This is a genomic window from Streptomyces sp. NPDC002926, from assembly GCF_053591755.1.
Genome location: NZ_JBSFUK010000016.1, coordinates 1 through 112,415 on the forward strand (window position 1 = coordinate 1; position 112,415 = coordinate 112,415).

Below are 112,415 nucleotides of genomic sequence, written 5' to 3' on the forward strand. Positions count from 1 at the left end.
TTGGCGTCCGCGCGGTGGCGGGCGTCGGTGGTGATGATCGGAGTGTCCGGGCCGATCTGCAGCGCCTCACGGACCTCTTCGGGGTTGTACGGCTGGTGTCCGTCGAAGCCGTTGAGGGCGATGACGAACGGCAGGCCGCTGTTCTCGAAGTAGTCGACGGCGGGGAAGCAGTCGGCGAGGCGGCGTGTGTCCACCAGGACCACCGCGCCGATGGCGCCGCGGACCAGGTCGTCCCACATGAACCAGAAGCGGTCCTGTCCGGGCGTGCCGAACAGGTACAGGATCAGGTCCTGGTCCAGGGTGATACGGCCGAAGTCCATGGCCACCGTGGTGGTGGTCTTGTCCCCGGTGTGGGTCAGGTCGTCGATGCCCGCGGAGGCAGACGTCATGACGGCTTCGGTACGCAGCGGGTTGATCTCCGAGACGGCGCCGACGAACGTGGTCTTGCCCACGCCGAAGCCGCCCGCCACCACGATCTTCGCGCTGGTGGTTGAGCGGGCTGCACCGCCGCTAGAGCTTGCGAAGTCCACTGAGCACCCTTTCGAGCAGTGTCACGGCTGGCTGGCCGCCGGCGGACTCGTCGCCGCCGGGCTGGTGAATGGCAACAAGTCCGGCCTCCGCCAGGTCGGCGACGAGGATCCGGGCAACGCCGAGGGGGATGGTGAGAAGTGCCGAGATCTCGGCGACCGACTTGATCTCGATGCACAGTCGGCAGATCCGCTGGTGCTCGGGCAACTGCCCTTGCAGCCGGGCGGGCTCCGCCGTGGTGCTGACCAGTGCCTCGATGGCGAGCTGGTAGCGCGGCCGGGTCCGGCCGCCGGTCATGGCGTAGGGGCGCACCAGCGGGTTGTGCGCCGCGGGAGCGGGCTCCGGCGCCCGTCGCGGCTGCACCGGCTGGATACGCGGCTGCTGCGGCTGGCCGTACGACGGGTCGTACGGCTGCTGCTGCGGCTGCTGGTAAGGCTGTTGGGGACCCTGTCTGCTCGGCGTGGAGGGAAAGTTGAAGCGGTTCTGAGAGTGATCACCCGGCGTCTGGTGAGCACCGTCATAAGGGCGTCCGCCTGGGGGTGTTGCCACGTTTCCTCCTCCGACTGCCGGTCGCCGGTCCATGTCCCTGTGGAGCCGCGCCACCGCACCCTATGGTGCGGTGGCGTGAAACGCACTGTCTGCCTGTTAGTTGAGAAGACTTCCCTGGAGCTCTGCACGCAGGTCCGGGGTGAGCACACTGCCCGCCCGGTCCACGAGCAGAGCCATCTCGTAACCCACCAGACCGATATCGGCCTCGGGGTGTGCGAGTACGGCCAGCGAGGAACCGTCGGAGACGGACATGATGAAGAGGAAGCCCCGTTCCATCTCCACCACCGTCTGGTTGACCGCGCCGCCTTCGAAAATCCGGGACGCCCCTGCGGTCAGCGAGGTCAGCCCGGAGGCTACGGCCGCCAGCTGATCGGCGCGGTCACGGGGGAAACCTTCGGACATCGCCAGCAGGAGTCCGTCGGCGGAGACCACCACGGTGTGGGACACCCCAGGGGTGTTGTCCACGAAGTTGGTGATCAACCAGTTCAGATTCTGCGCCGCCTGGCTCATCGGGCTCACACTAACGCTCCTGGTTGTAGGTACTACTGCCCGGGCCGAAGCCCGATCCGTTCGTGTCCGTCCCCGCGTTGCGTCCCTGCTGGACACCGCGCCGCAGGTTGCTCAACCTGCCGCGCACGTCCTCCGGGGCGCGGGAGACCTGAGGTCCGCCCTGCGGGGTCTGCTCAGCCGTGCCCTCGACGAGGTTCGCCTTGGGCACCCGCCGCGGAAGACCGGAGGGGGTGACCCCGCCCGCCTTCGGATCGCGGAGTTTCTCCGCCCGGTGCCAGCGCTCGTCGTTGGTCGAGCGCCAGTCCTCGGGGCCGGCACCGTTGCCGCTGCCGTTCGCGTCGGCCTGAGCGCTCTGCGGAGCCTGTTGGGCCTGCTCGGCGGGCTGCTGCCACTGCTGCTGGGGCTGCTGGGTACCGCCGCGTCGCGGCAGACCGGCGTTGGTTGTCGCCTGGCTGCTGCTCGGAGAGGGTCCGGGACGGTCGAAGCCTACGCGCTCGGGGGCGTTCGTGGGAGCGCCGGGGGCAGATTCCGGTTCGCTCCGGTATTCCGGCTCGAACCCACCCTGGTACGTAACCTGATTCGACCACTCTTCCTGGTGGGACTGGGTGTCGAACTGGTTGTCGTACTGAGGCTCCGGAGTCTGCGGAGCCTGGTAATTGGCTTCCGCATATGCCGACTCGTGGTGCTCCTGGGGCTCAGGGTAACCGTTGGGCTGCTGGTATCCGTCGTACGCCTGCGGCTGCTCCTGGACGTACTCCTGCGAGTAGTCCTGGCCGTACTCGGGGGCGTACTGCTGCTGCCCCTGCGAGTAGTCCACCTCGTCGCGGTAGAGCGGCTGCTCGCCGCCCTGTGCCTGCGCCTCCAGCGCGGCACGGCGCTCCTCTCGCATCAGCGAGCGGCCCACCGGGTCGAGCTGGCCGGAGGCCTCCGAGGCATCCTCGTACCGGGAGTCGTCGAAGCCGAGTTCCGCGGCGGTGCGCATCGGCGCGGCCTGGACCGGGGCGGGCTCGAACGAATGCTGTTCCGGAATGATCTGGGAGACCGTGAAGTCGTCCTCGGGCAGCGCCTCGCCACCGCCACCGTGGGTGATGGCGTCGGGAAGCATGACCAGAGAGGTGGTGCCGGCCTGCTCGCCCGAGGGGCGCAGCTGGACCCGGACACCGTGCCGGTCGGCGAGGCGGCCGACCACGAACAGGCCCATGCGCTGCGAGACAGCGGCGTCCACCGTCGGCGGGTTGGCCAGCTTGTGGTTGATGTCGGCGAAGTCCTCGGCGGTCAGGCCGATGCCCTTGTCGTGGATCTCGATCATGACGCGGCCGTCGGGCAGCCGGGTGGCCGTCACGCGGACCTTGGTCTGCGGCGAGGAGAACGTCGTGGCGTTCTCCAGCAGCTCGGCCAGCAGGTGCACAAGGTCGGTCACGGCCTGGCCGTGGATGTCCGTCTCCGGGACGCCCGTCAGCTCGATGCGCTCGTAGGACTCCACCTCCGAGGAGGCGGCGCGGAGCACGTCGACCAGTGGCACCGGCTGGTTCCAGCGGCGGCCCGGCTCCTCGCCGGCGAGGACCAGGAGGTTCTCGCCGTTGCGGCGCATACGGGTCGCCAGGTGGTCCAGCTTGAAGAGGTTCTCCAGCTGGTCCGGGTCGGCCTCGTTGTTCTCCAGGTCGGTGATCAGGGTCAGCTGGCCCTCGATCAGCGACTGGTTACGGCGCGAGAGGTTGGTGAAGATCGCGTTGACGTTGCCACGGAGCATGGCCTGCTCGGCGGCGAGCCGGACGGCCTCGCGGTGGACCTGGTCGAAGGCACGGGCGACTTCGCCGATCTCGTCCTGGGTGTCGATCGGGATCGGCTGCACACGGGTGTCGACGCGGCCCGGCTCCGTACGCGAGAGCTGGTCGACCAGCATCGGCAGACGCTGCTCGGCGATGTTGAAGGCGGCGGTACGCAGCTGACGCATCGAGCGGCTCATCTGGCGGGCCATCAGGCCGGCCAGGATGAACGCGGTGAGCAGGGCGATCACGACGATGGCGCCGTTGAGGATGGCGTCGCGCTTGGCGTCGTCGGAGATCTGGGCGGCCTCGGTCACGGCCTTGTTGACGAGACCGGTCTCGATCTCGGAGTAGCCGTCGAACTTGGCGGTGGCCGCGCCCATCCACGTCTCGGGCGTGATGCTGTTCTTCTTGAGCTGCCTGGGGCTCTGACCCTGGCCGATCATCTCGGCCATGCCGCTGACGACCGAGCCGTCCTTCTTGCCCTTCGGCGGGTTGAGGCCGAGGGCCTGCAGCTTCTTCTCACCGTCGGCGGCCTTGCCCGCCATGATCTGCTTCAGCTTGTCCGTGTCGGCCTGCGTACCGCCGGACACGTACTCGAGGAGGGCGATCTGCTCGAGGTAGTTGTACGAGTTGAAGGCCACGGTCTGCTTGGCGAACGTGGTCTCGTCCTCGCTGGGGCGGACCAGCAGATGCATGCCGATGGAGCGCTGCAGCGACTCGGCGGCCTTGGCGAGCTGGATGGCGTAGACCGTACGGCCGTAGCTGGTGATGTTGCCGGTGCCGAGGCCGAGCTCGTTGGAGAACTCCATCAGCGAGTGCTGGACCTTGACGTAGCCCTCTTCGGTGCTGACCGGGTCGAGGGACTTGGTGTACGCGACCTTGCGGAGGCTGGCGAGCGTCGGCTCCTCGGCGCGGAAGAGGCTCAGACGGCGCTCCAGGCCCTGCTTCCCGGGCATGTCCGAAACGGCCTGGTCGAACTTCTTCTTCGCGGCGTCGGTGGTGCCGTACGCCCTGGTGACGTCGTCGCTCTGGCGCTGCTGCTCGGTGGTGGCCTTCAGGAGGGGCCCCGCCGTGAGGTCACGCTCGTTGAGCAGGGCCTGGCCGTACTCCGAGGCGGCGCGCACGATCAGCGCCGTCTTCTCGGCGTCCTGCGCCTCGCTCCAGGTGTCGATGGAGGATTTGACCTGGAATCCGCCCATCACCAGCCCGACGAGCACGGGGATGAGGAGGATCGCGTTCAGGCGGGTGGGTACGCGCCAGTTGCGCGGGGACAGTCGGCTTGAGCTGCCGGCGGCCGGGGCCGGCGGACCGGGCTCAACCGCAGGCGACGCCGCCATGCGCGGCGGCGGGGTGAAGTTGCCCCGCGCCTGCTGCTCTGCGGAGCTCGTCATGCTTCGCCTCACTCGACCAACAACCTCTCGGCGTCGGCACCTACGCTGTGCCGTGTGTTTCGTTCAGAGCTCTACTACTAGGGAGTTCGCCGAATTCCAGCACGTGGAGCGGGTCCGTTCCAAACAGTTGGAATCAGCCATTCCGTGTGGCGTACGCCTCAGATAAACCGGGCATAAAGAACAATCCCCGCCAAATAGCGGGGTCAATGTGAGCACAGCGGTACCAGTCGTACGCGGCGGGTGTCCGAGGCCCGTTAATTCTCTCTCGAAATGTTATGAACACGAGGGCGGACGGTGTCAAAGGACACCGCCCACCCCCGCACAACTACGACAACTGCCGTATGTCGCCGTCTACTTGAGCCGGGCCATCAGGGCGTGCTCGACCAGGGTGATGAGCGCGCTCTTGGCGTCCGCGCGGTGGCGGGCGTCGGTGGTGATGATCGGAGTGTCCGGGCCGATCTGCAGCGCCTCACGGACCTCTTCGGGGTTGTACGGCTGATGTCCCTCGAAGCCGTTCAGGGCGACGACGAACGGCAGGCCGCTGTTCTCGAAGTAGTCGACGGCGGGGAAGCAGTCGGCGAGGCGGCGTGTGTCCACCAGGACCACCGCGCCGATGGCGCCGCGGACCAGGTCGTCCCACATGAACCAGAAGCGGTCCTGTCCGGGCGTGCCGAACAGGTACAGGATCAGGTCCTGGTCCAGGGTGATACGGCCGAAGTCCATGGCCACCGTGGTGGTGGTCTTGCCCCCCGTGTGGGTCAGGTCGTCGATGCCCGCGGACGCGGACGTCATGACGGCTTCGGTACGCAGCGGGTTGATCTCCGAGACGGCGCCGACGAACGTGGTCTTGCCCACGCCGAAGCCGCCCGCCACCACGATCTTCGCGCTGGTGGTTGAGCGGGCCGCACCGCCGCTAGAGCTTGCGAAGTCCACTGAGCACCCTTTCGAGCAGTGTCACGTCCGGCGTGCCGCCGGCCTCTCCGTTGCCCGGCTGATGGATCGCCACCATGCCGGCCTCCGCCAGGTCGGCCACGAGGATCCGCGCGACACCGAGTGGCATCGACAGCAGCGCCGAGACCTCGGCCACCGACTTGACCTCACGGCACAGGTGGCAGATCCGCTGGTGCTCGGGGAGCAGCCCGGCGAGATGCGCCGGGTCGGCCGTGGTGCTGACCAGTGCCTCGATGGCGAGCTGGTAGCGCGGCCGGGTCCGGCCCCCGGTCATGGCGTACGGGCGCACCAACGGCTGGTCGCCCTCAAATCCGTACGACGCGTCGACTGAGGCGCCGTACGGATCGTGAGAGGCGGGTGGCGGGGTCATGAATCCTCCGGGCGTGACAGCAAGTGGTCTTCGTGCCGTCTGACTGGGCCGGTGGGGGGCCGGTGGGCGACCTGACAGTGGCGGTGCGGTGGCGCGTACCTGAATACCTGTGGGGGGAGGCGGTTCAGTGCAAGAGGCTTCCCTGAAGCTCGGCGCGCAGGTCCGGAGTGAGGACGCTGCCGGCCCGGTCGACCAGAAGCGCCATCTCGTAGCCGACGAGGCCGATGTCGCAATCGGGGTGTGCGAGTACGGCCAGTGAGGAACCGTCGGATACGGACATGAGGAAGAGGAAACCGCGCTCCATCTCGACGACGGTCTGGCTGACCGGACCGCCTTCGAAGATCCGGGACGCCCCCGCGGTCAGCGAGGTGAGTCCCGACGCCACGGCCGCCAGCTGGTCGGCGCGGTCGCGGGGGAATCCTTCGGACATTGCCAGCAGAAGACCGTCGGCGGAGACCACCACCGTGTGAGACACCCCAGGGGTGTTGTCCACGAAGTTGGTGATCAACCAGTTCAGATTCTGCGCCGCCTGGCTCATCGGACTCAACTAACGCTCCTGCTGGTGAGTGGGGCCGAGGTTGAAGCTGCCGGTCGCCGAGCTGTTCTGCTGGCGACCCTGCTGAATGCCCCGTCGGAGATTGGTCAGCCGGCCGCGTACGTCATCGGGAGCACGCGAAACCTGCGGACCGGCCTGGTGGCTCTGCTCCTGCGCGGTCCCGGGCACCAGGTTGGCGCGCGGGACCCGACGGGGCAGACCGGAGGTGGTGACGCCGCCCGCCGCGGGCTTTCTGACCCGCTCGGCCTGGCGTACCAACTCGTCATTGGGTGAGGTGCGCCAGGCGGCACCACTCGTGTTGGGCGCGTTGCCCGGGGTCACCGGGGTCGGCGCCGGGGTGCGCTGCGGCATCGGCGGAACGGGTCGTTCCGTCGGCTGCGGCGGGACGGCGGGAGTCTGCGGCTGCTCGGCGGGCTGACCGCTCTGCGGGCCGTGGAACCAGTTCGTCTCGAGGGTGTCGTAGAGCGGCGTACGGCCGTCGCCCGGACCGGCCGGCGGCAGTGCCTCCGGCTGGGGCTGCGGCGGCAGTGCGTTGTGCGCCGGACGCGGTGCTCCGTAGTCGGTGGTGTCCCGGCCGCCGCGCCGACGCGGGGCGGGGGAGGGAGCCGGCGGCTGCGGGGCGCCCATGTCCGGACGGGCGTACTGGCCCGTGGACGAGGAGTCCTGGGCACCGAACACATCGGGACGTACGAACTGCCCCGTGGAACCGGGACCGGAGCCTGCGCCCCGGTCACCGCCGCGCGGCGGCGGCCCGTTGAAGTCGGGCCGCGGGAACTCGGCCGTGGAGCCGGCACCGCGGGTGGATTCGTTGTCCTCGTGGCCGCGCGGCGCATCCACGGACGGACGCTGCTGCGGGGCGGCCGGCTGATCGTTGCCCCAGCTGGTGGTCTGCGGCCGCTGCGGACGCTGCGGGTCTTCCCGGCGGTGCGAGGGGCTGCCACCGGGCAGCTCGGCGCGCGGGGCGCCGGAGGGCGGCAGCTGACGGCCGCGGTCGCCCGCGCCCGGAGCACTCTGCTGGAAGCCGTTCTGGCGTGTCTCGTTGCGCACCGGAGGGTTCTGCGCAGCGCGGCCCCCGCCCGAGCCGAAGGCGCCGGCGAGACCGCCGCCCTGACCCTGGCTCTGACCGCCCTGCGGGCCATTGCCCTGGCGGGGCGGCAGCGCGGCACGCGGAGTGCCGCCCGCACCGACCTGGCCGCGTTGCGCACCGGTGCCGAGCCGGCCGCCGGCCGGAGCACCGCCGGCGGGAGCACCGCCGAGACCGGGACGGCTGCCGCCGCCGTTCGCACCGGAACCGCCGGCCGGACGGCCGCCGAGTCCCGCGGCGCCGGAAGCCTGGCCACCCGCACCGGGCATGTTCGGCGCCTTCTTGGCGCCGTGGGCGACATCGACGGGCAGCATGACCAGCGCGGTCGTACCGCCGGAGTCGGAGGGACGCAGCTGGATACGGATGCCGTGCCGCAGGGACAGCCGGCCGACCACGAACAGACCCATCCGTCGCGACACCGAGACATCCACGGTGGGCGGCGAGGCGAGCCGCTCGTTGATCGCCGCGAGGTCCTCGGGGGAGAGGCCGATACCGGTGTCGTGGATCTCGACGAGTACACGCCCGTCGGGCAGCGCGTGACCGGTGACGCGGACCTTGGTCTGCGGCGAGGAGAAGGAGGTCGCGTTCTCGAGCAGCTCGGCGAGGAGGTGCACAAGGTCGTTGACGACACGTCCCGCGACCTCGGTCGTGGGGACCGAGGCGAGTTCGATGCGCTCGTACTGCTCCACCTCGGAGGCGGCGGCACGGAGCACGTCGACCAGCGGAACCGGCCGGGTCCACCGGCGGCCCGGCTCCTCGCCCGCGAGGACGAGGAGGTTTTCGCCGTTCCGGCGCATACGGGTCGCGAGGTGGTCCAGCTTGAAGAGCGAGGAGAGCTGGTCCGGGTCGGCCTCGCGGGACTCCAGCTCGGAGATGAGCGAGAGCTGACGCTGGATAAGACCCTGGCTGCGGCGCGAGAGGTTGGTGAACATCGCGTTGACGTTGCCTCGCAGCAGCGCCTGCTCGGCGGCGAGGCGGACCGCCTCGCGGTGCACGTCGTCGAAGGCCGCGGCCACCTGGCCGATCTCGTCCCTGGAGTGCACACCGACGGATTCCACCGAGGTGTCGACGTCCTGCGGGTCGGCCTCGGAGAGCTGCTTGACCAGCTCGGGCAGCCGGTCCTGGGCGACCTTGGTGGCGGTGTCCTGGAGCCTGCGCAGTGAGCGGATCATGGAGCGGGCCACGACGAAGGCGCCGACGAGTGAGACGCCGAGGACGACGAGGATGAGCGCACCGTTGATGATCGCGTCGCGCTGCGACTCCTGGCGCAGCTCGCGCGCCTTGGCCTCCATCTGGCCGAGCAGTGTGGCCTCGATGGTGCTCATCGCTCTGATGCGGACCGAGTAGTCGTCGGTCCAGTCCAGGTGGGAGCGCTTGGGCTGGGTGGCCAGACCGCCCTTGGTGTCGAGCACGCGCTTGGCGTAGAGCTCGGACGCCTTGATCGTGGGGTTGCCGTTCTCCAGCGGGGCGGTCAGTTCATCGGCGTTGCCGCCGGTGGACTCGTAGATCGCCCTGAAGGCCTTGAGCTCCGTATTGCCGTTCTCGAGGTTGGCCTGGCCGTAGAGCCGGTCGGGCTCGTCGAGGCCCGGCGCCTTCGCGTCGTCACCGCCCGGGAGGGCCGCGGCGATGATCGCGCGCTGGATGGAGGCGTACTCCTTGGCGGAGGAGAAGGCCGCCAGGGCACGCGTCCTCTTGATCATCTCCGGGTTGCTGGTGGCCTGGGCCATGTCCTGGGAGAGGCTCAGCAGCGACTGGATCAGTCGGCTGTAGGCCTCGACGGTCTGGGAGTGCGGGGCGTTCGCCGAGTAGGCGTTCTGGCGGATCTTGGTGAGCCCGTGGACCTGGACGGCGATCTGGTTCGCGTTGGCGCGGATGCTCTCCAGCGCCTCGTCGTTGTCCGTGTTGGGGATGTCCCGGGTGGTCTCGAGGAAGGAGTTCCTGGCCCGGTCGGTCGCCGCTCGCGGTTCCGAGACCTTGAAGTCGGCGACGCTCGCGCCGTTGGCCAGCGGGCCCGCCGACAGGTCCCGCTCCGCCTGGAGCTTCTCCGCCAGCGCGGTCGCCTGCTTGGTCATGTCCGTGAGCAGCTGCATGTGCTCCAGCTGCTTCATGGAGTCCATGGACTCGTTGATACGGAGTCCGCCCAGTGTGGTCGCTGCGACGACCGGCAGGGTGAGCAGGGACACCAGACGCGTGCTGATGCGCCAGTTGCGCAGAGCTATTCGCGAACCGGTGTCCGTGGGGCCCTTGGATTTCAGCGGGGGCTTGGGCCCGTCGCCGCCCGGTGCGGCCACGCCGGGACGCGCGGCACGGCCACCGCTGTCGCCGGGCGCTGCCGATCCCTGGTTTTGGGTGTGCTGGGGCGAGGAACCGCGGTCGGTCCCGCCACGCGGCTCCTGTTCCGCCGCAGCGCTGCCATCCCTCTTGAAACGTCCCTGCACTAGCGTCGCAACCTCTGGACCAGGCGTCCCTCCGGGTGAACGGCGGGACGGTGTCGGCGTCGTGGGGCGAAGAACGCGCCCCAGTGGTGGTCGTCAGTGACCGGCGCTGCTCCCCCTTCTCCGCCGCCACTCGGCGCTGCGTTGCGCCCTTTGCGCGCCGGCCTGAAACCGCGGCGGTGCGTGGAATTCCAGCACAGAGCGGGATCTCCAACAAGGGCCGCGTACCGGGCTGTGACCTGCGTGACACGGTGTAAGCATTACGTCACAAGACGTAGAAGGAGTTCGCGGAGGAAACGGACTTTTCCTTACGAGTCACTGGGGGTCGAGGGTGTCCCAGTCGCCATGATCAGGAGCGGAATGATTGCTTCAATGGTGCAATGTCCGTTTCCTTGAAAGTAGTTGACCGTCTGGAATGACCGAATTGCCCGTCAATTCGTGAGCAAACTCACACGTAGATCGCTGAGTCTTCGGGGCTTTCACGGGGAACTGGATGTTTAGCCTGGCGCTTTACAGGGATGGGCATTCCGTCAACCGGCGCTCACCGAGGCGCCCCGCACCCGGACAAGGTCTGAAACAACAGATGAAGACGATGATGTTCCGCAACATAGCCAACCCCCGGCGTACCACGCTGGCGCACCTCGAGGACGCCGACGCACTGCAGACGCCGGAGCAGCCGGAGCACACGCTGGATCTTCCCACGCAGACGGCCAACCCGCGCCGCACGATCCTGATGGACGCCCCAGCCCAGTAATACGCGAGGCGGTGCCCGCACCCGCGTTAGCCTGGAGCGTCAGACTCCAGCCAGCGCAATCAGCAGAGGGGCACCCGCATCCCGTGCGCATCGCCAGGTTCTCCATCGACGGCAATGTCGCCTTCGGCGCGGTCGAGGGCGAAGGAACCATCAATCAAGGTGACCTCGTCCTCGACATCATCAAGGGCATCCCGTTCGCCGACTTCGAGCTCTCCGGTACGAAGGTCCCGCTGACTCCGCAGTCGAAGGACAGGGTCCGGCTGCTGCCGCCCGTGCTCCCCAGCAAGGTCGTGGCCTTCGGCCGCAACTACGCGGAGCACGCGGCGGAGCTCGGCAACGAGGTCCCCGACTCGCCGTTCGCCTTCTTCAAGCCGTCCACCTCGGTGATCGGTTCCGGCGACCCGATCGCGTACCCCTCCTTCTCGCAGGAACTGCACCACGAGGCCGAACTGGCCGTGGTCATCGGCCGGATGTGCCGCGAAGTCCCGCGCGAACGCGTCAAGGACGTGATCCTCGGCTACACCTGCGCCAATGACGTCACCGCGCGCGACGTCCAGCGGCGCGAGAAGCAGTGGGCCAGGGCCAAGGGCTTCGACAGCGCCTGCCCGCTCGGCCCCTGGGTGGAGACCGACCTCGACCCGAGCGACCTGGCGATCCAGTGCACGGTCAACGGGGAGCAGCGCCAGCTCGGCCGTACGAGCCAGATGATCCACTCCATCGAGGATCTGATCGTCAACATCTCCGAGGCGATGACGCTGCTCCCCGGCGACGTCGTCCTCACGGGCACCCCGGCAGGGGTCGGCCCGCTCAACGTCGGCGACGAGGTCGCCGTCACCATTCAAGGCATCGGCACTCTCACCAACAAGGTGATCAAGCGTGGCTAACGGACCCGTCCGCGTACGTTTCTGTCCCTCCCCGACCGGCAACCCCCATGTGGGTCTGGTCCGCACAGCCCTGTTCAACTGGGCGTTCGCCCGGCACCACGGCGGCACCATGGTCTTCCGCATCGAGGACACCGACGCGGCCCGCGACTCCGAGGAGTCGTACAACCAGCTGCTCGACTCGATGCGCTGGCTCGGCCTGGACTGGGACGAGGGCCCCGAGATCGGCGGCCCGCACCCGCCGTACCGCCAGTCGCAGCGGATGGACATCTATGAGGACGTCGCCGAGAAGCTCCTTGCCGGCGGTTACGCGTACCACTGCTACTGCACGGCCCTTGAGCTGGAGGCCCGCCGCGACGCCGCCCGCGCGGCCGGCAAGCCCTCCGGTTACGACGGCAAGTGCCGCGACCTGACCGCCGAGCAGAAGGCGGCGTACGAGGCCGAGGGCCGCACCTCTATCGTCCGCTTCCGGATGCCCGACGAGCCGATCACCTTCACGGACCTGGTCCGCGGCGAGCTCACCTTCACTCCGGACAACGTTCCGGACTACGGCATCGTCCGTGCCAACGGCGCCCCGCTCTACACGCTGGTCAACCCGGTCGACGATGCGCTGATGGAGATCACCCACGTGCTGCGCGGCGAGGACCTGCTGTCCTCCACTCCGCGCCAGATCGCGCTCTACAAGGCGCTGATCGAGCTGGGCTTCGCCAAGGAGATCCCGGCCTTCGGCCACCTGCCGTACGTGATGGGCGAGGGCAACAAGAAGCTCTCCAAGCGTGACCCGCAGGCATCCCTGAACCTGTACCGCGAGCGCGGCTTCCTGCCCGAGGGCCTGATCAACTACCTCTCGCTGCTCGGCTGGTCCTTCTCCGCCGACGAGGACATCTTCTCGGTCGCCGAGCTGGTCGAGAAGTTCGACATCGCGGACGTCAACGCCAACCCGGCCCGCTTCGACCTGAAGAAGGCGGAGGCGATCAACGCCGACCACATCCGCCGGCTGGATGTGAAGGCCTTCACCGAGGCGTGCGGCCCCTGGCTGCGGGCCCCGCACGCGAACTGGGCGCCGGAGCAGTTCGACCAGGAGGCCTGGGAGAAGATCGCCCCGTACGCCCAGACCCGGGTTACCGTCCTGTCGGACATCACGGCCAATGTCGACTTCCTCTTCCGGGACGCGCCGGTCGAGGACGAGGCGTCCTGGACGAAGGCGATGAAGGAGGGCTCCGACGCCCTGCTCCGTACGGCCCGCGAGAAGCTCGAGTCCGCGGACTGGTCCAGCGCGGAGTCCCTGAAGAACGCGGTGCTGGCGGCGGGTGAGGAGCACGGCCTGAAGCTGGGCAAGGCCCAGGCCCCGGTCCGCGTCGCGGTCACCGGCCGCACAGTGGGCCTGCCGCTCTTCGAGTCCCTGGAGATCCTGGGCAGGGAGAAGACCCTGTCCCGCATTGACGCGGCACTGGCGAAGCTCGCCGCCTAAGCTCGTGTCATGCCGATCCGCGCGGTTCTCTGGGACGTTGACGACACGATCTTCGACTACGCCAGTGCCGACCGCGTCGGCATGCGAAGGCATCTGAAGGCCGAGGGCCTGCCCGACGGATACGACTCCGTGGGGCAGGCCCTCGACTCGTGGCGCGCGATCACCGAGCTGCAGTGGGCCCGGTTCGCCGACGGTGAGACCGACTTCCAGGGGCAGCGCCGCGACCGCGTCCGGTCCTTTCTCCGTACGGAGCTGAGCGACGCGGACGCGGACGCCTGGTTCGAAGGGCATGTCGCCCACTACGAGGCCGCCTGGTCGCTCTTCCCCGACACCGTGCCCGTTCTGGATATGCTCGCCGACGAGTACCGCCACGCCGTCCTGTCGAATTCCAGCATCCACAACCAGGACCGCAAGCTGCGCGTTCTCGGTGTGAGGGACCGGTTCGAGGCTGTTGTGTGCGCCGTCGAACTCGGGATCTCCAAGCCCGCCGCCGGCGCCTTCCACGCCGCCTGCGACGCGATCGGCCTCAAGCCGCACGAGGTGGCGTATGTAGGGGATCATCCCGATATCGACGCTCGCGGCGCTGTCGCCGCGGGGCTCGCCGGTATCTGGCTCGACCGCACGGGCCTCGGCGGGCGCCCCGAGCTCACTCGTATTACCGGTCTCGACCAGCTCCCTGGCCTGCTGCGCGGCGATACCCGTTTTGGAGCGCCGGACACCTTCGGGTAATGTTCTTCCTGCGCCGCCCGGGAGGGCCGAGAGGTTCGGCCGGGAAGCGCGAACCAAACAAACCCCCTCCTGGGGGTTGAGTTTTGGTGGGCTATGGTGTAATTGGCAGCACGACGGTTTCTGGTTCCGTTAGTCTAGGTTCGAGTCCTGGTAGCCCAGCGCAGATCTCGTCTGTAACAAGCCCCCGTTGTGTAGCGGCCTAGCACGCTGCCCTCTCAAGGCAGTAGCGCCGGTTCGAATCCGGTCGGGGGTACAGATCCATCCCGTTGATCAACAGGGTCGCACCCGATGATCGTGCGGTGACATCACCCGGCTCTGCCGGGTGGGATCGCTAGGGCCCCCGTTGTGTAGCGGCCTAGCACGCCGCCCTCTCAAGGCGGTAGCGCCGGTTCGAATCCGGTCGGGGGTACTGGTCTAAACCATGGGCTATGGTGTAATTGGCAACACGACGGTTTCTGGTTCCGTTGTTCTAGGTTCGAGTCCTGGTAGCCCAGCGCGGTCGAGCGATCGACCTGCAACAGCTAGCCCCCGTTGTGTAGCGGCCTAGCACGCCGCCCTCTCAAGGCGGTAGCGCCGGTTCGAATCCGGTCGGGGGTACGCATCGAAGAGGCCCTCCGCGTAGAGCGGAGGGCCTCTTCGCGTCTGGTGCCTTCCGCTGCCTTCCTCCTGCGGCGGCGTCGGCGCGATACTCCGCGTATGGATGCTTCCGGCGCGGAACCTCTCGTACGCACCGCGGAGTTACGCATCACGCGCATCCTCCGGCCGCCGGGTCTGAGCATCCAGGGTGTGATCGATGTCCGCAGTCACCGCCATCTGCGTACCGCCCTCGAAGTGATCGCCTCGACCGACGGCGATCTCCAACTCGAGCTGTCCGGGCTGGAGTTCCTCGATCTCGGTGGACTGCGCATGCTGATTGCCTTCGCCAGAACGCGAGATGAGGGCCACCATGTGGAGCTGACCGGACTCGCCCCGCATCTGCGGAATGTGATCGCGCTGGTCGGCTGGGACGAGACGCCCGGCCTTCGGCTGGGAGCCCATCGTGTCAACTGACGGCGGGCGCTGTGGCTTTGTGCGCCATGCCTGTCTGTACCACGACGACGAGGAATTCCTGGCGACGGCAGTGCCGTTCGCCGAGGAGGGGCCGGCTTCTCCGGCCTCGCCGGCGAGGCGCGGGGGGAGCCGGTGCCGGACAGGGTTCCTGGAACTGCCGGCGGGCCCGGCGGCAGTACGGCGCTTCGCGCGCGGGCCGAGGCGGCGGGGCCGAGGCTGCGGGTCTGACGGGGGAGCGGGTGGTGCCGGCCGGGCCCGTCGGCGAACGAGGCGCTGACGTGGCCGGTGGCGCGGGGTGCGACCGGTGCGGAGGTGCGGGTCGGGAGGTACCGGGCGCGGTGGTGCGGGCCATGCCGGCCACGGAGGCGGAAGCAGCCCCTCCGGGCGGCTTCGCGGGCCTCGCGTCACCGGGACCGGAACCGGCCGCGGACGACGCGCTGAGGCTGCTGCGGACGCTGTCTCGGGCTCTGGACCTGCGCGTGCAGCCTTCCGTGCGCGTGGAGCCTTCAGGGGGCCTGCGTCCGCGCGCGGTGTGCGCGGGCCCGCGGGGGCTCACCCAGGAGTGAGGGCGGCGAGCCCGGGCTGCGGAAGTGACGGCGGCGAGCCCGGGCTCCGCCTGCGCCTCAATGGCCGGCGAGGCCTGCTTTCCCGGCGCCTCAATCGCCGGAGAGGCCGGAGAGGCCTGCTTTACCGGCGACCGACGCGACGCCCGAAGGGCGCGCGACGCCTCAGCTGGTCCGGCGCAGCGCTTCGCTCAGGCGCGCCGCGGCGTCGATGACCGCCTGGGCGTGCATACGGCCCGGGTGGCGGGTCAGGCGCTCGATCGGTCCGGAGACCGAGACGGCGGCGACCACGCGGTTGGAGGGGCCGCGTACGGGCGCGGAGACCGACGCGACGCCCGGCTCGCGCTCGCCGATCGACTGGGCCCAGCCCCGGCGCCGTACGCCGGAGAGCGCCGTCGCCGTGAAGCGGGCGCCCTGAAGTCCGCGGTGCAGACGCTCCGGCTCCTCCCAGGCCATCAGGATCTGCGCCGAGGAGCCGGCCTTCATGGTGAGCGTGGAGCCGACCGGAACGGTGTCCCGCAGTCCGGACAGCCGCTCGGCCGCCGCCACACAGATCCGCATGTCTCCCTGCCGGCGGTAGAGCTGCGCGCTCTCGCCCGTCACATCCCGCAGATGCGTGAGGACGGGGCCGGCCGTGGCCAGCAGCCGGTCCTCGCCCGCCGCGGCGGCGAGCTCCGCCAGCCGTGGGCCGAGAATGAACCGGCCCTGCATGTCCCTCGCCACCATCCGGTGGTGTTCCAGTGCCACGGCAAGGCGATGTGCCGTGGGTCGTGCGAGCCCTGTCGCCGCGACCAGCCCGGCGAGGGTGGCCGGACCGGACTCCAGGGCGCTCAATACCAGAGCTGCCTTGTCGAGAACGCCGACGCCGCTAGAGTTGTCCATGCAACGATATTCGCGTCTCACACTGTGAAACGCAAGTTCAATTTTCCCGGGAACTTGCGACGCTGTAGTTGCGGCCCGCGGACCAACGGGCTCCGCACAAGATCTCTAGTTGTGTCGGCGGAACGGTCGGCCGGAGGGAAAGCGATGGGTAGGACACTCGCGGAGAAGGTCTGGGACGACCATGTCGTCCGGCGCGCGGAGGGCGAGCCCGACCTGCTCTTCATCGATCTGCATCTGCTGCACGAGGTGACCAGCCCCCAGGCCTTCGACGGGCTCCGGCAGAACGCCCGCCAGGTCCGGCGCCTCGACCTCACCATCGCGACCGAGGACCACAACACCCCGACGCTGGACATCGACAAGCCCATCGCGGACCCGGTCTCGCGTGCCCAGTTGGAAACGCTCCGTAAGAACTGTGCCGACTTCGGCGTACGTCTGCACCCGCTGGGCGACGTCGAGCAGGGCGTTGTCCACGTGGTGGGCCCCCAGCTGGGCCTGACCCAGCCCGGTACCACCGTGGTCTGCGGCGACTCGCACACCTCCACCCACGGTGCTTTCGGCGCGCTGGCGTTCGGTATCGGCACCTCCCAGGTGGAGCATGTGCTGGCCACCCAGACGCTGACGCTGGACCGCCCCAAGACCATGGCCATCACGGTCGAGGGCGAACTGCCGGACAGCGTCACCGCCAAGGACCTGATCCTGGCGATCATCGCGAAGATCGGTACCGGCGGCGGCCAGGGCTACATCCTGGAATACCGCGGCTCCGCCATCGAGAAGCTCTCGATGGAGGCCCGGATGACCATCTGCAATATGTCGATCGAGGCGGGCGCCAGGGCCGGAATGATCGCCCCGGACCGGACAACTTTCGACTATCTGCAGGGCCGCGACCACGCCCCCGAGGGCGCGGAGTGGGACGCCGCCGTCGCGTACTGGGAGACCCTGCGCACCGACGACGACGCCGTTTTCGACGCCGAGGTGTTCATCGACGCCGCCGAGCTGGCGCCGTTCGTCACCTGGGGCACCAACCCCGGCCAGGGTGCGCCCCTGTCGACGAACGTCCCCGACCCGGCTTCGTACGAGGACGCTTCGGAGCGGCACGCCGCCGAAAAGGCTCTGGAATACATGGGGTTGACCGCCGGCCAGCCGCTGCGCGACATCAAGGTCGACACCGTCTTCGTAGGCTCCTGCACCAACGGCCGTATCGAGGACCTGCGCAACGTGGCCTCGATCATCGAGGGCCGCAAAGTCGCCGACGGCGTACGGATGCTGGTGGTCCCCGGCTCCGTACGGGTCGCGCTGCAGGCCGTCGAGGAGGGCCTGGACAAGGTCTTCACCGCCGCGGGCGCCGAATGGCGGCATGCGGGCTGCTCGATGTGCCTGGGTATGAACCCCGACCAACTGGCCCCCGGCGAGCGCTCCGCGTCCACCTCCAACCGCAACTTCGAGGGCAGGCAGGGCAAGGGCGGACGCACCCATCTGGTCTCGCCCCAGGTCGCCGCGGCCACAGCGGTACTGGGCCATCTGGCCTCTCCCGCCGATCTGTCCGAAGCCGACGCCCGTACGCCTGCTGGAGCCCGATAACCATGGAAGCTTTCACCGCACACACCGGCCGGGCCGTACCGCTGCGCCGCAGCAACGTCGACACCGACCAGATCATCCCGGCCCACTGGCTCAAGAAGGTCACCCGCGACGGCTTCGAGGACGGCCTTTTCGAGGCCTGGCGCAAGGACTCGTCCTTCATCCTCAACCAGCCCGAGCGCAAGGGTGCCACGGTCCTGGTGGCCGGCCCCGACTTCGGCACCGGCTCCTCCCGTGAGCACGCCGTCTGGGCCCTGCAGAACTACGGCTTCAAGACCGTCATCTCCTCCCGGTTCGCCGATATCTTCCGCGGCAACTCGCTCAAGAACGGCCTGCTGACGGTGGTTCTCGAGCAGAAGGTCGTGGACGCGCTCTGGGAGCTGACCGAGGCCGACCCCACTGCCGAAATCACCGTCGACTTGGAGAAGCGCCAGGTTCTCGCCACGGGAATCACGGCCGACTTCGAGCTTGACGAGAACGCCCGGTGGAGGCTGCTGAACGGTCTCGACGACATCAGCCTCACCCTTCAGAACGAAGCGGACATCGCGGCTTACGAGGCCTCCCGACCGGCCTTCAAACCCCGAACAATTGACGTCTGAGCAGCGGTTTTCCCCTACTGCGCCCCCCGCCGTCCGGTGGGGGGCGCAGTCGCTCGTTGAGACCCTGTCGGGCGACAACTCGCCCCAGATGGCACAATCGGTGCATGGAACGCGACAGCCAACTCGAGCTCTACGAGGCAGTCGCCGCCCGATTGAAGGAAGCGCACACAAGGGTGCGTGAACTGCAAGTCCCGGAGGGCGTAAGGATGGCGCTGTCCCGGAAGCTGCTGGTCGTCACGGCCGCGGCGAAGCACGATCTCCCGGATGCGGCAAGGCGTCTGGACCGCTTGATGAAGGACCTCGACGAGGGCCGATTCCCTGAAGGCGACTGACACCCAAAGTTCCGCGACGGCCGACTTCGTTGCGGCACTAGGGTGATTAGCCCGTTTCGTGTTTGATTTGCGGTATATATCTGCCTAACGTGCGAAAAAGCCTGGACGCATTCGTTCCGGCAATGTCTCCGAAGGGGAAGACGTGAACAAGGCGCAGCTCGTAGAAGCGATTGCCGACAAGGTCGGAGGCCGTCAGCAGGCCGCCGAGGCTGTCGACGCGGTACTTGACGCGATCGTCCGCGCAGTTGTCGGCGGAGACCGGGTTTCGGTCACCGGCTTCGGCTCGTTCGAGAAGGTCGACCGTCCGGCCCGTTACGCCCGCAACCCGCAGACGGGTGAGCGCGTACGGGTCAAGAAGACCTCCGTCCCGCGCTTCCGTGCGGGACAGGGCTTCAAGGATCTGGTGAGCGGCTCGAAGAAGCTGCCCAGGGGTGGCGAGGTCGCCGTCAAGAAGGCTCCCAAGGGCAGCCTCTCGGGCGGTGCTTCCACCCGTACGACAGTGAAGAAGGCCGCCGCCAAGAAGGTCGCGGCGAAGAAGGTCGCCGCGAAGAAGGCGACCGTCAGGAAGACCACGGCGGCGGCGAAGAAGACGACCGCCAAGAAGGCCACGGCGAAGAAGACCACGGCCAAGAAGGCCACCGCCAAGAAGGCGGCTCCGGCCAAGAAGACCGCGGCCAAGAAGGCGACGGCGAAGAAGACCGCCCCCGCCAAGAAGGCCACGGCCAAGAAGGCGCCCGCCAAGAGGACGACGTCGCGCAAGACGACCGCCAAGAAGACCACCGCCAGGAAGAAGTAAGCGGCAAAAGGTCACAGGGCCACTCATGCGCCGGGCCGGACTCCCCCAGGGGAGCCCGGCCCGCGGCGTTTGCGCAGGTTCGCGGTGTTCAGAGCGTCTGCAGCGTCACCAGCGTGATGCGGAGGGACGTGCCCGCGCCCTCGGTCTCGATCCGGACCCGCTGGCCCGGCCGGAGCAGCCGCAGCCCGCCCGCGTCGAAGGCCGCGGCATCGAACTCCACCGGCGTGCCGTCGTCGAGCAGCACGCTCCCGCTGCGGGTTTCGGAGTCGTATGTGTACGAGGTCGCCTGCATGCCCGCCAGCCTATCCGTCGCCTCAGCCGTCCATGGCGTGGGCGCCGGACTGCCAGCGCTCCGCGGTCCGCGGCCCCACGCCGAGCACGAGCGCGGCGTCCAGATCGTCCCCGGTGTCCACGTCCTGCCGTACCGAATCGACCCCGTCGAGCAGGATTTCCACCGCCCCCGAAGCCCTGTGCCGGCGCCGCGAGCGACCGCCGAAAGCGGGACGCAATTCCACGCCGGGTGCTGCAGAGAGAAATGTCGTGCCGATTCCGGCCGTATCCGTTAGAAATGTCCGGGGAAATGCCGAAGCTCTCGCAAGCACCCGCGCCAATTCCATGGGCCGCAATGCGGGCAGATCGGCGTTGAGCGCGCCGACCGCCGCGGCGGGCCGCACCGCCCGCACCGCCTCCGCCCCGTGCGTCAGCGCCGCGTTGAGTCCCGCCGCGGGAGTGTCCGGAACGATCCGCGCACCCAGCGCGGCCAGCTCCGCGGCGGCCGCCGGATCGTCCGTGACGACCGCCACATCCCGCACCTCCGGGCACGCGAGCGCCGCGGCCACGGTGTCCTGGGCGAAGGCGAGTGCCAGATGCGGCCGCAGAATGTCGTCCGCCGCCTCCGCGAGCCTGCTCTTGGCCAGTACGAGGGGCTTGAGCGGGACGACCAGGGACCAGGGGGCCGTCGGGTCGGTGTTCGTGGCGAGCTCTCCGTTCCGTGCGCATCGGGTGCCCATTGTCGCCTGAGCGCGTGAAGGTGCGGAGGGCTGGGCCTGTGGCCGGGGCGTACGGTGTTCTCGACAGACCAGGGGCCTGGGGCGACACTTGACCCCCAGCAGCCAGGCAGCATGCCCGGTCATAGAGGAAGGTGTCCGAGTGTCCCGCCGTACAATCGGCTTCTGGTACCGCCTGGCGGCGGCCATCGCTAAACCGCCGCTGTTGGTTCTGTTCAAGCGGGACTGGCGGGGAATGGAACACATTCCGGCTGACGGCGGATTTATCACCGCCATCAATCACAACTCGTATCTCGACATGTTCTCGTACGGCCACTTCCAGTACAACACCGGACGTGTGCCCCGATTCCTGGCCAAGGCCGCGCTCTTCAAAGCGCCCGGTGTGGGGATCCTGCTGCGAGGTACGGGCCAGATTCCCGTCTACCGCGAGTCCTCCAACGCCTTCGGCGCCTTCCGCGCCGCCGTGGAAGCCGTGGAGCGCGGTGAATGCGTCGCCTTCTACCCCGAGGGCACTCTCACCCGCGATCCCGGCCAGTGGCCGATGACCGGGAAGACCGGAGTGGCGCGTGCGGCACTGCTGACCAGGGCGCCGGTTGTGCCCGTCGCCCAGTGGGGCGCCAACTTGGCGATGCCGCCGTACGCCAAGGAGAACAAGGTCAGCTTCTTCCCCCGCAAGACCCTCCAGGTGAAGGCGGGGCCACCGGTCGACCTCACTGCCTACTACGACAGGGAGCCGACGCCGGAGGTGCTGAAGGCGGCGACCGAGGTCATCATGTCCGCCATCACCGACCTGCTGGAGGAGCTGCGCGGTGAGCAGGCACCCGAGAAGCCGTACGATCTGCGCGAAATCCGCGCGCAGGAGCGCCGCAAGGCCGCCGAGGAGGGCACCAAGTGACGCGCGCAGCCACCAGGGCAGCAGTATTCGGAACCGGTTCGTGGGGCACGGCGTTCGCCATGGTCCTCGCCGACGCGGGCTGCGAGGTGACCCTCTGGGCCCGCCGTCCCGAAGTCGCCGACGCCGTCAACAACACCCGCACCAACCCCGAGTATCTGCCGGGAATTGAGCTTCCGGAGTCGGTACGAGCCACCACCGACCCCGCCGAGGCCGCGGCCGGCGCCGACTTCACGGTCCTCACCGTCCCCTCGCAGACCCTGCGCGGCAACCTCGCCGGCTGGGCGTCCCTGCTGGCCCCCGACACCGTGCTCGTCTCTCTCATGAAGGGCGTCGAACTCGGCACCGCCAAGCGGATGAGCGAGGTCATCGAGGAGGTCGCCAAGGTCTCCGCGGACCGGGTCGCCGTGGTCACAGGCCCCAACCTCGCCAAGGAGATCGCCCAGCGCCGGCCCGCCGCGGCCGTGGTCGCCTGCCGCGACGAGGCCGTCGCCCAGCGTCTCCAGTCCGCCTGCCACACCCCGTACTTCCGCCCTTACACCAACACCGACGTGGTCGGCTGCGAACTCGGCGGCGCCGTCAAGAACGTCATCGGTCTCGCCGTCGGCATTGCCGACGGCATGGGCCTCGGCGACAACGCCAAGGGCTCGCTCATCACCCGCGGCCTCGCCGAGACCACCCGCCTCGGCCTCGTGATGGGCGCCGACCCGATGACCTTCTCCGGCCTCGCCGGACTCGGCGACCTGGTCGCCACCTGCTCGTCGCCGCTCTCCCGCAACCACACCTTCGGAACCAACCTCGGGCGCGGTATGACCCTCCAGGAGACCATCGCGGTCACCAAGCAGACCGCTGAAGGCGTCAAGTCCTGTGAGTCGGTGCTCGATCTGGCGCGCCGCCACGGTGTCGACATGCCGATCACCGAGACGGTCGTCGGCATCGTCCACGACGGCAAGCCGCCGGTGGTCGCGCTCAAGGAGCTGATGTCACGCAGTGCCAAGCCCGAGCGCCGCTGACGTGGCCCTCTGTGCCCCGTGGGGGGAATCCCCTCACCCCCCACCAAGCGGGTAGTCTCATCGCGATATGAGCAGCGAGAACCTCCCCCAGAGCCCTGAGCAGCAGCTCCGCAAGCCGCGCGTAGCCGTCGTCTTCGGCGGTCGCAGCTCCGAACACGGAATCTCCGTGGTCACCGCCGGTGCCGTGCTGCGGTCCATCGACCGTACGAAGTACGACGTACTGCCGATCGGCATCACGACGGACGGCCGGTGGGCGCTGACCGCCGACGAACCGGACCGGATGGCCATCACCGACCGCAAGACGCCCAGCGTCGAGCAGCTGGCCGAGTCGGCCGACGGTGGTGTGGTCCTCTCCGTCGATCCGGCCAACCGCGAGGTCGTCTACAGCGAACCCGGCTCCGTGCCCAAGGTGCTCGGCGAGGTCGATGTCGTCTTCCCGATGCTGCACGGCCCGTACGGCGAGGACGGCACCCTTCAGGGCCTGCTGGAGCTCTCCGGCGTCCCGTACGTCGGCTCCGGCGTCCTCGCCTCGGCCGTCGGCCAGGACAAGGAGTACATGAAGCGGGTGTTCATCTCCTTCGGGCTGCCGGTCGGCCCGTTCGAGGTCATCCGCCCCCGCGAGTGGGAGCAGGACCCGTCCGCCGCCCGCAAGAAGATCGTCGACTTCGCCGGTGAGCACGGCTGGCCGCTCTTCGTGAAGCCGGCACGCGCCGGCTCCTCGATCGGCATCACCAAGGTCGACGACCTCTCCGGCCTTGACGACGCGATCGCCGAGGCGCAGCGCCACGACCCCAAGATCCTGGTGGAGTCGCTGCTGCGCGGCCGCGAGATCGAGTGCGGAGTGCTCGACTTCGAGGACGGTCCGCGCGCCAGCGTGCCGGCCGAGATCCCGCCGGTCACGGCGCACGAGTTCTACGACTTCGAGGCCAAGTACATCGACTCGGCGGCGGGTCTCGTGCCCGCGCCGCTGACCCCGGAGCAGACCGCCGAGGTGCAGCGGCTCGCGGTCGAGGCCTTCGACGCCGCGTCCTGCGAGGGACTGGTCCGCGCCGACTTCTTCCTGCAGGAGAACGGCGAGTTCGTGATCAACGAGATCAACACCATGCCGGGCTTCACACCCATCTCGATGTACCCGCGGATGTGGCAGGAGAGCGGCATCGGCTACCCGGAGCTGGTGGACAGGCTGATCCAGGCGGCGCTGCGCCGCCCGACCGGCCTGCGCTAGAGGTCAAAGCCTGGCCGGGACCGTCTTCTTGACGGGCCCGGCCAGATCCGTGAGCGGCCCGATGTCATGGGCGTACTGCTTCCCCAGCGTGATCTCGACATAGGTCTTGCGGTAGGTGGTGGTGAACCGGGGGCCGGCCTCCCGCTGTTCCAGCAGCCAGTTGACCCCGTTCACGTCCACCCCCTTCGACTGGGGGTCGCTCATCTTCTCCGGCCGGGGGACGCCGCAGCGCAGTACGATCGCGGCATCGCCCCAGCCGGCGGTCAGTTCGGAAGCCGGTCCGGGGTCGTTGCGGTCCTGTCCGGCGACGGACTCGGGCAGCTCCTCGTGCAGCGCACGGCACAAGGAGACTTCCGCCGGCGGAGGGCTGGGAACCGTGATCGACGCCTCTGCGTCCGTGGAGGAGCAGCCCGCCGCAGCCAACAGCGCGATGGCGGCTGCGGACAGGCAGAAGGGCCGGCGGCGATATGAAGTCACCGGCCAAGCGTAGACGGGGGCTACAGGTGCACGACCGGGCAGGTCAGGGTGCGGGTGATGCCGTCCACTTGCTGGACCTTGGCGACCACCATACGACCGAGATCATCGACTGTCTCGGCCTGCGCGCGCACGATCACGTCATAGGGACCGGTTACGTCCTCGGCCTGAATCACTCCCGGAATCTTGCCGATGGTCTCGGCGACGGTCGACGCCTTGCCCACCTCGGTCTGAATGAGGATGTACGCCTGTACCACGGAACCTCCAGGGCGGCCACGAGGATCATGTGGGGAGAGAAGAGACGCCACGGTATCGCGTCGTCGCGGCTGCGGGGAGACCCGCGCGCCGGGCGATGCCCGCAGCGTGGCGTACGGAGACCAGAAGTTGGCGTATCTCTTGACGGTACCCACCGCGAAGAAGGCTCGCGACCGCAAGCAAGCAGCACTGCCGGGCGTTCCGGCAGAACGACGGAGAGGTGAGACTCGGTGAAGGGCACTGTGGGCGAGTTGGGGGAGTTCGGGCTCATCAGGGAGCTCACCTCCCGGCTCACCTCCACCCCCGCGGTACGGCTGGGGCCCGGCGACGACGCCGCGGTCGTGGCCGCACCCGACCGCAGGGTTGTGGCGAGTACGGACATCCTGCTCGAGGGGCGGCACTTCCGCCGCGACTGGTCGACGGCGTACGACGTGGGCCGCAAGGCCGCCGCCCAGAACCTGGCCGACATCGCCGCGATGGGCGCGGTCCCGACCGCGCTGCTGCTCGGCCTGGTCGTGCCGGCCGAACTCCCGGTCACCTGGGCCACCGAGCTGATGGACGGCATCCGGGACGAGTGCCAGGTCGCGGGAGCGGCGGTGGTCGGCGGCGATGTCGTACGAGGCGACCTCATCACCCTCGCGATCACCGCTCTCGGCGATCTGCGCAATCACGAGCCGGTCACCCGGGCCGGCGCCCAGCCCGGCGATGTCGTCGCGTACACCGGCTGGTTGGGGTGGTCGGCCGCCGGGCACGCGGTGCTCTCGCGCGGCTTCCGCTCACCGCGCGCCTTCGTCGAGGCGCACCGGCGGCCCGAGCCGCCGTACCACGCGGGCCCGGCGGCGGCCGGCCTCGGCGCCACTGCCATGACCGATGTCAGCGACGGGCTCGTCGCCGACCTCGGGCACATCGCGGACGCCAGCAAGGTCCGTATCGACCTGCGGTCCGGTCTCATCGACATCCCCAGCCAGATGAACGACATCGGCCAGGCGGTCGGCGTCGATCCGCTGCAGTGGGTGCTGACCGGGGGAGAGGACCATGCGATCGTCGCGACCTTCCCCGCGGACGCGAAGCTGCCGGCCCGCTGGAAGGTGATCGGCGAGGTGCTCAACCCCTCGGCGCTGCCTCAGGTGACCGTCGACGGAGCGCCATGGACCAGCAAGGGCGGCTGGGACCACTTCGGGGACATCGAGGACGGCAAGTAGATTCGGCGGTATGCAGTCCCTCTCTTTTACTTTCCCGGCCCCCCGCGTTCTCACCGTCGCCGGATCCGACTCCGGCGGCGGTGCCGGTATTCAGGCCGACCTGAAGACCATGCTGGCGCTCGGCGTGCACGGGATGAGCGTGCTCACCGCGGTCACCGCGCAGAACTCGCTGGGCGTGCAGGGCGCGTGGGAGCTGCCTGTCGAGGCGGTGCGGGCGCAGTACCGCAGCGTCGTCGACGACATCGGCGTACAGGCCGTGAAGACCGGAATGCTGGCGTCCGCGCCGTTGGTCGAGACGGTCGCGGAGCTGCTGGCGGGCACGGACGCGCCGGTGGTCGTCGACCCGGTGGGCATCTCCAAGCACGGGGATTCGCTGCTGGCGGCATCCGCGCTCGACTCCGTACGCACAAAGCTGCTGCCGACCGCCACGGTGGCCACGCCCAACCTCGACGAGGTGACCCAGCTGACGGGGGTGGTGGTCGAGGACGAGAGCGGGATGCGCCGGGCCGCGGACGCCGTGCTCGGCTTCGGGCCACGCTGGGCGCTGATCAAGGGCGGGCATCTCGCGGGGGACTCCGGGCGGGCGGGTCGGAACCAGGCAGTGGACCTGCTGACGGACGGCACCGAGGAACACTGGCTGCGCGCGCCCAGGTACGACAACAGGCACACCCACGGGACGGGCTGCACGCTGGCGTCCGCGGTCGCGTCGGGGCTGGCGAGGGGGATGGACGTTCCGGAGGCCGTCCGGGCGGCCAAGGAGTACGTCACGGGGGCGATTGCGGCGGGCTTCCCGCTGGGCGCGGGCATCGGTCCGGTGGATCACGCCTGGCGCTTTCGCCGATCGCTTCGGTGACGGCTGCCGGCGGGTGACTGCTACTGCGGCTGCTTCCGGTGACTGTCCGGGTACGGCAAAAAGCCGGTCCACCGAGGTGGACCGGCTTTCAAGGCAACCGCAGGGGCTGCGCTACGACGAAACGTCGGCGGGAACATCCCCGCTGAGCGGGGCGCAACCAATTAGCGCGAGACCTTGCCGGCCTTGATGCACGAGGTGCAGACGTTGAGCCGCTTCGGCGTCCGACCGACCACGGCACGCACGCGCTGGATGTTCGGGTTCCAGCGACGGGACGTACGGCGGTGCGAGTGCGAAATGTTGTTGCCGAAGCCCGGCCCCTTGCCGCAGACGTCGCAGTTGGCAGCCACGGGTCACTCCAAAGACTTCAGATGCACTTACAGTGAATTCCGGCGCGCCGGATCAGTGATCTGATTGGTGGCTTTGCCGGGGGAATGGCCCGACTTTCATCGGGCAACCGGAGCAGCATACAACGACTGCGTCCGAGATACGAAACTACCATGGCTTCTCCCGCCCCCGCCCCGGCCCTTGGCCCCGACCGGGGTCTACCCTGCGGTTCAACCCGCAGCCCACGGCCCACTCCGGCCGCTCAAGGAGGATCACCAGGTGCCGCAGACCCTCGACGCCGCAGCGGTGCGTGCCTGGTGCTCACTGGCGCTGGAGGCCCTGGGCCGGGAGCGCGAGGAGATCGACGCGATCAATGTCTATCCGGTCGCGGACGGGGACACCGGCACCAATCTGTACCTGACCGTGGAGTCCGCGGCCCAGGCCGTGGAGGCCGTCTTCGCCGCTCATGAGACCAAGGCCGCCCTGCCCGCGTCGGCCGATGTGCTGCGGGCGATGGCGCACGGGGCGCTGATCGGGGCACGCGGGAACTCGGGGACGATCCTGGCGCAGCTGCTGCGGGGCATGGCCGAGCGGATCGGTGAAGGTGACCATCCGGCCGCCGCGCTGCGGCGGGCGGCCGTGTTGGCGCGTGCGGCGGTCGCGCATCCGGTCGAGGGCACGATCCTGAGCGTGGCCGGGGCGGCGGCGGACGCGGCGGAGGCCGACCCGGACGATGCCGTGCGCGCGGCGTACGCGGGGGCGCTGGCCGCGCTGGACGCGACGCCGGACCAGCTCGAGGTACTGGGGCGGGCGGGCGTCGTCGACGCGGGCGGACGGGGGCTGCTCGCCGTGCTCGGGGCGCTCGTCGAGGCCGTGTCGGGCGAGGCCCCGGTGCTCCCGGCGCTGGCGCATGTGCGGCCGGAGCCTGTGGCCGGGACCGGGGAGACGTGTGCTGCCGGGGGCCCGGCCTTCGAGGTCATCTATCTGCTGGAGGCGGACGATACGGCCGTGGCCCGGCTGCGGGCCCGGCTCGACAAGCTCGGCGACTCGCTCGTCGTCGTCGGCGGCGACGGCCTGTGGAACGTCCATGTGCACGTCGACGACGCGGGCGCGGCGGTGGAGGCGGGCGTCGAGGCGGGGCGGCCGTACCGGATCCGTATCACCCACTTCGACACCGCGGCGGCGGTGATGCGTGAACAGGTGCAGCGGGCGGTCGTCGTGGTCGTCCCCGGGGAGGGACTGGCGGGCCTGTGCTCCGAGGCCGGAGCGACCACGGTTCTCGCCCGCCCCGGCGAACCCCTGGCCAGCGGCGAGCTGGTCGAGGCGATCCGGCGCGCCCACGCGCGCGAGGTGGTCCTGCTGCCGAACTCCGCGGAGCTGCGGCACACGGCCGCCGCGGCCGCGGAGCAGGCCCGTACGGAAGGTGTGCGGGTCGCTCTCGTCCCCACCCGTGCCGCGGTCCAGGGCATCGCGGCGCTCGCCGTCCACGAGCCGGACCGGCGCTTCGACGAGGACGTGGTCGCGATGACCGCGGCGGCGGGCGCGACCCGCTACGCCGAACTGGCCGTCGCGGAACGGCAGTCGTGGACGACGGCCGGCGTCTGCCAGGCCGGCGACGTGCTGGGCCTGATCGACGGCGACGTGGCGGTGATCGGCACGGATCTGGCGGTCACGGCGGAGACGGTGCTGGACCGCATGCTGGCGGCGGGCGGCGAGATGGTGACGCTGGTGCTCGGCGAGGACGTACCGGAGGCCATGGCGGACCGGCTGGAGAGGTACGTACGGGACGGCCACCTGGCGGTCGACACGGTGGTCTACCGCGGCGGTCGCCAGTCGGCGCCACTGTTGATCGGTGTGGAGTAGCCACGGCTGTGACCAGGGGTTATCCACAGGTGTCCGACGGCTGTCAGTGGTTTGGTGTGCAATGGACCGCGTGTCCGCGCTCGACGAACCCCTGAAGAAGACGCTCGGTGCAGCCACCGCGAAGGTGATGGCCGAGCACCTCGACCTGCACACCGTCGGTGATCTGCTCCACCACTACCCGCGGCGCTACGCCGAGCGGGGCGAGCTCACGCCCCTCTCCGAGCTGCCTCTGGACGAGCACGTCACGGTCGTCGCCCAGGTCGCGGACGCCCGAGTGCTCACGTTCAACCAGGGCCGCGGCCGACGCCTCGAAGTCACCATCACCGACGGCAGCGGACGGCTGCAGCTGGTCTTCTTCGGCAAGGGCGTTCACAAGCCGCAGAAGGACCTGCTGCCGGGCAGCCGCGCGATGTTCGCCGGCAAGGTGTCGATGTTCAACCGCAAGCTTCAGCTCGCCCATCCCGCGTACGAGCCGCTGGGCGCCGCCGCCAGTGCCGAGGACGCGGTGGACGCCTTCGCGAACCAGCTGATCCCGCTCTATCCGGCCTGCAAGCAGCTGGAGTCCTGGAAGATCGCCAAGGCGGTGGACGCGGTCCTGCCGCGCGCCGCGGAGGCCGCCGACCCGCTGCCGCCCTCGCTGCGTGAAGGCCGTGGATTCGCCGCGCTCCCCGATGCCCTGCGCAAGATCCACCGGCCGCGGACGAAGGCGGACATCGCCGAGGCCAGGGACCGGCTCAAATGGGACGAGGCATTCGTCCTTCAGGTGGCGCTCGCCCGGCGGCGGCACGCCGACACCCAACTGCCCGCGGTGGCACGGAAACCCAGGCCGGGCGCTGTGCTCGACGCCTTCGACGCCAAGCTGCCCTTCACCCTCACAGAAGGCCAGCAGAAGGTCACCAAGGAGATCTTCGACGACCTGGCGACCGAGCACCCCATGCACCGTCTGCTCCAGGGCGAGGTCGGTTCGGGCAAGACCATAGTCGCGCTGCGGGCGATGCTCACCGTCGTCGACGCGGGCGGCCAGTCCGCGATGCTCGCGCCCACCGAGGTCCTCGCCCAGCAGCACCACCGCTCGGTCACCGAGATGATGGGCGAGCTTGCGGAGGGCGGGATGCTCGGCGGCGCCGAGCACGCCACCAAAGTGGTGCTGCTGACCGGCTCCATGGGCGCGGCCGCGCGCCGGCAGGCGCTGCTCGATCTGGTGACGGGCGAAGCCGGGATCGTCATCGGTACGCACGCGCTGATCGAGGACAAGGTGCAGTTCCACGATCTGGGGCTGGTCGTCGTCGACGAGCAGCACCGCTTCGGCGTGGAGCAGCGCGACGCCCTGCGCTCGAAGGGCAAACAGCCGCCGCATCTGCTGGTCATGACCGCCACCCCCATTCCCCGTACGGTCGCGATGACCGTCTTCGGCGATCTGGAGACCTCCGTCCTGGACCAGCTGCCGGCTGGCCGGTCGCCGATCGCCACCCATGTGGTCCCCGCCCAGGACAAACCGCATTTCCTCGCGCGCGCCTGGGAGCGCGTGCGCGAGGAGGTGGAGAACGGACATCAGGCGTACGTCGTCTGTCCCCGTATCGGCGACGGCGAGGACGAGCCGAAGAAGAAGTCCGCCGAGGACGACGCCGAGAAGCGCCCGCCCCTGGCCGTGATCGAGATCGCCGAACAGCTCGCCGAGGGCCCCTTGAGCGGTCTGCGCGTCGAAGTGCTGCACGGCCGGATGCAGCCCGACGACAAGGACGACGTCATGCGCCGCTTCGCCGCGGGTGATGTGGACGTCCTGGTCGCCACCACCGTCATCGAGGTCGGTGTCAACGTCCCCAACGCCACCGCCATGGTGATCATGGACGCGGACCGGTTCGGTGTCTCCCAGCTGCACCAGCTGCGCGGCCGGGTGGGCCGTGGCTCGGCCCCCGGACTCTGTCTGCTGGTCAGCGAGATGCCCGAGGCGAGTCCCGCCCGGTCCCGGCTGGCTGCGGTCGCCGCCACGCTCGACGGCTTCGAGCTCTCCCGTATCGACCTCGAACAGCGCCGCGAGGGCGATGTGCTCGGCCAGGCACAGTCCGGCGTGCGCTCCTCGTTGCGGATGCTCACGGTCATCGAGGACGAGGAGGTGATCGCCGCTGCCCGCGAGGAGGCCGTCGCGATCGTCAGCGAGGACCCGGAGCTGGAGCGGCTGCCCGAGCTGCGTACGGCCCTGGACGCACTGCTCGACACAGAGCGCGAGCAGTACCTCGACAAGGGCTGAGAGACTGGCGGGAAGAGATTCCTCATCGAGCTCACCAGAAGGACTGAGATGACCCGCGTGATCGCCGGCGCGGCCGGCGGACGCCGCCTCGCCGTCCCGCCCGGCAACGGCACCCGCCCCACCTCCGACCGCGCTCGTGAGGGGCTCTTCTCCAGCTGGGAGTCGCTCCTCGGCACGCTCAGTGGCATCCGCGTCGCCGATCTGTACGCCGGCTCGGGCGCCGTCGGCCTGGAGGCGCTCTCCCGCGGCGCGTCCCACGCACTCCTCGTCGAGGCCGATTCCCGCGCGGTCCGCACCGTCCGTGAGAACGTCCGCGCGCTCGGACTGCCAGGGGCCGAGGTCCGTACCGGTAAAGCGGAACAAATCGTGACGAGTCTCGCCCCCGAAGTCCCCTATGACGTGGTTTTCCTCGACCCTCCGTACGCCGTCACCGACGACGATCTTCGCGAGATTCTGCTCACACTCCGCACTCAGGGCTGGCTCGCGGACGATGCGCTCGTCACCGTGGAGCGGAGCACCAGGGGCGGCGAGTTCGTTTGGCCGCAGGGTTTCGAGCCACTGCGAGCCCGTCGTTACGGCGAAGGCACGCTTTGGTACGGTCGCGCCGCCTCTACGTGCGAAGACGCACGATGATCGGACCGGAGAGCGAGGGACTTCAGTTGCGCCGCGCAGTCTGTCCCGGGTCATTCGACCCCATCACCAATGGACACCTCGACATCATTGCCCGCGCCTCCAAGCTGTACGACGTCGTATACGTCGCGGTGATGATCAATCAGTCCAAGCAGGGACTGTTCACGGTCGAGGAGCGGATCGAGATGATCCGCCACGTGACCAGCGAGTACGGAAACGTCGAGGTGGAGTCCCACCACGGCCTCCTCGTCGACTTCTGCAAGCAGCGCGACATCCCGGCCATCGTCAAGGGTCTGCGCGCCGTCAGCGACTTCGACTACGAGCTGCAGATGGCCCAGATGAACAACGGCCTCTCGGGTGTGGAGACGTTGTTCGTCCCGACCAACCCCACCTACAGCTTCCTCTCCTCCAGTCTGGTCAAGGAGGTCGCCGCCTGGGGCGGCGACGTCTCCCACCTGCTGCCTCCCGTGGTGCACCAGGCGCTCACCAAGCGCCTCGCCGAGAGGGCACGAACCCAGTGAGGAATCGGTGACCGTTCGGTGACGCGACGAGTGACGAACCGGGTGGCCGGCTGACAGCCCGTCACCCGGTGTCGTCCGGGCACCGACTGCCCGTACAGTCGTCCACGTCCGTCTCCCATCAGCTGTAGAGAGTGGCGAACACACGGTGGACGTCCAGAAGAAGCTCGACGAGATCGTCGAGGCGGTCGGCAACGCCCGGTCCATGCCCATGTCGGCCTCCTGCGTGGTCAACCGCGCGGACCTGCTCGCCATGCTCGAAGAGGTCCGCCAGGCCCTGCCGGGCTCGCTGGCCCAGGCCCAGGAGCTGATCGGCGGCCGTGAGCAGCTGGTCGAGCAGGCCCGCCAGGAGGCGGAGCGGATCATCGAGACCGCCCACGCCGAACGCGGCTCGCTGATCTCGGACACCCACGTCGCCCGCCAGTCCCAGGACGAGGCCGACCGGATCCTCGCCGAGGCCCGCCGTGACGCCGAGGAGATCCGCGCCGAGGCCGACGACTACGTCGACTCCAAGCTCGCCAACTTCGAGGTCGTCCTCACCAAGACCATCGGGTCCGTCGACCGCGGCCGCGAGAAGCTGCTCGGCCGTGGACCGGGGCTGGACGAGCAGGGGTACGCCGACGAGGACGCCCCCGAGTACAGCGCGGACCCGCAGACCCTGATCCAGCGCGCGGACGAGTACGTCGACGCCAAGCTCGGCGCCTTCGAGGCCGTGCTCTCCAAGACCCTCGACGCGGTCGGCCGCGGCCGGCAGAAGCTGCACGGCCGGACCACCAGTGACGCGCTCGGCGAGCACATGGCCGCCCAGGACGCGGCGGGTACGCAGCAGCACGCCAGCGACGCCGACTATCTGGCCGGTCTCGCGGAGCTGGCCGAGCCGCAGCCGCAGGTCCCGCGGCAGGTCCAGTACCAGCCGCAGGCCGACCCGCAGCCCCAGTACCAGCAGCAGGCCGACCCGCAGCCCCAGATCCCGGCTCAGCAGGACCCGTACGCCTACCAGCCGCAGCAGCCGCAGGAGGCGTACGCGGCCTATCAGCAGGACCCGTACGCCGCGTACCAGCAGCAGAGCTACGACCAGCAGCAGTACGCACAGCAGGACCCGTACGCCTATCAGCAGCAGGACCAGCCCCAGCAACAGCCCCAGCAGGCGCAGCAGCAGGGGGCCGCTCTCGACGAGACCAGCCTCTTCGACACGAGCATGATCGACCTCGAGCAGCTGCGCCGGTACGAGCAGGGCCGCTGAGTTTCCGGCCGCCGACGACCGGATTGGGTCTACGGCGGCCTGTCCAGTATCCTGGCTCTTCGGTCGCGCGCAGCTTCGCGATCCCGGCTGCCCGCTTCCACTCCGAATCGGGACAGCCCCTCCCCACGATCCGAAAGCAGGAAGAGCCCTGAACGCGCATCTTGACCACCGCAACCCCCTCGTGTTCGACACACGCGAGCTGGGGCGGCGTCCTGGTGCGCTTCAGCGGCTGACCCGCACGGTCGCGACCCCCAAGGACTTCGGTATCGAAGGGGTCATCGGCGTGCCCTTGGGCGCACCGATCGAGCTCGATCTCCGCCTCGAGTCGGTCATGGAGGGTGTGCTTGTCACAGGCACCGCCCGTGCACCGGTCGAGGGGGAGTGCGTAAGGTGTCTGGAGCCGTTGCACCAAGAGGTTGCGACGGACTTCCAGGAGCTGTTCACGTACCCCGACGCCGACGACCGGGGCCGCACCGCGGAACCCGTCGACGACGCCGAGGACGAGGACAGACTCTTTCTCGAGGACGGCCTGTTCGACCTCGAGTCCGTGCTGCGTGATGCGGTGGTGCTCGCACTGCCGATGCAGCCGGTGTGCCGGGAGACCTGTGCCGGCCTGTGTCCCGAATGCGGGATCAGGCTGGACGAGAACCCGGGTCATCATCATGACGCCGTCGACAATCGTTGGGCGGCGTTGCAGGGACTCGTCGAAACCGTCAAGGACGGCGAGAAGGACAACATGGGCGGCGCCGAAGCGGGCGTCGACGAGAAGCAGGAGAAGTAGCCGTGGCTGTTCCGAAGCGGAAGATGTCGCGCAGCAACACGCGCCACCGCCGGTCGCAGTGGAAGGCTGCGGTCCCCACCTTGGTTTCGTGTGAGCGTTGCCAGGAGCCGAAGCAGCAGCACATCGCGTGCCCGAGCTGCGGCACCTACAACAAGCGCCAGGTCCTCGAGGTCTGAGCGGCTGGTGAGAGGCACGATGTCTGAGTTGTCCAACGCCAAGAAGCAGGCAGACAACGTCAACGCAGCCTCGTCCCACACGCTTCTGGAAGGGCGGCTCGGGTACCACCTCGAGTCCGCCCTTCTGGTGCGTGCGCTGACCCACCGTTCGTACGCGTACGAGAACGGCGGTCTGCCCACCAACGAGCGGCTCGAATTCCTCGGGGATTCGGTGCTCGGCCTGGTGGTCACCGACACGCTGTACCGCACCCACCCCGACCTGCCCGAAGGCCAGCTGGCCAAGTTGCGGGCCGCGGTGGTCAATTCGCGTGCGCTGGCGGAGGTCGGCCGTGGCCTCGAACTCGGCCTCTTCATCCGGCTCGGCCGGGGTGAAGAGGGCACGGGCGGCAGGGACAAGGCGTCCATCCTCGCCGACACCCTTGAAGCGGTGATCGGCGCTGTCTATCTCGACCAGGGCCTCGAAGCGGCCTCGGAGCTGGTTCACCGGCTCTTCGACCCGCTGATCGAGAAGTCCTCGAACCTCGGCGCCGGCCTGGACTGGAAGACCAGTCTCCAGGAGCTCACCGCTGCCGAGGGGCTCGGAGTCCCGGAGTATCTCGTCACCGAGACCGGCCCGGACCACGAGAAGACCTTCACTGCTGCCGCCCGCGTCGGTGGTGTCTCGTACGGCACCGGCACCGGCCGCAGCAAGAAGGAAGCGGAGCAGCAGGCGGCGGAGTCCGCGTGGCGGGAGATCAGTGCCGCCGCGGATGAGCGCGTGGCTGCCGGGAAGGCCGCCGCCGAGGTGGCGCCCTCCACTGAGGGCGCGGCTGATGCGGCGACCGAGGTGGCAGGCGAAGAGGCCGCCGACACCTCTTCGTCCACGGAGTCCGCGGACCGGGCCTCGGCCTGAGTCCACGCTTCCGCTTTCCGCCGTGAGGCCCCTCGCTCCCAGGGAGCGAGGGGCCTCACGGATTTCGGCGGTGGGTGGAGCGGTACGCTGCGGGCGTCACCGCGAAAGTTCTGAAGGAGCCCCGTGCCCGAGCTGCCCGAGGTCGAAGTCGTACGTCGCGGACTCCAGCGCTGGGTCAGCGGGCGCACCATCGCCGAGGTGCAGGTGCTGCACCCGCGTGCGGTCCGCCGGCATATCGCCGGCGGCGAGGACTTCGCGGCCCGGCTCAAGGGGCACAGCGTCGGCGTGGCCCGCCGCCGCGGCAAGTACCTCTGGCTTCCGCTGGCGGACACGGACGCCTCGATCCTCGGTCACCTCGGCATGAGCGGCCAGCTCCTCGTACAGCCGGAAACCGCACCGGACGAGAAGCATCTCCGCATCCGCATCCGCTTCGACGACACCCTCGGCACCGAGCTGCGCTTTGTCGACCAGCGCACCTTCGGCGGGCTTTCGTTGCACGACAACACCCCTGAGGGACTGCCCGACGTCATCGCGCACATCGCACGCGATCCGATCGACCCGGCCTTCGACGACGCGGCTTTCCACACCGCGCTGCGTCTGCGCCGTACCACCGTCAAGCGCGCGCTGCTCGACCAGTCCCTGATCAGCGGTGTCGGCAACATCTACGCGGACGAGGCACTCTGGCGAGCGAAGCTCCATTACGAGCGCCCCACCGCGACCCTCACACGCCCGCGCTCGGTCGAACTCCTCGGCCATGTACGGGGGGTGATGGTCGCCGCCCTCGCCGTCGGGGGCACCAGTTTCGACAGCCTGTATGTGAACGTGAACGGTGAATCAGGCTACTTCGACCGGTCGTTGGACGCCTACGGGCGCGAGGGCGAGCCGTGCCGTCGCTGTGGCACGCCGATACGCCGCCGCCCCTGGATGAACCGGTCCAGCTACTTCTGCCCGCGCTGTCAGCGGCCGCCGCGCACCTCGTCGTAAGTCCCCCGCGCCGCCAGGACCTCGGGCATCCGCCCCTCCACGAAGCGGATGAGTGTGAGCAGCCGCTCCGCGACCTGGCGTCCCAGCGGGGTGAGTTCGTAGTCGACCCGTGGGGGATTGGTCGGCTGCGCGTCCCGTCGTACGAGCCCGTCGCGCTCCAGCGCTTGCAGGGTCTGGGACAGCATCTTCTCGCTCACGCCGTCGATCCGCCGCCGCAGCTCGTTGAAACGGAATGTGCCTTCGTGGAGCGCTCCCAGCGTGAGGCTGCCCCAACGGCCGGTGACGTCCTCGAGGGTGTCGCGCGACGGGCACCGGCGGGAAAACACGTCAAAGGCGAGGCCGCCGTCCGGACAGACTCCGGTGCTCTCTACCTGTGCACTGGTCTCCATCTCGCCACCATACTCCCGTGCAGCGCTAACTCATGGGTTGCGCTAACTGAAAGTTAGTGTTTCTCTGGTGGCACCACCGACGAGCACCCCGCTTTCGAGGAGTCCCTTACCGTGACCACGCCTGTTGTCTCGATCGCCTACCACTCCGGGTACGGCCACACCGCCGTCATCGCGTCGGCCGTCCGCGAAGGAGCGGCCGCCGCCGGCGCCACTGTTCACCTGATCAAGGTCGACGAGATCGACGATGCCCAGTGGGAGCTGCTCGACGGCTCCGACGCCATCGTCTTCGGGTCGCCCACCTACATGGGGACCGCGTCCGGTGCCTTCCACCGGTTCGCGGAGGACACCTCCCGGCGCTGGTTCACCGACGCCTGGAAGGACAAGCTGGCGGCCGGCTTCTCCAACTCCGGCTCCAAGAGCGGCGACAAGCTGCACACCCTGCAGTTCTTCGCGACGCTCGCCGCTCAGCACGGTATGCACTGGGTGAACCTCGGGCTCAAGCCCGGCTGGAACTCCACCGAGGGCTCCGAGCACGACCTCAACCGCCTGGGCTTCTTCTCCGGCGCCGCCGCCCAGACCAACTCCGACGAGGGCCCGGAGGGTGTGCACAAGGCCGACATCGCGACCGCGGAGCACCTCGGCCGCCGGGTGGCGGAGACCGCCCGCACCTTCGTCGCGGGCCTTGCGGCCGTCGCCGCCTGACCATGAGGAAGGCCCCCGTCACCGAGGTGACGGGGGCCTTCTCGCGTACGTACGACCGGCTAGAAGCCGAAGTCCTGCGTCCACCAGGGGCCGCCGGCGCCCAGGTGCACACCGACGCCCATCGTCTTGTAGTCGCAGTTCAGGATGTTCGCGCGGTGACCGTCGCTGTTCATCCAGGAGGTCATCACAGCGGCCGGGTCGGCCTGACCGCGAGCGATGTTCTCGCCGCCGAGCCCCTGCACGCCCACCTGCGCGGCACGGTCCCAGGGCGTCGCCCCGTCAGGGTCGGTGTGGCCGAAGAAGCCACGTGTGGCCATGTCGTCGCTGAAGTCCCCGGCCAGCGCCGCAAGTGATTCGCTGGCCTGTACCGGGCTGCAGCCGACCTTGGCGCGCTCTGCGTTGACCAGGCTGAGCACCTCGGCCTCGGCGGCCTTCGCGTCCGAGGGCACGGCGGGCTTGGCAGGCTTGGCGGGTTTGGCCGGCGCGGCCGGCCGGCTGGGCGCAGGCGTCGCCTTGCGGGCCGGGGCGTCGCTCTTCGACTCCTTGCGCGCCTCGGGGACCTTCGCCTTCTTCGCAGGCGCCGCCGACGGCTTGGCCGGCGCGGGCGGGGGAGTCTTCGGCGAGGGAGCCTTCGACGGCGCATGCGGGCGCTGGGCGCCCTGGCGCACGGGGGCCGGGGCCTCGTTCGTCGGTTCCGCGCTCGCGTCGCCCTGTGTCTGGAGCTTCGCGGAGTCCTCGGTGCGTACCTGCTTGGCGGAGTCGTTGCCGTGGCCGACGTTGAACTTGTCGCCGCCCGGGAGCAGGCCGGTCGTGACGGCCACGGCCCCTACGGCCATGGCTGCGGAGGCGCCGAGCAGCCCGGTGCGTACGGGGACAAGGCCCCGCTTCTTCCGGCGTGCACCACCCCGGTGCCGGCCTGCCGAACCGTCCGCATAGTCATTTGCGACGGGTGCGGCGGCGGAGCGTCGATGGCGTCCCATCTGCTGTGCCTTCCTGGTACTCGACAGTCAATCGTCAACATGACTCACCCATACGAGTGAGGCTCATTGCGAGGGGACTGTAGCCCATGTGGCGAGGGGGTGAAGTGATCCGAAATGTATTGGCCAGTTACGGTGCCCCCATGAACGATGTTGCGCGGCTCACCGCCTGGGTACGCGGCCGGGTACAGGGAGTGGGCTTCCGCTGGTTCACCAGGGCAAATGCATTGGAGATCGGCGGCCTCACGGGCTTCGCGCTCAATCTTGACGATGGCAGGGTGCAGGTTGTGGCAGAGGGGCCACGTGATAATTGCCACCGTTTGCTGGAATGGCTTCGCTCCGACGACACACCCGGCCGGGTCGACGGAGTCACCGAGATCTGGGACACGCCCCGCGGTGGATACGAGGACTTCGCGATCAGGTGACGATCACCCCGTAATTCATCACCGCGAAGATCGCCGCGTATGCCGACGGCACCTGCCCGCGGTGGAAATGGCCTGGTGGTTGCCAAGAACGGCTTGTCGTGCCAGGCTGCGGCAGTAAGGATGATCTCTACGCCCCCAGGGCCCCGCAGAGTGGCTCCACCGCTTCATTCGCGGCCGTGAGCCCCGGGTTTGCCCGTTGATACGGGGCGTGATCGTGTTGACCGTCAAACTTTTTGGTGAGACTCTGGAAGCCCCGCGCACCTTAGCTGTTTGGCAGTACAAACCGCAGCGATAGCAAGTAACAATCACTGTCGAGCACCGCGGGTGCGAATCCCTCACGACCCACACCGCATTCGGTCGGTCACTCAGTGTGGAGGACCATCCATCATGGCAAAGGCGCTTCTCGGTTACGTCGGCGGTTCCGACCCGCGACTCCTCGCCGAGATGCGACGGCTGCAGCAGCGCGTCCAGGACCTCGAATCCGAGCTTGTACGGATCCAGTCCGAGAATGACGCGCTCAACGCTGCCGTTGCTCAGCACCCTGGAGAGTCGCTGCTCAACGGCATCGACATCGACGTGCACCAGCCGGAGCCCGCGCTCACCTGAGCAGGGGCTTTCACTGGAGTTCATCGCGCAAGATATGCAAGGGACGCTTCGGCGTCCCTTCTTTCTTTTCCCGCCCTGCCTCGCCCCTTGGAGCCCTTCCCTTACCGTCTGATGTGCCCTGCACCTTCATAGGTGAAACCGGGAGCGCTCTGTCCTCCCGGGGGGACAACCCCCACCCGCGGTCGAAAATCCCACGTGGCAGGCCGGAGTCGACCGGCTCCGGCGGTCCGAGCGAAGCGAAAGGTAGAGTCCGGCGGCGTGCACCTCAAGGCCATGACCCTGCGCGGTTTCAAATCCTTCGCCTCCGCCACGACGCTGCGCTTCGAGCCGGGCATCACCTGCGTCGTGGGCCCCAACGGCTCCGGCAAGTCCAATGTGGTGGACGCGCTGTCCTGGGTCATGGGGGAGCAGGGGGCCAAATCGCTGCGCGGCGGCAAGATGGAGGACGTCATCTTCGCCGGGACGACCGGGCGGCCTCCGCTCGGCCGCGCCGAGGTCTCCCTCACCATCGACAACTCCGACGGCGCGCTCCCCATCGACTACGCCGAAGTCACCATTACGCGGATCATGTTCCGCAACGGCGGCAGTGAATACCAGCTCAATGGCGACACGTGCCGGCTTCTCGATATCCAGGAACTCCTCTCCGACTCCGGCATCGGCCGCGAGATGCACGTCATCGTCGGACAGGGCCAGCTCGACTCCGTTCTGCATGCCGATCCGATGGGGCGACGGGCCTTCATCGAGGAGGCCGCCGGTGTGCTCAAGCACCGCAAGCGCAAGGAGAAGGCGCTGCGGAAGCTGGACTCGATGCAGGCCAACCTCGCCCGCGTGCAGGATCTGACCGACGAACTGCGCCGTCAGCTCAAGCCGCTGGGACGGCAGGCCGCGGTGGCCAGGCGGGCCGCCGTCATCCAGGCCGATCTGCGCGATGCCCGGCTGCGGCTGCTTGCGGACGATCTCGTACGGCTCCGTGAGGCACTGCGCGGCGAGATCGCCGACGAGGCCGCGCTCAAGGAACGCAAGGACAGCGCCGAGGCGGAACTCAGGGCCGCGCTGACGCGTGAGGCGGAACTCGAGGAGGAGGTACGGCGGCTGGCGCCGCGGCTGCAGCGGGCCCAGCAGAGCTGGTACGAACTCTCCCAGCTGGCCGAGCGGGTGCGCGGCACGATCTCACTGGCCGACGCACGGGTGAAGAGCGCGACCGCGGCCCCGGCGGAGGAGCGGCGCGGCCGCGACCCCGAGGACATGGAGCGCGAGGCCGCCCGGATCCGTGAGCAGGAGGCGGAGCTGGAGGCCGCGCTGGAGGCGGCGGAGCACGCGCTGGAGGACACCGTCGCGCACCGCGCCGAGCTGGAGCGGGAGCTGACGGTCGAGGAGCGCCGGCTCAAGGACGTCGCGCGGGCGATCGCCGACCGGCGCGAGGGGCTGGCCCGGCTCAACGGTCAGGTCAACGCGGCCCGTTCGCGGGCGGCCTCCGCCCAGGCCGAGATCGACCGGCTGGCCGCGGCGCGCGACGAGGCCCAGGAGCGGGCCGTGGCGGCTCAGGAGGAGTACGAGCAGCTCAAGGCCGAGGTCGACGGTCTTGACGCCGGCGATGCCGAGCTGGGGGAGCGGCACGACGCGGCCAAGCGTGAGCTGGCCGATGCGGAGGCGGCGCTGAGCGCGGCGCGTGAGGAGCTCACCGGCGCCGAGCGCAAGCGCGCCGCCGTCGCCGCCCGCCGGGAGGCGCTCGCCCTGGGGCTGCGCCGCAAGGACGGCACGGGGGCGCTGCTCGACGCGAAGGACCGCCTCGGGGGGCTGCTCGGGCCGGCGGCGGAACTGCTCGGCGTGACCCCGGGCTTCGAGGTTCCGGTCGCAGCGGCGCTGGGCGCGGCGGCGGACGCCATCGCCGTGTCCAACCCCGCGACCGCCGCCGAGGCGCTGCGGCTGCTGCGCAAGACCGACGCCGGGCGCGCCGCCATACTGCTCGGCGGCGCGCCCGATTGCGTACCGCAGCCGCAGCGCTCCGACGGTCCTCCGTACGCCGCCGACCTGGTGCGGGGGCCCATGGAACTGATGCCCGCCGTGCGCCGGCTGCTGCACGGCATGGTCGTGGTCGGGACGCTGGAGGATGCCGAGGACCTGGTCTACTCACGGCCCGAGCTCACTGCCGTGACCGCGGAAGGAGACGTCCTCGGCGCGCACTTCGCGCAGGGCGGTTCCGCCGGGGCGCCGAGTCTGCTCGAGGTGCAGGCCTCCGTCGACGAGGCCGCGGCCGAGCTGGAGGAGTTGGCCGTACGGTGCGAGGAGCTGTCGGCGGCCCAGCAGCAGGCCGTTGGGCGGCGCAGTGAATGTGCGGCGCTCGTCGAGGAACTGGGAGAGCGCCGCAGGGCCGCCGACCGTGAGAAGTCCGCGGTGTCCGGGCAGCTGGGGCGGCTGTCCGGACAGGCACGTGGCGCTGCGGGCGAGGCCGAGCGGACGACCGCGGCCGCCGCCAGGGCCCAGGAGGCGCTGGAGCGGGCGCGCGAGGAGGCCGAGGAGCTGGCCGAGCGGCTGCTCGTCGCCGAGGAGGCGCCGGCGGAGGAGGAGCCCGATACCCATGTACGGGACCGGCTCGCCGCCGACGGCGCCAACGCCCGCCAGACCGAGATGGAGGCCCGCCTCCAGGTCCGTACGCATGAGGAGCGCGTGAAGGGGCTCGCGGGGCGTGCCGACTCGCTGGACCGGGGAGCGCGCGCCGAGCGCGAGGCACGGGCACGCGCCGAACAGCGGCGCGCCCGGCTGCGGCACGAGGCGGAGGTCGCCGCCGCGGTGGCCAGCGGCGCCCGTCAGCTCCTCGCGCATGTCGAGGTGTCGCTGGTGCGGGCCGAGGCGGAGCGGGTCGCCGCCGAGGCGGCCAAGGCCGAGCGCGAGCAGGATCTGAGCGCCGCCCGCAGTCAGGGACGCGACCTCAAGGGCGAGCTCGACAAACTCACTGATTCAGTTCACCGAGGCGAGGTACTCGGGGCCGAGAAGCGGCTGCGGATCGAGCAGCTGGAGACAAAGGCCCTGGAGGAACTGGGTGTGGAACCGGCCGGGCTGGTCGCCGAGTACGGCCCCGACCAGCTGGTGCCGCCGTCCCTGCCCGCCGAGGGAGAGGAACTGCCCGATGACCCGGAGCACCCGCGCAACCAGCCGAGACCGTTCGTACGCGGAGAGCAGGAGAAGCGTCTCAAGTCCGCCGAACGGGCGTACCAGCAACTCGGAAAGGTGAATCCGCTCGCCCTGGAGGAGTTCTCGGCGCTGGAGGAGCGGCACAAGTTCCTCTCCGAGCAGCTTGAAGATCTGAAGAAGACCAGGGCCGACCTGCTGCAGGTGATTAAGGAGGTCGACGAGCGCGTCGAGCAGGTCTTCACGGAGGCGTACCGGGACACCGCCCGCGAGTTCGAGGGTGTCTTCTCGCGGCTCTTTCCCGGTGGCGAGGGCCGGTTGATCCTGACCGATCCCGACAACATGCTCACCACGGGCGTGGACGTCGAGGCCAGACCCCCTGGCAAGAAGGTCAAGCGGCTGTCGCTGCTGTCGGGCGGTGAGCGGTCACTGACGGCCGTCGCGCTGCTGGTGTCGATCTTCAAGGCCCGGCCGAGTCCGTTCTATGTGATGGACGAGGTCGAGGCGGCGCTCGACGACACCAACCTTCAGCGCCTGATCCGGATCATGCAGGAGCTCCAGGAGTCCTCGCAGCTGATCGTGATCACGCACCAGAAGCGGACGATGGAGGTCGCGGACGCGCTGTACGGCGTCTCCATGCAGGGTGACGGCGTCTCCAAGGTCATCAGCCAGCGCCTTCGCTGACAACTCTTCAACTCTTGAACACAACTCCCTCACATCGCTACTTGGTGTTCCTAAGGAAGAACTATTGACTTCGAAACTTGAACGAATAGTCTCTGCAACGTTGCTTTTACCTTCAAGTGGTGAGCGGCGGGAAGTTGTGCGCCACTTGAAGGGCTCGCCCCCCACGCCCGGCGACGCTGCCGGACCCAGGAGTACACGTGACCAGCACTGAGCAGCCACCGCCGGCATCGCGAGGCCGGCAGGCCCACCCCGAACATATCGGCCATGTCATCTTCATCACGGCCGCCGCCGCGATGGGCGGTTTCCTCTTCGGCTACGACAGCTCGGTGATCAACGGCGCCGTCGAAGCCATCAGGGACCGCTACGACATCGGCTCGGGAACGCTCGCCCAGGTCATCGCCATCGCACTGATCGGCTGCGCCGTCGGCGCCGCGACCGCCGGCCGGATCGCCGACCGTATCGGCCGTATCCGCTGTATGCAGATCGCTGCCGTGCTCTTCACCGCCAGTGCCATCGGCTCCGCCCTCCCGTTCGCCCTCTGGGACCTCGCCTTCTGGCGCATCATCGGCGGCTTCGCCATCGGCATGGCCTCGGTCATCGGCCCGGCCTATATCGCCGAGGTGTCGCCGGCCGCCTACCGCGGCCGGCTCGGCTCCTTCCAGCAGGCCGCGATCGTCATCGGCATCGCCATCTCCCAGCTGGTGAACTACGCCATCCTGCAGCTCGCCGACGGCAAGCAGCGCGGCGAGATGCTCGGTATCGAGGCCTGGCAGTGGATGCTCGGCGTCATGGTCGTCCCGGCGGTGCTCTACGGACTGCTCTCCTTCGCGATCCCCGAGTCGCCCCGCTTCCTGATCTCCGTCGGAAAGGTCGACAAGGCGAAGGAGGTCCTCGGCGAGGTCGAGGGCCACAAGATCGACCTGGACGCCCGCGTCGCCGAGATCGAACTCGCGATGCGCCGCGAGCACAAGTCGACCTTCAAGGACCTGCTGGGCGGCCGCTTCAACTTCCTGCCCATCGTCTGGGTCGGCATCGGACTCTCCCTCTTCCAGCAGTTCGTCGGCATCAACGTCGTCTTCTACTACTCCGCGGCGCTGTGGCAGTCGGTCGGCATCGACCCGGCCAGCTCGTTCTTCTACTCGTTCACCACGTCGATCATCAACATCATCGGCACCGTGATCGCGATGATCCTGGTCGACCGGGTCGGCCGGCGTCCGCTCGCCCTCGTCGGCTCGGCCGGCATGGCGATCGCCCTGGCCTTCGAGGCCTGGGCCTTCTCCGCCGACCTCGTCGACGGCAAGCTGCCCGGCACCCAGGGTGCCGTCGCCCTGGTCTCCGCGCATGTCTTCGTGCTCTTCTTCGCCCTCTCGTGGGGCGTCGTGGTCTGGGTCCTCCTCGGCGAGATGTTCCCGAACAGGATCCGTGCCGCCGCGCTCGGCGTCGCCGCCTCCGCGCAGTGGATCGCCAACTGGGTCATCACCGTGAGCTTCCCGAGCCTGGCGGACTGGAACCTCTCCGGTACTTACATCATCTACACATTCTTCGCCGCGCTCTCGATCCCCTTCGTACTTCTGTTCGTCAAGGAGACCAAGGGCAAGGCGTTGGAGGAGATGGGCTAATCCCCGCTGCCCCGCTCCTCACCACGGAACTGCCCCGGCTCATCACATGAGCCGGGGCAGTACCGATTCGCCGCGCCGGACGGCCCCGAGGTCACCGTGGACCGGCGGTGACGGCCCTCGGCTCAGCCCTTGAGCCGGGGGAGGACGCTCTCCGCGAAGAGGTGCAGGCTGCGCCAGCCCTCGTCCAGCGGCATCCCGCCGCACAGCGGATGCAGCACCAGACTCTCCCCGCCGGTCTCCGCGCACTCGTCCGGCGTGACGATCCGGTACACGCCCTCGCGCCGCAGCTCTTCGACCGTGGTGGCCCGCGACCGCACCGCCGAACGGATGTCCTTGGACTGCCAGGAGGCGTACATCCGGGCCTCGTGCAGGAAATGCTCGCCGTACTCGGCCCAGGTGCGGTCCGGGTCCTGCGCGATGTGCAGCAGTTGGGTCTTCGCCGCCGGCATCATCGTCCAGCCCTCCGTCCCGTACTCCGCGCGCCGCTCGTGGTAGTACGCCTCCAGCTCCGGCAGATGCGCGCTCGGGAAGAAGGGCAGTCCGAACCGGGCGGCGCGACGGGCCGCGGCCTGTGAGGAGCCGCCCACCAGCAGCAGCGGATGCGGCTGTGTGTACGGGCGCGGAGTGACCCGGACCGTGCGGCCGCGGTACTCGAAGGGCTCGCCGGTCCATGCCTTCAGCAGCGTCCCGAGGAGCTCGTCCTGGAGCTTGCCGCGCCGTCTCCACTCGACGCCCAACTGCTCGTACTCCGCGGGCCGGTAGCCGATGCCGGCGACCGTCACCAGCCGGCCCCCGCCGATCAGATCGAGTACGGCGATGTCCTCGGCCAGCCGCAGCGGGTCGTAGAGCGGGCCGATGATCGCGGAGACGGTGACCGCGATACGGCGCGTGGAGCCGAGGACCGAGCCGGCGAAGACGAAGGGGGACGGCAGCCAGTTGTTGGCGGCGCCGTGGTGCTCCTCGGTCTGAATGCTGTCGATGCCGCGGTCGTCGGCGTATGCGGCCATCTCGAGCGCGGCGCGATAACGGGCCGCGAGAGTTTCGGGCGTCGCGCCGGGATCGACGAGATTGAAGCGGGCCACTGTGAAGGCCATGGGAACGGTCCCCTCCGCCGGGTGTCCTGTGTCTTCCCGGGGGACAACCCCCGGACCCCCGGCCGGAACGCAGGCGGGCGGGGCTGAACGGACAACGCAGAGGGACGTTAACTGACTGGGCGTCAGATGGACAGGGGCGCGGGCTTCGGTTCCGTGTCCGGCGCGGCCCGAACCTGCTCCCTCGTCCGCGGCAGCACCGCGTACAGCACCGCAGCGACGACGATCGTGGCCGCCCAGCCCAGCCCGTTCTTCCCGATCCATGACGAGGCGAGCGGACCGGCGAACCAGTCGACCTTGGTGAACAGCAGGCCGCTCAGCAGCGCCACGGCCCACGACACCATCGCCTGCCAGGCGAAGCCGCCCCAGTACCAGTAGGCGCTGGTGCGCGTGGTGTCCATCAGCGCCTCGCCGTCGTACGTGCGCCGGCGCAGCATGTCCACGCCGAAGACGCCGATCCACGCCGAGAACGCCACGGCCAGCAGCGTCAGGAAGGATACGAACGAACCGATGAAGCTGGTTGCCACGACCATCAGCAGAAAGCCGAAGACCAGGCTGATGACGGCGTTGATGCTGACCGCCCAGGCGCGCGGGACCCTGATGCCCAGGGTCTGCGCCGTGAAGCCGGCGGAGTACATCGACATGGAGTTGATCAGCAGCATGCCGATCAGCGCGATCATCAGATACGGAACGGCGATCCACAGCGGCAGGATCTCGCCGATGAACGCGACCGGGTCGCTCGTGCCGGCCAGGTCCGGCGTGGAGACCGCCATCACCGCGCCCATCAGCACCATCGGCAGTACGACGATCCCGGCCCCGCCCACCGTCGAGCCGACCATCGCCCTGCCGGAGGTGGTGCGGGGGAGATAGCGGGTGAAGTCGGGGCCTGAGGGGACCCAGCTGATACCACCCGCCGCGATGGTCCCGATGCCCGCGACCATCATCGCCGTCGACCCGGCCGGCCTGTCGAAGACCGCGGACCATGGGGTGTTGGCGATCAGGTGGACCAGCACCAGGACGCTGAACGCGCCGAAGAGATACGTGGACCATTTGCTGCAGACACGCAGGGCGTTGATGCCGAGGCCGGAGACGAGGAAGGTGCAGGCGACGAAGAGCAGCAGGGTGACGACGACCAGTGCGGTGTTGCGCTTGATACCGAAGAGCAGATCCAGCACGGTCAGTACGGCGTAGGCGCCGGTGACCGCGTTGATCGTCTCCCAGCCCCAGCGGGCGACCCAGATGAGCGAGCCGGGAAAGAGGTTTCCGCGCTGGCCGAAGACCGCCCGGGACAGGGCCATGCCGGGGGAGCCGCCGCGCTTGCCCGCGATGGAGATCAGACCCACGATTCCGTACGAGAGGACGGGCGCCGCGGTCGCGACGACCAGCACCTGCCAGAAGTTCAGGCCGTTGAAGACGATCATCCCCGCGCCCATCGTGAGCAACAGCACGCTGATGTTGGCTGCGACCCAGGTGGGGAAGAGTTCGCGGACGTGGCCGGTGCGCTCGTCGTCGGGGACGGGTTCGAGGCCACGGGTCTCCATCGCGCCTTCGGATTCGGAGGCGTGCGGCATGAAAAAGCTCCGTACGGGAGTGGCGGGCTCCGGGGTTTCCGGGTCTCCGGGAGGAGGGTCGGCTGGGTAGAACCAGAACCACCAGCATCGTACGTACCCCCCAAAAGGTCCAAATGGAGCCCCTTGCCCTTGTGTGATCCTCCGAGGCAGTTCTGCGTGAGCGGTCGTGGCCGATACTGGGTGGGTTATGGAAATCGTCATCCTTGCTGTAGTCATCGCCCTGGTCGCGGTCGGCGCGATCAGCGGGCTCGTGGTCAGCAGCCGCAAGAAGAAGCAGCTGCCGCCCTCGGCACCGTCGAGTACGCCGACCATCACTGCCCCGCCCGCCGAGCCTCAGGTCGGCGAGGACGCCGCACCGACGGTCGAGGAACCGCGCCGCACGATCGAGGAGGTCGACCTCCCCGACACCGCCGAGGCGGTCGGTACCCCGGCCGCCGTCGAGGATCCGGTCGTCGCGGCGCCCCCCGTCCCCCAGATCGAGATCCCCGAACCGACCGCAGGCCGGCTGGTCCGCCTGCGCGCCCGCCTCGCCCGCTCCCAGAACTCCCTCGGCAAGGGGCTGCTCACGCTCCTGTCGCGCGACAACCTCGATGAGGAGACCTGGGAGGAGATCGAGGACACCCTGCTCACCGCGGATGTCGGCGTCGCGCCGACCCAGGAGCTGGTCGAGCGGCTGCGTGAGCGCGTACGGGTGCTCGGCACACGGACCCCCCAGGAGCTGCGCTCCCTGCTGCGTGAGGAACTGCTGCACCTCCTCGGCACCGACTTCGACCGCGCGGTGAAGACCGAGAGCGGTCTGGACACCCCGGGCGTCGTCATGGTCGTCGGCGTCAACGGCACCGGGAAGACCACGACGACCGGCAAGCTCGCGCGGGTCCTGGTCGCGGACGGCCGCTCCGTGGTGCTCGGCGCTGCGGACACGTTCCGTGCGGCGGCCGCGGACCAGCTCCAGACCTGGGGCGAACGGGTCGGCGCGCGCACGGTGCGCGGCCCCGAGGGCGGTGACCCGGCCTCGATCGCGTTCGACGCGGTCAAGGAGGGCATCGCCGAGGGCGCGGACGTCGTACTCATCGACACGGCGGGCCGGCTGCACACCAAGACGGGCCTGATGGACGAGCTCGGCAAGGTCAAGCGCGTGGTCGAGAAGCACGGCCCGCTGGACGAGATCCTGCTGGTCCTGGACGCCACGACCGGTCAGAACGGACTGGTGCAGGCGCGGGTGTTCGCGGAGGTCGTGGACATCACCGGCATCGTGCTGACCAAGCTGGACGGTACGGCCAAGGGCGGCATCGTCATCGCGGTCCAGCGCGAACTGGGCGTACCGGTGAAGCTGGTGGGTCTTGGCGAGGGGCCGGACGATCTGGCGCCGTTCGAGCCGGAGGCGTTCGTCGACGCATTGATCGGCGAGTAGCTGTCGCCTGGTGGGTCCCTTCCCACAGCCGGTGCTCCGCCCCGGACCCCGCGCCTCGAACGCCGACGGGCCTGCGATTCAGGCCTTCCGGCCCACAGGACACTCCCCCCACGCCCGTCGGGCGTGGGGGGAGTACGGCGTCAGGGAACGGACGGGGTACCCGGCGTCAGGGAAAGGACGGGGTACCCGGCGTCAGGGAACGGACGGGGTACCCGGCGTCAGGGAAAGGTGCGGTGGCAGACGTACGCCAGCGTGCCCAGCAGCAGGCGCGCCTCCGGCGGTGCCGCCGCCGTGTCCAGGGACGGGGGGCGGAGCCAGCTGACGGGCCCCAGGCCCGCCTGGTCGGACGGCGGAGCCGTGATGTGGTCGCCCGGGCCCAGGCAGTGCAGGTCCAGGTCCGCGTCGTCCCAGCCCATCCGGTAGAGCAGCTCCGGCAGCTCGGCCGCCGCGCCGGTGGCGACGAAGAACTGGCAGCGGCCGTCCGGCGTCGCCGAGACCGGGCCGAGCGGGAGACCCATCCGCTCCAGGCGCAGCAGTGCGCGGCGGCCGGCCGGGGCGGCGACGTCGAGGATGTCGAAGGTGCGGCCGACGGGCAGGAGCAGGGACGCGCCCGGCACTTCCGCCCATGCCTCGGAGACCTCGTCCAGGGTGGCGCCGGCGGGGACCTCGTCGGCGAAGCCGAGGGGGTGGGCGCCCGGAGACGTACAGTCCGGGGCGCCGCAGGAGCACCGGCCGGACGCGGCTCGCGCGCCAGGGACCACCGCCCAGCCCCACAGCCCCGTGTACTCGGCCACCACGGTGCACTCGGTCGTGCGCCCGCGGCGCCGTGAGCCGGGCCTGATCTCCCTGGTCCCCCGGCTGCCGCCGATCGTGAAGCCCATGCCCCCTCCAACGGGTCGTCATCGCCGGTGGTTACGACCTGAAGTCTCCCCGTAACACTGCGTCGCAGTCGGTGAAGCTCCGGCGGCGTGCGGTTGCGCGAGGGGTGGTGCGGGCCGTGCCGCGCGCCTGTGCGTGCACCGCTCCGCTGCCTCCTGATCGTCGTATGTCAAGTGAATCGCGCCCGGCAGTAAGCGAGTTCATTCGAAGGGGTGGCGAATGGTGGCGTTTCTGGAATCGCCCTCGCTGGAGGGGTGATCGTGGGACTACTTTCAGTACTCGAGCCCTGGAGTTCCGTGCACCCGTGGGTATGCCGGAGGCAACCCGGTTTCCTGTTCGATGGGGCGCAACCTCCGTACAGACAGCCTCAACTCACGGCATTCTGGTAGGGGTTCGAGTAACAGAGCAGTCAGTGGTGGATGGGGGCGTTCCCGTGGGCGGCACCGGCGCAGGCGGTACGAATACCGACAAGCGCCCGAACGAGCAGTTGAGTTCGTGGTTCGTGCGCAGTGGTTGGTCGAAGGGTGAGCTCGCACGCCAAGTGAACCGCCGGGCACGTCAGATGGGCGCGCACCACATCAGCACGGACACCTCACGCGTGCGCCGCTGGCTCGACGGCGAGCAGCCGCGTGAGCCGATCCCGCGCATCCTCTCCGAGCTGTTCTCCGAGCGTTTCGGCAGCGTCGTCGCCATCGAGGACCTCGGACTGCGCTCGGCGCACCAGTCGCCCTCGGTGTCCGGAGTGGATCTGCCCTGGGCGGGACCGCAGACCGTCGCACTGCTCAGCGAGTTCTCGCGCAGCGACCTGATGCTGGCGCGGCGCGGCTTCCTCGGGACCTCGCTCGCACTGGCCGCCGGCCCCGCCCTCGTCGAGCCGATGCAGCGCTGGCTGGTGCCGTCGCCGGTCGGCGAGCCGGGACAGCCGGCGCCGGGCGCCATGCGCAGGGCCTCCCGGCTCTCCAAGCCGGAGCTCGACCTGCTGGAGTGCACCACCGCGATGTTCCGCCAGTGGGACGCGCAGTGCGGCGGCGGACTGCGCCGCAAGGCGGTCGTGGGCCAACTCCACGAGGTCACCGATCTGCTGCAGGAGCCGCAGCCCGGAGAAACCGCCCAGCGGCTGTTCAAATGCGCCGCCGAGCTCGCGGAGCTGGCCGGCTGGATGAGTTACGACGTCGGCCTGCAGCCCACCGCGCAGAAATACTTCGTACTGGCCCTGCACGCCGCCAAGGAAGCGGCCGACAAGCCGCTCGGCTCGTACATCCTGTCCTCCATGAGCCGCCAGATGATCCACCTCGGCCGGCCCGAGGACGCCCTGGAACTCATCCATCTCGCGCAGTACGGCAGCCGCGACTGCGCGACTGCGCGCACCCAGGCGATGCTGTATGCGATGGAGGCCCGCGCTTACGCCAATATGGGCCAGCCCAGCAAGTGCAAGCGAGCCGTCCGGATGGCCGAGGACACCTTCGCCGACGTCGGTCTCGACGGCGAGCCCGAGCCCGACTGGATCCGCTTCTTCTCCGAGGCCGAGCTCAACGGCGAGAACGCCCACTCGTACCGCGACCTCGCCTATGTGGCAGGCCGCAGCCCCACGTACGCCTCGCTCGCCGAGCCGGTGATGGAGCGCGCCGTCGATCTCTTCGGCAAGGACGAGGAGCACCAGCGGTCGTACGCACTCAACCTGATCGGCATGGCCACGGTCCATCTGCTGAAGAGGGAGCCCGAGCAGTCCATGGTCCTGGCCGGACGGGCGCTCACCGTCGCCAGGAAGGTCCGCTCCGAGCGGGCCAACACCCGGTTGCGCAAGACCGTCGACACGGCGGCCAGGGACTTCGGAGATGTAGCCGAAGTGGTGCACTTCACCGATGAGCTCACAGCACGGCTCCCCGAAACCGCGGAAGCGGTCTGAGCGGACGGCGCTCACCAGGCCCCGGCCGCGACGGTCACCCCAACAGCCCGACTCGGCTCCCCCGTGCCAGGTCAGCCGGGTGGACGTCGCGGCCGGTTCTGATGTGCGCAGAGGATACTCCGGGCCCGTTCACCCGATCCGCCTGTTCATGGGGGCGTAACACGGGGGACCCCTTCGTCACTGCGGCGAAACATCGAGCGGCATTGGCGGAAACGGCGCTGCGCCAACCTCAGGGCGCATAACCGGCCCGCCCGTATCCGCACAGGCTTCGCCCGCACGCGGCCGCACCAACGACGAGGAGACGCCGATGCCTCCAGGCATCTCGACGCTTGCAGCAGACACTCCGACGCTGTCCGCCGCCAACACCGGCTTTATGCTCATCTGCTCCGCCCTGGTGATGATCATGACTCCGGGCCTGGCCTTCTTCTACGGAGGCATGGTCCGGGTCAAGAGCACCCTCAACATGCTGATGATGAGCTTCATCAGCCTCGGCATCGTCACGATCCTGTGGGTGCTGTACGGCTTCAGCGCCGCCTTCGGCACCGACAAGGGCGGCTTCATCGGCTGGACCTCGGACTATGTCGGACTGAGCGGCATCGGGATCACCCAGCTGTGGGACGGCTACACCATCCCGGTGTATGTCTTCGCCGTCTTCCAGCTGATGTTCGCGATCATTACGCCCGCATTGATAAGTGGTGCGCTCGCGGACCGCGTGAAGTTCACCGCCTGGGCGCTGTTCGTGGCGCTGTGGGTCACCGTCGTCTACTTCCCGGTCGCGCACTGGGTGTGGGGCGCGGGCGGATGGCTCTTCGAACTCGGCGTCATCGACTTCGCCGGCGGTACGGCCGTCCACATCAACGCGGGAGCCGCGGCCCTCGGTGTGATCCTCGTCATCGGCAAGCGCGTCGGCTTCAAGAGGGATCCGATGCGGCCGCACAGCCTGCCGCTGGTGATGCTCGGTGCCGGGCTCCTGTGGTTCGGCTGGTTCGGCTTCAACGCCGGCTCGTGGCTCGGCAACGACGACGGCGTCGGCGCGGTGATGTTCGTCAACACCCAGGTCGCCACCGCTGCCGCGATGCTCGCCTGGCTGGCGTACGAGAAGATCCGCCACGGCGCCTTCACCACGCTGGGCGCCGCCTCCGGCGCCGTCGCCGGCCTGGTCGCCATCACCCCGTCCGGCGGCTCCTGCTCGCCGCTCGGCGCGATCGGGATCGGCGCCATCGCCGGTGTGCTCTGCGCCATGGCCGTCGGTCTGAAGTTCAAGTTCGGCTACGACGACTCCCTCGATGTCGTCGGCGTCCACCTCGTCGGCGGTGTCGCCGGCTCGCTGCTCGTCGGTCTCTTCGCCACCGGTGGCGTCCAGTCCGACGTCAAGGGCCTCCTCTACGGCGGCGGCTTCGACCAGCTCGGCAAGCAGGCCGTCGGTGTCTTCGCGGTGCTGGCCTACTCTCTGGTTGTCTCGGCGGTCCTCGCCTTCCTCCTCGACAAGACGATCGGCATGCGGGTCGACGAGGACGTAGAGGTCTCCGGCATCGACCAGGATGAGCACGCCGAGACGGCGTACGACTTCAGCGGTGCGGGCGGCGGTGCAGGCTCCCGCAAGGCCGTACCCACGCCGAGTGACGCCGTGGCAGCCGCAGGACCGACCAAGAAGGTGGACGCATGAAGCTCATCACCGCAGTCGTGAAGCCACACCGGCTGGACGAGATCAAGGAGGCCCTGCAGGCCTTCGGCGTCCAGGGGCTCACGGTCACGGAGGCCAGCGGATACGGCCGCCAGCGCGGCCACACCGAGGTCTACCGCGGCGCGGAGTACACCGTCGACCTGGTCCCGAAGATCCGCATCGAGGTGCTGGTCGAGGACGACGAGGCAGAACAGCTCATCGACGTCGTCGTCAAGGCGGCCCGCACCGGCAAGATCGGTGACGGCAAGGTGTGGAGCGTGCCGGTCGACACGGCGGTACGGGTGCGGACCGGCGAACGCGGACCTGACGCACTGTAATCGCTCGACAGAAACAGGAGCTGCTGGGTGACGAGCCTCGAAGTGACCACCGAAGCGGAAGACTCGGGACCCAGCGGCTATGCGGCGGCCCGGCTGCGCCTTCTCAGTGAGAAGGAGCGGTCCGGGCCGCCGCGCCGTGCCGCCCTGGCCAAACTGACCGACGACTGGCTGTCCGCGCTGTTCACCACCGCCACTCTGGAGGCCGGGGTACGGGGCGCGGCACTCGTCGCCGTCGGCGGCTACGGGCGCGGGGAACTGTCGCCGCGCAGCGACCTCGATCTGCTCCTGCTGCACGACGGGAGCGCGGACGCGGGCGCGATCGCCACTCTCGCCGACCGGATCTGGTACCCGGTGTGGGATCTGGGGCTGGCCCTCGACCACTCCGTACGCACTCCGGCCGAGGCCCGCAAGACCGCGGGCGAGGACCTCAAGGTGCAGCTCGGGCTGCTGGACGCGCGGCCGGTCGTGGGCGATCTGGGGCTGGTGACCGGGCTGCGTACCGCCGTACTGGCCGACTGGCGCAACCAGGCGCCCAAGCGGCTGCCCGAGCTGGACGAACTGTGCCGCGAACGGGCCGAGCGCCAGGGCGAGCTGCAGTTCCTCCTCGAACCCGACCTCAAGGAGGCGCGGGGCGGACTGCGGGACGCCACCGCGCTGCGCGCCGTCGCCGCGTCCTGGCTCGCCGACGCGCCGCGCGAAGGCCTCGCCGAGGCTCGCAGGCGGCTGCTGGACGCCCGGGACGCGCTGCATCTGACCACCGGACGGGCCACCGACCGACTCGCGCTCCAGGAGCAGGAGCAAGTCGCCACCGAGCTCGGCCTGCTGGACGGCGACGCACTGCTGCGGCAGGTCTACGAGGCGGCGCGCACCATCTCGTACGCCACGGATGTCACCTGGCGGGAAGTGAACCGGGTGCTCAGGGCACGGTCCCTGCGGCCGCGGCTGCGGGCGATGCTGAGCGGTGGGCGCGGTCCGCAGCCCGAGCGCACCCCGCTCGCCGAGGGTGTCGTCGAACAGGACGGCGAGGTGGTGCTTGCCCGCGCCGCACGCCCGGAACGCGACGCGGTGCTCCCGCTGCGGGCCGCCGCCGCCGCTGCCCAGTCCGGGCTGCCGATCTCCCTGCACGCCGTACGCCGGCTCGCCGCCACCGCGCGGCCGCTGCCGGTGCCGTGGCCCGCCGAGGCCCGCGAGGAACTCGTCACCCTGCTCGGCGCGGGGGAGTCGACGGTCGCGGTCTGGGAGGCGCTGGAGGCCGAGGGCCTGATCACCCAGCTGCTTCCCGACTGGGAGCGCGTACGGTGCCGGCCGCAGCGCAACCCCGTGCACACCTGGACCGTCGACCGCCACCTCGTCGAGGCGGCGGTCAAGGCCTCGTCCCTCACCCGCCGCGTCGGCCGTCCCGACCTGCTGCTGGTCGCGGCCCTGCTGCACGACATCGGGAAGGGCTGGCCCGGCGACCACTCGGTGGCCGGCGAGACCATCGCCAGGGACCTCGCGGCCCGGATCGGATTCGACCGTGCCGACGTGGCCGTGATCGCCACGCTCGTACGCCACCACCTGCTGCTCATCGAAACGGCTACCCGGCGCGATCTGGACGACCCGGCGACCGTCGCTTCGGTCGCCTCCGTCGTGGGCTCGGCGGCCACCCTCGAACTGCTGCACGCCCTCACCGAGGCCGATGCGCTCGCCACCGGACCCGCGGCCTGGTCGTCCTGGCGCGGTTCGCTGGTCGCGGACCTGGTGAGGCGGGTCGCCGCGGTTCTGGCCGGCGACGCCCCGCCCGAGCCGGAGCCCGCCGCGCCCAGCGCCGAGCAGGAACGGCTGGCCATCGAGGCGCTGCGCACCGGTGAGCCGGTGCTCGCGCTGCACGCCCAGACCGAGCGCCCCGAGCAGCCCCAGGACCCGGACGAGCCCGAAGCCGTCGGCGTGGAACTGCTGATCGCCCTGCCCGACCAGCCGGGTGTGCTGCCCGCCGCGGCCGGTGTGCTCGCTCTGCACCGGCTGACGGTCCGCGCCGCCGATCTGCGCTCCATCGACCTGCCCACCGAACTCGGCGAGCTCTCCGGAGTACTGCTGCTGAGCTGGCGGGTGGCGGCCGAGTACGGCTCGCTGCCCCAGGCCACCCGGCTCCGTGCCGATCTCGTACGGGCGCTGGACGGGACGCTCGACATTCCGGCCAGACTCGCCGAGCGCGAGGCCGCCTACCCGCGCAGGCGCGGGGTCAAGGCCCCGCCGCCGCGGGTGACCGTCGCCGCCGCGGGCTCCCGGCTCGCGACGGTGATCGAGGTCCGCGCCCAGGACGCACCCGGACTGCTGCACCGGATCGGCCGCGCGCTGGACGAGGCGGCGGTGCGCGTCCGCAGTGCTCATGTCTCCACACTGGGCGCGAACGCCGTCGACGCCTTCTATGTCACGGGCCTGGAAGGCACGCCGCTGCCCCCGGAACAGGCGTCCGAGACCGCCCGTGCGCTCGAGGCGATGCTGCGCGCCTGAGGTGAGACCGGCCACGGAGCAGACCTCACCGCGCGCGGCCGGATACCCTGGGGGACACTGTCCGCCCGCTCCCGACCCGAGGATCCGCGACCACCGTGTTCGACACCCTCTCCGACCGCCTTGCCGCGACATTCAAGAATCTCCGGGGCAAGGGCCGCCTGTCCGAGGCGGACATCGACGCCACGGCGCGCGAGATCCGTATCGCGCTGCTCGAAGCGGACGTGGCGCTGCCCGTCGTCCGGGCCTTCATCAAGCAGGTCAAGGAGCGTGCCGCCGGCTCCGAGGTCTCGCAGGCGCTGAACCCCGCCCAGCAGGTCATCAAGATCGTCAACGAGGAGCTCATCGGCATCCTCGGTGGCGAGACCCGCCGCCTCCGTTTCGCCAAGCAGCCGCCGACCGTGATCATGCTCGCGGGTCTGCAGGGTGCGGGTAAGACGACGCTGGCCGGAAAGCTGGGTCTCTGGCTCAAGGGCCAGGGGCACGCGCCGCTGCTCGTCGCCTGTGACCTGCAGCGTCCCAATGCCGTCAACCAGCTCGCCGTCGTCGCCGAGCGAGCGGGCGTTTCGGTCTACGCGCCGGAGCCCGGCAATGGCGTCGGCGACCCGGTCAAGGTCGCCAAGGACTCCATCGAGCACGCCAAGGCCAAGCAGTACGACGTGGTCATCGTCGACACCGCGGGCCGCCTCGGTATCGACCAGGAGCTGATGCAGCAGGCCGCGGACATCCGCGACGCCGTCAGCCCCGACGAGGTTCTCTTCGTCGTCGACGCGATGATCGGTCAGGACGCGGTCAACACCGCGGAGGCCTTCCGCGACGGCGTCGGCTTCGACGGCGTGGTGCTCTCCAAGCTCGACGGTGACGCCCGCGGTGGTGCCGCGCTCTCCGTCGCGCATGTCACCGGCCGCCAGGTCATGTTCGCCTCCAACGGCGAGAAGCTGGACGACTTCGACGCGTTCCACCCGGACCGCATGGCGTCCCGCATCCTCGGCATGGGCGACATGCTCAGCCTGATCGAGAAGGCCGAACAGACCTTCAGCCAGGAAGAGGCCGCCAAAATGGCCTCCAAGCTGGCGAGCAGCAAGGGCAAGGACTTCACGCTCGACGACTTCCTGTCGCAGATGGAGCAGGTCAGGAAGATGGGCTCCATCTCCAAGCTGCTCGGGATGCTGCCCGGAATGGGGCAGATCAAGGACCAGATCAACAACATCGACGAGCGGGACGTGGACCGTACCGCCGCGATCATCAAGTCGATGACCCCGGCCGAGCGCCAGGACCCGACGATCATCAACGGTTCGCGCAGGGCCCGTGTCGCCAAGGGTTCCGGTGTCGAGGTCAGCGCCGTGAAGAGCCTGGTGGAGCGCTTCTTCGAGGCCCGCAAGATGATGTCGAAGATGGCCCAGGGTGGCGGGATGCCGGGCATGCCCGGGATGCCGGGCATGGGTGGCGGTCCCGGTCGTCAGAAGAAGCAGATCAAGCAGGCCAAGGGCAAGCGCAAGAGCGGCAACCCCATGAAGCGCAAGGCCGAGGAGCAGGCGGCAGCGGCGCGCCGCGAGCAGGCGGCGCAGGGTGGGGCGCTCGGACTTCCGGCCGGCGAGCCGGGCAATGACTTCGAGCTGCCGGACGAGTTCAAGAAGTTCATGGGCTGAGATTTCCTCTGGTCGGTACGTCGGTGTGGGCACCCGCCCGAGCGGGTGCCCACACCGCTTTTCTGGCTTAACGTCCGGATATGAGCAACGCCGTGCCGCCGCGTCGGAGCCCGGACAAGCCGTGGCGCTCCGAGGGGGCGCCGCTTCTCCCTCAGCCCGGGAAGAGGATGCCCGGCGGCTGGGGCGGACTGATTCTCGCCGCGCTCGCCGTCTATCTGATCGCCAACGTGCTGCTGTCCTTCTTCGGCAGGGGCGGCGAGCCGGCCGTCTCGTACACGGAGTTCACCAAGCAGGTCGCGGCCGGGAACGTCTCGAAGATCTACGCCAAGGGCGACTCGATCCAGGGGCAGCTCAGGAAGAAGTCGCCGCTCCCCGACGGCAACGGCGAGTACACGGAGTTCAGAACCCAGCGGCCGGCCTTCGCCGACGACAACCTCTGGGACGAGCTGCGCAAGCACAACGTCACTGTGACGGCGGAGTCGGTCATCGTGCAGCGCAGCTTCCTGGCCAATCTGCTGCTCTCACTCGCGCCGATGGCGCTGCTGATCCTGCTGTGGGTGCTCGCCGCCCGGCGGTTGGGCGCGCCGGCGGGCAGCGGCGTGTCCGGGCGCGGCGCACGAGAGCGCGTGCCGTCAACTCCGCGAACACCGCGGCAAGCTGGACGCACTGGCACAGGCGCTCCTGGAGGCCGAAACCCTGGACGAGGACGAGGCGTACCGCGCGGCGGCAGTCCCACCCCCCGGCAAGGAGACATAACGCTTTTGGCGGACCAGGGCCGGTTCGCTGCCACGCGTGGTGGACGGGTGGCGCGCGAAGCCGCGGTCTCCCGGGCTCGCCTCGGCAGTGCGAAAGGGCCGGGGGAAAGGCCCCGCGCAGCGCACCCGCACCCGCCTCGACCTCAGGTCGTACGCGCGATCAGATACCGGAACACATTCGGCATCCAGACCGTCCCGTCCCGCCGCCGGTACGGATGCAGCGCCTCCGCCATCTCCTTCTCCACCTGCGCCTGGTCCGTCGCCCGTACCGCCGCCGCGTACAGCCCGGTCGACAGCAGTCCCCGCACCGCGCTCTCCATGTCCGCATAGCCGAACGGGCAGGCCACCCGCCCCGAGCCATCCGGCTTCAGGCGCGCCTGCGATGCCACGTCCTCCAGGTCGTCCCGCAGCGCCGGACGCCAGCCGCCGGCCGACCGCAGCCGGTCGGTCAGCCGGCCGGCCACCCGCAGCACCCCCGACGTGGCGCAGCGCTCCGGCGGGCCCCAGCCGGTGAGTACGACCGCGCTGCCGTGCTCCGACCGCTCGACCGCCGCCTCCAGCGCCGGCCCGAGCCCCTCGGAATCGCCCGCCGCACAGCCGATCGGCTGAAACGCGGTGATCATGTTGTACGGCGGCCTGCCCGCGTCGGCCGCGGCCGACGCGAGGTCTTCCAGCAGCTCGGCGTCCCCCGCATGGCCGACACCTTCCCGGGCCCCTCCGGTCTCCGGAGCCATCCGTTCCCGTGCCAGCGCGAGCCGCTCGCGATCCTTGTCGACCCCCGTCACGCTCGCACCGCGCGACGCGGCGATCAGGAGGGCGAGGCCCGAGCCGCAGCCGAGGCCGAGCAGCCGCGTCCAGGAGCCCACCTCCAGGCGCTCGTACACCGCCTCGTAGAGCGGCACGAGCATCCGTTCCTGGATCTCGGCCCAGTCCCGAGCACGCGCACGCGCCTCCGCCGGAGTCGGAGACGCCGATGCCGCGTGGGGTCGGTGCTGAACGAGCGTTGGTGTCATCGAAGCGCCCCAATCCGCCAAGAGGTCAGCCGAGCCCTGAAGGACAGCCCCCCGTGTGCGTACGCCTGCGCTCCCCCCGTATGCCAGAGAACTGCTCATGCGCCCTCAAGTCCAGGGGGCGTATGGCAATGGTTGTGTGCCCCGCGCGTGCGCCCCCGGGAACCGGCCGATTCACGTCTCGCACCCGTGTCGCCGTACGATGCGCGCCATGGCAAAGGCACCCGTTCTCACGCCCCAGGCGGAAGATTTCCCGCGCTGGTACCAGGACCTGATCAACAAGGCCGAACTGGCGGACAACGGCCCGGTGCGCGGCACCATGGTCATCCGGCCGTACGGATACGGCCTGTGGGAGCGGATGCAGCAGGAGATGGACGCCCGCATCAAGGACGCGGGTGCCCAGAATGCCTACTTCCCGCTCTTCATCCCCCAGTCCTACCTGACAAGGGAAGCCGAGCATGTCGAGGGCTTCGCGCCCGAGCTCGCGGTCGTCACGCACGGTGGCGGAAAGGAGCTCGACGAGCCCGTCGTCGTGCGCCCCACCTCCGAGACGATCATCAACGACTACTTCTCGAAGTGGATCCAGAGCTACCGCGATCTGCCGCTGCTGATCAACCAGTGGGCCAATGTGGTGCGTTGGGAAATGCGTCCGCGCGTCTTCCTCCGTACGACGGAATTCCTCTGGCAGGAGGGCCACACCGCCCACGCCACCTACGAGGACGCCCGCGACTACGCCGCCTACATCCACAAGAAGGTGTACGCGGACTTCATGGTCAACGTCCTCGGCATCGATGTGGTGCTCGGCCGCAAGACGCCCAAGGAGCGCTTCGCCGGAGCCATCAACACCCTCACGCTGGAAGGCATGATGGGCGACGGCAAGGCCCTGCAGCTGGGTACGAGCCATGAGCTCGGCACCAACTTCTCCACGGCGTTCAACACCACGTATCTGTCCAAGGACGGCAAGCAGGAGCTGGCCTGGCAGACCTCCTGGGGCACTTCCACCCGCATGGTCGGCGGCCTGATCATGTCGCACGGCGACGACAACGGACTGCGCGTCCCACCGCGTCTGGCGGCCGTCCAGGTCGTCGTCATGGCCATCAAGGGCGACGAAGCGGTCGCCAAGGTCCGCGAGATCGGCGACCTGCTGAAGGCCGCGGGTCTGCGCGTCCAGGTCGACGACCGCACCGACACCCCCTTCGGCCGCCGCGCGGTCGACTGGGAGCTCAAGGGCGTTCCGGTGCGGATCGAGATCGGCCCGCGTGATCTTCAGGCGGGCACCGCGATGCTGGCCCGTCGCATTGCGGGCGGCAAGGAGCCGGTGCGGATCGAGGAACTGGCCGAGCTGCTGCCCCGGGTTCTCGAGGAGGACCAGGCGCAGTTGCTGAAGGAATCGCGCGACCGCCGTGAGTCTCGTACGACTGATGTGACGACGATCGAAGAGGCCGCCGAGGCCGCGGTCGCCGGCGGCTGGGCCCGTATCCCGTGGTCGACGCTGGGCCAGGAGGGCGAGGCCGAGCTGGCCGAGCAGGCGGTGTCCGTACGGTGTCTGGTCGCCGAGGACGGGTCGGTACCGGATGCCGACGACGCCCCGGGTACTGTCGCGATCGTGGCCCGCGCCTACTGACGCCCACGCGCCTCGCCATGCAACTGACGCCCCGGCGCGCGGACTTCGTCTACGCGCTGGGGCGTACGCGCCGCTACGTACCACCTTGGTGTGAGCTGCGAAGCTTCTCCGCAGATCAGCGCACCCGCCCTCGTCAGGACGCATCAACGGCAACTGACGGGTACGTGCAAAATATTTGGGATGCCCCGGAATGGAACCCGCGAGCGCTTCGGCTCGTTATCACGACGTGAGCACGACACCACCTGTTCTCGCCGCAGAGCTGGCACAGGCGTGGGCCGATATTCAGCGGCACCACCCCGAGCTGCCGGATCTTGCCGCGCCCGAGTCCCTGATCGGAGAGTCCTCGTCCGCCTGCGGCGCAGAGCTCTCCTTCGAGCGACTGCTTCACGAGGCAGTCCACGGCATCGCCGCCGCCAGAGGTGTCCGCGACACCTCCCGCGCCGGCCGCTACCACAACCGCCGATTCCTGGCGATCGCCGAGGAGATGGGCCTGGACCATGTGGATGAGCCGCATCCCAGCAGCGGCTTCTCGCTGGTCGTACTCAATCCCGAGGCGAAGCGGCGGTACCGCCCCACCATCGAGAGACTTCAGCGCGCCCTCAAGGCGCACACGGTGGCCACGGCCGCCGACACCAAGCGCAGTTTCCGCGGGCCTGCCGCCCGCCACGGCTCCTCAGGCGGCGGGGTGCGCGTCAAGGCCGTATGCGACTGCGGCCGCAATGTCCGGGTCGTACCCTCGGTTCTCGCCCAGGCGCCGATCGTCTGCGGCGGCTGTGGGAAGCCCTTCCGGATCCCGGAGGTAGTGGGCGCGGCGAGCTGACCGCGTCCGCCCGCCGGTATCGCGCCGCCGACGGGGGCGGGGCGACGCAGGCCGGGCGAGAGTGCACCGCAGGTGTGTGGCACAATGGCTAGCTGTACTCGACAGCCGCACAGGAACCCTCTCGCCTCCGGCTGACGCGTCCATCGGGCACCCCGAGTACCGCAACCCCACGTGGCATCTCGTTGTGCCCAATCACGTCAAGACCAGGAGACACCACTCCAGTGGCAGTCAAGATCAAGCTGAAGCGTCTGGGCAAGATCCGTTCGCCTCACTACCGCATCGTCGTCGCCGACTCCCGTACCCGCCGTGACGGCCGGGCCATCGAGGAGATCGGCCTGTACCACCCGGTGCAGAACCCCTCGCGCATCGAGGTCAACTCGGAGCGCGCCCAGTACTGGCTGTCCGTCGGCGCCCAGCCGACCGAGCCGGTCCTCGCGATCCTGAAGCTCACCGGTGACTGGCAGAAGCACAAGGGCCTGCCGGCCCCGGCGCCGCTGCTGGTCGCGGAGCCGAAGAACAAGCGCGCCGCGTTCGAGGCCTTCAGCAAGGCCCTCGAGGGCGACGAGCCGAAGGGTGAGGCGATCACCCCGAAGGCGAAGAAGGCTGACAAGAAGGCAGACGCGGCCGAGGCTGCGTCCACCGAGTCGACCGAGGCCTGAGCATGCTCGAGGAGGCTCTCGAGCACCTCGTGAAGGGCATCGTCGACAACCCGGACGATGTGCAAGTGGCCTCGCGCGATCTGCGCCGTGGTCGCGTGCTCGAGGTCCGGGTACACCCCGACGATCTCGGTAAGGTGATCGGCCGTAACGGCCGCACCGCACGCGCCCTGCGCACCGTCGTGGGCGCCATCGGCGGCCGTGGCATCCGTGTCGACCTTGTCGACGTGGACCAGGTTCGCTGACATACGCAACACCGGCACGGGCCGGGGAGGGCCTTCGGTCCTTCCCGGCCCGTGGCTGTTTGCGACCATGAGTCCACGACCGCAATCATCAATCGAGGAACCACGACGGTGGGAACCCGGGCCGCGAGAGCGGCGGCGGTTCAGCCGCGAAGGAGTGCAGTGCAGCTGGTAGTCGCGCGGATCGGCCGCGCCCACGGGATCAAGGGCGAGGTCACCGTCGAGGTACGTACGGACGAGCCGGAGCTGCGGCTCGGGCCCGGAGCCGTCCTGGCCACCGACCCGGCCTCCACCGGACCGCTGACAATCGAGACCGGCCGGGTGCACAGCGGCCGGCTGCTGTTGCGCTTCGAGGGCGTACGGGACCGCAATGCCGCCGAAGCCCTGCGCAACACCCTGCTCATCGCCGAGGTGGACCCTCAGGAGGTCCCGGAGGACCCCGAGGAGTTCTACGACCACCAGCTGATGGACCTTGACGTGGTCCTCGCCGACGGCACCGGGATCGGCCGGATCACCGAGATCACCCATCTGCCCTCGCAGGACCTGTTCATCGTCGAACGGCCGGACGGCAGTGAGCTGATGATCCCCTTCGTCGAGGCGATCGTGACCGAGATCGACCTCGAGAAGCAGCGCGCCGTCATCAGCCCGCCGCCGGGGCTCATCGACGAAAGCGAGGCCGAGGTCGCTTCGTCGAGGGACGTGTCTGAGGACGATGCCTGATGCGGCTCGACGTCGTCACGATCTTCCCCGAGTACCTGGAACCGCTGAACCTGTCGCTGGTGGGCAAGGCACGCGCGCGTGGGCAACTCGATGTCCATGTGCACGATCTGCGGGAGTGGACGTACGACCGGCACAACACCGTCGACGACACTCCCTACGGTGGCGGCCCCGGCATGGTCATGAAGACCGAGCCCTGGGGCGACTCCCTCGACGACGCGCTGGCGAGCGGTTACGAGGCCGGCGCGCACGGCCCCGTCCTCGTCGTCCCCACTCCCAGCGGCCGTCCCTTCACCCAGGAGCTCGCCGTCGAGCTCGCCGAGCGGCCATGGCTGATTTTCACCCCCGCCCGCTACGAAGGCATCGACCGCCGGGTCATCGACGAGTACGCGACCCGGATGCCGGTCCATGAGGTGTCCATCGGCGACTACGTCCTGGCCGGCGGCGAGGCGGCCGTACTGGTGATCACGGAGGCGGTGGCCCGGCTGCTGCCCGGTGTCCTCGGCAACGCCGAGTCGCACCGGGACGACTCCTTCGCACCCGGCGCGATGGCCAATCTGCTGGAGGGGCCCGTCTACACCAAGCCGCCCGAGTGGCGCGGTCGCGCGATTCCGGACGTGCTGGTCAGCGGGCACCACGGCAGAATCGCCCGGTGGCGGCGGGACGAGGCGTTCCGCCGTACAGCCCTCAACAGGCCCGATCTGATTGAGCGTTGCGACCCGGCCGCCTTCGACAAGAAGGACCGGGAGATCCTCTCCATCCTGGGCTGGTCGCCGGAGCCCGGCGGTGGATTTTGGCGCAGGCCCGAGGCCGTGGAAGAATAGGCCGCTGCTGTACGTCCGGTCGGCGCCCCTGCCACAGGGGGAACGACGCCCGCCCGACGCGAACAGCACCCCGACTCTCATCTCGATCATTCCGCTGATGACCTGTGGCATCGGCGAGGAAGCAGACCAACATGACTCACCTGCTCGACAACGTCAACGCCGCTTCGCTGCGCAGCGACGTCCCCGCCTTCCGTCCCGGCGACACGGTGAACGTCCACGTGCGCGTCATCGAGGGCAACCGCTCGCGTATCCAGCAGTTCAAGGGCGTTGTCATCCGCCGCCAGGGCTCGGGCGTCAGCGAGACCTTCACGGTCCGCAAGGTCTCCTTCTCCGTCGGCGTCGAGCGCACCTTCCCGGTGCACAGCCCGATCTTCGAGAAGATCGAGCTCGTCACCCGCGGTGACGTCCGTCGCGCCAAGCTCTACTACCTGCGCGAGCTGCGCGGCAAGGCTGCCAAGATCAAGGAGAAGCGCGACAACTGAGCCCCGGCTCACACCTCGCGCTCAGCTTTGGAGCAACCGCGTCACAGGGCGGCCGGATAGGCTCTGGGCCGATGGACACCGAAGCGAAGCACACGGAGCGCGACCGCTCTTCCGTCCCCGAAGCCGGGGAAGAGGGAGAGGGGTCGCGCTTCGCGCGTTCGACGCGCCTCTCCGAGAGGCGTTCCCGTCGGCCCTTGGCACGGTTGCACAAACGTCTCTCCGGGCTGTCCTGGCGTGGGGCGGGGCTGCTCGGTGTCGCGTGCACGGTGCTCGTGCTGCTGTTCAGTCATTTCGTGCTGCAGCCCTTCCAGATCCCGAGCAGTTCCATGGAGTCCACCCTGCGGGTCGGTGACCGGGTGCTGGTGAACAAGCTGGCGTACCGTTTCGGTTCCGAGCCCGAGCGGGGGGACGTCGTCGTCTTCGACGGCACGGGATCCTTCGTGCAAGAGGGCGTGCAGGAAAATCCGGTCAGCAGGCTGACGCGCGGGGCATTCGCGGCACTGGGGCTGGCCGAGCCGTCCGAGACCGACTTCGTGAAGCGCGTGGTGGGTGTGGGCGGTGACCGTGTGGTCTGCTGCGACAAAGGGGGCAGGGTCGAGGTGAACGGCGTACCGGTCGACGAGAGATATCTGCACCCCGGCGACGTGCCTTCGGAGGTGCCCTTCGACATCGTCGTGCCCGAGGGCACTCTGTGGGTCATGGGAGACCACCGGAGCAACTCCCGCGACTCCCGCGACCATCTCGGCGAGCCCGGCGGTGGCATGGTGCCCGTCGGCAAGGTGATCGGGCGGGCGGACTGGATCGGCTGGCCCGTGGGCCGCTGGACCTCGCTGGAGCCGACCGACACCTTCTCCGGCGTGCCCGATCCGGGTCGAATGCCGGGCGGAGCACATGGGTAAGCGCGGGCGTAGTGCGAGCCACCGGGCGGACACCCGGCTGCCCACCGGGACGCGGCCCACGGACGGCGCCAGGACGCTGCCGGGCCGTGCGGACCGGCGCAGGCTGGCACAGAAGGTCAAGCGCAAGCGCCGCCGGTCGGCCGTGAAGGAGATACCTCTCCTGATCACGGTGGCGCTGATGATCGCCCTGGTCCTGAAGACATTCCTGGTGCAGGCCTTCGTGATCCCGTCGGGCTCGATGGAGCAGACGATCCGGATCCAGGACCGCGTGCTGGTGGACAAGCTCACCCCGTGGTTCGGCTCCAGGCCGCAGCGCGGCGATGTCGTCGTCTTCAAGGACCCCGGCGGCTGGCTGCCGCCGAACGAGCAGCAGAAGGACGACCCGATCGGCGTCAAACAGGCCAAGCAGGGACTGACCTTCATCGGGCTGCTGCCGTCGGACGACGAGCAGGACCTGATCAAGCGGGTGGTCGCGGTCGGCGGCGACACCGTGAAGTGCTGCGACAAGGACGGTCGGATCACCGTCAACGGCGTACCGCTCATCGAGCCGTATCTGAACCCCGGAAACGTTCCCTCGACGATCAGGTTCGAGGTCAGGGTTCCGGCCGGGCGGATCTTCGTGATGGGTGACCACCGGTCCAATTCGGCCGACTCGCGCTTCCACCTCGACGAGAGGGACCACGGCACGGTTTCGGAGGACGAGGTTGTCGGCCGCGCGGTCGTCATCGGCTGGCCCATCGGCCACTGGCGGAAGCTGGAAGAACCGGAAACGTACGCATCCGTGCCGAACGCGCGCGCCGGGGCGACTTCGGCACTCCATGGGTCGAATAGTGTGTCCCCTCGGGATCTGAACGGAATGATCCCGCTCCCGAGCCCTGCGGAACTCCCGCTCGTTATGGGAGTAGTGGGCCTGTTCCGTCTTCGGGGCAGGCGGTTCGCACGGAGTGAGGAGTGGATGTGGGGGACGTGGCGGTCGGCGCACGATCCGGACACGACGAGCCCGAGGACAGGCCCGGGAAACTCGGCGAGTCACCCCCGGCCGGGACGGACGATTCGGCTGGGACGCAAGGGACGGCCGGGGCGAGCGGTCTGGATGGCGCCGAGAGGGCTGAGAGCGGACCGTCCAACGGCAGCGGTACGGGACAGAAGAAGCAGCGATCCTTCTGGAAGGAACTGCCGCTCCTGATCGGTATCGCGCTGCTTCTCGCGCTCCTGATCAAGACATTCCTGGTACAGGCGTTCTCGATCCCCTCGGACTCGATGCAGAACACGCTGCAGCGGGGCGACCGGGTACTCGTGGACAAGCTCACCCCGTGGTTCGGCTCGGAGCCCGAGCGCGGCGAGGTCGTGGTCTTCCACGATCCGGGTGGCTGGCTGGACGGTGAACCCACCCCCACCCCGAACCCCGTGCAGAAGTTCCTGAGCTTCATCGGCCTGATGCCGTCGGCCGAGGAGAAGGACCTGATCAAGCGGACGATCGCGGTCGCCGGCGACACGGTGGAGTGCAAAAAGGGCGGCCCGGTCAAGGTCAACGGGAAGGCGCTGGACGAGCCGTACATCTTTCCCGGTGACACTCCCTGTAACGACCAGCCCTTCGGCCCGTTCAAGGTGCCCAAGGACCGGATCTGGGTGATGGGCGACCATCGCCAGAACTCCCAGGACTCCCGGTACCACATGGAGGATGCGAACGGCGGCTTCGTCCCGGTCGACAAGGTCGTCGGGCGCGCTGTCGTGGTCGCCTGGCCGGTCAACCGCTGGGCCGTGCTCTCGGTGCCGGACACCTTCGACCAGCCCGGAATCAACGCGGCTGCGGCTGTTCTGCCCGCGGCTCCCGCGGCGATGGGCCTCGCGGGCGCGCTGCCGATCGTGATCCGGCGCAGGGGGAGGCTGACCGGCGGGCGTACCGCCGGGTAGGGTGCCGTCCCAGATCGCCGATCTCCGAGGATCGACTCGATGGATTCTCGGGGGCCGGATCTCCGAAGCAGGGGAGCGCTGGGATGAGCAGTTCAGGACGTACGGAAGCCGGCCGCGGCCGGCTCGGCAATGCGCTGTCGGGCCTGGCCGTGGCCGTCGGCTGTGTGCTCTTCCTCGGAGGGTTCATCTGGGGAGCCGTGGTGTACCAGCCGTACACCGTGCCGACCGACTCGATGTCCCCGACCGTCGCGCCGGGCGACCGCGTCCTGGCGCAGCGTATAGACGGCGACCAGGTGCGGCGCGGGGACATCGTGGTCTTCCGCGACAAGCAGTGGGGCGACATGCCGATGGTGAAGCGTGTCGTCGGCGTGGGTGGCGATGCGATCGCCTGCTGCGGCGACGGTGGCCGGCTGACCGTCAACGGCAAGGTGATCGAAGAACCGTATTTGCACGCCAAGGGCCCGGCCTCGAACAGCTTCACGGCGACGGTGCCCAAGGGGCAGCTGTTCCTGCTCGGCGACGAGCGTATGGGCTCGCTGGACTCGCGCGTACACCTCCAGGACCCCGGACACGGGTCGGTACCGCGCTCGGCCGTCACGGCTCGACTGGACGCCATTGCCTGGCCGCTGGACGGCGGCCTGCTGGAGCGGCCCCAGGGTTTCGCCGCGCTGCCGGGCGGGGTTTCGCAGCCGGGACCGGTGAAGCTGGTGGTCGGTTCGGTGGCGATCGGCGCCCTGCTGATCGTGGGCGGGGCGGCGTACGGTCCGGTCACCCGGCGGCTGTCGAAGCCGCGGCGGGGAGCCTCGGGCACCGGGGGCAGCGGGCGGGGGAAAGCGACTGCCGGTGTCGGATGAGCCGCGGAAGGTCGCGCGGGTCGTTCTGCTCGACCCGCAGGACCGCATTCTGCTGATGCACGGATTCGAGCCCGGGGACCCGGCCGACAGCTGGTGGTTCACCCCGGGCGGCGGCCTGGAGGGCGACGAGACCCGGGAGGAGGCCGCGCTGCGCGAGCTGGCCGAGGAGACCGGGGTCACGGAGGTGGAGCTGGGGCCGGTGCTCTGGCGCCGGACCTGCTCGTTTCCGTTCGACGGACGCCGCTGGGACCAGGACGAGTGGTACTTCCTGGCACGTACGGCGCAGACGGCGACCGCCCCGGCAGGGCTGACGGAGCTTGAGCGGCGCAGTATCGCGGGGCTGAGGTGGTGGACCTCCGCCGAACTGTCGGCGGCGCGTGAGACGGTGTATCCGACCAAGCTCGCCGAGCTGCTGCGCACGCTGCTCGACGAGGGTCCTCCGAGCGTGCCGGTGGTCCTGGCCCCCGAAATCGTCTAGGGGCGCAGGGGGCGGGCGCACAATGGGGGGACGCAAGGCTGAAGGGGAACATGCCATGAGCGCCGAGGATCTCGAGAAGTACGAGACCGAGATGGAGCTGAAGCTCTACCGGGAGTACCGAGATGTCGTCGGGCTGTTCAAATATGTGATCGAGACCGAGCGTCGCTTCTATCTCACCAATGACTACGAGATGCAGGTGCACTCGGTACAGGGTGAGGTCTTCTTCGAAGTCTCGATGGCGGATGCCTGGGTCTGGGACATGTACCGACCGGCCAGATTCGTCAAGCAGGTGCGGGTGCTCACGTTCAAGGACGTGAATATCGAGGAGCTCAACAAGAGCGATCTCGAGCTTCCGGGCAGCTGATCCCCAGGACGGCTGATGCCCGGGTGACCGATCCCCGGGCGACTGATCCGGGTGACGGAGTTATCCACAACGGGCGGGTTGTCCACCAAGATTCACTCGTGAGGATCTGACGCGTCACAGTCGGTGCCGGAGGTGGTGCCGATATGAACGCGACGGGGGCACTGGGGCGGTACGGCGAGGAGCTGGCGGCGAGGCTGCTGGCAGACGCCGGTATGACGGTGCTGGCGCGTAACTGGCGCTGCGGGCGTGCCGGTGAGATCGACATCGTCGCCAGGGACGGCGATGTGGTGGTCGTCTGCGAGGTCAAGACCCGCAGGGTGGGTTCGTTCGAGCATCCGATGGCCGCGGTCACGCCGAGGAAGGCGGAGCGGCTGAGACGGCTGGCCGAGTGCTGGCTGGAGCGGCACGGCGGGCCGCCGCCCGACGGCGTGCGTATCGATCTGGTGGGAGTGGTGCTGCCCAGGCGTGGTGCGCCGCTCGTCGAGCATGCCCGGGGAGTGGCCTGAGATGGGGTTCGCGCGGGCGTGTTCCGTGGCGCTGGTCGGAGTCGAGGGTGTGGTGGTCGAGGTCCAGGCGGACCTGGAGCCGGGCGTGGCTGCGTTCACGCTGGTGGGACTGCCGGACAAGAGCCTGGTGGAGAGCCGGGACCGGGTCAGGGCGGCGATCGTGAACTCCGGTGCGGAGTGGCCGCAGAAGAAGCTCACGGTGGGGCTCAGCCCGGCATCGGTGCCCAAGAGCGGCAGCGGTTTTGATCTCGCTGTGGCGTGCGCCGTACTGGGGGCGGCGGAGCGCATCGACCCCAAGGACATCGCCGATCTGCTGCTGATCGGGGAGCTGGGCCTGGACGGTCGTGTGCGGCCGGTACGTGGAGTGCTGCCGGCCGTCCTCGCCGCGGCCGAGGCCGGCTACCGGCAGGTGGTCGTCCCGGAACAGACCGCGGGGGAGGCCTCACTGGTGCCGGGGGTGTCCGTGCTCGGTGTACGGACTCTGCGGCAGCTCATCGCCGTACTGACCAATGAGCCGGTGCCGGATGAGGAGCCCGCTCCGCAAGGCAGTCCGGACGCCATGCTGGCCGGGCTGATGGTGCCCGGCGCGGGGGTGGGAACCGGGCTGGCGATGGAGTCGGTGGACGGCCCCGACCTGGCCGATGTCGCCGGGCAGCGCAAGGCACGCACGGCGTTGGAGGTGGCCGCGGCGGGCGGCCACCATCTGCTGCTGCACGGACCCCCGGGCGCCGGCAAGACCATGCTGGCGGAGCGGCTGCCCGGGGTGCTGCCACCGCTGACCCGGCGGGAGTCCCTGGAGGTCACCGCGGTGCACTCGGTGGCGGGCATTCTGCCTCCGGGCGAGCCCCTGGTACGTACGCCGCCCTACTGCGCGCCGCACCATTCGGCGACGATGCAGTCGCTCGTCGGCGGCGGCAACGGACTGCCGCGGCCCGGCGCGGTGTCGCTGGCGCACCGGGGCGTGCTGTTCCTCGACGAGACTCCCGAATTTTCGGGCAAGGCGCTGGACGCCCTTCGGCAGCCGCTCGAATCCGGGCATGTGGTGGTGGCACGGAGCGCGGGAGTGGTGCGGCTGCCCGCCAGGTTCCTGATGGTCCTCGCGGCCAATCCATGCCCCTGCGGACGGCACAGCCTGCACGGCGCCGGGTGCGAATGCCCACCGTCGGCGATCCGCCGCTACCAGGCGCGGCTGTCAGGACCGCTGCTCGACCGTGTCGACCTGCGCGTCGGAGTCGAGCCGGTCGACCGCGTCGACCTGCTGGGCCAGGGCGGCCGAGGCGAGCCGACGGCAGCCGTCGCGGCACGGGTACGGGCCGCGAGGGAGCGCACCGCGGCCCGGCTGCAGGGCACCCCGTGGAGCGTCAACTGTGAGGTACCGGGCCATGAGCTGCGGACGCGCTGGCCGGTCGCGTCCGGGGCGCTGGCCGCGGCCGAGCGGGACATGGAACGCGGCCTGCTCACGGCCCGTGGCCTGGACAGGGTGCTCCGGGTGGCGTGGACGATCGCGGACCTCGCCGGGCGGGACCGGCCGCAGGCGTGCGACGTGGACCTGGCCCTGGAGCTGCGTACGGGCATCTCGCGAGGCGTACCCATGGCGGCCGACGGGGGAGTGCGATGATGCCGGGCTCGGGAGCGGGGGACGAGGAGCGGAGGGCGCGAGCAGCGCTGACCCGGGTGATCGAGCCGGGCGACGAGCACGGCGGCCGGTGGCTGCGCGAGCTGGGGGCCGGGGAGCTCATGGCCAGGCTCACCTCGCCGGAACACGGGGAACCGGCACTGACCGGAGCTTCGGCACGGCGGCTGGCGGGCTACCGGATACGGGCGACGGGGGTCGAGCCCGACCGCGATCTGGCGGCGGTCGCCGCGGTCGGTGGCCGTTTCGTCTGTCCCGGCGACCGGGAGTGGCCCACCCAGCTCGACGACCTCGGTGACGCCAGACCCATCGGGCTCTGGGTGCGAGGCCGGTCCGACCTGCGGAAATGGGCGCTGCGCTCGGTCGCTGTCGTCGGGGCCAGGGCCTGCACGCCGTACGGCGCCCATATGGCGGCAAGCCTCGGCGCCGGGCTCGCCGAGCGCGGCTGGGTCGTGGTGTCGGGTGCTGCCTTCGGCATCGACGGCTCGGCGCACCGCGGCGCACTGGCCGCGGGCGGGGCCACCGTCGCCGTGCTCGCCTGCGGGGTCGATGTCGTCTATCCGCGCGGCCATGCCGAGTTGATCGGGCGCATCGCCGAACAGGGTCTGGTCATTGGGGAGTTGGCGCCGGGCGATCACCCCACACCCAGCAGATTCATCCTCCGGAACCGGGTGATCGCCGCGCTCACCAGGGGCACCGTCGTCGTCGAGGCCGAGTACCGCAGCGGTTCGCTTGCCACCGCGCGCAGCGCGCAGAAGCTGGGCCGCTTCACGATGGGGGTCCCGGGGCCCGCCACCAGCGGACTCTCGGCCGGCGTGCATGCGCTGCTGCGCGGGGAGGGCGTGCTGGTCACCGATGCCGCCGAAGTGGCGGAGCTGGTGGGCGACATCGGAGAGCTCGCTCCCGACCGCCGGGGACCCGTGCTTCCCAGGGATCTTCTGGATCCCCTGAGTGCACGGGTTCTTGAAGCGCTGCCTGCCCGTGGCGCGGTCGCCGGAGCGCAGGTGGCCCGTGGTGCGGGGACGACGGCGGACGAGGCGCTCGGCAGGCTGTACGAACTGCACTCACTGGGTTTTGTCGAACGGCACGGCGACAACTGGCAGTTAACTCAGAGCGCGATCCGCGGCTCGAACGCGCGGCGAGGCGGTGCTTGACCTGGAGCATTCGGGTGAAAAGGTGTTGCCGATGACCTTTGGAGCCCCGTCGACGGCACTCGAGGGACCGACGCGCGCGGTGTCGGCCCCGGTTCGAAGGTGTGGCCGACGGCAGATACCCGCACAGGTTCGTTCCCCCGTCCTTCGCCCACCGCGACACCGCAGTCACGCTACGCTCACCAGAATTCCGGCCCAGACGCTCGTCCCTCCCCATCACAGCAGAACGGCTCAAGGCAACGCATGCCCCAGCACACCTCCGGGTCTGACCGCGCGGCAGTGCCACCCGCTGCCCGAGGCACCGTGCGGCCCCCCGCTCCCTCGTCGCTCGAGGAGCTGTGGCGGTCGTACAAGGCCACGGGTGACGAGCGGCTGCGGGAGCAGTTGATCCTGCACTACTCGCCACTGGTGAAGTACGTCGCGGGCCGGGTGAGCGTGGGGCTGCCGTCCAATGTTGAACAAGCGGACTTCGTCTCCTCCGGAGTATTCGGACTCATCGACGCCATCGAGAAGTTCGATATCGACCGGTCGATCAAGTTCGAGACATACGCGATCACCCGCATCCGCGGCGCGATGATCGACGAACTCCGCGCTCTGGACTGGATCCCGCGCTCCGTCCGGCAGAAGGCCCGGGCCGTGGAGCGCGCTTATGCCACGCTCGAGGCGCAGCTGAGGCGTACGCCCTCCGAGTGTGAGGTCGCCACCGAGATGGGCATCGCCGTCGAGGAACTGCACGCGGTTTTCAGCCAGTTGTCGCTGGCGAACGTGGTCGCGCTGGAGGAGCTGCTGCATGTCGGCGGTGAAGGCGGCGACCGGCTCAGCCTGATGGACACCCTTGAGGACACCGCCGCCGACAACCCGGTGGAGGTGGCCGAGGACCGGGAGCTGCGGCGGCTGCTCGCCCGCGCCATCAACACCCTGCCGGACCGCGAAAAGACCGTCGTCACTCTCTACTACTACGAGGGCCTCACCCTCGCCGAGATCGGCAATGTCCTCGGCGTCACGGAGAGCAGGGTCAGCCAGATCCACACAAAGTCGGTTCTGCAACTCCGCGCGAAGCTGGCCGACGTCGGGCGCTGACGCCGAATCCTCCTGCCGCGTCCCCGGACATCCGTAGAGTGGAGACGTGCCCAGGATTCGAGCGGCCTCCGTGGCCGAGCACCGGACTATGCAGCGAGGCGCCCTGCTGGATGCCGCGCGCTCCCTTCTGTCCGAAGGCGGTACGGAGGCATTGACCTTCCCCGCCCTCGCCGAGCGCACGGGCTTGGCCAGGTCCTCCGTCTACGAGTACTTCCGCTCGCGCGCCGCGGTCGTCGAAGAGCTCTGCGCGGTCGACTTCCCCGTCTGGGCGGCGGAGGTCGAGTCCGCGATGGAGCGGGCGGACACGGCCGCGGGCAAGGTCGAGGCGTATGTACGCCAGCAGCTGGAGCTCGTCGGGGACCGCCGCCACCGGGCTGTCGTCGCGATCTCCGCCGGCGAACTGGACGCCGGGGCGCGGGAGAAGATCCGCGCCGCGCACGGCGGGCTGATCGCCATGATCGTCGAGGCGCTGGGAGAGCTGGGCCAAGACCGGCCCCGGCTGGCGGCGATGCTGCTGCAGGGCGTCGTGGACGCCGCGGTCCGCCGTATCGAGCTCGGCGCGGCGGAGGACCCGGCGGAGATCGCCGACGCGGCCGTGTCCATGGCGCTGCGGGGCGTACGGGGCTGACCCCGTGCGGGCGCCCGCTCCACAGCCCCCGATGTGACACGGCGGCGGTGAGCAGGAGCAGCACCTCATGGAGCGCGAGCCCGGTCCCGGCGGCCCCGGTCCCCGCGACCGCAGGAGTCCCCGCGACCGCAGGCGCGGCGAGCGCTGCCGGCCCGGCAAGCGCTGTCGGCGGGGCCGCTTCCACAGCGGGGATGCCGAAGACCGGGAGCAGTCGGGACGGGCCGTGGCGCAGTAGCCAGGGCGGCAGCAGCGACAGCGGATCCAGATACTCCGTGCCGCGCAGCAGACCCCAGTGCAGACAGCCCGCGGCACAGTGCGACGGTCCCGCGGCGACCATGGCGACCACTTGCCCGGTGCTCACCGCCGTGCCTTCCGGCAGGAGCGGACGGACCGGCTCGTACGTCGTGCGCAGCGGCGGCTCACCCGTAGCGGTGAGGACGATGGAGAGCACTCCGCGGCCCGCGACCAGGCCCGCGAACGAGACCCGGCCTGGTGCCGCGGCCCGTACCGGTGTGCCCGGCGGAGCGGCCAGATCCACTCCGCGGTGCCCCGGCCCGTACGCAGATGCCGGCGGCTCCCAGCCCCGTACGACCGAGGGTCGAGGCGGTCCCACCGGCCAGCCGCGGTCGCGGTCGGCGGCCGGGGCCACCCCCGCGCCCGCGATGAGCAGGGCCGAGGCGAGCACCGCGACGAGCGGTCCGCGATTCATGAGGCGATTCATGAGGCGGTGGATGAGGCGATTCATGAGGCGGTGGATGAGGCGGTCCTTGACGCGGTACATGGCACAGACCGTCCCGCGGATCACCGCCACCGCGCTGATCATGGTCCGGATCTGTGGAGTACTGACGGGTTGTGGACAGCGCCGTCACCCGGCACCGCGCGGGTCCCGTACACTTCTCATGGCGATCCGGGTCACCGGGTCGACTTCGCACGCCCCGCCACCACACCTTCTTCAGGTCGGTGGCCGCGCTCCTCGGTCCCTTGTGGCACGGCGCGTCGGGGCGTCAGGACATAACCGAGAATCCAAGGAGATACGGCCATGGCCGTCGTCACGATGCGGGAGCTGCTGGAAAGCGGCGTCCACTTCGGTCACCAGACCCGTCGTTGGAACCCGAAGATGAAGCGATTCATCTTCACGGAGCGCAACGGCATCTACATCATCGACCTGCTCCAGTCGCTGTCGTACATCGACCGCGCCTACGAGTTCGTCAAGGAGACCGTCGCCCACGGCGGCTCCATCATGTTCGTCGGCACCAAGAAGCAGGCCCAGGAGGCCATCGCCGAGCAGGCGACGCGCGTTGGTATGCCGTACGTCAACCAGCGTTGGCTGGGCGGCATGCTCACCAACTTCTCCACCGTCTACAAGCGCCTTCAGCGTCTGAAGGAGCTTGAGCAGATCGACTTCGAGGATGTGGCCGCGTCCGGCCTCACCAAGAAGGAGCTCCTGGTCCTCTCCCGCGAGAAGGCCAAGCTGGAGAAGACCCTCGGTGGTATCCGCGAGATGTCCAAGGTGCCCAGCGCCGTCTGGATCGTGGACACCAAGAAGGAGCACATCGCCGTCGGTGAGGCGCGCAAGCTCAAGATTCCGGTCGTCGCGATCCTCGACACCAACTGCGACCCCGACGAGGTCGACTACAAGATCCCGGGCAACGACGACGCGATCCGCTCCGTCACCCTGCTCACCCGCGTGATCGCCGACGCCGTCGCCGAGGGCCTCATCGCCCGTTCCGGCGTCGCCACCGGTGACTCCAAGCCGGGCGAGAAGGCCGCCGGCGAGCCCCTCGCCGAGTGGGAGCGCGACCTTCTCGAGGGCGAGAAGAAGGCGGACTCCGACGAGGCTGCTGAGGCTCCGGCCGCTGCCGAGGCCGAGAAGCCGGCCGAGGCTGCTGCTGAGGCCCCTGCCGCCGAGGCCGCTGCTGAGGCTCCGGCCGCCGCCGAGGCTGCTGCTGAGGCTCCGGCCGCCGAGGCCCCGGCCGCGGACGCCGAGCAGGCCTGACCTCACAGGTTCGGTAGTTGACGGCGGGGGACGGTGCCACACGCACCGGCCCCCGCCGCTCACCCGTAGATCTTCGACTTTCGACTTTCGAGAGAGATTCAAGGACATGGCGAACTACACCGCCGCTGACGTCAAGAAGCTCCGCGAGCTCACCGGCGCCGGCATGATGGACTGCAAGAAGGCCCTGGACGAGGCCGACGGCAACGTCGACAAGGCCGTCGAGCTTCTCCGCGTCAAGGGCCAGAAGGGCGTCGCCAAGCGCGAGGGCCGCAACGCCGAGAACGGCGCCGTCGTCTCCCTCATCTCTGAGGACAAGACTTCCGGCGTTCTGCTCGAGCTGAAGTGCGAGACGGACTTCGTCGCCAAGGGTGACAAGTTCCAGGCCGTCGCCAACACGCTCGCCGAGCACGTGGCGCAGTCCTCCCCGGCCGACCTCGAGGCGCTGCTCGCCTCCGAGATCGAGGCCGGCAAGACCGTCCAGGCGTACGTCGACGAGGCCAACGCCAACCTCGGCGAGAAGATCGTCCTCGACCGCTTCGCGCAGTTCTCCGGCGGCTACGTGGGTGTGTACATGCACCGCACCATGCCCGACCTCCCGCCGCAGGTCGGCGTCCTGGTCGAGCTGGACAAGGAAAACGCCGAGATCGCCAAGGACGTCGCGCAGCACATCGCCGCCTTCGCGCCGAAGTACCTCACCCGCGACGAGGTTCCGGCCGACGTCGTCGAGAACGAGCGCCGCGTCGCCGAGGCCACCTCGCGCGAGGAGGGCAAGCCCGAGGCCGCCCTTCCGAAGATCGTCGAGGGTCGCGTCAACGGTTTCTTCAAGGAGGTCACCCTCCTCGACCAGCCGTTCGCCAAGGACAACAAGAAGTCCGTCCAGAAGGTTCTGGACGAGGCCGGTGTCACGCTGAAGCGCTTCTCGCGCATCCGCGTCGGCGCCTGAGCCGTACGCGATCGACCCGGGAGCCCGCTAGGGTTTCCCACGCAGTCATCGGCCGCGTAGGCGCCGGACGACCGCAGATCTGACGAGGAGGCCATTGCCGACAGGGACACCAGCACCCACCGGCAATGGCCTTCTTCGTATGTGCACGAGGAGATCTCCATGAACAAGGGCTCGGACGCCAACCAGGCTGCCGACGACAAGAGCGACGACCTGTACGGCAAGAAGATCGGACGCTTCATGCTGAAGCTGTCCGGTGAGGCATTTGCCGGCGGCGGAGCGCTCGGCGTCGACCCCGACGTCGTACACGCCATGGCGCGCGAGATCGCGGCGGTCGTCCGTGACGGCGCGGAGATCGCGGTCGTCATCGGCGGCGGTAACTTCTTCCGAGGGGCCGAGCTCCAGCAGCGGGGCATGGACCGGGCCCGTTCCGACTACATGGGCATGCTCGGTACGGTGATGAACTGCCTCGCTCTCCAGGACTTCCTGGAGAAGGAGGGCATCGACTCGCGCGTCCAGACCGCCATCACCATGGGCCAGGTCGCGGAGCCCTACATCCCGCTGCGCGCCGTGCGCCACCTGGAGAAGGGCCGCGTCGTCATCTTCGGCGCCGGTATGGGCATGCCGTACTTCTCCACCGACACCACTGCCGCCCAGCGAGCCCTGGAGATCGACGCCGAGGCCCTGCTGATGGGCAAGAACGGCGTCGACGGGGTCTACGACTCGGACCCCAAGACCAACCCCGACGCGGTGAAGTTCGACGCGCTGGAGTACGGCGAGGTGCTCTCCCGCAACCTCAAGGTCGCCGACGCCACCGCCATCACGCTCTGCCGCGACAACAACCTCCCGATCCTCGTCTTCGAACTGCTCACCGAAGGCAATATCGCTCGCGCCGTCAAGGGTGAGAAGATCGGCACACTCGTGAGCGACCAGGGCACCCGCGCCTGACTCGGGGGAGTCCCTCGAGGGATGGACAAAGCCCTGCCGGTCGGACACCGTGCAGGGGAACGCGACACAGGTTCCGCCGGCCCTGTTGCACGCCGGGCCTACTCAAGACACGCAGGAGCAAGTGGTGATCGAAGAGACCCTCCTCGAGGCCGAGGAGAAGATGGAGAAGGCCGTCCTGGTCGCCAAGGATGACTTCGCCGCGATCCGCACCGGACGTGCGCACCCGGCGATGTTCAACAAGATCGTGGCGGACTACTACGGTGCGCTGACCCCGATCAACCAGCTGGCGTCGTTCTCGGTTCCCGAGGCGCGGATGGCCGTGGTGACCCCGTTCGACAAGACCGCGCTGCGCAATATCGAGCAGGCGATCCGCGACTCCGACCTCGGCGTCAACCCGAGCAACGACGGCAATATCATCCGGGTGGTGTTCCCGGAGCTCACGCAGGACCGCCGCAAGGAGTACATCAAGGTCGCCAAGACCAAGGCCGAGGACTCCAAGATCTCGATCCGCTCCGTCCGCCGCAAGGCCAAGGAGACGATCGACAAGCTGATCAAGGACGGCGAGGTCGGCGAGGACGAGGGCCGCCGCGCGGAGAAGGAGCTCGACGACACCACCGCGAAGTACGTGGCGCAGGTGGACGAGCTGCTCAAGCACAAGGAAGCCGAGCTGCTCGAGGTCTGATGAACGACTCTTCCTGGGGGGCCCCGCCGAGAGCCGGTTACTGGGGGCCGCCCGACCAGGGGCCTGCCCCGGCGGGTCCCGCATACGATGAGCATGACGCACAGCAGACTCGGCCCATGCCCATCGTGCCGGACTTTCCCGACGCAGGTAGAGACGCCGAAGACGGCGACGACCGCAATGACCGCGACCTCGGGGCTGCTCGGCGGAGTGGCTCCCCGTCCCGTGATGAGATTCCGCAGGAGCCCATGCCCACCCCGCCGCCGGCGGCCTCCGAGCCGCCGCAGAAAAAGCGGGCCGGCCGTGATCTACGGGCGGCCATAGGGGTAGGCGTCGGGCTCGGCGCGGTGATCGTCGCGTCACTCTTCATCGTCAAGGCCGTGTTCGTCGGCGTGATAGCGGTCGCCGTCGTGGTCGGACTGTGGGAACTGACGTCGCGGCTCGAGGAGCGCAAGCAGATCAAGGCACCGCTGGTGCCCCTCGGGGTCGGCGGCGCGGCCATGATCGTGGCCGGTTATGTGCGCGGCGCGGAGGGCGCATGGGTCGCCATGGCCCTCACGGCACTCGCGGTGCTGGTCTGGCGGATGACCGAGCCGCCCGAGGGCTATCTGAAAGACGTGACGGCAGGCGTCTTCGCCGCGTTCTACGTGCCTTTCCTGGCGACGTTCGTCGCGATGATGCTCGCCGCGGACGACGGGCCGCAGCGGGTGCTCACCTTCCTGGTGCTGACGGTGGTCAGCGACACGGGGGCGTACGCCGTCGGCTGGCGCTTCGGCAAGCACAAGCTCGCGCCGCGCATCAGCCCGGGGAAGACCCGCGAAGGCCTGCTCGGCGCGGTGGCCTTCGCCATGGTGGCGGGCGCGCTGCTCATGGAGTTCGTGATCGACGACGGCACCTGGTGGCAGGGGCTGCTGCTGGGCTTCGCGGTCGCGGCCAGCGCGACGCTCGGCGACCTGGGCGAGTCGATGATCAAGCGAGACCTGGGCATCAAGGACATGGGTACGCTGCTGCCGGGCCACGGCGGCATCATGGACCGACTGGACTCGCTGCTGCCGACGGCCCCGGTCGTCTGGCTGCTCATGGTGATCTTTGTAGGAAGCGGCTGACCCGCGCGTTCGTATGTGAGGCGTTGTTGAGGGGTTCGTTGTCCACAGGGCGGCGGGCCCCTCTTCGTATCCCTGCGACATTGATAGGACCCTGCCCAAGCCCGGAGAACTTCCAGTCTTCCTTCAGTAACCGGCCCCGGCTGGAGATCCAGTCGGCGGCGGTGGCGGCACACGCGTACGCCGGCCGCCCGGGGCCGGTGGCGGAGCTGACCGAGCGGCTGCGCACGCTCCTCGCCGCCCCGAGTCACAACCCCGTCGGGCTCCCGGTGTACGGGACGGTGCTGCACGCGCCCTCGGCCTGGCCGGAATCACGTCCGGGGACACCTCTCCCGTACGGCTGATCGCGCCGGCCGAACGGATGTGGGTGCAGTGTGAGTTCCAGTCGGCGATGTCCTCGGCCCGGCCCGGCGGGCGGCCGAGGACGCGGACGGGCGGCGTACGCCGACGTGGTGTCGGAGTACGCCGCCCTCGGGCGGGACGAGCCGCGGGAGGCGGCCCGCGCTGTCGTCCCGGCTACTTCGGATCGCGGTTGAAAGCCGCCTTCGACCAGTAGTAGCCGAGCGCGGAGAGAGCCAGGCACCAGGCGATCGCGATCCACCCGTTGTTGCCGATCTCGCTGCCGAGCAGCAGCCCGCGCAGGGTCTCGATGGCCGGGGTGAACGGCTGGTACTCGGCGATCGGCTGGAACCAGCCCGGCATCGCGTCGACCGGGACGAAGGCGCTGGAGAGGAGCGGCAGCAGGATCATCGGCATCGCGTTGTTGCTGGCCGCCTCGGCGTTCGGGCTGACCATGCCCATCCCGACGGCGATCCAGGTGAGCGCCAGGGCGACGAGCGCGAGCAGCCCGAACGCCGCCAGCCACTCCAGTGCCGTGGCGTCGGTGGACCGGAAGCCGATGGCCACGGCGACGGCGCCCACGAGGACCACGCTCATGACCGACTGCAGCACGCTGCCGACGACGTGCCCGATGAGCACGGACCCGCGGTGGATCGCCATCGTGCGGAAGCGGGCGATGATGCCCTCGGTCATGTCGTTGGAGACGGACACCGCGGTCCCGACCACGGTGCCGCCGATGGTCATCAGCAGGATGCCCGGCACGACGTAGGCGATGTACTCGGAGCGATCGGCGCCGCCGCCGCCAATGCCCGCGCTCATCACGTCGCCGAAGACGTAGACGAAGAGCAGCAGTAGGACGATCGGCGTGAGCAGGAGGTTCAGGGTGAGGGACGGGTAGCGCCGCGCGTGCAGCAGGTTGCGGCGCAGCATCGTGGACGAGTCACGCACGGCGAGGGAGAGTGAGCTCATCGGAGAGCCTCCTTGCGCTGGTCGGTGTCGCCGGTCAGGGCGAAGAACACGTCGTCGAGGTCGGGGGTGTGCACGGTCAGCTGGTCGGCCTCGATGCCGGTGGAGTCCAGCCGGTCGAGGATGGAGCGGAGCTCGCGCTGGGTGCCGTCGCTGGGGATCTGCAGCGTGAGGGAGTCGTCGTCCCGGGTTACCTCGCGCAGCGCGAGGGCGGCGCTCTGATAGGCGGACGGGTCGGAGAAGCGGAGCCGGACATGCCCGCCGGGGATCAGCCGCTTCAGCTCTTCCGCGGTGCCCTCGGCTGCGATCCTGCCGTCGTTGAGCACGGCGATACGGTCGGCGAGCTGGTCGGCCTCCTCCAGGTACTGGGTGGTGAGGAAGACGGTGACGCCGTCGGAGACCAGCTCGCGGATGATCTGCCACATGTTGTGGCGGCTGCGCGGGTCGAGGCCGGTGGTGGGCTCGTCGAGGAAGATGATCCGCGGGTTGCCGACCAGGGTCATGGCGATGTCGAGGCGGCGCTTCATGCCGCCGGAGTAGGTGGAGGCGGGCTTCTTCGCGGCCTCGGTGAGGTCGAAGCGCTCCAGCAGCTCGGCGGCGGTGCGGCGGCCCTCGCGCTTGGACAGGTGGTGCAGGTCCGCCATGAGGAGCATGTTCTCCTCGCCGGTGATCAGGCCGTCGACGGCGGAGAACTGCCCGGTGACGCCGATCGCGGTGCGCACCCCGTCCGGAGACGTGGCGACGTCGTGGCCCGCGACCTGGGCCTGCCCGCCGTCGGCGGCGATGAGCGTGGACAGGATCTGCACGGTGGTGGTCTTGCCGGCGCCGTTCGGCCCGAGCAGTGCGAACACGGATCCGGCCGGGATGCGCAGATCGATGCCGTTGAGCACGGTCTTGTCGCCGTACGACTTGCGCAGACCGAGGGTGGAGACGGCGGCGGGCGACTGCGGACCGCCGCCCCGCCTGGGCGTGGGCATGACAGAAGAAGGCATGGAGCCCTCCCGTTCGAAGGGTGAAGGGACTGGGGGAGTGGGCGAGTTGGCGGGGCCGGTCCTCAGGCCCGGGCGCGGCGCACGTCGATGTTGCCGTAGCGGGTCCGGGCGCGGACCTCGACAGTGTCCTCGGACTTCTCCGGGGTGTCGGAGGCGGTGAGCGTGTTGCTCACCTGCCCACGGCCGGAGCTGACGTCGAGCCAGGCGGCGGTGCCCTCGCGGATGCCGACCTCGATGGCGCCGTAGGAGGTCTCCAACTGGACGGTGCCGCGGGCGACTTCGGCGACGCGCAGGGTGCCGTGGGCGGTGGTGGCGGCGACCGAGCCCTCGGCGCGCGCGATGTCGATGTCGCCGTTGGCGCCGTTCACCCGCAGGTCGCCGGTCGCGGCGCCGACGGTCGTGGTGCCGTGCGAGTTCTTCAGTACGGCGGAGCCGTCGACGGTGCCGACGCGCAGGCTGCCGGAGCTGGTGCTGATCTCGGCCATGCCCTCGATCCGGTCGACCGTGATCGAGCCGTGGGAGGCGGTCAGCTGGAGGGGCCCCGTAGTGTCGAGGCGGACATCACCGGACGAGGTCTTCACCCGGACCTCGCCGAGCCGGCCCTCGCCGAGCACCTGGGCCCAGGCGCCGGTCATGTCGACGCGCGAGCCCGTGGGCAGTTCGACCGTCACGTCGACGGTGCCGGTGCGTCCCACGAGATTGCGGTGCTTGGGCGTCCTGACGGTCAGGACGCCGCTTGCGTACGTGACCTCGGTCTGGTCGGCCGACCGTACGTCCTGGTCCCGCTTCGGGTCGCGGGGCCGCACCTCGACGACCGTGTCGAGGCGGTCGCCCGCGGTGAACCGGATGGAACCGGCGTACACGTGGGCGGTGACCGAAATCGGTTCGGGAGTGTCGAAAGAAGGCATGGCTGTACCGTCCTCATGAGTCTTTGGGGCGTCCCCGCTGGTGGGACGTGGTGTGGGTGAAGTGGGGCTTGCGCGGGCGCGGCTAGCGCACCCAGCCCGTGAAGCTCTGTCCGACGGTGCGGGTTCTCTCCGTCGTACGCGGCGTGCCGCCGCCGTCGACCGCGGCCGACACGGCCCGGACCAGCCACGCGTTGACCGACAGGCCCTCGCGGCTCGCGACCTCCTCGGCCCGCGCCTTGAGGTGGGCCGGCAGACGCAGATTGACGCGGGCGGTGCCGCCCTCGTCGCCGTCGGCGGGCGCCTGCGCCTTGAGCGGTTCGACGGGCGAGGCCGGCTCCGTGGGGCCGCCGTCGGCGGGCGGCAGCGTCACCACGAAGTCGGGGTCGAGCCCGCGCAGCCGTACGTCGACCGAGCCGGGGGCGAGCTCGCGGGTGATCTCGTCCATCGCCGCGGAGAGCACATTGAGCATGGTCAGACGGGTCGCCGACTCCAGTGGAGCGGTGAGTCGCTCGGCCAGCTCGCGGGCATCTTCCCCGCCGGCTTCGGCGGCCACCGCGAGTTCGCGGCGGAGGGTGTCGACATACGGCGTGAGGTCCATGACGTCATGATGGCACCACTATGGCGCCATGTGCAAGCTCGAGTGGCGCCTTGCATGGGTGGCCTTAAGGATGGCTGCTCTGACCTGGGGAAACACGAAGGGGGCGACCTGAGTCATTGTGGCGCCATGCGTGCTCATGCGCCTTCTGAAGCGTGGAATGGCGCCGGATGGCGCCACTCGGTGCCACTTGGCGCCATGTGATGCCATGCGATGTCGTAAGGGGGTGGTCTGCCCCCGCCTCGCGGTCTGCCGCTGGGCCGAGCCCACCCGAGGCGGCACGATCGGGCTCGCCCCGCCCCGCCCGGCCAGGGCATGTGCGAGGTCGTGATCGGCGGCTGCCTCCTGGCGCTCCGGTTCCACGATGGATTCGTCGGTGCGGCGCAGCTGCCGTACGAGCCTGGCGGTCGCTGCGCAGGCGCTCCGGGCGGGCGCAGGGCGAGGCATCTATTCGGACACGGTTCGGGCCCCGGGGCTCCGGTTCGGCAGGGAGGCCGCAGCGAGGGAGAGGTTCGCCATGCCGTGGTCGACGGCTGCGGCGGTTTCGCTCGCGCTTCCCCTTGGCCCGCTGGCCAGCCGGAACGCGCTCAGGGCCGGGCCGTCTGTGGGCCGTCCGAGGGTGCCCTGCGGTGCCCGGCCGTGACCGACAACGACCGTCAATGCCCACCCCGGGCGTCAACGGCCGCAGGTCACGAGATTCGGTCTGCGACACTGATAGGACCATGCCCAAGCCCGGAGAACTCACTTTCGTCGCGCCCCGCGGAGCCAAGAAGCCCCCGCGGCATCTCGCCGACCTCACGCCCGCCGAGCGCAAGGACGCCGTCGCCGCCATCGGCGAGAAGCCGTTCCGCGCGAGGCAGCTCTCGCAGCACTACTTCGCGCGGTACGCCCACGACCCGGCCGAGTGGACCGACATCCCCGCCGCCGCGCGCGAGAAGCTCGCCTCGGAGCTGCTGCCCGACCTGATGACCGTCGTGCGGCATATCTCGTGCGACGACGACACCACCCGCAAGACCCTGTGGCGCCTGCACGACGGCACGCTCGTCGAGTCCGTGCTGATGCGCTACCCGGACCGGGTGACGATGTGCATCTCGTCGCAGGCCGGCTGCGGGATGAACTGCCCCTTCTGCGCGACCGGTCAAGCCGGGCTCGACCGGAATCTGTCGACCGCCGAGATCGTGCACCAGATCGTCGACGGCATGCGCGCCCTGCGCGACGGCGAGGTGCCCGGCGGGCCGGCGCGGCTTTCCAACATCGTCTTCATGGGGATGGGAGAGCCGCTCGCCAACTACAAGCGGGTGGTCGGCTCCATCCGCCGCCTCACCGACCCCGAGCCGGACGGCCTCGGTCTCTCGCAGCGCGGGATCACCGTCTCCACCGTCGGCCTGGTGCCCGCGATGCATCGCTTCGCCGACGAGGGCTTCAAGTGCCGTCTCGCCGTCTCGCTGCACGCGCCGGACGACGAGCTGCGCGACACCCTGGTCCCGGTCAATACGCGCTGGAAGGTCCGGGAGGTGCTGGACGCCGCCTGGGAGTACGCGGAGAAGTCGGGCCGCCGGATCTCCATCGAGTACGCGCTCATCCGCGATATCAACGACCAGGCGTGGCGGGGTGATCTGCTGGGCCGACTGCTCAAGGGCAAGCGGGTCCACGTGAATCTGATCCCGCTCAACCCGACGCCGGGATCGAAGTGGACGGCCTCGCGGCCCGAGGACGAGAAGGCCTTCGTGGAGGCCATCGCGGCGCACGGGGTGCCGGTCACCGTCCGCGACACCCGTGGTCAGGAGATCGACGGAGCGTGTGGGCAGCTGGCCGCTTCGGAGCGTTAGCGTCCGTGTAACCTGGCTTGAAACATCTACATATTCCGGCAGGGGAGCGCCACAGCGCTGAGAGTGCGACACGGGCTTGGTAATCGAGCCCACTGGTCGCAGACCCTCTGAACCTTGCCCAGGTCATTCTGGGTAGGAAGTTCGGTCATTACTCACAAGCTGTTGCGCCCTGCCCGGATTCCTTTCGAGGGAGCCGGGCAGGGCCGCGTCTCTTCCTGGTCAACCCCAGGAGGAATGTCAGTGAGCACCACCAAGAAGATCACGGTCACCGCGCTGGCCGCGGCGCTGGGCGTCACGACTCTCGCGGCCTGCGGCGGCGAGTCCAAGGACTCCTCGGCCTCGGACGGCGCTTCGAAGCCGAAGACCGTGACGCTCGTCAGCCACGACTCGTTCGCCGCCTCCGCCTCCGTGCTGAAGGCGTTCACCAAGGAGACCGGTTACACGGTCAAGGTGCTCAAGAGCGGCGACGCGGGCGCGGCGCTCAACAAGGAGATCCTCACCAAGGGCTCCCCGCAGGGCGATGTCTTCTTCGGCGTCGACAACACCCTGCTCTCGCGCGCTCTCGACAACGGTCTGTTCACGCCGTACGAGGCAAAGGGCCTGAGCCAGGTGACCGACGAGGTCCAGCTGGACAAGGACAAGCACCGGGTCACGCCCATCGACACCGGCGACATCTGCGTCAATTACGACAAGAAGTACTTCGCCGACAAGAAGCTGGCCCCGCCGCAGTCGTTCGACGACCTGGCCAAGCCCGCGTACAAGAACCTCCTGGTGACGGAGAACGCCGCGACCTCCTCGCCCGGCCTCGGCTTCCTCCTCGGCTCGGTCGGCAAGTACGGCGAGGACGGCTGGCAGGACTACTGGAAGAAGCTCAAGGAGAACGGCGTCAAGGTCGTCGACGGCTGGGAGCAGGCGTACAACGAGGAGTTCTCCGGCTCCGCCGGCGGCAAGAAGGCCAAGGCCGACCGGCCGCTCGTCGTCTCGTACGCCTCCAGCCCGCCGGCCGAGGTGCTCTTCTCCGAGCCGCAGCCGGCCGAGGCACCCACCGGGGTCGCGACCGGAACCTGCTTCCGCCAGACCGAGTTCGCGGGTCTGCTCAAGGGCGCGAAGAACGAGGTGGGTGGCAAGGCGCTGCTGGACTTCCTGGTCTCCAAGAAGTTCCAGGAGGACATGCCGCTCAACATGTTCGTCAACCCCGTTGTCAAGGGCGCGAAGCTGCCCGAGGTGTTCACCAAGTTCGGCGCGGTGGCCGACAAGCCCGAGACCGTCGCTCCCGACACGATTGCCAAGAATCGTGAGCAGTGGGTCCGGTCATGGTCCTCGCTCGTACTGAAGTAACGAAGTCGGTCCGCGGGAATGCGGCGCGGCTGGGGCTGATGGCCGCGCCCGTCGTGTTCTTCGCGGTCTTCTTCGCCTATCCGGTCGTCGCCATCGTCGGCCGGGGCCTCGAGATCGACGGCGTCTGGCAGTTCGGGCGGATCGGTGAGGTGCTGAGCCGCCCCGACATCCTGCGGGTGCTGTGGTTCACCACATGGCAGGCGCTCGCCTCCACGGCGCTCACACTGCTGATAGCCCTGCCGGGCGCCTATGTCTTCGCCCGTTTCGACTTTCCCGCAAAGCGGCTGCTGCGGGCGGTGGTCACCGTCCCGTTCGTGCTGCCGACCGTCGTTGTCGGGACGGCCTTCCTGGCGTTGCTCGGGCGCGGCGGGCTGCTCGACGAGCTGTGGGGCGTGCGGCTGGACACGACGGTGTGGGCGATTCTGCTCGCGCACGTCTTCTTCAACTACGCGGTGGTCGTACGGACCGTGGGTGGTCTGTGGTCGCAGCTCGACCCGCGCCAGGAGGAGGCCGCCCGGGTGCTGGGCGCCGGGCGGTTCGCGGCCTGGCGGAGGGTGACGCTGCCGGCCCTCGGTCCCTCCGTGGCCGCCGCCGCGCTCATGGTCTTCCTCTTCACCTTCACCTCCTTCGGCGTCGTACAGATCCTCGGCGGACCGACGTTCTCCACAGTCGAGGTGGAGATTTATCGACAAACGGCGCAGCTGCTGGATCTCTCCACCGCGGCCGTACTGACGCTGGTGCAGTTCGCCGCGGTGGGCGCGGTGCTCGCCGTACACGCGTGGACGGTGCGGCGGCGGGAGACCGCGCTGAAACTGGTGGACCCGGCACAGACCGCGCGGCGGCCGCGCGGCGCCGGACAATGGGCGCTGCTCGGCGGGGTGCTGGCCACGATTCTGCTGCTGATCCTGGCGCCGCTCGGAGTGCTGGTCGAACGTTCCCTCGACGGGCCCGGCGGCTACGGCTTCGACTACTACCGGGCGCTGACCGCACTGGACGCGAGCGGCGGAACCTTCCTCGTACCGCCGATCGACGCGGTGTGGAACTCCTTGCGGTACGCGCTGGTCGCGACCGCCATCGCGCTGGCCGTCGGTGGTCTCGCGGCGGCGGCGCTGACCCGGAAGGCCGGCCCACTGCTGCGCGGCTTCGACGCGCTGCTCATGCTGCCCCTCGGCGTCTCCGCCGTGACCGTCGGCTTCGGCTTCCTCATCACCCTCGACAAGCCGCCGCTGGATCTGCGGGCGTCCTGGATTCTGGTGCCGCTCGCCCAGGCCCTGGTCGGCGTCCCCTTCGTCGTGCGGATGATGCTGCCGGTCCTGCGAGCGGTGGACGGGCGGCTGCGCGAGGCGGCGGCGGTGCTGGGCGCATCGCCGCTGCGGGTGTGGCGGGAGGTCGATCTGCCACTGGTGCGGCGGGCGCTGCTCATCGCCGCCGGATTCGCCTTCGCCATATCGCTCGGCGAGTTCGGTGCGACGGTCTTCATCGCGCGGCCCGACAATCCGACGCTGCCGGTGGCCGTGGCGCGACTTCTCGGCCGGCCCGGCGAGCTCAACTACGGGCAGGCGATGGCGCTGAGCACCATCTTGATGGTGGTGTGCGCGGTGGCGCTGCTGGTGCTCGAACGAATCCGTCCCGACCGATCGTCCGGGGAGTTCTGATGGCTTTGCTGCGACTGGAGGACGTGACCGTACGGTTCGGGGCGCGCGCGGCGCTCGACGCGGTGGATCTCGAGGTCGCCGAGCACGAGATCGTCTGTGTGCTGGGGCCGAGCGGCAGTGGGAAGTCCACGCTGCTGCGGATCGTCGCCGGGCTGCAAGCAGCCGACGGCGGACGGGTGTTGCTGTCCGGTGCGGACCAGGCCGGCGTTCCGGTGCACCGGCGCGGGGTGGGCCTGATGTTCCAGGATCATCAGCTCTTCCCGCAGCGCGACGTCGGAGGCAATGTCGCCTTCGGGCTGCGGATGCATGGCACCGGCCGGGACGAACAGGCCCGCCGCGTCGGCGAGTTGCTGGAGCTGGTCGGGCTGCCGGCGGCGCAGCGGCGGGCTGTCGCCTCGCTGTCCGGCGGCGAGCAGCAGCGGGTGGCGCTGGCCAGGGCGCTGGCGCCGCAGCCCCGGCTGCTGATGCTGGACGAGCCGCTGGGGCAGCTGGACCGGGGGCTGCGGGAACGGCTGGTCGTCGAACTGCGGGGACTGTTCGGGCGCCTGGGTACGACGGTGCTCGCCGTCACTCACGACCAGGGCGAGGCATTCGCGCTCGCCGACCGTGTCGTCGTCATGCGGGACGGCAGGATCGCCCAGGTGGGCACGCCGCTCGATGTCTGGCAGCGGCCCGCGTCCGAGTTCGTCGCGCGCTTCCTCGGCTTCGACAACGTCGTGGCGGCGACGGTGAGCGGCGCGGCCGCGGACACGGTGTGGGGCAAGGTACCGGTGCCGGAGGACGCGCCGCAGGGCGCCCGGCAGGTGCTGGTGCGACCGGCGGGTGTCCGACTGGTCCCGCCGGCGGAGGGGCTGCGCTGCACGGTGCGGGCGCGTACGTTCCGGGGCAACCACGTCGCCGTACAGCTGCGACCCGACGAGGGGCCGCCGCTGGAGGCGGAGTGCTCCCTGTGGGATGCCCCGGAGGAGGGCGCGACGGTGGGCGTCGTCTTCGCCGCCGAGGATGTGGTGGTGCTGGCCCCGGCGGGCTGAGTCGGTCGCCGCCGCCCTGACTGCGCCCCGGCCCGACTGCACCGCTGTCCTGGTCGCTCGCGCTGGCCGGCGGCGATCGCGGGGCTGTCCTCGTGCACGCGTTACGCACCGGGTAATGGACGGGGCCCCTAGCGGGCAGGGGCGAGCTCCTCAGGACGTGGCTCCGGCGACCCCGGCTCCGATTCCGACCCCGGCTCCGTGCCGTGCGCCTCCGGCGCGCCGAACCAGGCCACCGCGACCGCGCCCGCCACCGCCAGTACGAAGCCGAGGATCGCCATCCAGGCGAAGCCGGCACGTGAGGAGTCGCCCAGCCACAGCACGCCGATCATGCCCGGCAGTACGGTCTCGCCGACGACCAGCGCGGCCGTGGCGCCGTTCACCGAACCGATCTGCAGCGCGACGGTGTGCAGATACATCCCGCCGATACCCGCCACGAGAATCGCGTACAGCGCCGGGTCCGAGAGCAGGGCGCCCAGGTCGAAGGGGTCGACGCCGTTCAGTACCCGTACGCCGACGCCGAGCGCGCCGAAGCCGAGGCCCGAGAGCAGACCCGCGAGGATCGCGGCGCGCGCGCCCAGGAGACGTACGACAACGGTGCCGCCGGCCATCAGCAGCAACGAGATCGCCAGCAGCCACCAGTGGGTGGCGATCGGGGTGTGGCCGCTCCCCTCCGGACCCGCGGCGGTGGCCAGCAGCACCAGGGCGGAGCAGACAACGCCGATGGACGTCCACTCGGCGCGGGTCAGCCGGATGCCCAGCAGCCTGACGCTCAGCACCGCCGTGATCACCAGATTGGCGCTGATGACGGTCTGGGAGAGGAAGAGCGGAAGCAGGCGCGCGGCGAGTGCGCCGAGGCCGAACCCGACGAAGTCCAGGATGGTGCCGACGATGAACTCCCAGGTCATCGCGGCCTTGGCGGTCGAGGACAGGCTCGGTCCGCCGTGCTGGGTGACTCCGGCCTCGGCCGCTTCACGCCGGGCGGACTTGCGGGAGCCCACGGCTTGGAGCACCGACCCCGTGCCGTAACAGATCGAGGCCGCGACAGCGGTCAGTAGGCCGATCAGCACCAGGGGCTCCGTTCACGTGGGGTCAGTCCAACTCCGGCTGGATAACCAGACGTGTCTGCGGCCTCTGAAGTTGCTTCTTGCGGCCTACTCGCCGCTGGTCAGCAGCTTCAACGCCGCCGGAGCCTCGTCGACGGAGTCCACAAGCGCGATACGGGACTCCATCGAGCGGCCCGCCGCGAGGGACTGGAGCAGCGGCCAGGTGGGCAGCCGCTCAGTCCAGTGCACGCGGTCGACGAGGACCATCGGGGTGGGTTCGCCGCGGGACTCGTAGTAGTTCGGGGTCGCGTTGTCGAAGATCTCCTGGACCGTGCCGGCGGCGCCGGGCAGGAAGATCACGCCCGCGTTGGAGCGGGCGAGGAGGCCGTCTTCGCGGGTGGCGTTGGCGAAGTACTTGGCGATGTGTTCGGCGAAGGCGTTCGGCGGCTCGTGGCCGTAGAACCAGGTGGGGATGCCGACCGAGTCGCCGCCGCCGGGCCAGCGGTCGCGCACCTCGAAGGCGGCGGCGGCCCAGTCGGAGATCGACGGCGTGAACGAGGGGGCCTTGGCGAGGAGTTCGAGCGCCTCGGCGAGCATCTCGTCGGGATGCGGAGCGGCGTACGCACCGAGGTTCGCGGCCTCCATGGCGCCGGGGCCGCCGCCGGTCGCGACGGTGAACCCGGCACGGGCCAGGGCCTGGCCGAGGCGGGCGGCACCGGCGTAGGCGTCCGTGCCGCGCCCCATCGCGTGGCCGCCCATCACGCCCACGACGCGGGCGTCGACGAGGAGTTCGTCCAGGGCGTCGGAGATCGCGTCGTCGTGGATGGAGCGAAGCATCGAGGCGAAGATGTCGCCGTCGGCCTTCGTCTCCTGGAACCAGGCGTAGGCACGTGCGTCCGGGGTGGCGGCGTAACCGCCGGTGGTAAGGCCTTCGAAGAGTTCGCCGGGGGAGTAGAGGAGCCCGCGGTACGGGTCGAACGGCAGGTCCGGGACGGGCGGGAAGACGAGCGCGCCGTCGGCACGGACCTTGGCGGCGGCGTCGGGCCGCATGGTGCAACCCAGGAACATGGCGCCGGTGGTGGCGGTGGAGAGCAGGGCCGAGGTGCGGTCGGTGAGGTCGACGGACTGGACGCGGTGTCCGACGAGGGAGCCGCGGGTGACGACGTCGTCGAACTCGTCGAGGGACTCGATCTCCCGGTCGCTGTGGTGCCGGTCTCCAGTGGCCATGCGGACACGATAGGCGCTGTGGCCGGGGGCCCGTGGGGGCGGGGGTGGGCCGGGCGGGTGTTCCCACCCCGCCCCCGCTCCTGCTTCGACACGCGAGGCTCCGCACCCCCCGTACGCCCCGCAGTGCGCAGAAGCCGAGGCCCGCCCCGTCGTCCTCAGGCCGAGAAAGGAAGCGTCGCCAGGGCCGCGACCCCCCACGTCAGTGGGGCGAAGACCGTCAGCAGGGTTGCCGCGCGGATGGCCGTCGCGTTGCGGAGGGTTGCCGTGGGGGTGCCGAGACGGCGGAGTGACTTCGTCGTGTCGGCGCGGGCCTGTTTGGCCTCCAGGGCCGCGGTGATCAGCGTCGCCGTCGTGCACGTCATCACCAGGACCGCGCCCAGGCCGGTCAGCGGCCCGAAGGGGTGCGGGCCCGTGTCCTGGAGGGTCGAGGCCGCGATCGCTGCCGAGGCCACCGCGCACACCACGCCCAGCGGGCGGCCGATGCGGCCGGACTCCTCCATCAGGACGCGGCCGGCCAGCAGACGGGTCGCACCGGGGCGGACGGACTGCAGGACGTGGCCGCAGAAGCGGGTGATGCCCGGGCCCGCCAGGGCGAGGCCCAGCGCGGTGAGCGCCCAGCCCACGAGAACGCCCGACGAGCTGCCGTCGAACTGGCCCGGGAGAGGGAGCGGCGAGCGCGGCGTGCCGCGGCTCGCGTACGTCTCGACGGCGAGGCCCGCCGCGATCAGCGCGACGCCCCACGGCAGACCCGTCGGCGCGGGGGCCGGGGCGTCCGGCGCCTCGGGCTCGGCACCCGGCTTGACGCGCCGCGGCCGCAGCGCCACCGCCGCGGCCGCCGTGGACGCGAGCGGCACCAGTGCGAGCAACGTCAGCGCGGCCGCCAGCGGCAGCGGCCGGCCCGCGGCGAGCACCTCGGCCCCCGCGCCGTCGAACGGAAGGCCCGTCAGATCGCCCCGCAGATGGAGGAAGAGGAGCAGGGCGACGGCGCTGCCGAGCGTTCCGGCGACGGCGGTGGAGACCGCCGCCAGTACGCCGAGGCGGGCGGGACCGAGACCGACCGCGGAGAGGCCGGCACGCGGGCGCGTGCTCGGGTCCGTACGGGCCACCGCCACCGCGAAGTGCACCGTCGCGGCCAGCGGGATCAGGCACCAGAGCAGGCGCAGTCCTGAGCCGGAGTCCGTGGGGTGGGCCAGCGCGTATGACAGCGTGCACAGCAGCAGGAAGCCCACGCCCCCCGATGCCGCTGCCACCATCAGCCGGCGCAGCAGGACCAGCGGGTGCGTGCCGCGGGCTAGACGGAAAGCGAGCACTCGGCTCTGCCTTCCGCGTCGGCGGTCGCGAGCGAGTTCACGCGCCGGCCGTCGACGAGCGTGAGCGAACGGTCCGCGAGCATCGCCAACTCCTCGTCGTGTGTGGCCAGTACGACGGTGATCCGGTGGGAGCGGGCCGCGGCCGTCAAGGTGCGCAGCACCTGTGCCCGGTCCGCGCGGTGCAGCGTCGCCGTCGGCTCGTCCGCGAAGATCACCGATGGAGTGGCGACCAGCGCCCGCGCGACGGCGACCCGCTGGCGCTGCGCCTGGAGCAGCGCATGCGGCCGCAGACGGGCGCACGCGCCGATGTCGAGCCGGTCCAGCCACTCCATGGCGGTGGTCTTCGCGCCACGGCGCGAGGAGCCGCGGAGCAGCAACGGCAGCGCGGCGTTCTCCCAGGCGTTCAGCTCCGGGACGAGCGTGGCCTCGGGGTCGATCCAGCCGAATCGGTCGCGCCGCAGCCGTTCGCGCTGGAGCGGGCTCATCGTGTGCACGGGGGAGCTGTTGAACCACACCTCGCCCTGCTGCGGGACGAGCTGGCCGGACAGACAGCGCAGCAGTGTGGTCTTGCCGCTGCCGCGCGGGCCGCACACGGCGAGGATCTCGCCGTCCCGTACGCCCAGCGAGACGCCGACGAGCGCGGGCGAGCTCCTGTGGGAGTGGCGCAGGGAACGCGCCCAGAGCACATCGTTGTCCGGCGGGGCCACCATGACGTACACCTCGGTTCTGATCAGATTTCCCTTCCCCCGTACGGGGGAACGAAGACAGGGCCGATCGGTCACTCGGCACGCTAAGGATTCAGAACCGGGGTGTCGGGAAGCACGCGGCCCGGGCGCACCCCATCTCACTCGGACGGCCGAATGAATGGCGGCCGAGTGGGAGTCGGGTGCCCCGGGCCGTACGAGGCCGGTGAGGCTAGAGCTTCGTCCAGGCCTCCGTGAGGACGCTGCGCAGAATGCCCTCGATCTCGTCGAACGTCTGCTGGTTGGAGATCAGCGGCGGCGCCAGCTGGACGACCGGGTCGCCACGGTCGTCGGCGCGGCAGTACAGGCCGTTGTCGTAGAGCGCCTTCGAGAGGAAGCCGTAGAGCACGCGCTCGGTCTCCTCATCGGTGAAGGTCTCCTTGGTGACCTTGTCCTTCACCAGCTCGATTCCGTAGAAGAAGCCGTTGCCGCGGACGTCTCCGACGATCGGCAGGTCGTGCAGCTTCTGCAGCGTGGAGAGGAACGCGCCCTCGTTGTCGAGGACGTGCTGGTTGAGGCCTTCCTTCTCGAAGATGTCGAGGTTCGCCAGGCCCACCGCCGCGGAGACCGGGTGGCCGCCGAAGGTGTAGCCGTGCAGGAAGGTGTTGTCGCCCTTGTAGAAAGGCTCGGCGAGGCGGTCGGAGATGATGCACGCGCCGATCGGGGAGTAGCCCGAGGTCATGCCCTTGGCGCAGGTGATCATGTCCGGCACGTAGCCGAACTTGTCGCAGGCGAACATCGTGCCGAGACGGCCGAAGGCGCAGATGACCTCGTCCGAGACGAGCAGCACGTCGTACTCGTCGCAGATCTCGCGGACGCGCTGGAAGTACCCGGGCGGCGGCGGGAAGCAGCCGCCGGCGTTCTGGACCGGCTCGAGGAAGACCGCCGCGACGGTCTCGGGGCCCTCGAAGAGAATCTGCTGCTCGATCTGGTCGGCGGCCCAGCGGCCGAAGGCCTCGGGGTCGTCGCCGTAGATCGGCGCACGGTAGATGTTGGTGTTCGGCACCTTGCGCGCGCCGGGAACCAGCGGCTCGAAGGGGGCCTTGAGAGCCGGCAGGCCGGTGATGGAGAGGGCGCCCTGCGGGGTGCCGTGGTAGGCGACCGCGCGCGAGATGACCTTGTACTTGGTGTGCTTGCCCTGCAGCTTGAAGTACTGCTTGGCGAGCTTCCAGGCGGTCTCGACCGCCTCGCCGCCACCGGTGGTGAAGAAGACCTTGTTGAGGTCGCCGGGGGCGTGCTGTGCCAGCCGCTCGGCCAGCTCGACCGCCTTGGGGTGGGCGTACGACCACACGGGGAAGAAGGCGAGCTCCTGAGCCTGCTTGTACGCGGCCTCGGCGAGCTCGTGCCGGCCGTGGCCGGCGTTGACCACGAAGAGACCGGAGAGGCCGTCGAGGTAGCGCTTGCCCTTGTCGTCGTAGATGTAGGTGCCCTCGCCACGCACGATGGTGGGCACGGGTGCGTTCTCGTACGACGACATGCGGGTGAAGTGCATCCACAAGTGGTCGTAGGCGGTCTTGGAGAGGTCCTTGCTCACGGCTATCGGGTTCCCCACATATAGGTCTGCTTCTTCAGCTTGAGATAGACGAAGCTCTCGGTGGAGCGCACGCCGGGGAGCGCGCGGATCCGCTTGTTGATCACTTCGAGCAGGTGGTCGTCGTCCTCGCAGACGATCTCCACCATCAGGTCGAAGGAGCCCGCGGTCATGACCACGTACTCGCATTCGGCCATGGCGGTCAGCGCGTCCGCGATCGGGTCGACGTCGCCCTCGACCGTGATGCCGACCATCGCCTGCCGTCGCAGACCCACGGTGAGCGGGTCGGTGACGGCGACGATCTGCATCACGCCCTGGTCGAGCAGCTTCTGGACGCGCTGACGCACGGCCGCTTCGGAGAGACCGACGGCCTTGCCTATCGCGGCATACGGGCGGCGCCCGTCCTCCTGGAGTTGCTCGATGATCGCGAGGGAGACGGCGTCGATCGTCGGGGACGATCCGTTCCCGTTCCTGGACTCTGCGCTACGACTGGCCACGGGCTCACTCTGGCACCGCGTCCGTCTGTCTGGCAAGCCCTCAGCGATGAAATTCGTTGTTCAAGCGTCCGAATCTAACTGAATCCGAAGTTGGGGAGGGTCGGGTCTGTCGAAAGCGTCGGCTGAGCGACTAGGGTTGGTGGTCTCACCCATCGGACATCTGACAGGAGGGGTGGCAACAGTGACCACCGAGCTGCGTCGTCTGCGCAACTACATCAACGGGGAGTTCCGGGACGCTGCCGACGGGCGGACGATCGAGGTCATCAACCCGGCCACGGGTGACGTGTACGCAACGTCTCCGCTCTCCGGGCAGGCCGATGTCGATGCCGCCATGGACGCTGCCGCGGCCGCCTTCCCCGCCTGGCGCGACACCACCCCGGCCGAGCGTCAGAAGGTACTGCTGAAGATCGCGGATGCCTTCGAGGAGCGGGCCGAGGACCTGATCGCGGCCGAGTCGGAGAACACGGGCAAGCCGCTGGAGCTGACCCGTACCGAAGAGATCCCGCCCATGGTGGACCAGATCCGCTTCTTCGCGGGCGCGGCGCGGATGCTCGAGGGCCGCTCGGCCGGCGAGTACATGGAGGGCTTCACCTCCATCGTCCGGCGTGAGCCGGTCGGCGTCTGCGCGCAGGTCGCGCCGTGGAACTACCCGATGATGATGGCCGTCTGGAAGTTCGCGCCGGCACTGGCGGCGGGCAACACCGTCGTCATCAAGCCGTCCGACACGACGCCCGCGTCGACCGTGCTGATCGCCGAGATCATCGGCTCGATCGTGCCCAAGGGCGTCTTCAACGTCATCTGCGGCGACCGGGAGACCGGCCGCGCGATGGTCGAGCACCCGACCCCGGCGATGGCCTCCATCACCGGTTCCGTACGGGCGGGCATGCAGGTCGCCGCGTCCGCGGCCAAGGACGTCAAGCGCGTTCACCTGGAGCTGGGCGGCAAGGCGCCGGTCGTCGTCTTCGAGGACACCGACATCCCCAAGGCCGTCGAGGACATCGCGGTGGCGGGCTACTTCAACGCCGGCCAGGACTGCACGGCCGCGACGCGTGTCCTCGTGCACGAGTCGATCCACGACGAGTTCGTGTCGGCGCTGGCGAAGGCCGCCGCCGACACCAAGACGGGTGCGGCGGACGACGCCGATGTGCTGTACGGCCCGCTCAACAACGCCAACCAGCTGGCGCAGGTGTCCGGCTTCATCGACCGGCTGCCGGCGCACGCCAAGGTCGAGGCGGGCGGTCACCGGGTCGGCGACAAGGGCTACTTCTACGCCCCGACCGTCGTCTCCGGGCTGAAGCAGGACGACGAGATCATCCAGAACGAGGTCTTCGGCCCGGTCATCACCGTCCAGTCCTTCACGGACGAGGCGCAGGCGCTGGAGTGGGCGAACGGCGTGGAGTTCGCGCTGGCCTCTTCGGTGTGGACCAAGGACCATGCCCGGGCGATGCGGATGTCCAAGGCGATGGACTTCGGCTGTGTGTGGATCAACACCCACATCCCGCTGGTCGCGGAGATGCCGCACGGCGGCTTCAAGAAGTCGGGCTACGGCAAGGACCTGTCGGCGTACGGCTTCGACGACTACACGCGCATCAAGCACGTGATGACGTCGCTCGGCGGCTGACATCTGCCGCTGCGCGGCGGCAGCTCCGGCGCCGCGGCGCAATGAGTACGGGGCGCGGGACATTTCCCGCGCCCCGTACTCATGCCGTCCCGTGCTGCCTTCTTATGCCGTCGGTGTGCGGTGCAGGGCCAGCAGCAGGCGCCAGACCTGGGCCGTCATGACCTCGGGAGTCGCGTCGATCAGGCCGTGGAGCCAGTCCGCCAGGACACCCGCGAAGGCGGCCGCCACCGCGGAGGCGATCAGGTCGGGTGCCGGCGCACCGGCCAACTCCCTTTCTCTGCGGCTGCGTTCGCGCAGTTCACGGTGGAGCAGATCGCCCAGCGGGCCGCTGCCGCCCTCGCGCAGCAGGGTCCGGTAGAGCGGTGCGTGTGGCGTCAGGCCGGTGAAGAAAGCCGTCAGCGCGGGTGGCGGAGCGGCCGGGTCCGGAGTGCCGCGCCAGGCGTGGAGGGCCTCCACCGCCTCCCGTACGACCTCCGCGCACGCGTCGACCGCGAGCGCCTGCAGATCCGTGTAGTGCAGATAGAACGTGGCCCGGCCCAGACCCGCCCTGCGCACCAGCGCCGCGACGCTGACCTCTTCGAGCGGGCGCTCGGCGCACTCATCGAGCAGCGCCGCACGCAGCCTGGCGCGGGTGCGCTCCGCCCGCGGATCGCCGGTCGCCGCGCTCATCCGGCCACCAGGACCGCGGCCAGCGCGAGGACGCCCGGAAGTGCCTGCGCCACAAGGATGCGGCGGTTCGCGGTGATGCCGCCGTAGACACCGGCGACGACCACGCAGCTCAGGAAGAAGACCTGTACCCGGTATCCCGTCGGGTCCGCGGCTATCAGGCCCCAGACCAGGCCGGCGGCGAGGAAGCCGTTGTACAGGCCCTGGTTCGCGGCGAGCGGGGCGGTCACGCGGGCCATCTCCGCGTCGAAGCCGGAGAGTTCGCGGCCCGGCTTGCGCTGCCACAGGAACATCTCCAGAACCAGGATGTATGCGTGGAGCGCGGCCACCAGGCCGACCAGGACATGGGCGGTTGTGTTCATGAGCGACTCTTCCCGTGACTTCGTGACTTCGTGACATCGTGACTTCGTGACTTCGTGACTTCTTGGCTTTGCGGCTTCGCGGCTTCGCGGGTCCAACTTTGTGTACAGGTGTCCAATAAGTATAGACACATGTCCAAGATCGACAGGGTGTCGGGCAGGGCTCGTACGGATCGACGCAGCGTCCATTGCCGCGGCCACATACCGCCCGGCATGCTGCGAACGTGCCCGCGAACCGGATGAACCCCATGTCAAGGCGGTCCCTGCTGCTCGGCCTCGCCGCCGGCGCCGCACTCACCGGCTGCGGGGTGCCCGCGGCGTACGTACAGCCCGGGGACCGCGCCCGGCGCGATGTCTCGCAGCGCGACAGGAGCGTCGACTTCGCCAACTGGCCGCTCTACATCGACACCGACGACGAGGACACCTCCAAGCGGCCCACCCTCGACTCCTTCACCGAGCGCACCGGGATCTCGGTCCGTTACACGGAGGAGATCAACGACAACGACGAGTTCTTCGGCAAGGTCAGCCCCGCGCTGATGAACCACCAGGAGACCGGCCGGGACCTGATCGTCGTCAGCGACTGGATGGCGGCCCGGTTCGTACGGCTCGGCTGGGTGCAGGAGATGGACCGGAAAAAGCAGCCCAATGTCGCCAAGTACCTCGATCCGCAGCTGCGTTCGCCGGCCTTCGACGAGGGCAGGCTGCACAGCGTCCCCTGGCAGTCGGGGATCACCGGCATTGCGTACAACCGCAAGAAGCTCGGCCGCGAGATCAGGCACACCAGTGATCTGTGGGCGGCCGATCTGAGCGGCCGGGTCACGCTCCTCTCCGGGCTCGACGAATCCTTCGCCCTGCTGATGCAGGGCAACGGCGTGGACATCACCCGCTGGAGCGCGGACGACTTCCACGAGCTCTGTGAGCAGGTGGAGAAGCTGGTGAAGCGGAAACACATCAGGCGCTTCACCGGCAACGACTACATCAAGGACCTCTCCACCGGTGACGTACTGGCCTGTCAGGCGTACTCCGGCGATGTCATCCAGCTCCAGGCGGACAACCCGGACATCGAGTTCGTGGTGCCGCAGGAGGGCGCGGAGCTGTGGGCGGAGAGTCTGATGATCCCCAACCTCGCCCGGCACAAGCGCAACGCCGAGGCACTCGTCGACCACTACTACGAGCCGGAGGTCGCGGCGGAGCTCGCGGCCTGGGTCAACTACGTCTGCCCGGTGCCGGCCGCCCGCGACGTACTGGCCTCGTCGAAGGACGAGGAGACGGCCGCGCTCGCAGAGGACTCTCTGATCTTTCCGGACGACGCGATGCGCAAGCGTCTCGCGATCGCGCGCGAAATTACTTCCGAGGAGCGCCCGCTCTTCGCGAAGCGGTGGAATGCGATCGTCGGGCTGTAGCAGACTCGTGATCATGAACGATGATCACGTGAACTCCGCGGTGACGTACGGTCTGTTCGCCGCCTGGCTGCTGCACGACGCCGAAGAGCTGGCGGCCGGTCCGCGCTGGATACGGGAGAACGTGCCCGTACTGCGCAAACGCTTCCCGGGCGTTCCCGAGCGCATATGGCGTGCCATGGAGACCGTCGACGAGCGCGAATTCGCCGTCGCCGTCGGGGTGATGGGCGCGATTGTCGCCTCGGCCGCGGTCTCGGGCCGGCGCTCCCAGGGCCGGTCCGCCTTCTACCAGGGAGCCCTGAACGGTTTCGGGCTGCACGGCCTTGTCCATCTCGCCCAGGCCGCTGCGGTACGCGGCTGCACGCCGGGCTCGGCGACCTCGCCGCTGATCGTGGTGCCGTTCACGCTCTGGGCGCGTGGCCGGCTGCGGCGCGCGGGTGTGCTCAGGCCCGCGCGGGCGCGCGACGCGGCGGCCGGTCTGGCGCTGGCCGCGGGCGCCACGATCGTCTCGCACGCGATCGCCCGCAGCGTCACCCGGGGCCGGTAAAGGGCGCGTAGACCCGGGCGTACCGTGCGGATATGGGCGAGCGAAGAGCCCTCTTGCGGCGCATACGCCTGCGGTTCAACCTCCGGTTCTACGGCTTGCGGCCCACCGCGCCGAACTGCGCCACCTGAGGCATCTCGTCCTCGGTCTCCGGATCGTGGCGCCAGCGGGCGCACGACACGATGCCCGGCTCAAGGACCTCCAGACCGTCGAGGAACGAGGCGAACTCCGCGCGGCTGCGGGCCGTGATCGGCGGCGTGGCGTTCTCGTTCCAGAACCGCATCGCCGCGGCATTGCCCTCGCCGCCCAGCTCCAGTGTCGGATGGGTGAGCACCAGATGGCTGCCGGACGGTACGGCGTCCATCAGCTGCCGCACGATCGACCGGGCCTTGCCGGTGTCCAGTACGAAGTTCAGGATGCCCAGCATCATCACTGCCACCGGCTGTCCCAGATCCAGCATCGGCTCGACGGCGCGGAGGATCCGGTCGGGGTGGTGGGCGTCCGCGTCGATGTACTCGGTCGCGCCCTCCGGGGAACTGGTGAGCAGAGCGCGCGCGTGCGCCAACACGATCGGATCGTTGTCGACGTAGACGATCCGCGCGTCGGGGGCGATCTGCTGCGCCACCTCATGGGTGTTCTCGACCGTGGGCAGGCCGGTGCCGATGTCCAGGAACTGCCGTATGCCCGCCTCGCCGGCCAGGTGGCGCACGGCGCGGCCGAGGAACGCGCGGTCCGCGCGTGCCACCTCGCCGATGCTCGGGTACATCCCGGTGACCTGGTCGCCGACCGCGCGGTCGACCGCGTAGTTGTCCTTGCCGCCCAGCCAGTGGTTCCAGACTCTGGCATTGTGCGCTACGTCGGTGCGGATCCTGTCGGTCACGTGTCGCTCCTCGGCCGGCTGCGGGGGGTCCATCATGCCGGACGGATCAAGGTCCTTTGCCGGCGGGGGAGTTGAGCCGTGGGGAGAGTACGCGGTGCAGCGCGTCCACGCGATTGGTGGTGATCGAGTCCACGCCGTACCGGACGAGGCGGCGCATCGTGCGGCGGGTGTCGGCCGTCCAGGCGGAGACCAGCATCCCGTCCCGGTGGAGACGGTCCGTCAACTCCTCGCCGATCAGGCCGAAACGGTAGTTGAGCCAGCGCGGTCTCACGGTCTCGAGCAGCGCCGGGCGCGGCGGGGCCGGCGTCGTCCAGGTCATCGCGATCTCGGCCGACGGATCGGCGGCGCGGACCGCGAGCATGGTGGTGGGGCCCGCGCAGTAGTACACCCGCTCGTCCGCCCCGCATTCGTGGACGGTGGAGACCACCGTCCGTACCGACTCCTTTGAGGCCCCGGGCAGGTCGATCATCACGAGGTGGTCGTCGCCGACCGCGAGCAGCGCCTCGCGCAGGGTCGGCACTCCGCCGTCGGTCAGCTCGTGCAGTTCCTTCGCCGTGAGACCGGCGAGCGGCCGGTCGTGCCCCCACAGGCGCTTCAGCGAGTCGTCGTGCAGCAGCACGGGCACGCCGTCACGGGTGAGGCGTGCATCGATCTCCACCGCGTCCGCGCCCCGCTCGATGGCCGAGCGGAGCGAGGGGAGGGTGTTCTCACGGACGCGGTAGGGATCACCGCGATGGCCCACCACACGGACAGCGCGCATGGGGCCATTGTCGGTGCCGGTCAGCGGGCGAGCCAGGCGGCGGTGTACGAGTCGATCTCCGCGAGGATCCGGGCCTTGCCGGCTTCGTCGAGGAAGGACGCCTCCACGGCGTTCTTGGCGAGGCCGGCGAGGCCGCGCTCGTCCAGCTCCAGCAGCCGTGCGGCGACCCCGTATTCGCTGTTGAGGTCACAGCCGAACATCGGCGGGTCGTCGCTGTTGATCGTCACCAGCACACCGGCCGCGACCATCTCCTTGATCGGGTGCTGGTCGAGGTCGGCGACGGCGCGGGTCGCGATGTTCGAGGTGGGGCAGACCTCCAGCGGAATCCGGTGCTCGGCGAGGTACGCCAGCAGCGCCGGATCCTGCGTGGCGCTGGTGCCGTGGCCGATGCGCTCGGCGCCCAGCTCGTTCAGCGCGTCCCAGATGGTCTGCGGGCCGGTCGTCTCACCGGCGTGCGGCACGGAGTGCAGGCCGGCGGCGATGGCCCGGTCGAAGTACGGCTTGAACTGCGGCCGCTCCACGCCGATCTCGGGGCCGCCCAGACCGAAGGAGACCAGGCCCTCGGGGCGCAGATCCACCGCGAGGCGGGCCGTCTCCTCCGCGGCCTCGAGTCCGGCCTCGCCGGGAATGTCGAAACACCAGCGCAGCAGGACACCGAGCTCGGCCTCGGCCGCCTTGCGGGCGTCCTCGATCGCCACCATGAAGGCCTTCTCGTCGATGCCGCGACGGGTCGAACTGAACGGCGTGATGGTCAGCTCGGCGTAGCGGATGTTCTGCCGGGCCATGTCCCGGGCGATCTCGAAGGTGAGCAGCCGTACGTCCTCAGGGGTGCGGATCAGATCCACCACCGAGAGATAGACCTCGATGAAGTGCGCGAAGTCGGTGAAGGTGAAGTAGTCGGCGAGTGCCTCGGGATCGGTGGGGACTTTGGAGTCCGGGTGGCGGGCCGCCAGCTCGGCGACGATGCGCGGCGAGGCCGAGCCGACATGGTGAACGTGCAGTTCCGCCTTGGGAAGCCCCGCGATGAAGGGGTGCAGATCGGTCATCGGGGTCCTCCGTGTGCAATGGGCCGCTCGGGTCAGGGATCATCGTAGGCCGCCCGTTCGAGGACTGTGCGAAGGCCGTAGCATGACGGCGAATCACGATGGGGGAGAACATGTCTGACAACCAGGCCCAGCCGCCCGGTGCGCCCGAGCCGCGCGACCGTGACCCGTGGGCTCCGCCGGAGAGCAGCCCGGCACAGAACCCCGTGCCGCTGGAAAAGCCCGCCGCCACCGCGAATCCGTCGGCCCCGCCGCTGCACAACCAGCCGACGGTCACCTCGATGCCCGGCGTCACACCCGCTGCCGAGGCAGGCGCGGTGCCGCCGCCCCCGATAGCGCCGGGCGGACCGGCCCAGCCCGCCGCGGGCCCCTACGGCTATCCCGCCGCTCCGAGCATCCCGCAGCCCACCCCGGGTGTCGGTGATCCGTACGGCGGCTACCCCGGCTATCCCGGATACCAGGCCTACGGCCAGAACGCCTGGCAGAGCGGCCCGGCGAACGGCATGGGCATCGCCGCGATGGTGCTCGGCATCCTCTCCGTCTGTCTGTTCTGCCTCTACGGCGTGGTCGGGGTGGTGCTGGGTGTGCTCGCCCTGATCTTCGGCATCCTCGGCAGGAAGCGGGCCCAGCGCGGCGAAGCCACCAACGCCGGCATGGCCCTGGCCGGCATCATCCTCGGCTCCATCGGGATCGTCATCGGCCTCATCGTCATCGGCCTGCTGGCCTGGGGGCTCACCGAGGCCATCAAGAACGACCGGGACAAGGAAGACGTCTACGACGACTACTCCAACTCCCTGGTGATCGACAACGCGCTGCCGGCGATCGACGGCGTCAGGCGCTAGCCGCGCCCGCGCCCGCCCGCAACTCCTCGCGCGCCTCCATCAGCGCGAACCCCAGCAGATTGAGCCCGCGCCAGCGCGCGGGATCCTGCGCCCGTTCGTCGTCCGCGGCCAGCCCGATGCCCCAGATCCGGTCAACCGGGCTGGCCTCGACGAGTACCCGGTCGCCTGTGGCCAGCAGAAAGTCGCGCAGCTCGGCGTCCTGACCGAACTTGTGCACACTGCCCGAGCGCACGATGGCGAACCGCTCGCGCTTCCATATCGCGTCGTCGAAACCGCGCACCAGCCGTCCGGCCCTCTTCGCCTCCGCAGGCGTGCGCGCCTCCAGCGCCCGCTGCTCCGCGTCCGCGTCGCCGAAGAGCCGCGCCTTGGACGCCATCATCCAGTGCTCGGCGGTGGCGTACCGAACGCCTTCGACCACGAAGAGTGACGGCCACCACTGGCTGAGACAGCTCGCGCCGATGCTTCCGTCGCGGCGCGGCGCATGCCCCCAGAACTGCAGATACTTGATTCTGTCCCCGTCGCTGATCCGCTTGAACAGCTCATCCGTCCCCATGCACGCGAGTCTGGCAGCCACCACTGACACTCCGTACGGGGATAGGAGGGTCGACGCGACACATGGTCGACCGATTCCGTCGCGTAACCAAAAGGCAACAACGGAATCACTTGTTGGGTGGGTCACCCTCTGCCAGGATCGGCAGTCAACTGAAGCTGGAACGACGGAGTGAGTTTTATGGACGACCGCTTCCAGGTGCAGGACCGCTACGCGGACGGCGCACAGTTCATCGGCGGGCGGCTGCGGCCCGGCACCTCAGGACATACGCAGGACATCGTGAACCCGGCGACCGGAGAGCCGGTCCACAGCTACGAGCTGGCAGGGGCCGCCGATGTCGATGCGGCCGTGGCCGCCGCCGGAGCGGCCTTCCCCGCCTGGGCCGGCGCCACCCCGGGCGAGCGCTCCGACGCCCTGCACCGCTTCGCGTCCGTGCTCGCCGGCCAGGCGGACGATTTCGCGCACGCCGAGTCGCTGCAGTGCGGCAAGCCCATCAGGCTCAGCACCGAGTTCGACGTGCCCGGCACCATCGACAACACCGCCTTCTTCGCCGGCGCCGCCCGCCATCTCCAAGGGCAGTCCGCGGGCGAGTACAGCGGTGACCACACCTCGTACGTACGCCGCGAAGCGATCGGCGTCGTCGGCTCCATCGCGCCCTGGAACTACCCGCTCCAGATGGCCGCCTGGAAGGTCCTGCCGGCCATCGCGGCGGGCAACACCATTGTGCTGAAGCCCGCCGAGATCACCCCGCTCACCTCCCTGATGTTCGCCGAGGCGGCGAAGGAGGCCGGGATTCCCGACGGCGTCGTCAATGTCGTCAACGGCGCGGGACGGGAAGCGGGCGAACACCTGGTGGGCCACCCGGACGTCGTCATGACCTCCTTCACCGGCTCCACCCCGGTCGGCAGGCGCGTCGCCGAGATCGCCACCGCCACCGTCAAGCGCCTCCACCTCGAACTGGGCGGCAAGGCTCCCTTCGTCGTCTTCGACGACGCCGACCTCGAGGCCGCGGTCAACGGAGCGGTCGCCGGCTCGCTCATCAACTCCGGCCAGGACTGCACGGCCGCCACCCGCGCCTACGTCCAGCGGCCCCTGTACGACGCCTTCGTCGCCGGAGTCGCCGATCTGATGGCGACCGTCCGCCTCGGCGACCCCTTCGACCCGTCGACCGACCTCGGCCCGCTCGTCTCGCACCTCCAGCGAGACCGGGTCGCCGGCTTCGTCGACCGGGCGCGCTCGTACGCCACCGTCGTCACCGGCGGCGAAGCGCCCCAGGGCGAACTGAAGAGCGGCGCGTACTACCGCCCCACGCTCGTCGCGGGCGCCGCCCAGGACAGCGAGATCGTCCAGTCCGAGATCTTCGGCCCGGTCCTGGTCGTGCTGCCCTTCGACTCCGACGACGAAGGCATCGCGCTGGCCAACGACACCCCCTACGGCCTCGCCGCCTCCGCCTGGAGCCGCGACGTCTTCCGCGCGAACCGCGCCACCCGCGAGATCAAGGCGGGCTGCGTCTGGGTCAACGACCACATCCCGATCATCAGCGAGATGCCGCACGGCGGCTACAAGGCCTCCGGCTTCGGGAAGGACATGTCGGCGTATTCCTTCGAGGAGTACACGCAGGTCAAGCATGTGATGTACGACAACACGGCGGTGGTCAGGAAGGACTGGCACCGCACGATCTTCGGGGACCGATAGCTCACCATCCGTTTGCGGCACCGCCGCACGGCCGTCCGACGAGCGGCCACCATCCCGAAAGGGCACAGCGCATGGAGCACAACGAGCCCGACCGCCTCTCCGCGGCCCAACTGGCCGCCATGCGGCGAAGCTTGGCGAACGGGCGAGGCGCACTCTCCCGTCGTTCGCTGCTTCGCGCGTCGGGCGTCGGCGCGCTTGCGGTCGGCGGCGCCGGCATATTGAGCGGCTGTGGGATCCCGCCCGCCAAGCGGGAGCCCGGAGCCGCCACCTCGGACGACCACTCGGACCAGGAGAAGCTGATCAACTTCTCCAACTGGACCGAGTACATCGACATCAGCGAGGACGAGAAGAGCCGTCCCACTCTGGCGCAGTTCACCAAGCGCACCGGGATCAAGGTCAAGTACACCGAGGACATCAACGACAACGTCGAGTTCTTCGGCAAGATCCAGCCCCAGCTCGCCGCGGGACAGGACACCGGCCGCGACCTGATCAATGTGACCGACTGGCTTGCCGCCCGGATGATCCGGCTCGGCTGGGTGCAGAAGCTCGACGCGTCGCTCCTCCCGCACGCGTACGCCAACCTCTCGCCCCAGTTCCGCAGCCCGGACTGGGACCCGGGGCGCGCCTACTCCTACCCCTGGACCGGAATTCCGGCTGTCATCGCCTACAACGTCAAGGCGACCGGCGGCCGCAAGGTCGACTCCGTCACCCAGCTGCTGGACGACCCCACCCTCAAGGGCCGGGTCAGCTTCCTCACCGAGATGCGCGACACGGTCGGCCTCACCCTGCTCGACATGGGCAAGGATCCCGCCAAGGTCAACGACGCCGACTACGACGCCGCTATCAACCGGCTCCAGAAGGGCGTCGACAAGAAGCAGATCCGCCGCTTCACCGGTAACGACTACACCTCGGACCTCGACAAGGGCGATATCGCCGCCTGTGTCGCCTGGGCCGGTGACCTGATCCAGCTCCAGGTCGACAACCCGGACATCAAGTTCGCGATTCCGGCCGCCGGCTATATGACGGCCACCGACAATCTGCTGGTCCCAGCGCATGCCCGGCACCAGAAGAACGCCACCCGGCTGATCGACTACTACTACGAACTGCCTGTCGCGGCCCAGCTCGCCGCGTACATCAACTATGTGACCCCGGTCGCCGGCGTCGGCCCGGAGCTCGCGAAGATCGACCCGGAGCTGGCCAAGAATCCGCTGATCATCCCGGACGCGGCCATGGCGGCCAAGTCCCACTCCTTCCGCTCGCTCTCCTCCAAGGAAGAGACGGCGTACGAAGAGAAGTTCGCCAAGCTCATCGGCGCCTGACCTCCCCTGTTCCCTTCGACACACCGGGACCGCGACCCATGACCGAAAAGACAGAAGGCGGCGACGTCCGCCTCTCCGGGATCAGCAAGACCTATGGCTCCTTCACGGCCGTCCACCCGCTGGACCTGACCGTCCCGCAGGGCTCCTTCTTCGCTCTGCTCGGCGCCTCCGGCTGCGGGAAGACCACCACTCTGCGGATGATCGCCGGACTGGAGGACCCGAGCACCGGGAGCGTCTTCCTCGGCGGCAAGGACGTCACCGACCTGCCGCCGTACAAGCGCCCGGTCAACACCGTCTTCCAGTCGTACGCGCTCTTCCCGCACCTCGACATCTACGAGAACGTCGCCTTCGGGCTGCGTCGCCGCGGCGTCAAGTCGGTGAAGAAGCAGGTCGGCGACATGCTCGACCTCGTTGAGCTGGGTGACTTCGCCAAGCGCAAGCCGCACCAGCTCTCCGGTGGCCAGCAACAGCGTGTTGCGGTCGCCCGCGCGCTCATCAACCACCCGCAGGTGCTGCTCCTCGACGAGCCGCTCGGCGCCCTCGACCTGAAGCTGCGCCGCCAGATGCAGCTGGAGCTCAAGCGCATCCAGACCGAGGTCGGCATCACGTTCGTCCATGTCACCCACGACCAGGAAGAGGCCATGACCATGGCCGACACCATCGCGGTGATGAACGGCGGACGGGTCGAACAGCTCGGCGCACCTGCGGAGCTCTACGAGAACCCGCAGACCACCTTTGTCGCCAACTTCCTGGGCACCTCCAACCTCATCGAGGCCGAGGTCGCCCAGAACAGCGGCGGCGAAGTCGTTGTCACGGCCGTGGGTGCCAAGCTGCGGCTGCCCTCCGAACGCTGTGCCACCCAGCCCCGGACCGGCGGAAAGCTGCTGGTCGGCGTGCGCCCGGAGAAGATCTCGCTGGCGCACGCGGACGACGCGGGCACGATAGCCGACGGCCGCAACCGGTTCACCGGGAAGATCGCCGACTCCAGCTTCATCGGCGTCTCCACGCAGTTCGTCATCGACAGCCCGGTCTGTCCGGAGCTCGAGGTGTACGTACAGAACATCGAGCGGGACCCGCGCCTGGTCCCCGGTGCCGAGGTCGTCCTGCACTGGAACCCCGAGCACACCTTCGGTCTCGACGCGGCCCAGGACATCGACGCCGGTGTGGAGACGGTGGAGGAGACGCCATGACCGTCACCGAGGCACCGCCCGCCGCGCCCGCCTCCGAGCCGGTCGTCCACAAACAGCCCGCGCGCCGGAAGCTGATCCCCTACTGGCTGCTGCTGCCCGGCATTCTGTGGCTGGTCGTCTTCTTCGCGCTGCCGATGGTCTACCAGGCCTCGACCTCCGTACAGACGGGCTCGCTGGAAGAGGGCTTCAAGGTCACCTGGCACTTCCAGACCTATTGGGACGCGCTCACCGAGTACTACCCGCAGTTCCTGCGCTCGGTGCTGTACGCCGGCACGGCCACGATCCTGTGTCTGCTGCTCGGCTACCCGCTCGCGTATCTGATCGCGTTCAAGGCGGGCCGCTGGCGCAATCTGCTGCTGGTCCTGGTCATCGCGCCGTTCTTCACCAGTTTCCTGATCCGTACGCTCGCCTGGAAGACGATCCTCGCGGACGGCGGACCGGTGGTGAACGTCCTGGACAGCGTCGGCTTCCTCGACGTCACCAGCTGGCTCGGCATGACCGAGGGGAACCGGCTGCTCGCCACCCCGCTCGCGGTGGTCTGCGGTCTCACCTACAACTTCCTGCCGTTCATGATCCTGCCGCTGTACACCTCGCTGGAGCGGATCGACCCGCGGCTCCACGAGGCGGCGGGAGACCTGTACGCGAAGGGGTCCACCACCTTCCGCAAGGTGACCTTCCCGCTGTCCATGCCGGGCGTCGTCTCCGGAACGCTGCTGACCTTCATCCCGGCCAGCGGCGACTACGTCAACGCCGAACTGCTCGGCTCCACGGACACCAAGATGGTCGGCAACGTCATCCAGTCGCAGTTCCTGAGGGTGCTCGACTATCCGACCGCGGCCGCGCTGTCCTTCATTCTCATGGCGGTCGTGCTGATCATGGTCACCGTCTACATCCGCCGGGCCGGGACGGAGGATCTCGTCTGATGCGCTGGATACGACACCACCTCGTGGTCATCGCGGGACTGCTCACGCTCGCGTACATGATCCTTCCGAACATCGTCGTGATGGTGTTCTCGTTCAACAAGCCGGCCGGCCGCTTCAACTACGCCTGGCAGGAGTTCTCCACCGACGCCTGGAAGGACCCGTGCGGCGTCGCCGACATGTGCGGCTCGCTCTCGCTCTCCCTCCAGATCGCCCTCTGGGCGACGATCGGTTCCACCGTCCTCGGCTCGATGATCGCCTTCGCGCTGGTCCGCTACCGCTTCAGGGCGCGTGGCGCGATCAACTCACTGATCTTCCTTCCGATGGCGATGCCCGAGGTGGTCATGGCCGCCTCACTGCTCACGCTCTTCCTCAACCTGGGCGCGGAGCTGGGCTTCTGGACCATCCTCATTGCGCACACCATGTTCTGCCTGAGTTTTGTGGTGGTGGCGGTCAAGGCGCGTGTGCTGTCGATGGACCCACGGCTCGAAGAGGCGGCCCGCGACCTCTACGCCGGACCTGTGCAGACATTCGTACGGGTCACGCTGCCGATCGCCGCTCCCGGCATCGCCGCCGGTGCGATGCTCGCGTTCGCGCTCTCGTTCGACGACTTCATCATCACCAACTTCAACTCGGGCAACACCGTCACCTTCCCCATGTTCGTGTGGGGCTCGGCCCAGCGCGGTACCCCCGTCCAGATCAACGTCATCGGCACGGCCATGTTCGTCATCGCCGTACTGATCGTGGTCGCCGGCCAGTTCATCAGCGGCCGGCGGAAGAACAGCGCACTGCCCAAGTAGCCCCTGAAGGAGTGGAAACCATGGCCCCAGCTGCCATGACCTTTGCCTCATCACTCTCCGACGCCCAGCCCGTCCCGTTCTGGCTGGACCACCCCGCAAAGCCGGGAGCACTCCCCGCCCTCACCGGCGACGAGCACTGCGATCTCCTCGTCGTCGGCGGCGGCTACAGCGGACTGTGGACCGCGCTGCTGGCCAAGGAGCGGGACCCCGGGCGGGATGTCGTACTGATCGAGGGGCGCGAGGTGGGCTGGGCCGCCTCGGGCCGCAACGGCGGCTTCTGCGCCGCCTCCCTCACCCACGGCCTCGGCAACGGACTCGCCCGCTGGCCCGGTGAGCTGGCCGAGCTCGAGGAGCTCGGCAACCGCAATCTCGACGCCATCGAGGCAGCGGTTGCCGGCTACGGCATCGACTGCGACTTCGAGCGCACCGGTGAGATCGACGTCGCGACCGAGCCGCACCAGCTCGAAGAGCTCCAGGAGATGTACGAGCAGGCGGCCGGGCTGGGCTTCACCGGCCTCGAACTCCTCGACCAGGGCGCGCTGCGCGCCGAGGTGAACTCCCCGACCTTCCTCGGCGGGCTCTGGGACCGTCGCGGCGTCGCCATGCTGCACCCCGCGAAGCTCGCCTGGGGCCTGAAGCAGGCCTGCATGGACCTCGGCGTACGTGTCTACGAGAACACCCGCGGCCTGGACCTCACCGCGTCCGGCGCCGGCATGGCGGTCCGCACCCCGTACGGCCGGGTCTTCGCCCGCCGTGTCGCCCTCGGTACGAACGTCTTCCCGTCGCTGGTCAAGCGGGTGCGCCCGTACACCGTCCCGGTCTACGACTACGCGTTGATGACCGAACCGCTCAGCGCGGAACAGCTCGACGCGATCGGCTGGAAGCGGCGGCAGGGACTCGGCGACAGCGCGAACCAGTTCCACTACTTCCGGATCACCGCCGACCACCGCATTCTGTGGGGCGGCTACGACGCGATCTATCCGTACGGCGGCAGGGTCAGCGCCGAAATGGACCACCGGCCGGCGACCTATCTCAAGCTCGCCGAACACTTCTTCCGCTGCTTCCCGCAGCTGGAGGGGCTGCGCTTCAGCCATGCCTGGGGCGGCGCGATCGACACCTGCTCACGCTTCTCCGCATTCTTCGGCACGGCGCACGGGGGCAAGGTCGCCTATGCCGCCGGGTACACCGGACTAGGCGTCGGAGCCACCCGCTTCGGCGGGGATGTCATGCTCGACCTCCTCTCCGGCGAGCGGACCGAGCGCACCCAGCTGCAGATGGTGCGCAGCAAGCCGCTGCCGTTCCCGCCCGAGCCCGTGGCCTGGGCCGGCATCGGACTCACCAAATGGGCGCTGGCCAGGGCGGATGCCAACGGGGGCCGCCGCAATATGTGGCTTCGGGTGATGGACAAGCTCGGCCTCGGCTTCGACAGCTAGGGCCCGGGACGGGGGCGGGCGATCCTTCGCCTCCGGAGCCGGAGCGGCCATGCGTGATGCGCGATGCGCGGGGCCGGGGTCGCGCGTGACGGCCACCGGGATCGCGTGTGACGGCGGCGGGTGAGGGCCGGAGCGGCGCCAGAGGTCTTGACAAGCGCATTGGTCTGGACCAAGTTGTGGCGCGCTCCCCCCTCCATTTCCC

At 69.4% G+C, this 112,415-nt stretch carries 107 protein-coding genes, 5 tRNA genes and 3 pseudogenes; 78 read left to right on the plus strand and 37 right to left on the minus strand.

What is annotated here, in order from left to right; translation table 11 throughout:
- The 8 genes from ACWDZ6_RS22335 to ACWDZ6_RS22370 all read right to left on the minus strand — a co-directional run.
- Positions 1-530 (minus strand): GTP-binding protein (locus ACWDZ6_RS22335; RefSeq protein WP_451504250.1); only part of this gene is annotated, 530 nt, incomplete at its 3' end.
- A complete protein-coding gene (locus ACWDZ6_RS22340; RefSeq protein ID WP_366736327.1) occupies positions 511-1,077 on the minus strand; it encodes a DUF742 domain-containing protein in 567 nt (188 codons plus the stop codon). The genes ACWDZ6_RS22340 and ACWDZ6_RS22335, both read right to left, overlap by 20 nt.
- Positions 1,078-1,173: 96 nt before the next feature.
- Positions 1,174-1,587: a roadblock/LC7 domain-containing protein gene (locus ACWDZ6_RS22345; RefSeq protein ID WP_053725133.1), complete on the minus strand. Its 414-nt coding sequence runs from the start codon at positions 1,585-1,587 to the stop codon at positions 1,174-1,176.
- A 10-nt stretch (positions 1,588-1,597) separates the two neighbouring features.
- Positions 1,598-4,759 carry a nitrate- and nitrite sensing domain-containing protein gene (locus ACWDZ6_RS22350; protein ID WP_451504251.1) on the minus strand — a complete coding sequence of 1,054 codons (3,162 nt, stop codon included), beginning with the start codon at positions 4,757-4,759 and terminating at the stop codon, positions 1,598-1,600.
- Positions 4,760-5,098: 339 nt separating this feature from the next.
- The gene (locus ACWDZ6_RS22355; RefSeq protein WP_326652837.1) at positions 5,099-5,680 is read right to left on the minus strand and encodes a GTP-binding protein; all 582 of its coding nucleotides are present in this window, start codon (positions 5,678-5,680) and stop codon (positions 5,099-5,101) included.
- Positions 5,661-6,068 (minus strand): DUF742 domain-containing protein, encoded by a 408-nt coding sequence (locus tag ACWDZ6_RS22360; RefSeq protein ID WP_326652838.1) that lies wholly within the window; start codon positions 6,066-6,068, stop codon positions 5,661-5,663. The genes ACWDZ6_RS22355 and ACWDZ6_RS22360 overlap by 20 nt, the downstream gene beginning before the upstream one ends.
- 124 nt (positions 6,069-6,192) lie before the next feature.
- A complete protein-coding gene (locus ACWDZ6_RS22365; protein WP_005311457.1) occupies positions 6,193-6,606 on the minus strand; it encodes a roadblock/LC7 domain-containing protein in 414 nt (137 codons plus the stop codon).
- Positions 6,607-6,615: 9 nt separating this feature from the next.
- Complete coding sequence (locus ACWDZ6_RS22370; protein ID WP_451504252.1) at positions 6,616-10,146, minus strand: nitrate- and nitrite sensing domain-containing protein; 3,531 nt, start codon at positions 10,144-10,146, stop codon at positions 6,616-6,618.
- A 580-nt stretch (positions 10,147-10,726) separates the two neighbouring features.
- Between ACWDZ6_RS22370 and ACWDZ6_RS22375 the strand changes: the two genes are divergently transcribed.
- The 10 genes from ACWDZ6_RS22375 (at position 10,727) to ACWDZ6_RS22420 (ending at position 15,028) form a co-directional block, all read left to right on the plus strand.
- Positions 10,727-10,897: a hypothetical protein gene (locus ACWDZ6_RS22375; protein ID WP_326652842.1), complete on the plus strand. Its 171-nt coding sequence runs from the start codon at positions 10,727-10,729 to the stop codon at positions 10,895-10,897.
- Positions 10,898-10,980: 83 nt separating this feature from the next.
- Positions 10,981-11,781 (plus strand): fumarylacetoacetate hydrolase family protein, encoded by an 801-nt coding sequence (locus ACWDZ6_RS22380; protein WP_326652843.1) that lies wholly within the window; start codon positions 10,981-10,983, stop codon positions 11,779-11,781.
- The gene (gltX, locus tag ACWDZ6_RS22385) at positions 11,774-13,249 is read left to right on the plus strand and encodes a glutamate--tRNA ligase (RefSeq protein WP_451504253.1); all 1,476 of its coding nucleotides are present in this window, start codon (positions 11,774-11,776) and stop codon (positions 13,247-13,249) included. The genes ACWDZ6_RS22380 and gltX overlap by 8 nt, the downstream gene beginning before the upstream one ends.
- Before the next feature lie 9 nt (positions 13,250-13,258).
- Positions 13,259-13,978 carry an HAD family hydrolase gene (locus tag ACWDZ6_RS22390; RefSeq protein WP_451504254.1) on the plus strand — a complete coding sequence of 240 codons (720 nt, stop codon included), beginning with the start codon at positions 13,259-13,261 and terminating at the stop codon, positions 13,976-13,978.
- An 87-nt stretch (positions 13,979-14,065) separates the two neighbouring features.
- Positions 14,066-14,137, plus strand: a tRNA-Gln gene (locus tag ACWDZ6_RS22395).
- Between the two features lie 21 nt (positions 14,138-14,158).
- A tRNA-Glu gene (locus ACWDZ6_RS22400) sits at positions 14,159-14,231 on the plus strand.
- An 83-nt stretch (positions 14,232-14,314) separates the two neighbouring features.
- Positions 14,315-14,387 (plus strand) — tRNA-Glu (locus tag ACWDZ6_RS22405).
- A gap of 13 nt (positions 14,388-14,400) precedes the next feature.
- A tRNA-Gln gene (locus ACWDZ6_RS22410) sits at positions 14,401-14,472 on the plus strand.
- Positions 14,473-14,502: 30 nt separating this feature from the next.
- A tRNA-Glu gene (locus ACWDZ6_RS22415) sits at positions 14,503-14,575 on the plus strand.
- Positions 14,576-14,674: 99 nt separating this feature from the next.
- Positions 14,675-15,028: an STAS domain-containing protein gene (locus tag ACWDZ6_RS22420; protein WP_351455222.1), complete on the plus strand. Its 354-nt coding sequence runs from the start codon at positions 14,675-14,677 to the stop codon at positions 15,026-15,028.
- A gap of 728 nt (positions 15,029-15,756) precedes the next feature.
- Here ACWDZ6_RS22420 and ndgR read toward each other — a convergent pair.
- Positions 15,757-16,473, minus strand: coding sequence for an IclR family transcriptional regulator NdgR (gene ndgR, locus ACWDZ6_RS22425; protein ID WP_326652847.1), 717 nt, complete (start codon positions 16,471-16,473; stop codon positions 15,757-15,759).
- Between the two features lie 144 nt (positions 16,474-16,617).
- On the opposite strand from ndgR, the gene leuC reads away from it, so the two are divergent.
- The 4 genes from leuC (at position 16,618) to ACWDZ6_RS22445 (ending at position 19,775) form a co-directional block, all read left to right on the plus strand.
- Positions 16,618-18,051 carry a 3-isopropylmalate dehydratase large subunit gene (leuC, locus tag ACWDZ6_RS22430; RefSeq protein ID WP_451504255.1) on the plus strand — a complete coding sequence of 478 codons (1,434 nt, stop codon included), beginning with the start codon at positions 16,618-16,620 and terminating at the stop codon, positions 18,049-18,051.
- 2 nt (positions 18,052-18,053) lie between these two features.
- Positions 18,054-18,647, plus strand: a complete 594-nt coding sequence (gene leuD, locus ACWDZ6_RS22435) for a 3-isopropylmalate dehydratase small subunit (protein WP_327326307.1) — start codon at positions 18,054-18,056, stop codon at positions 18,645-18,647.
- Between the two features lie 104 nt (positions 18,648-18,751).
- Positions 18,752-18,979 carry an SCO5555 family protein gene (locus tag ACWDZ6_RS22440; RefSeq protein ID WP_215177549.1) on the plus strand — a complete coding sequence of 76 codons (228 nt, stop codon included), beginning with the start codon at positions 18,752-18,754 and terminating at the stop codon, positions 18,977-18,979.
- Positions 18,980-19,121: 142 nt separating this feature from the next.
- Positions 19,122-19,775: an HU family DNA-binding protein gene (locus tag ACWDZ6_RS22445; RefSeq protein WP_351455232.1), complete on the plus strand. Its 654-nt coding sequence runs from the start codon at positions 19,122-19,124 to the stop codon at positions 19,773-19,775.
- Between the two features lie 88 nt (positions 19,776-19,863).
- On the opposite strand, the gene ACWDZ6_RS22450 is transcribed toward ACWDZ6_RS22445, so the two are convergent.
- Together ACWDZ6_RS22450 and cofC are read right to left on the minus strand one after the other, a co-directional pair.
- Complete coding sequence (locus ACWDZ6_RS22450) at positions 19,864-20,067, minus strand: hypothetical protein (RefSeq protein WP_326652852.1); 204 nt, start codon at positions 20,065-20,067, stop codon at positions 19,864-19,866.
- Positions 20,068-20,089: 22 nt separating this feature from the next.
- The gene (gene cofC, locus ACWDZ6_RS22455) at positions 20,090-20,785 is read right to left on the minus strand and encodes a 2-phospho-L-lactate guanylyltransferase (RefSeq protein WP_451504256.1); all 696 of its coding nucleotides are present in this window, start codon (positions 20,783-20,785) and stop codon (positions 20,090-20,092) included.
- A gap of 139 nt (positions 20,786-20,924) precedes the next feature.
- On the opposite strand from cofC, the gene ACWDZ6_RS22460 reads away from it, so the two are divergent.
- From ACWDZ6_RS22460 to ACWDZ6_RS22470, 3 genes are all read left to right on the plus strand, one after another.
- On the plus strand, positions 20,925-21,677 hold the full coding sequence (locus ACWDZ6_RS22460; RefSeq protein ID WP_451504257.1) for a lysophospholipid acyltransferase family protein: 753 nt from the start codon (positions 20,925-20,927) through the stop codon (positions 21,675-21,677).
- The gene (locus ACWDZ6_RS22465) at positions 21,674-22,687 is read left to right on the plus strand and encodes an NAD(P)H-dependent glycerol-3-phosphate dehydrogenase (RefSeq protein ID WP_326652855.1); all 1,014 of its coding nucleotides are present in this window, start codon (positions 21,674-21,676) and stop codon (positions 22,685-22,687) included. The genes ACWDZ6_RS22460 and ACWDZ6_RS22465 overlap by 4 nt, the downstream gene beginning before the upstream one ends.
- A gap of 67 nt (positions 22,688-22,754) precedes the next feature.
- Positions 22,755-23,912 (plus strand): D-alanine--D-alanine ligase family protein, encoded by a 1,158-nt coding sequence (locus ACWDZ6_RS22470; protein ID WP_451504258.1) that lies wholly within the window; start codon positions 22,755-22,757, stop codon positions 23,910-23,912.
- Positions 23,913-23,915: 3 nt separating this feature from the next.
- Here ACWDZ6_RS22470 and ACWDZ6_RS22475 read toward each other — a convergent pair whose 3' ends face one another.
- Positions 23,916-24,389 carry a DUF3515 domain-containing protein gene (locus ACWDZ6_RS22475; protein WP_451504259.1) on the minus strand — a complete coding sequence of 158 codons (474 nt, stop codon included), beginning with the start codon at positions 24,387-24,389 and terminating at the stop codon, positions 23,916-23,918.
- Between the two features lie 20 nt (positions 24,390-24,409).
- Positions 24,410-24,643, minus strand: a complete 234-nt coding sequence (locus tag ACWDZ6_RS22480; protein ID WP_108152814.1) for an Lrp/AsnC family transcriptional regulator — start codon at positions 24,641-24,643, stop codon at positions 24,410-24,412.
- Positions 24,644-24,871: 228 nt separating this feature from the next.
- Between ACWDZ6_RS22480 and ACWDZ6_RS22485 the strand changes: the two genes are divergently transcribed.
- Both ACWDZ6_RS22485 and thiD read left to right on the plus strand, forming a co-directional pair.
- Positions 24,872-25,843 carry a thiamine-phosphate kinase gene (locus ACWDZ6_RS22485; RefSeq protein ID WP_351455247.1) on the plus strand — a complete coding sequence of 324 codons (972 nt, stop codon included), beginning with the start codon at positions 24,872-24,874 and terminating at the stop codon, positions 25,841-25,843.
- A 10-nt stretch (positions 25,844-25,853) separates the two neighbouring features.
- Positions 25,854-26,696 carry a bifunctional hydroxymethylpyrimidine kinase/phosphomethylpyrimidine kinase gene (thiD, locus tag ACWDZ6_RS22490; protein WP_451504260.1) on the plus strand — a complete coding sequence of 281 codons (843 nt, stop codon included), beginning with the start codon at positions 25,854-25,856 and terminating at the stop codon, positions 26,694-26,696.
- Between the two features lie 161 nt (positions 26,697-26,857).
- On the opposite strand, the gene rpmB is transcribed toward thiD, so the two are convergent.
- Entirely contained in the window at positions 26,858-27,043 is a 186-nt protein-coding gene (rpmB, locus tag ACWDZ6_RS22495) for a 50S ribosomal protein L28 (protein WP_003957616.1), read from the minus strand.
- A gap of 256 nt (positions 27,044-27,299) precedes the next feature.
- Between rpmB and ACWDZ6_RS22500 the strand changes: the two genes are divergently transcribed.
- The 9 genes from ACWDZ6_RS22500 (at position 27,300) to mutM (ending at position 36,355) form a co-directional block, all read left to right on the plus strand.
- Positions 27,300-28,883 (plus strand): DAK2 domain-containing protein, encoded by a 1,584-nt coding sequence (locus tag ACWDZ6_RS22500; RefSeq protein WP_451504261.1) that lies wholly within the window; start codon positions 27,300-27,302, stop codon positions 28,881-28,883.
- Positions 28,884-28,944: 61 nt separating this feature from the next.
- The gene (recG, locus tag ACWDZ6_RS22505) at positions 28,945-31,131 is read left to right on the plus strand and encodes an ATP-dependent DNA helicase RecG (RefSeq protein ID WP_451504262.1); all 2,187 of its coding nucleotides are present in this window, start codon (positions 28,945-28,947) and stop codon (positions 31,129-31,131) included.
- Positions 31,132-31,179: 48 nt separating this feature from the next.
- Positions 31,180-31,764 carry a 16S rRNA (guanine(966)-N(2))-methyltransferase RsmD gene (gene rsmD / locus ACWDZ6_RS22510; RefSeq protein ID WP_451504263.1) on the plus strand — a complete coding sequence of 195 codons (585 nt, stop codon included), beginning with the start codon at positions 31,180-31,182 and terminating at the stop codon, positions 31,762-31,764.
- A gap of 26 nt (positions 31,765-31,790) precedes the next feature.
- The gene (gene coaD / locus ACWDZ6_RS22515) at positions 31,791-32,282 is read left to right on the plus strand and encodes a pantetheine-phosphate adenylyltransferase (RefSeq protein ID WP_366732309.1); all 492 of its coding nucleotides are present in this window, start codon (positions 31,791-31,793) and stop codon (positions 32,280-32,282) included.
- 145 nt (positions 32,283-32,427) lie between these two features.
- Positions 32,428-33,522 (plus strand): cell division initiation protein, encoded by a 1,095-nt coding sequence (locus ACWDZ6_RS22520; protein WP_451504264.1) that lies wholly within the window; start codon positions 32,428-32,430, stop codon positions 33,520-33,522.
- Between the two features lie 181 nt (positions 33,523-33,703).
- Positions 33,704-34,303 (plus strand): YceD family protein, encoded by a 600-nt coding sequence (locus ACWDZ6_RS22525; RefSeq protein ID WP_366732289.1) that lies wholly within the window; start codon positions 33,704-33,706, stop codon positions 34,301-34,303.
- A gap of 2 nt (positions 34,304-34,305) precedes the next feature.
- The gene (gene rpmF, locus ACWDZ6_RS22530; protein WP_026165248.1) at positions 34,306-34,479 is read left to right on the plus strand and encodes a 50S ribosomal protein L32; all 174 of its coding nucleotides are present in this window, start codon (positions 34,306-34,308) and stop codon (positions 34,477-34,479) included.
- 19 nt (positions 34,480-34,498) lie between these two features.
- Positions 34,499-35,371 (plus strand): ribonuclease III, encoded by an 873-nt coding sequence (gene rnc / locus ACWDZ6_RS22535; protein ID WP_451504265.1) that lies wholly within the window; start codon positions 34,499-34,501, stop codon positions 35,369-35,371.
- A 123-nt stretch (positions 35,372-35,494) separates the two neighbouring features.
- Positions 35,495-36,355, plus strand: coding sequence for a bifunctional DNA-formamidopyrimidine glycosylase/DNA-(apurinic or apyrimidinic site) lyase (gene mutM / locus ACWDZ6_RS22540; RefSeq protein WP_366732287.1), 861 nt, complete (start codon positions 35,495-35,497; stop codon positions 36,353-36,355).
- On the opposite strand, the gene ACWDZ6_RS22545 is transcribed toward mutM, so the two are convergent.
- Complete coding sequence (locus ACWDZ6_RS22545; RefSeq protein ID WP_451504266.1) at positions 36,328-36,744, minus strand: winged helix-turn-helix transcriptional regulator; 417 nt, start codon at positions 36,742-36,744, stop codon at positions 36,328-36,330. The two genes, mutM and ACWDZ6_RS22545, sit on opposite strands and share 28 nt — an antisense overlap.
- A 111-nt stretch (positions 36,745-36,855) precedes the next feature.
- On the opposite strand from ACWDZ6_RS22545, the gene ACWDZ6_RS22550 reads away from it, so the two are divergent.
- A complete protein-coding gene (locus ACWDZ6_RS22550; RefSeq protein WP_451504267.1) occupies positions 36,856-37,446 on the plus strand; it encodes a flavodoxin family protein in 591 nt (196 codons plus the stop codon).
- A gap of 59 nt (positions 37,447-37,505) precedes the next feature.
- On the opposite strand, the gene ACWDZ6_RS22555 is transcribed toward ACWDZ6_RS22550, so the two are convergent.
- Complete coding sequence (locus ACWDZ6_RS22555) at positions 37,506-38,426, minus strand: CAP domain-containing protein (protein ID WP_451504268.1); 921 nt, start codon at positions 38,424-38,426, stop codon at positions 37,506-37,508.
- Between the two features lie 140 nt (positions 38,427-38,566).
- Between ACWDZ6_RS22555 and ACWDZ6_RS22560 the strand changes: the two genes are divergently transcribed.
- From ACWDZ6_RS22560 to ACWDZ6_RS22575, 4 genes are all read left to right on the plus strand, one after another.
- Complete coding sequence (locus ACWDZ6_RS22560; RefSeq protein WP_351455279.1) at positions 38,567-38,848, plus strand: acylphosphatase; 282 nt, start codon at positions 38,567-38,569, stop codon at positions 38,846-38,848.
- A gap of 387 nt (positions 38,849-39,235) precedes the next feature.
- On the plus strand, positions 39,236-39,454 hold the full coding sequence (locus ACWDZ6_RS22565) for a hypothetical protein (protein WP_327326328.1): 219 nt from the start codon (positions 39,236-39,238) through the stop codon (positions 39,452-39,454).
- Between the two features lie 258 nt (positions 39,455-39,712).
- Positions 39,713-43,267 carry a chromosome segregation protein SMC gene (gene smc / locus ACWDZ6_RS22570; protein ID WP_451504269.1) on the plus strand — a complete coding sequence of 1,185 codons (3,555 nt, stop codon included), beginning with the start codon at positions 39,713-39,715 and terminating at the stop codon, positions 43,265-43,267.
- A 197-nt stretch (positions 43,268-43,464) separates the two neighbouring features.
- Positions 43,465-44,886: a sugar porter family MFS transporter gene (locus tag ACWDZ6_RS22575; protein ID WP_451504270.1), complete on the plus strand. Its 1,422-nt coding sequence runs from the start codon at positions 43,465-43,467 to the stop codon at positions 44,884-44,886.
- A 122-nt stretch (positions 44,887-45,008) separates the two neighbouring features.
- Here ACWDZ6_RS22575 and ACWDZ6_RS22580 read toward each other — a convergent pair whose 3' ends face one another.
- Both ACWDZ6_RS22580 and ACWDZ6_RS22585 read right to left on the minus strand, forming a co-directional pair.
- Entirely contained in the window at positions 45,009-45,980 is a 972-nt protein-coding gene (locus ACWDZ6_RS22580) for an LLM class flavin-dependent oxidoreductase (RefSeq protein ID WP_451504271.1), read from the minus strand.
- Positions 45,981-46,102: 122 nt separating this feature from the next.
- The gene (locus ACWDZ6_RS22585; RefSeq protein ID WP_451504272.1) at positions 46,103-47,548 is read right to left on the minus strand and encodes a cytosine permease; all 1,446 of its coding nucleotides are present in this window, start codon (positions 47,546-47,548) and stop codon (positions 46,103-46,105) included.
- Positions 47,549-47,735: 187 nt separating this feature from the next.
- Here ACWDZ6_RS22585 and ftsY point away from each other — a divergent pair, with 187 nt between their 5' ends.
- Entirely contained in the window at positions 47,736-48,959 is a 1,224-nt protein-coding gene (gene ftsY / locus ACWDZ6_RS22590) for a signal recognition particle-docking protein FtsY (RefSeq protein WP_451504273.1), read from the plus strand.
- Positions 48,960-49,177: 218 nt separating this feature from the next.
- On the opposite strand, the gene ACWDZ6_RS22595 is transcribed toward ftsY, so the two are convergent.
- The gene (locus ACWDZ6_RS22595) at positions 49,178-49,840 is read right to left on the minus strand and encodes a bifunctional DNA primase/polymerase (RefSeq protein ID WP_451504274.1); all 663 of its coding nucleotides are present in this window, start codon (positions 49,838-49,840) and stop codon (positions 49,178-49,180) included.
- A 431-nt stretch (positions 49,841-50,271) separates the two neighbouring features.
- Between ACWDZ6_RS22595 and nsdA the strand changes: the two genes are divergently transcribed.
- The 6 genes and pseudogenes from nsdA to ACWDZ6_RS22625 form a co-directional block, all read left to right on the plus strand.
- The gene (nsdA, locus tag ACWDZ6_RS22600; RefSeq protein ID WP_451504275.1) at positions 50,272-51,744 is read left to right on the plus strand and encodes a transcriptional repressor NsdA; all 1,473 of its coding nucleotides are present in this window, start codon (positions 50,272-50,274) and stop codon (positions 51,742-51,744) included.
- Positions 51,745-52,051: 307 nt separating this feature from the next.
- On the plus strand, positions 52,052-53,410 hold the full coding sequence (locus ACWDZ6_RS22605) for an ammonium transporter (protein ID WP_451504276.1): 1,359 nt from the start codon (positions 52,052-52,054) through the stop codon (positions 53,408-53,410).
- Positions 53,407-53,745 (plus strand): P-II family nitrogen regulator, encoded by a 339-nt coding sequence (locus ACWDZ6_RS22610; RefSeq protein WP_326652882.1) that lies wholly within the window; start codon positions 53,407-53,409, stop codon positions 53,743-53,745. Before ACWDZ6_RS22605 ends, ACWDZ6_RS22610 begins: the two co-directional genes overlap by 4 nt.
- A 27-nt stretch (positions 53,746-53,772) precedes the next feature.
- Positions 53,773-56,238, plus strand: a complete 2,466-nt coding sequence (locus ACWDZ6_RS22615; RefSeq protein ID WP_451504277.1) for a [protein-PII] uridylyltransferase — start codon at positions 53,773-53,775, stop codon at positions 56,236-56,238.
- 95 nt (positions 56,239-56,333) lie between these two features.
- The gene (ffh, locus tag ACWDZ6_RS22620; protein ID WP_451504278.1) at positions 56,334-57,884 is read left to right on the plus strand and encodes a signal recognition particle protein; all 1,551 of its coding nucleotides are present in this window, start codon (positions 56,334-56,336) and stop codon (positions 57,882-57,884) included.
- Positions 57,885-57,964: 80 nt separating this feature from the next.
- A pseudogene (locus ACWDZ6_RS22625) lies at positions 57,965-58,501 on the plus strand (ATP-dependent metallopeptidase FtsH/Yme1/Tma family protein); the annotation flags it as partial.
- Between the two features lie 281 nt (positions 58,502-58,782).
- Here ACWDZ6_RS22625 and ACWDZ6_RS22630 read toward each other — a convergent pair.
- A complete protein-coding gene (locus ACWDZ6_RS22630) occupies positions 58,783-59,652 on the minus strand; it encodes a methyltransferase domain-containing protein (RefSeq protein WP_451504279.1) in 870 nt (289 codons plus the stop codon).
- A gap of 208 nt (positions 59,653-59,860) precedes the next feature.
- On the opposite strand from ACWDZ6_RS22630, the gene proS reads away from it, so the two are divergent.
- From proS to ACWDZ6_RS22720, 18 genes and pseudogenes are all read left to right on the plus strand, one after another.
- Complete coding sequence (gene proS / locus ACWDZ6_RS22635; protein ID WP_451504280.1) at positions 59,861-61,273, plus strand: proline--tRNA ligase; 1,413 nt, start codon at positions 59,861-59,863, stop codon at positions 61,271-61,273.
- A 226-nt stretch (positions 61,274-61,499) separates the two neighbouring features.
- Positions 61,500-62,093, plus strand: coding sequence for a hypothetical protein (locus ACWDZ6_RS22640; RefSeq protein WP_326652889.1), 594 nt, complete (start codon positions 61,500-61,502; stop codon positions 62,091-62,093).
- Positions 62,094-62,314: 221 nt separating this feature from the next.
- Positions 62,315-62,752, plus strand: coding sequence for a 30S ribosomal protein S16 (rpsP, locus tag ACWDZ6_RS22645; RefSeq protein WP_326652890.1), 438 nt, complete (start codon positions 62,315-62,317; stop codon positions 62,750-62,752).
- Between the two features lie 2 nt (positions 62,753-62,754).
- Complete coding sequence (locus tag ACWDZ6_RS22650; RefSeq protein ID WP_014153811.1) at positions 62,755-62,994, plus strand: RNA-binding protein; 240 nt, start codon at positions 62,755-62,757, stop codon at positions 62,992-62,994.
- Between the two features lie 159 nt (positions 62,995-63,153).
- Positions 63,154-63,711, plus strand: a complete 558-nt coding sequence (rimM, locus tag ACWDZ6_RS22655) for a ribosome maturation factor RimM (protein ID WP_366732271.1) — start codon at positions 63,154-63,156, stop codon at positions 63,709-63,711.
- Positions 63,711-64,532 carry a tRNA (guanosine(37)-N1)-methyltransferase TrmD gene (gene trmD / locus ACWDZ6_RS22660; protein ID WP_326652893.1) on the plus strand — a complete coding sequence of 274 codons (822 nt, stop codon included), beginning with the start codon at positions 63,711-63,713 and terminating at the stop codon, positions 64,530-64,532. The genes rimM and trmD overlap by 1 nt, the downstream gene beginning before the upstream one ends.
- Before the next feature lie 131 nt (positions 64,533-64,663).
- A complete protein-coding gene (gene rplS, locus ACWDZ6_RS22665) occupies positions 64,664-65,014 on the plus strand; it encodes a 50S ribosomal protein L19 (protein WP_366732269.1) in 351 nt (116 codons plus the stop codon).
- A 71-nt stretch (positions 65,015-65,085) separates the two neighbouring features.
- Positions 65,086-65,913: a signal peptidase I gene (gene lepB / locus ACWDZ6_RS22670; protein ID WP_451504281.1), complete on the plus strand. Its 828-nt coding sequence runs from the start codon at positions 65,086-65,088 to the stop codon at positions 65,911-65,913.
- Positions 65,906-66,962, plus strand: a pseudogene (gene lepB, locus ACWDZ6_RS22675) (signal peptidase I); the annotation flags it as partial. The gene lepB (ACWDZ6_RS22670) and the pseudogene lepB (ACWDZ6_RS22675), both read left to right, overlap by 8 nt.
- A complete protein-coding gene (gene lepB / locus ACWDZ6_RS22680) occupies positions 66,871-67,827 on the plus strand; it encodes a signal peptidase I (RefSeq protein WP_389185622.1) in 957 nt (318 codons plus the stop codon). The pseudogene lepB (ACWDZ6_RS22675) and the gene lepB (ACWDZ6_RS22680), both read left to right, overlap by 92 nt.
- 83 nt (positions 67,828-67,910) lie before the next feature.
- The gene (gene lepB, locus ACWDZ6_RS22685; RefSeq protein ID WP_451504282.1) at positions 67,911-68,681 is read left to right on the plus strand and encodes a signal peptidase I; all 771 of its coding nucleotides are present in this window, start codon (positions 67,911-67,913) and stop codon (positions 68,679-68,681) included.
- Positions 68,671-69,159 carry an NUDIX hydrolase gene (locus ACWDZ6_RS22690; protein ID WP_366732266.1) on the plus strand — a complete coding sequence of 163 codons (489 nt, stop codon included), beginning with the start codon at positions 68,671-68,673 and terminating at the stop codon, positions 69,157-69,159. Before lepB (ACWDZ6_RS22685) ends, ACWDZ6_RS22690 begins: the two co-directional genes overlap by 11 nt.
- 55 nt (positions 69,160-69,214) lie before the next feature.
- Positions 69,215-69,523: a DUF2469 domain-containing protein gene (locus ACWDZ6_RS22695; RefSeq protein WP_005311352.1), complete on the plus strand. Its 309-nt coding sequence runs from the start codon at positions 69,215-69,217 to the stop codon at positions 69,521-69,523.
- Positions 69,524-69,666: 143 nt separating this feature from the next.
- Entirely contained in the window at positions 69,667-70,029 is a 363-nt protein-coding gene (locus ACWDZ6_RS22700; RefSeq protein WP_366732265.1) for a YraN family protein, read from the plus strand.
- 1 nt (position 70,030) lies between these two features.
- Positions 70,031-71,647, plus strand: a complete 1,617-nt coding sequence (locus ACWDZ6_RS22705; RefSeq protein WP_451504283.1) for a YifB family Mg chelatase-like AAA ATPase — start codon at positions 70,031-70,033, stop codon at positions 71,645-71,647.
- Complete coding sequence (gene dprA / locus ACWDZ6_RS22710; RefSeq protein WP_451504284.1) at positions 71,647-72,816, plus strand: DNA-processing protein DprA; 1,170 nt, start codon at positions 71,647-71,649, stop codon at positions 72,814-72,816. Before ACWDZ6_RS22705 ends, dprA begins: the two co-directional genes overlap by 1 nt.
- 240 nt (positions 72,817-73,056) lie before the next feature.
- Positions 73,057-73,893, plus strand: a complete 837-nt coding sequence (gene whiG, locus ACWDZ6_RS22715; protein WP_366732262.1) for an RNA polymerase sigma factor WhiG — start codon at positions 73,057-73,059, stop codon at positions 73,891-73,893.
- 70 nt (positions 73,894-73,963) lie between these two features.
- Entirely contained in the window at positions 73,964-74,521 is a 558-nt protein-coding gene (locus ACWDZ6_RS22720; protein ID WP_366732307.1) for a TetR/AcrR family transcriptional regulator, read from the plus strand.
- 316 nt (positions 74,522-74,837) lie between these two features.
- On the opposite strand, the pseudogene ACWDZ6_RS22725 reads toward ACWDZ6_RS22720, so the two are convergent.
- Positions 74,838-75,344, minus strand: a pseudogene (locus ACWDZ6_RS22725) (peptidoglycan DD-metalloendopeptidase family protein); the annotation flags it as partial.
- Positions 75,345-75,560: 216 nt separating this feature from the next.
- Between ACWDZ6_RS22725 and rpsB the strand changes: the two are divergent.
- From rpsB to ACWDZ6_RS22755, 6 genes are all read left to right on the plus strand, one after another.
- The gene (rpsB, locus tag ACWDZ6_RS22730; RefSeq protein WP_366732261.1) at positions 75,561-76,517 is read left to right on the plus strand and encodes a 30S ribosomal protein S2; all 957 of its coding nucleotides are present in this window, start codon (positions 75,561-75,563) and stop codon (positions 76,515-76,517) included.
- A gap of 106 nt (positions 76,518-76,623) precedes the next feature.
- Positions 76,624-77,460 carry a translation elongation factor Ts gene (gene tsf / locus ACWDZ6_RS22735; protein WP_366732260.1) on the plus strand — a complete coding sequence of 279 codons (837 nt, stop codon included), beginning with the start codon at positions 76,624-76,626 and terminating at the stop codon, positions 77,458-77,460.
- A gap of 159 nt (positions 77,461-77,619) precedes the next feature.
- Positions 77,620-78,405 carry a UMP kinase gene (gene pyrH / locus ACWDZ6_RS22740; protein ID WP_326652906.1) on the plus strand — a complete coding sequence of 262 codons (786 nt, stop codon included), beginning with the start codon at positions 77,620-77,622 and terminating at the stop codon, positions 78,403-78,405.
- A gap of 124 nt (positions 78,406-78,529) precedes the next feature.
- A complete protein-coding gene (gene frr / locus ACWDZ6_RS22745; protein WP_326652908.1) occupies positions 78,530-79,087 on the plus strand; it encodes a ribosome recycling factor in 558 nt (185 codons plus the stop codon).
- Positions 79,087-80,190: a phosphatidate cytidylyltransferase gene (locus ACWDZ6_RS22750; RefSeq protein ID WP_451504285.1), complete on the plus strand. Its 1,104-nt coding sequence runs from the start codon at positions 79,087-79,089 to the stop codon at positions 80,188-80,190. Before frr ends, ACWDZ6_RS22750 begins: the two co-directional genes overlap by 1 nt.
- A gap of 161 nt (positions 80,191-80,351) precedes the next feature.
- Entirely contained in the window at positions 80,352-80,531 is a 180-nt protein-coding gene (locus ACWDZ6_RS22755; protein ID WP_451504286.1) for a hypothetical protein, read from the plus strand.
- Positions 80,532-80,703: 172 nt separating this feature from the next.
- Here the strand turns inward: ACWDZ6_RS22755 and ACWDZ6_RS22760 are convergent, their stop codons facing one another.
- The 4 genes from ACWDZ6_RS22760 to ACWDZ6_RS22775 form a co-directional block, all read right to left on the minus strand.
- Complete coding sequence (locus ACWDZ6_RS22760) at positions 80,704-81,495, minus strand: ABC transporter permease (protein ID WP_451504287.1); 792 nt, start codon at positions 81,493-81,495, stop codon at positions 80,704-80,706.
- A complete protein-coding gene (locus ACWDZ6_RS22765) occupies positions 81,492-82,484 on the minus strand; it encodes an ATP-binding cassette domain-containing protein (protein WP_451504288.1) in 993 nt (330 codons plus the stop codon). The genes ACWDZ6_RS22760 and ACWDZ6_RS22765 overlap by 4 nt, the downstream gene beginning before the upstream one ends.
- Positions 82,485-82,546: 62 nt before the next feature.
- On the minus strand, positions 82,547-83,392 hold the full coding sequence (locus tag ACWDZ6_RS22770) for a DUF4097 family beta strand repeat-containing protein (protein WP_451504289.1): 846 nt from the start codon (positions 83,390-83,392) through the stop codon (positions 82,547-82,549).
- Between the two features lie 82 nt (positions 83,393-83,474).
- Positions 83,475-83,990 carry a hypothetical protein gene (locus ACWDZ6_RS22775; RefSeq protein ID WP_451504290.1) on the minus strand — a complete coding sequence of 172 codons (516 nt, stop codon included), beginning with the start codon at positions 83,988-83,990 and terminating at the stop codon, positions 83,475-83,477.
- A 719-nt stretch (positions 83,991-84,709) separates the two neighbouring features.
- Between ACWDZ6_RS22775 and rlmN the strand changes: the two genes are divergently transcribed.
- The 4 genes from rlmN to ACWDZ6_RS22795 all read left to right on the plus strand — a co-directional run bounded on the left by rlmN (position 84,710) and on the right by ACWDZ6_RS22795 (position 89,840).
- Positions 84,710-85,816 carry a 23S rRNA (adenine(2503)-C(2))-methyltransferase RlmN gene (gene rlmN, locus ACWDZ6_RS22780; RefSeq protein ID WP_451504291.1) on the plus strand — a complete coding sequence of 369 codons (1,107 nt, stop codon included), beginning with the start codon at positions 84,710-84,712 and terminating at the stop codon, positions 85,814-85,816.
- A gap of 240 nt (positions 85,817-86,056) precedes the next feature.
- Positions 86,057-87,154 (plus strand): thiamine ABC transporter substrate-binding protein, encoded by a 1,098-nt coding sequence (locus ACWDZ6_RS22785; RefSeq protein ID WP_451504292.1) that lies wholly within the window; start codon positions 86,057-86,059, stop codon positions 87,152-87,154.
- The gene (locus tag ACWDZ6_RS22790; RefSeq protein ID WP_451504293.1) at positions 87,130-88,809 is read left to right on the plus strand and encodes an ABC transporter permease; all 1,680 of its coding nucleotides are present in this window, start codon (positions 87,130-87,132) and stop codon (positions 88,807-88,809) included. Before ACWDZ6_RS22785 ends, ACWDZ6_RS22790 begins: the two co-directional genes overlap by 25 nt.
- Positions 88,809-89,840, plus strand: a complete 1,032-nt coding sequence (locus ACWDZ6_RS22795; RefSeq protein WP_451504294.1) for an ABC transporter ATP-binding protein — start codon at positions 88,809-88,811, stop codon at positions 89,838-89,840. The genes ACWDZ6_RS22790 and ACWDZ6_RS22795 overlap by 1 nt, the downstream gene beginning before the upstream one ends.
- A gap of 128 nt (positions 89,841-89,968) precedes the next feature.
- Here the strand turns inward: ACWDZ6_RS22795 and ACWDZ6_RS22800 are convergent, their stop codons facing one another.
- From ACWDZ6_RS22800 to ACWDZ6_RS22825, 6 genes are all read right to left on the minus strand, one after another.
- Positions 89,969-90,907 (minus strand): hypothetical protein, encoded by a 939-nt coding sequence (locus tag ACWDZ6_RS22800; protein WP_451504295.1) that lies wholly within the window; start codon positions 90,905-90,907, stop codon positions 89,969-89,971.
- Positions 90,908-90,991: 84 nt separating this feature from the next.
- Positions 90,992-92,110, minus strand: a complete 1,119-nt coding sequence (locus tag ACWDZ6_RS22805; RefSeq protein ID WP_451504296.1) for an LOG family protein — start codon at positions 92,108-92,110, stop codon at positions 90,992-90,994.
- Between the two features lie 155 nt (positions 92,111-92,265).
- Positions 92,266-93,420, minus strand: a complete 1,155-nt coding sequence (locus ACWDZ6_RS22810; RefSeq protein ID WP_451504297.1) for a hypothetical protein — start codon at positions 93,418-93,420, stop codon at positions 92,266-92,268.
- On the minus strand, positions 93,402-94,130 hold the full coding sequence (locus ACWDZ6_RS22815; protein WP_326652918.1) for an ABC transporter ATP-binding protein: 729 nt from the start codon (positions 94,128-94,130) through the stop codon (positions 93,402-93,404). The genes ACWDZ6_RS22810 and ACWDZ6_RS22815 overlap by 19 nt, the downstream gene beginning before the upstream one ends.
- Before the next feature lie 205 nt (positions 94,131-94,335).
- Positions 94,336-95,715, minus strand: coding sequence for an aspartate aminotransferase family protein (locus ACWDZ6_RS22820; RefSeq protein ID WP_366732244.1), 1,380 nt, complete (start codon positions 95,713-95,715; stop codon positions 94,336-94,338).
- The gene (locus ACWDZ6_RS22825; protein ID WP_326652921.1) at positions 95,700-96,191 is read right to left on the minus strand and encodes an Lrp/AsnC family transcriptional regulator; all 492 of its coding nucleotides are present in this window, start codon (positions 96,189-96,191) and stop codon (positions 95,700-95,702) included. Before ACWDZ6_RS22825 ends, ACWDZ6_RS22820 begins: the two co-directional genes overlap by 16 nt.
- A gap of 181 nt (positions 96,192-96,372) precedes the next feature.
- Between ACWDZ6_RS22825 and ACWDZ6_RS22830 the strand changes: the two genes are divergently transcribed.
- Positions 96,373-97,812, plus strand: a complete 1,440-nt coding sequence (locus ACWDZ6_RS22830; protein WP_451504314.1) for a gamma-aminobutyraldehyde dehydrogenase — start codon at positions 96,373-96,375, stop codon at positions 97,810-97,812.
- Between the two features lie 102 nt (positions 97,813-97,914).
- Here the strand turns inward: ACWDZ6_RS22830 and ACWDZ6_RS22835 are convergent, their stop codons facing one another.
- On the minus strand, positions 97,915-98,481 hold the full coding sequence (locus ACWDZ6_RS22835) for a TetR/AcrR family transcriptional regulator (RefSeq protein ID WP_451504298.1): 567 nt from the start codon (positions 98,479-98,481) through the stop codon (positions 97,915-97,917).
- Positions 98,478-98,840 (minus strand): DUF1304 domain-containing protein, encoded by a 363-nt coding sequence (locus ACWDZ6_RS22840; RefSeq protein WP_451504299.1) that lies wholly within the window; start codon positions 98,838-98,840, stop codon positions 98,478-98,480. Before ACWDZ6_RS22840 ends, ACWDZ6_RS22835 begins: the two co-directional genes overlap by 4 nt.
- 245 nt (positions 98,841-99,085) lie before the next feature.
- Between ACWDZ6_RS22840 and ACWDZ6_RS22845 the strand changes: the two genes are divergently transcribed.
- Both ACWDZ6_RS22845 and ACWDZ6_RS22850 read left to right on the plus strand, forming a co-directional pair.
- Positions 99,086-100,240, plus strand: a complete 1,155-nt coding sequence (locus tag ACWDZ6_RS22845; protein ID WP_451504300.1) for a polyamine ABC transporter substrate-binding protein — start codon at positions 99,086-99,088, stop codon at positions 100,238-100,240.
- A 13-nt stretch (positions 100,241-100,253) separates the two neighbouring features.
- Positions 100,254-100,784, plus strand: a complete 531-nt coding sequence (locus tag ACWDZ6_RS22850) for an HXXEE domain-containing protein (RefSeq protein ID WP_451504301.1) — start codon at positions 100,254-100,256, stop codon at positions 100,782-100,784.
- An 88-nt stretch (positions 100,785-100,872) separates the two neighbouring features.
- Here the strand turns inward: ACWDZ6_RS22850 and ACWDZ6_RS22855 are convergent, their stop codons facing one another.
- Genes ACWDZ6_RS22855 through ACWDZ6_RS22865 form a run of 3 tightly spaced genes read right to left on the minus strand, consistent with a single transcriptional unit; the run spans position 100,873 to position 103,467 of the window.
- A complete protein-coding gene (locus ACWDZ6_RS22855) occupies positions 100,873-101,694 on the minus strand; it encodes an SAM-dependent methyltransferase (RefSeq protein WP_451504315.1) in 822 nt (273 codons plus the stop codon).
- Positions 101,695-101,707: 13 nt separating this feature from the next.
- On the minus strand, positions 101,708-102,421 hold the full coding sequence (locus ACWDZ6_RS22860; protein ID WP_451504302.1) for a glycerophosphodiester phosphodiesterase: 714 nt from the start codon (positions 102,419-102,421) through the stop codon (positions 101,708-101,710).
- 20 nt (positions 102,422-102,441) lie between these two features.
- Positions 102,442-103,467 carry an adenosine deaminase gene (locus ACWDZ6_RS22865; RefSeq protein WP_451504303.1) on the minus strand — a complete coding sequence of 342 codons (1,026 nt, stop codon included), beginning with the start codon at positions 103,465-103,467 and terminating at the stop codon, positions 102,442-102,444.
- Positions 103,468-103,577: 110 nt separating this feature from the next.
- Here ACWDZ6_RS22865 and ACWDZ6_RS22870 point away from each other — a divergent pair, with 110 nt between their 5' ends.
- Positions 103,578-104,306, plus strand: a complete 729-nt coding sequence (locus ACWDZ6_RS22870) for a DUF4190 domain-containing protein (RefSeq protein ID WP_451504304.1) — start codon at positions 103,578-103,580, stop codon at positions 104,304-104,306.
- On the opposite strand, the gene ACWDZ6_RS22875 is transcribed toward ACWDZ6_RS22870, so the two are convergent.
- Positions 104,296-104,859 (minus strand): NADAR family protein, encoded by a 564-nt coding sequence (locus ACWDZ6_RS22875; RefSeq protein ID WP_451504305.1) that lies wholly within the window; start codon positions 104,857-104,859, stop codon positions 104,296-104,298. The two genes, ACWDZ6_RS22870 and ACWDZ6_RS22875, sit on opposite strands and share 11 nt — an antisense overlap.
- 177 nt (positions 104,860-105,036) lie before the next feature.
- Between ACWDZ6_RS22875 and ACWDZ6_RS22880 the strand changes: the two genes are divergently transcribed.
- The 6 genes from ACWDZ6_RS22880 to ACWDZ6_RS22905 all read left to right on the plus strand — a co-directional run bounded on the left by ACWDZ6_RS22880 (position 105,037) and on the right by ACWDZ6_RS22905 (position 112,213).
- Entirely contained in the window at positions 105,037-106,551 is a 1,515-nt protein-coding gene (locus tag ACWDZ6_RS22880; RefSeq protein ID WP_326652931.1) for a gamma-aminobutyraldehyde dehydrogenase, read from the plus strand.
- A gap of 71 nt (positions 106,552-106,622) precedes the next feature.
- A complete protein-coding gene (locus tag ACWDZ6_RS22885) occupies positions 106,623-107,870 on the plus strand; it encodes an ABC transporter substrate-binding protein (RefSeq protein ID WP_326652932.1) in 1,248 nt (415 codons plus the stop codon).
- A gap of 38 nt (positions 107,871-107,908) precedes the next feature.
- The gene (locus tag ACWDZ6_RS22890; protein WP_451504306.1) at positions 107,909-109,060 is read left to right on the plus strand and encodes an ABC transporter ATP-binding protein; all 1,152 of its coding nucleotides are present in this window, start codon (positions 107,909-107,911) and stop codon (positions 109,058-109,060) included.
- Complete coding sequence (locus ACWDZ6_RS22895) at positions 109,057-109,983, plus strand: ABC transporter permease (RefSeq protein ID WP_326652934.1); 927 nt, start codon at positions 109,057-109,059, stop codon at positions 109,981-109,983. The genes ACWDZ6_RS22890 and ACWDZ6_RS22895 overlap by 4 nt, the downstream gene beginning before the upstream one ends.
- Positions 109,983-110,780: an ABC transporter permease gene (locus ACWDZ6_RS22900; protein ID WP_351455421.1), complete on the plus strand. Its 798-nt coding sequence runs from the start codon at positions 109,983-109,985 to the stop codon at positions 110,778-110,780. The genes ACWDZ6_RS22895 and ACWDZ6_RS22900 overlap by 1 nt, the downstream gene beginning before the upstream one ends.
- A 20-nt stretch (positions 110,781-110,800) precedes the next feature.
- A complete protein-coding gene (locus tag ACWDZ6_RS22905; protein ID WP_451504307.1) occupies positions 110,801-112,213 on the plus strand; it encodes an NAD(P)/FAD-dependent oxidoreductase in 1,413 nt (470 codons plus the stop codon).
- Positions 112,214-112,415: the final 202 nt, after the last annotated feature.

What these genes read in the sequence shown, in the direction of transcription:
- ACWDZ6_RS22345 (WP_053725133.1), bottom strand. Translation starts at nt 1,587, where the DNA reads ATGAGCCAGGCGGCGCAGAATCTGAACTGGTTGATCACCAACTTCGTG.
- ACWDZ6_RS22360 (WP_326652838.1), bottom strand. Translation starts at nt 6,068, where the DNA reads ATGACCCCGCCACCCGCCTCTCACGATCCGTACGGCGCCTCAGTCGAC.
- ACWDZ6_RS22365 (WP_005311457.1), bottom strand. Translation starts at nt 6,606, where the DNA reads ATGAGCCAGGCGGCGCAGAATCTGAACTGGTTGATCACCAACTTCGTG.
- ACWDZ6_RS22375 (WP_326652842.1), top strand. Translation starts at nt 10,727, where the DNA reads ATGAAGACGATGATGTTCCGCAACATAGCCAACCCCCGGCGTACCACG.
- ACWDZ6_RS22390 (WP_451504254.1), top strand. Translation starts at nt 13,259, where the DNA reads ATGCCGATCCGCGCGGTTCTCTGGGACGTTGACGACACGATCTTCGAC.
- ACWDZ6_RS22420 (WP_351455222.1), top strand. Translation starts at nt 14,675, where the DNA reads ATGGATGCTTCCGGCGCGGAACCTCTCGTACGCACCGCGGAGTTACGC.
- ndgR (WP_326652847.1), bottom strand. Translation starts at nt 16,473, where the DNA reads ATGGACAACTCTAGCGGCGTCGGCGTTCTCGACAAGGCAGCTCTGGTA.
- leuC (WP_451504255.1), top strand. Translation starts at nt 16,618, where the DNA reads ATGGGTAGGACACTCGCGGAGAAGGTCTGGGACGACCATGTCGTCCGG.
- leuD (WP_327326307.1), top strand. Translation starts at nt 18,054, where the DNA reads ATGGAAGCTTTCACCGCACACACCGGCCGGGCCGTACCGCTGCGCCGC.
- ACWDZ6_RS22440 (WP_215177549.1), top strand. Translation starts at nt 18,752, where the DNA reads ATGGAACGCGACAGCCAACTCGAGCTCTACGAGGCAGTCGCCGCCCGA.
- ACWDZ6_RS22450 (WP_326652852.1), bottom strand. Translation starts at nt 20,067, where the DNA reads ATGCAGGCGACCTCGTACACATACGACTCCGAAACCCGCAGCGGGAGC.
- cofC (WP_451504256.1), bottom strand. Translation starts at nt 20,785, where the DNA reads ATGGGCACCCGATGCGCACGGAACGGAGAGCTCGCCACGAACACCGAC.
- ACWDZ6_RS22470 (WP_451504258.1), top strand. Translation starts at nt 22,755, where the DNA reads ATGAGCAGCGAGAACCTCCCCCAGAGCCCTGAGCAGCAGCTCCGCAAG.
- thiD (WP_451504260.1), top strand. Translation starts at nt 25,854, where the DNA reads ATGCAGTCCCTCTCTTTTACTTTCCCGGCCCCCCGCGTTCTCACCGTC.
- recG (WP_451504262.1), top strand. Translation starts at nt 28,945, where the DNA reads ATGGACCGCGTGTCCGCGCTCGACGAACCCCTGAAGAAGACGCTCGGT.
- rsmD (WP_451504263.1), top strand. Translation starts at nt 31,180, where the DNA reads ATGACCCGCGTGATCGCCGGCGCGGCCGGCGGACGCCGCCTCGCCGTC.
- rnc (WP_451504265.1), top strand. Translation starts at nt 34,499, where the DNA reads ATGTCTGAGTTGTCCAACGCCAAGAAGCAGGCAGACAACGTCAACGCA.
- ACWDZ6_RS22545 (WP_451504266.1), bottom strand. Translation starts at nt 36,744, where the DNA reads ATGGAGACCAGTGCACAGGTAGAGAGCACCGGAGTCTGTCCGGACGGC.
- ACWDZ6_RS22555 (WP_451504268.1), bottom strand. Translation starts at nt 38,426, where the DNA reads ATGGGACGCCATCGACGCTCCGCCGCCGCACCCGTCGCAAATGACTAT.
- ACWDZ6_RS22560 (WP_351455279.1), top strand. Translation starts at nt 38,567, where the DNA reads ATGAACGATGTTGCGCGGCTCACCGCCTGGGTACGCGGCCGGGTACAG.
- ACWDZ6_RS22565 (WP_327326328.1), top strand. Translation starts at nt 39,236, where the DNA reads ATGGCAAAGGCGCTTCTCGGTTACGTCGGCGGTTCCGACCCGCGACTC.
- ACWDZ6_RS22580 (WP_451504271.1), bottom strand. Translation starts at nt 45,980, where the DNA reads ATGGCCTTCACAGTGGCCCGCTTCAATCTCGTCGATCCCGGCGCGACG.
- ACWDZ6_RS22585 (WP_451504272.1), bottom strand. Translation starts at nt 47,548, where the DNA reads ATGCCGCACGCCTCCGAATCCGAAGGCGCGATGGAGACCCGTGGCCTC.
- ftsY (WP_451504273.1), top strand. Translation starts at nt 47,736, where the DNA reads ATGGAAATCGTCATCCTTGCTGTAGTCATCGCCCTGGTCGCGGTCGGC.
- ACWDZ6_RS22595 (WP_451504274.1), bottom strand. Translation starts at nt 49,840, where the DNA reads ATGGGCTTCACGATCGGCGGCAGCCGGGGGACCAGGGAGATCAGGCCC.
- ACWDZ6_RS22605 (WP_451504276.1), top strand. Translation starts at nt 52,052, where the DNA reads ATGCCTCCAGGCATCTCGACGCTTGCAGCAGACACTCCGACGCTGTCC.
- ACWDZ6_RS22610 (WP_326652882.1), top strand. Translation starts at nt 53,407, where the DNA reads ATGAAGCTCATCACCGCAGTCGTGAAGCCACACCGGCTGGACGAGATC.
- ACWDZ6_RS22630 (WP_451504279.1), bottom strand. Translation starts at nt 59,652, where the DNA reads ATGACACCAACGCTCGTTCAGCACCGACCCCACGCGGCATCGGCGTCT.
- proS (WP_451504280.1), top strand. Translation starts at nt 59,861, where the DNA reads ATGGCAAAGGCACCCGTTCTCACGCCCCAGGCGGAAGATTTCCCGCGC.
- ACWDZ6_RS22650 (WP_014153811.1), top strand. Translation starts at nt 62,755, where the DNA reads ATGCTCGAGGAGGCTCTCGAGCACCTCGTGAAGGGCATCGTCGACAAC.
- trmD (WP_326652893.1), top strand. Translation starts at nt 63,711, where the DNA reads ATGCGGCTCGACGTCGTCACGATCTTCCCCGAGTACCTGGAACCGCTG.
- rplS (WP_366732269.1), top strand. Translation starts at nt 64,664, where the DNA reads ATGACTCACCTGCTCGACAACGTCAACGCCGCTTCGCTGCGCAGCGAC.
- lepB (WP_451504281.1), top strand. Translation starts at nt 65,086, where the DNA reads ATGGACACCGAAGCGAAGCACACGGAGCGCGACCGCTCTTCCGTCCCC.
- lepB (WP_451504282.1), top strand. Translation starts at nt 67,911, where the DNA reads ATGAGCAGTTCAGGACGTACGGAAGCCGGCCGCGGCCGGCTCGGCAAT.
- ACWDZ6_RS22695 (WP_005311352.1), top strand. Translation starts at nt 69,215, where the DNA reads ATGAGCGCCGAGGATCTCGAGAAGTACGAGACCGAGATGGAGCTGAAG.
- ACWDZ6_RS22700 (WP_366732265.1), top strand. Translation starts at nt 69,667, where the DNA reads ATGAACGCGACGGGGGCACTGGGGCGGTACGGCGAGGAGCTGGCGGCG.
- ACWDZ6_RS22705 (WP_451504283.1), top strand. Translation starts at nt 70,031, where the DNA reads ATGGGGTTCGCGCGGGCGTGTTCCGTGGCGCTGGTCGGAGTCGAGGGT.
- dprA (WP_451504284.1), top strand. Translation starts at nt 71,647, where the DNA reads ATGCCGGGCTCGGGAGCGGGGGACGAGGAGCGGAGGGCGCGAGCAGCG.
- whiG (WP_366732262.1), top strand. Translation starts at nt 73,057, where the DNA reads ATGCCCCAGCACACCTCCGGGTCTGACCGCGCGGCAGTGCCACCCGCT.
- rpsB (WP_366732261.1), top strand. Translation starts at nt 75,561, where the DNA reads ATGGCCGTCGTCACGATGCGGGAGCTGCTGGAAAGCGGCGTCCACTTC.
- tsf (WP_366732260.1), top strand. Translation starts at nt 76,624, where the DNA reads ATGGCGAACTACACCGCCGCTGACGTCAAGAAGCTCCGCGAGCTCACC.
- pyrH (WP_326652906.1), top strand. Translation starts at nt 77,620, where the DNA reads ATGAACAAGGGCTCGGACGCCAACCAGGCTGCCGACGACAAGAGCGAC.
- ACWDZ6_RS22750 (WP_451504285.1), top strand. Translation starts at nt 79,087, where the DNA reads ATGAACGACTCTTCCTGGGGGGCCCCGCCGAGAGCCGGTTACTGGGGG.
- ACWDZ6_RS22760 (WP_451504287.1), bottom strand. Translation starts at nt 81,495, where the DNA reads ATGAGCTCACTCTCCCTCGCCGTGCGTGACTCGTCCACGATGCTGCGC.
- ACWDZ6_RS22765 (WP_451504288.1), bottom strand. Translation starts at nt 82,484, where the DNA reads ATGCCTTCTTCTGTCATGCCCACGCCCAGGCGGGGCGGCGGTCCGCAG.
- ACWDZ6_RS22770 (WP_451504289.1), bottom strand. Translation starts at nt 83,392, where the DNA reads ATGCCTTCTTTCGACACTCCCGAACCGATTTCGGTCACCGCCCACGTG.
- ACWDZ6_RS22775 (WP_451504290.1), bottom strand. Translation starts at nt 83,990, where the DNA reads ATGGACCTCACGCCGTATGTCGACACCCTCCGCCGCGAACTCGCGGTG.
- rlmN (WP_451504291.1), top strand. Translation starts at nt 84,710, where the DNA reads ATGCCCAAGCCCGGAGAACTCACTTTCGTCGCGCCCCGCGGAGCCAAG.
- ACWDZ6_RS22790 (WP_451504293.1), top strand. Translation starts at nt 87,130, where the DNA reads ATGGTCCTCGCTCGTACTGAAGTAACGAAGTCGGTCCGCGGGAATGCG.
- ACWDZ6_RS22795 (WP_451504294.1), top strand. Translation starts at nt 88,809, where the DNA reads ATGGCTTTGCTGCGACTGGAGGACGTGACCGTACGGTTCGGGGCGCGC.
- ACWDZ6_RS22805 (WP_451504296.1), bottom strand. Translation starts at nt 92,110, where the DNA reads ATGGCCACTGGAGACCGGCACCACAGCGACCGGGAGATCGAGTCCCTC.
- ACWDZ6_RS22815 (WP_326652918.1), bottom strand. Translation starts at nt 94,130, where the DNA reads ATGGTGGCCCCGCCGGACAACGATGTGCTCTGGGCGCGTTCCCTGCGC.
- ACWDZ6_RS22835 (WP_451504298.1), bottom strand. Translation starts at nt 98,481, where the DNA reads ATGAGCGCGGCGACCGGCGATCCGCGGGCGGAGCGCACCCGCGCCAGG.
- ACWDZ6_RS22840 (WP_451504299.1), bottom strand. Translation starts at nt 98,840, where the DNA reads ATGAACACAACCGCCCATGTCCTGGTCGGCCTGGTGGCCGCGCTCCAC.
- ACWDZ6_RS22845 (WP_451504300.1), top strand. Translation starts at nt 99,086, where the DNA reads ATGTCAAGGCGGTCCCTGCTGCTCGGCCTCGCCGCCGGCGCCGCACTC.
- ACWDZ6_RS22850 (WP_451504301.1), top strand. Translation starts at nt 100,254, where the DNA reads ATGAACGATGATCACGTGAACTCCGCGGTGACGTACGGTCTGTTCGCC.
- ACWDZ6_RS22855 (WP_451504315.1), bottom strand. Translation starts at nt 101,694, where the DNA reads ATGGACCCCCCGCAGCCGGCCGAGGAGCGACACGTGACCGACAGGATC.
- ACWDZ6_RS22860 (WP_451504302.1), bottom strand. Translation starts at nt 102,421, where the DNA reads ATGCGCGCTGTCCGTGTGGTGGGCCATCGCGGTGATCCCTACCGCGTC.
- ACWDZ6_RS22865 (WP_451504303.1), bottom strand. Translation starts at nt 103,467, where the DNA reads ATGACCGATCTGCACCCCTTCATCGCGGGGCTTCCCAAGGCGGAACTG.
- ACWDZ6_RS22870 (WP_451504304.1), top strand. Translation starts at nt 103,578, where the DNA reads ATGTCTGACAACCAGGCCCAGCCGCCCGGTGCGCCCGAGCCGCGCGAC.
- ACWDZ6_RS22875 (WP_451504305.1), bottom strand. Translation starts at nt 104,859, where the DNA reads ATGGGGACGGATGAGCTGTTCAAGCGGATCAGCGACGGGGACAGAATC.
- ACWDZ6_RS22880 (WP_326652931.1), top strand. Translation starts at nt 105,037, where the DNA reads ATGGACGACCGCTTCCAGGTGCAGGACCGCTACGCGGACGGCGCACAG.
- ACWDZ6_RS22885 (WP_326652932.1), top strand. Translation starts at nt 106,623, where the DNA reads ATGGAGCACAACGAGCCCGACCGCCTCTCCGCGGCCCAACTGGCCGCC.
- ACWDZ6_RS22890 (WP_451504306.1), top strand. Translation starts at nt 107,909, where the DNA reads ATGACCGAAAAGACAGAAGGCGGCGACGTCCGCCTCTCCGGGATCAGC.
- ACWDZ6_RS22895 (WP_326652934.1), top strand. Translation starts at nt 109,057, where the DNA reads ATGACCGTCACCGAGGCACCGCCCGCCGCGCCCGCCTCCGAGCCGGTC.
- ACWDZ6_RS22900 (WP_351455421.1), top strand. Translation starts at nt 109,983, where the DNA reads ATGCGCTGGATACGACACCACCTCGTGGTCATCGCGGGACTGCTCACG.
- ACWDZ6_RS22905 (WP_451504307.1), top strand. Translation starts at nt 110,801, where the DNA reads ATGGCCCCAGCTGCCATGACCTTTGCCTCATCACTCTCCGACGCCCAG.